Source organism: Prevotella sp. HCN-7019 (assembly GCF_037890215.1).
GTDB lineage: Bacteria > Bacteroidota > Bacteroidia > Bacteroidales > Bacteroidaceae > Prevotella.
In genome coordinates, this window is the sequence record NZ_JBBKBO010000005.1 from 115,343 (window position 1) to 221,851 (window position 106,509).

Annotated in this window: 78 protein-coding genes, 2 tRNA genes and 1 other RNA gene (1 of these 81 running past the window's edge); 42 read left to right on the forward strand and 39 right to left on the reverse strand. The window is 46.9% G+C overall.

Annotated features, from left to right (window positions below; all coding sequences use genetic code 11):
* Positions 1-3,001 carry the 5' portion of a glycosyl hydrolase gene (locus WKT13_RS08520; protein ID WP_340323560.1) on the reverse strand. It extends 434 nt beyond the left edge of the window, so 3,001 of the gene's 3,435 nt are visible here — the first part of the coding sequence; the start codon lies at positions 2,999-3,001; its stop codon lies beyond the left edge, outside the window.
* 571 nt (positions 3,002-3,572) lie between these two features.
* Between WKT13_RS08520 and WKT13_RS08525 the strand changes: the two genes are divergently transcribed.
* Both WKT13_RS08525 and WKT13_RS08530 read left to right on the forward strand, forming a co-directional pair.
* Positions 3,573-7,355 (forward strand): DUF4922 domain-containing protein, encoded by a 3,783-nt coding sequence (locus tag WKT13_RS08525; RefSeq protein WP_340323561.1) that lies wholly within the window; start codon positions 3,573-3,575, stop codon positions 7,353-7,355.
* Positions 7,356-7,411: 56 nt separating this feature from the next.
* Positions 7,412-8,686 (forward strand): MFS transporter, encoded by a 1,275-nt coding sequence (locus tag WKT13_RS08530; protein WP_340323562.1) that lies wholly within the window; start codon positions 7,412-7,414, stop codon positions 8,684-8,686.
* Positions 8,687-9,590: 904 nt separating this feature from the next.
* On the opposite strand, the gene WKT13_RS08535 is transcribed toward WKT13_RS08530, so the two are convergent.
* The gene (locus WKT13_RS08535) at positions 9,591-10,466 is read right to left on the reverse strand and encodes a carbon-nitrogen hydrolase (protein ID WP_340323563.1); all 876 of its coding nucleotides are present in this window, start codon (positions 10,464-10,466) and stop codon (positions 9,591-9,593) included.
* A gap of 55 nt (positions 10,467-10,521) precedes the next feature.
* Positions 10,522-11,586: an agmatine deiminase family protein gene (locus WKT13_RS08540; protein WP_340323564.1), complete on the reverse strand. Its 1,065-nt coding sequence runs from the start codon at positions 11,584-11,586 to the stop codon at positions 10,522-10,524.
* A 266-nt stretch (positions 11,587-11,852) separates the two neighbouring features.
* On the opposite strand from WKT13_RS08540, the gene WKT13_RS08545 reads away from it, so the two are divergent.
* Both WKT13_RS08545 and WKT13_RS08550 read left to right on the forward strand, forming a co-directional pair.
* Positions 11,853-12,629 (forward strand): dihydroorotate dehydrogenase electron transfer subunit, encoded by a 777-nt coding sequence (locus WKT13_RS08545; RefSeq protein ID WP_298618467.1) that lies wholly within the window; start codon positions 11,853-11,855, stop codon positions 12,627-12,629.
* The gene (locus WKT13_RS08550) at positions 12,617-13,528 is read left to right on the forward strand and encodes a dihydroorotate dehydrogenase (protein ID WP_340323565.1); all 912 of its coding nucleotides are present in this window, start codon (positions 12,617-12,619) and stop codon (positions 13,526-13,528) included. The genes WKT13_RS08545 and WKT13_RS08550 overlap by 13 nt, the downstream gene beginning before the upstream one ends.
* 210 nt (positions 13,529-13,738) lie before the next feature.
* Here WKT13_RS08550 and aroC read toward each other — a convergent pair whose 3' ends face one another.
* Together aroC and WKT13_RS08560 are read right to left on the reverse strand one after the other, a co-directional pair.
* A complete protein-coding gene (aroC, locus tag WKT13_RS08555) occupies positions 13,739-14,818 on the reverse strand; it encodes a chorismate synthase (protein WP_340323566.1) in 1,080 nt (359 codons plus the stop codon).
* A gap of 47 nt (positions 14,819-14,865) precedes the next feature.
* Positions 14,866-15,558 carry an FKBP-type peptidyl-prolyl cis-trans isomerase gene (locus WKT13_RS08560; protein ID WP_340323567.1) on the reverse strand — a complete coding sequence of 231 codons (693 nt, stop codon included), beginning with the start codon at positions 15,556-15,558 and terminating at the stop codon, positions 14,866-14,868.
* 143 nt (positions 15,559-15,701) lie between these two features.
* Between WKT13_RS08560 and WKT13_RS08565 the strand changes: the two genes are divergently transcribed.
* The 12 genes from WKT13_RS08565 (at position 15,702) to WKT13_RS08620 (ending at position 31,182) form a co-directional block, all read left to right on the forward strand.
* A complete protein-coding gene (locus tag WKT13_RS08565) occupies positions 15,702-17,906 on the forward strand; it encodes a S8 family serine peptidase (protein ID WP_340323568.1) in 2,205 nt (734 codons plus the stop codon).
* 572 nt (positions 17,907-18,478) lie between these two features.
* The gene (gene rlmN / locus WKT13_RS08570) at positions 18,479-19,534 is read left to right on the forward strand and encodes a 23S rRNA (adenine(2503)-C(2))-methyltransferase RlmN (RefSeq protein WP_340323569.1); all 1,056 of its coding nucleotides are present in this window, start codon (positions 18,479-18,481) and stop codon (positions 19,532-19,534) included.
* Positions 19,524-20,465, forward strand: a complete 942-nt coding sequence (locus WKT13_RS08575) for a DUF4837 family protein (RefSeq protein ID WP_340323570.1) — start codon at positions 19,524-19,526, stop codon at positions 20,463-20,465. The genes rlmN and WKT13_RS08575 overlap by 11 nt, the downstream gene beginning before the upstream one ends.
* 41 nt (positions 20,466-20,506) lie before the next feature.
* A complete protein-coding gene (locus tag WKT13_RS08580) occupies positions 20,507-21,592 on the forward strand; it encodes a PdxA family dehydrogenase (protein ID WP_298618474.1) in 1,086 nt (361 codons plus the stop codon).
* A 1-nt stretch (position 21,593) separates the two neighbouring features.
* A complete protein-coding gene (locus WKT13_RS08585; protein WP_340323571.1) occupies positions 21,594-22,580 on the forward strand; it encodes a lysylphosphatidylglycerol synthase transmembrane domain-containing protein in 987 nt (328 codons plus the stop codon).
* Between the two features lie 95 nt (positions 22,581-22,675).
* The gene (locus WKT13_RS08590; RefSeq protein ID WP_298618476.1) at positions 22,676-23,908 is read left to right on the forward strand and encodes a sigma-54 interaction domain-containing protein; all 1,233 of its coding nucleotides are present in this window, start codon (positions 22,676-22,678) and stop codon (positions 23,906-23,908) included.
* A gap of 49 nt (positions 23,909-23,957) precedes the next feature.
* Positions 23,958-24,476, forward strand: coding sequence for an LptE family protein (locus tag WKT13_RS08595; RefSeq protein ID WP_298618477.1), 519 nt, complete (start codon positions 23,958-23,960; stop codon positions 24,474-24,476).
* A gap of 62 nt (positions 24,477-24,538) precedes the next feature.
* The gene (locus WKT13_RS08600) at positions 24,539-25,303 is read left to right on the forward strand and encodes a tetratricopeptide repeat protein (RefSeq protein ID WP_298618478.1); all 765 of its coding nucleotides are present in this window, start codon (positions 24,539-24,541) and stop codon (positions 25,301-25,303) included.
* Position 25,304: 1 nt separating this feature from the next.
* Positions 25,305-25,688 carry a preprotein translocase subunit SecG gene (secG, locus tag WKT13_RS08605; RefSeq protein WP_298618479.1) on the forward strand — a complete coding sequence of 128 codons (384 nt, stop codon included), beginning with the start codon at positions 25,305-25,307 and terminating at the stop codon, positions 25,686-25,688.
* Between the two features lie 100 nt (positions 25,689-25,788).
* Positions 25,789-25,865, forward strand: a tRNA-His gene (locus WKT13_RS08610).
* 470 nt (positions 25,866-26,335) lie between these two features.
* Positions 26,336-29,494: a SusC/RagA family TonB-linked outer membrane protein gene (locus WKT13_RS08615; RefSeq protein ID WP_445323594.1), complete on the forward strand. Its 3,159-nt coding sequence runs from the start codon at positions 26,336-26,338 to the stop codon at positions 29,492-29,494.
* Between the two features lie 44 nt (positions 29,495-29,538).
* Entirely contained in the window at positions 29,539-31,182 is a 1,644-nt protein-coding gene (locus WKT13_RS08620; protein ID WP_340323572.1) for a RagB/SusD family nutrient uptake outer membrane protein, read from the forward strand.
* A 240-nt stretch (positions 31,183-31,422) separates the two neighbouring features.
* On the opposite strand, the gene WKT13_RS08625 is transcribed toward WKT13_RS08620, so the two are convergent.
* From WKT13_RS08625 to ssrA, 3 genes are all read right to left on the reverse strand, one after another.
* Complete coding sequence (locus tag WKT13_RS08625) at positions 31,423-32,331, reverse strand: FimB/Mfa2 family fimbrial subunit (protein ID WP_340323573.1); 909 nt, start codon at positions 32,329-32,331, stop codon at positions 31,423-31,425.
* A gap of 191 nt (positions 32,332-32,522) precedes the next feature.
* Positions 32,523-33,038 carry a GNAT family N-acetyltransferase gene (locus WKT13_RS08630; protein WP_340323574.1) on the reverse strand — a complete coding sequence of 172 codons (516 nt, stop codon included), beginning with the start codon at positions 33,036-33,038 and terminating at the stop codon, positions 32,523-32,525.
* A 1,272-nt stretch (positions 33,039-34,310) separates the two neighbouring features.
* Positions 34,311-34,711: a transfer-messenger RNA gene (ssrA, locus tag WKT13_RS08635) on the reverse strand.
* 232 nt (positions 34,712-34,943) lie between these two features.
* Here ssrA and WKT13_RS08640 point away from each other — a divergent pair.
* The 10 genes from WKT13_RS08640 to WKT13_RS08685 are packed head-to-tail and all read left to right on the forward strand — an operon-like array spanning position 34,944 to position 45,579.
* Positions 34,944-35,564 (forward strand): sugar transferase, encoded by a 621-nt coding sequence (locus WKT13_RS08640; RefSeq protein ID WP_298618484.1) that lies wholly within the window; start codon positions 34,944-34,946, stop codon positions 35,562-35,564.
* A gap of 9 nt (positions 35,565-35,573) precedes the next feature.
* Entirely contained in the window at positions 35,574-38,111 is a 2,538-nt protein-coding gene (locus WKT13_RS08645; RefSeq protein WP_298618485.1) for an SLBB domain-containing protein, read from the forward strand.
* A 35-nt stretch (positions 38,112-38,146) separates the two neighbouring features.
* Positions 38,147-39,178: a chain-length determining protein gene (locus tag WKT13_RS08650; RefSeq protein ID WP_340323575.1), complete on the forward strand. Its 1,032-nt coding sequence runs from the start codon at positions 38,147-38,149 to the stop codon at positions 39,176-39,178.
* On the forward strand, positions 39,175-40,221 hold the full coding sequence (locus WKT13_RS08655) for an EpsG family protein (RefSeq protein WP_340323576.1): 1,047 nt from the start codon (positions 39,175-39,177) through the stop codon (positions 40,219-40,221). Before WKT13_RS08650 ends, WKT13_RS08655 begins: the two co-directional genes overlap by 4 nt.
* 5 nt (positions 40,222-40,226) lie before the next feature.
* Positions 40,227-41,567, forward strand: a complete 1,341-nt coding sequence (locus WKT13_RS08660) for a lipopolysaccharide biosynthesis protein (RefSeq protein WP_340323577.1) — start codon at positions 40,227-40,229, stop codon at positions 41,565-41,567.
* Complete coding sequence (locus WKT13_RS08665; protein ID WP_340323578.1) at positions 41,555-42,154, forward strand: acyltransferase; 600 nt, start codon at positions 41,555-41,557, stop codon at positions 42,152-42,154. Before WKT13_RS08660 ends, WKT13_RS08665 begins: the two co-directional genes overlap by 13 nt.
* Entirely contained in the window at positions 42,144-42,983 is an 840-nt protein-coding gene (locus WKT13_RS08670) for a glycosyltransferase (RefSeq protein WP_340323579.1), read from the forward strand. Before WKT13_RS08665 ends, WKT13_RS08670 begins: the two co-directional genes overlap by 11 nt.
* A 1-nt stretch (position 42,984) precedes the next feature.
* Entirely contained in the window at positions 42,985-43,839 is an 855-nt protein-coding gene (locus WKT13_RS08675; RefSeq protein WP_298618491.1) for a glycosyltransferase family 2 protein, read from the forward strand.
* A gap of 4 nt (positions 43,840-43,843) precedes the next feature.
* Positions 43,844-44,737 carry an ATP-grasp fold amidoligase family protein gene (locus tag WKT13_RS08680; protein ID WP_298618492.1) on the forward strand — a complete coding sequence of 298 codons (894 nt, stop codon included), beginning with the start codon at positions 43,844-43,846 and terminating at the stop codon, positions 44,735-44,737.
* Positions 44,734-45,579, forward strand: coding sequence for a glycosyltransferase (locus WKT13_RS08685; protein WP_340323580.1), 846 nt, complete (start codon positions 44,734-44,736; stop codon positions 45,577-45,579). Before WKT13_RS08680 ends, WKT13_RS08685 begins: the two co-directional genes overlap by 4 nt.
* A 62-nt stretch (positions 45,580-45,641) precedes the next feature.
* Here the strand turns inward: WKT13_RS08685 and WKT13_RS08690 are convergent, their stop codons facing one another.
* The gene (locus WKT13_RS08690) at positions 45,642-46,676 is read right to left on the reverse strand and encodes an NAD-dependent epimerase/dehydratase family protein (RefSeq protein WP_340323581.1); all 1,035 of its coding nucleotides are present in this window, start codon (positions 46,674-46,676) and stop codon (positions 45,642-45,644) included.
* Between the two features lie 252 nt (positions 46,677-46,928).
* Between WKT13_RS08690 and WKT13_RS08695 the strand changes: the two genes are divergently transcribed.
* Positions 46,929-48,053 (forward strand): MraY family glycosyltransferase, encoded by a 1,125-nt coding sequence (locus tag WKT13_RS08695; RefSeq protein ID WP_340323582.1) that lies wholly within the window; start codon positions 46,929-46,931, stop codon positions 48,051-48,053.
* A gap of 1,052 nt (positions 48,054-49,105) precedes the next feature.
* Here WKT13_RS08695 and WKT13_RS08700 read toward each other — a convergent pair.
* Complete coding sequence (locus tag WKT13_RS08700) at positions 49,106-49,552, reverse strand: lipocalin-like domain-containing protein (RefSeq protein ID WP_340323583.1); 447 nt, start codon at positions 49,550-49,552, stop codon at positions 49,106-49,108.
* Between the two features lie 57 nt (positions 49,553-49,609).
* Complete coding sequence (locus WKT13_RS08705; protein ID WP_340323584.1) at positions 49,610-51,166, reverse strand: capsule assembly Wzi family protein; 1,557 nt, start codon at positions 51,164-51,166, stop codon at positions 49,610-49,612.
* Between the two features lie 252 nt (positions 51,167-51,418).
* On the opposite strand from WKT13_RS08705, the gene WKT13_RS08710 reads away from it, so the two are divergent.
* Positions 51,419-52,456 carry a hypothetical protein gene (locus WKT13_RS08710; protein WP_340323585.1) on the forward strand — a complete coding sequence of 346 codons (1,038 nt, stop codon included), beginning with the start codon at positions 51,419-51,421 and terminating at the stop codon, positions 52,454-52,456.
* 136 nt (positions 52,457-52,592) lie between these two features.
* Here WKT13_RS08710 and WKT13_RS08715 read toward each other — a convergent pair whose 3' ends face one another.
* Positions 52,593-53,099, reverse strand: coding sequence for a histidine phosphatase family protein (locus WKT13_RS08715; RefSeq protein WP_340323586.1), 507 nt, complete (start codon positions 53,097-53,099; stop codon positions 52,593-52,595).
* A gap of 634 nt (positions 53,100-53,733) precedes the next feature.
* On the opposite strand from WKT13_RS08715, the gene WKT13_RS08720 reads away from it, so the two are divergent.
* A complete protein-coding gene (locus WKT13_RS08720; RefSeq protein WP_340323587.1) occupies positions 53,734-54,366 on the forward strand; it encodes a DUF308 domain-containing protein in 633 nt (210 codons plus the stop codon).
* Positions 54,367-54,401: 35 nt separating this feature from the next.
* Here the strand turns inward: WKT13_RS08720 and udk are convergent, their stop codons facing one another.
* The 3 genes from udk to WKT13_RS08735 all read right to left on the reverse strand — a co-directional run bounded on the left by udk (position 54,402) and on the right by WKT13_RS08735 (position 56,776).
* Positions 54,402-55,025 carry a uridine kinase gene (udk, locus tag WKT13_RS08725; RefSeq protein ID WP_298618501.1) on the reverse strand — a complete coding sequence of 208 codons (624 nt, stop codon included), beginning with the start codon at positions 55,023-55,025 and terminating at the stop codon, positions 54,402-54,404.
* A gap of 75 nt (positions 55,026-55,100) precedes the next feature.
* Positions 55,101-55,727 (reverse strand): uracil-DNA glycosylase family protein, encoded by a 627-nt coding sequence (locus WKT13_RS08730; protein WP_340323588.1) that lies wholly within the window; start codon positions 55,725-55,727, stop codon positions 55,101-55,103.
* The gene (locus tag WKT13_RS08735) at positions 55,724-56,776 is read right to left on the reverse strand and encodes an endonuclease/exonuclease/phosphatase family protein (RefSeq protein WP_298618503.1); all 1,053 of its coding nucleotides are present in this window, start codon (positions 56,774-56,776) and stop codon (positions 55,724-55,726) included. Before WKT13_RS08735 ends, WKT13_RS08730 begins: the two co-directional genes overlap by 4 nt.
* Positions 56,777-57,699: 923 nt before the next feature.
* Between WKT13_RS08735 and WKT13_RS08740 the strand changes: the two genes are divergently transcribed.
* From WKT13_RS08740 to WKT13_RS08760, 5 genes are all read left to right on the forward strand, one after another.
* On the forward strand, positions 57,700-60,249 hold the full coding sequence (locus tag WKT13_RS08740) for a TonB-dependent receptor (RefSeq protein WP_298618504.1): 2,550 nt from the start codon (positions 57,700-57,702) through the stop codon (positions 60,247-60,249).
* Between the two features lie 12 nt (positions 60,250-60,261).
* On the forward strand, positions 60,262-61,107 hold the full coding sequence (locus WKT13_RS08745) for a DUF5689 domain-containing protein (protein WP_298618506.1): 846 nt from the start codon (positions 60,262-60,264) through the stop codon (positions 61,105-61,107).
* A 38-nt stretch (positions 61,108-61,145) separates the two neighbouring features.
* Entirely contained in the window at positions 61,146-62,801 is a 1,656-nt protein-coding gene (locus tag WKT13_RS08750) for a carbohydrate binding domain-containing protein (RefSeq protein ID WP_340323589.1), read from the forward strand.
* 95 nt (positions 62,802-62,896) lie between these two features.
* Entirely contained in the window at positions 62,897-63,148 is a 252-nt protein-coding gene (locus WKT13_RS08755; protein WP_294460918.1) for a type B 50S ribosomal protein L31, read from the forward strand.
* Between the two features lie 126 nt (positions 63,149-63,274).
* On the forward strand, positions 63,275-64,201 hold the full coding sequence (locus WKT13_RS08760) for a DNA/RNA non-specific endonuclease (protein ID WP_340323590.1): 927 nt from the start codon (positions 63,275-63,277) through the stop codon (positions 64,199-64,201).
* A 410-nt stretch (positions 64,202-64,611) separates the two neighbouring features.
* On the opposite strand, the gene WKT13_RS08765 is transcribed toward WKT13_RS08760, so the two are convergent.
* Entirely contained in the window at positions 64,612-65,268 is a 657-nt protein-coding gene (locus WKT13_RS08765; RefSeq protein WP_340323591.1) for a hypothetical protein, read from the reverse strand.
* 211 nt (positions 65,269-65,479) lie between these two features.
* On the opposite strand from WKT13_RS08765, the gene WKT13_RS08770 reads away from it, so the two are divergent.
* Together WKT13_RS08770 and trxB are read left to right on the forward strand one after the other, a co-directional pair.
* On the forward strand, positions 65,480-66,028 hold the full coding sequence (locus WKT13_RS08770) for a glutathione peroxidase (protein ID WP_340323592.1): 549 nt from the start codon (positions 65,480-65,482) through the stop codon (positions 66,026-66,028).
* 4 nt (positions 66,029-66,032) lie between these two features.
* A complete protein-coding gene (gene trxB, locus WKT13_RS08775) occupies positions 66,033-66,980 on the forward strand; it encodes a thioredoxin-disulfide reductase (protein ID WP_298618513.1) in 948 nt (315 codons plus the stop codon).
* Positions 66,981-67,180: 200 nt separating this feature from the next.
* Here the strand turns inward: trxB and WKT13_RS08780 are convergent, their stop codons facing one another.
* Complete coding sequence (locus WKT13_RS08780; protein WP_340323593.1) at positions 67,181-68,635, reverse strand: sodium:solute symporter; 1,455 nt, start codon at positions 68,633-68,635, stop codon at positions 67,181-67,183.
* A gap of 96 nt (positions 68,636-68,731) precedes the next feature.
* On the opposite strand from WKT13_RS08780, the gene WKT13_RS08785 reads away from it, so the two are divergent.
* Both WKT13_RS08785 and WKT13_RS08790 read left to right on the forward strand, forming a co-directional pair.
* Positions 68,732-70,096, forward strand: coding sequence for a TrpB-like pyridoxal phosphate-dependent enzyme (locus tag WKT13_RS08785; protein WP_298618517.1), 1,365 nt, complete (start codon positions 68,732-68,734; stop codon positions 70,094-70,096).
* Positions 70,097-70,904: 808 nt separating this feature from the next.
* Positions 70,905-72,377 (forward strand): calcineurin-like phosphoesterase family protein, encoded by a 1,473-nt coding sequence (locus WKT13_RS08790; protein WP_340323594.1) that lies wholly within the window; start codon positions 70,905-70,907, stop codon positions 72,375-72,377.
* A gap of 49 nt (positions 72,378-72,426) precedes the next feature.
* On the opposite strand, the gene mfd is transcribed toward WKT13_RS08790, so the two are convergent.
* The 9 genes from mfd to WKT13_RS08835 form a co-directional block, all read right to left on the reverse strand.
* Complete coding sequence (mfd, locus tag WKT13_RS08795) at positions 72,427-75,837, reverse strand: transcription-repair coupling factor (RefSeq protein WP_340323595.1); 3,411 nt, start codon at positions 75,835-75,837, stop codon at positions 72,427-72,429.
* On the reverse strand, positions 75,837-76,586 hold the full coding sequence (locus WKT13_RS08800) for a polyprenol monophosphomannose synthase (RefSeq protein WP_298618523.1): 750 nt from the start codon (positions 76,584-76,586) through the stop codon (positions 75,837-75,839). The genes mfd and WKT13_RS08800 overlap by 1 nt, the downstream gene beginning before the upstream one ends.
* Positions 76,587-76,714: 128 nt before the next feature.
* Positions 76,715-77,473 (reverse strand): lysophospholipid acyltransferase family protein, encoded by a 759-nt coding sequence (locus WKT13_RS08805; protein WP_340323596.1) that lies wholly within the window; start codon positions 77,471-77,473, stop codon positions 76,715-76,717.
* Between the two features lie 14 nt (positions 77,474-77,487).
* Complete coding sequence (locus WKT13_RS08810; RefSeq protein ID WP_340323597.1) at positions 77,488-78,621, reverse strand: metallophosphoesterase; 1,134 nt, start codon at positions 78,619-78,621, stop codon at positions 77,488-77,490.
* A gap of 65 nt (positions 78,622-78,686) precedes the next feature.
* Positions 78,687-79,496, reverse strand: a complete 810-nt coding sequence (locus tag WKT13_RS08815; protein ID WP_340323598.1) for a vitamin B12 dependent-methionine synthase activation domain-containing protein — start codon at positions 79,494-79,496, stop codon at positions 78,687-78,689.
* On the reverse strand, positions 79,493-80,815 hold the full coding sequence (locus tag WKT13_RS08820) for a dihydroorotase (RefSeq protein ID WP_340323599.1): 1,323 nt from the start codon (positions 80,813-80,815) through the stop codon (positions 79,493-79,495). Before WKT13_RS08820 ends, WKT13_RS08815 begins: the two co-directional genes overlap by 4 nt.
* On the reverse strand, positions 80,812-81,603 hold the full coding sequence (locus WKT13_RS08825; protein ID WP_298618532.1) for a DUF4369 domain-containing protein: 792 nt from the start codon (positions 81,601-81,603) through the stop codon (positions 80,812-80,814). The genes WKT13_RS08820 and WKT13_RS08825 overlap by 4 nt, the downstream gene beginning before the upstream one ends.
* Before the next feature lie 118 nt (positions 81,604-81,721).
* Positions 81,722-82,126, reverse strand: a complete 405-nt coding sequence (locus tag WKT13_RS08830) for a hypothetical protein (protein ID WP_298618534.1) — start codon at positions 82,124-82,126, stop codon at positions 81,722-81,724.
* A complete protein-coding gene (locus WKT13_RS08835; protein ID WP_298618535.1) occupies positions 82,110-82,445 on the reverse strand; it encodes an FtsB family cell division protein in 336 nt (111 codons plus the stop codon). The genes WKT13_RS08830 and WKT13_RS08835 overlap by 17 nt, the downstream gene beginning before the upstream one ends.
* A 193-nt stretch (positions 82,446-82,638) precedes the next feature.
* On the opposite strand from WKT13_RS08835, the gene WKT13_RS08840 reads away from it, so the two are divergent.
* Positions 82,639-84,003 (forward strand): DUF3472 domain-containing protein, encoded by a 1,365-nt coding sequence (locus WKT13_RS08840; protein ID WP_340323600.1) that lies wholly within the window; start codon positions 82,639-82,641, stop codon positions 84,001-84,003.
* A 1,037-nt stretch (positions 84,004-85,040) separates the two neighbouring features.
* Positions 85,041-86,810, forward strand: coding sequence for a DNA polymerase III subunit gamma/tau (locus tag WKT13_RS08845; protein WP_340323601.1), 1,770 nt, complete (start codon positions 85,041-85,043; stop codon positions 86,808-86,810).
* A 114-nt stretch (positions 86,811-86,924) separates the two neighbouring features.
* Here the strand turns inward: WKT13_RS08845 and asnA are convergent, their stop codons facing one another.
* On the reverse strand, positions 86,925-87,962 hold the full coding sequence (gene asnA / locus WKT13_RS08850) for an aspartate--ammonia ligase (RefSeq protein ID WP_340323602.1): 1,038 nt from the start codon (positions 87,960-87,962) through the stop codon (positions 86,925-86,927).
* A gap of 313 nt (positions 87,963-88,275) precedes the next feature.
* Between asnA and WKT13_RS08855 the strand changes: the two genes are divergently transcribed.
* Both WKT13_RS08855 and WKT13_RS08860 read left to right on the forward strand, forming a co-directional pair.
* Positions 88,276-88,349, forward strand: a tRNA-Arg gene (locus tag WKT13_RS08855).
* Positions 88,350-88,601: 252 nt separating this feature from the next.
* The gene (locus tag WKT13_RS08860) at positions 88,602-89,702 is read left to right on the forward strand and encodes a tyrosine-type recombinase/integrase (protein ID WP_445323595.1); all 1,101 of its coding nucleotides are present in this window, start codon (positions 88,602-88,604) and stop codon (positions 89,700-89,702) included.
* Positions 89,703-90,159: 457 nt separating this feature from the next.
* Here the strand turns inward: WKT13_RS08860 and WKT13_RS08865 are convergent, their stop codons facing one another.
* The 12 genes from WKT13_RS08865 to WKT13_RS08920 form a co-directional block, all read right to left on the reverse strand.
* Positions 90,160-90,585 (reverse strand): lysozyme, encoded by a 426-nt coding sequence (locus tag WKT13_RS08865; RefSeq protein WP_340323604.1) that lies wholly within the window; start codon positions 90,583-90,585, stop codon positions 90,160-90,162.
* A complete protein-coding gene (locus WKT13_RS08870; protein WP_298620983.1) occupies positions 90,572-90,859 on the reverse strand; it encodes a hypothetical protein in 288 nt (95 codons plus the stop codon). Before WKT13_RS08870 ends, WKT13_RS08865 begins: the two co-directional genes overlap by 14 nt.
* Positions 90,801-91,310, reverse strand: coding sequence for a hypothetical protein (locus tag WKT13_RS08875; protein WP_298620981.1), 510 nt, complete (start codon positions 91,308-91,310; stop codon positions 90,801-90,803). Before WKT13_RS08875 ends, WKT13_RS08870 begins: the two co-directional genes overlap by 59 nt.
* A 7-nt stretch (positions 91,311-91,317) precedes the next feature.
* Positions 91,318-91,785, reverse strand: coding sequence for a hypothetical protein (locus WKT13_RS08880; protein ID WP_298620980.1), 468 nt, complete (start codon positions 91,783-91,785; stop codon positions 91,318-91,320).
* Positions 91,782-94,640, reverse strand: coding sequence for a hypothetical protein (locus WKT13_RS08885; RefSeq protein ID WP_340323605.1), 2,859 nt, complete (start codon positions 94,638-94,640; stop codon positions 91,782-91,784). Before WKT13_RS08885 ends, WKT13_RS08880 begins: the two co-directional genes overlap by 4 nt.
* Positions 94,641-94,677: 37 nt before the next feature.
* Entirely contained in the window at positions 94,678-95,754 is a 1,077-nt protein-coding gene (locus tag WKT13_RS08890; protein ID WP_340323606.1) for a hypothetical protein, read from the reverse strand.
* Between the two features lies 1 nt (position 95,755).
* Positions 95,756-95,953 carry a hypothetical protein gene (locus tag WKT13_RS08895; protein ID WP_298620975.1) on the reverse strand — a complete coding sequence of 66 codons (198 nt, stop codon included), beginning with the start codon at positions 95,951-95,953 and terminating at the stop codon, positions 95,756-95,758.
* 30 nt (positions 95,954-95,983) lie between these two features.
* The gene (locus WKT13_RS08900) at positions 95,984-97,153 is read right to left on the reverse strand and encodes a hypothetical protein (RefSeq protein ID WP_298620973.1); all 1,170 of its coding nucleotides are present in this window, start codon (positions 97,151-97,153) and stop codon (positions 95,984-95,986) included.
* A 2-nt stretch (positions 97,154-97,155) separates the two neighbouring features.
* Complete coding sequence (locus tag WKT13_RS08905) at positions 97,156-100,194, reverse strand: hypothetical protein (RefSeq protein WP_340323607.1); 3,039 nt, start codon at positions 100,192-100,194, stop codon at positions 97,156-97,158.
* Between the two features lie 62 nt (positions 100,195-100,256).
* Positions 100,257-100,679: a hypothetical protein gene (locus WKT13_RS08910; protein ID WP_340323608.1), complete on the reverse strand. Its 423-nt coding sequence runs from the start codon at positions 100,677-100,679 to the stop codon at positions 100,257-100,259.
* A complete protein-coding gene (locus tag WKT13_RS08915) occupies positions 100,676-105,913 on the reverse strand; it encodes a tape measure protein (protein WP_340323609.1) in 5,238 nt (1,745 codons plus the stop codon). The genes WKT13_RS08910 and WKT13_RS08915 overlap by 4 nt, the downstream gene beginning before the upstream one ends.
* A gap of 199 nt (positions 105,914-106,112) precedes the next feature.
* The gene (locus WKT13_RS08920; protein WP_340323610.1) at positions 106,113-106,496 is read right to left on the reverse strand and encodes a hypothetical protein; all 384 of its coding nucleotides are present in this window, start codon (positions 106,494-106,496) and stop codon (positions 106,113-106,115) included.
* Positions 106,497-106,509 lie beyond the last annotated feature (13 nt).

The following is a 106,509-nucleotide window of genomic DNA, read 5'->3' on the forward strand; positions in this document are numbered from 1 at the left end:
ATGTCTTTATGAGCGAGCCCTTCACTTCTATCTTTACCCGGCGCTCCTGTCCCTCAATATCACTTTTCGAGAACGAGTCGAACTCAGTGTCACTCCATGTCAGATTACCTCCGTTATACACATGTCGGCGTATGCGCGGCAGGTTGCCGTCGAATATGTTTACAGCCCACATGTAGTAGTTATTGTCGTCTATGGAAGAGAACACCAGGCATGCGTCGTCGCGAAGAAGTGTGAGGTCGGCCTCAACGGTGTACCAAAGCTTTCTGAATCCAAGCGGCCAAGCATACACGTCGCGCGCCATCGCACCTGTCACACAGAGCCATCCATCCTCCACGCTGCCTTCCGAGAACGTGTTGTCACCGGAGAAATCTTCGGCAAAAAGTACCTTGCCGTCCTGCGAACTAACCTTTATGTCATCAAAACGTGCTATCTCCTCGCATCCGGCAGCGTCGCTGTGGGTCTGACGGAAACCTATCAAGCCATATGCGAACTGACCATAACGCTCATCGACAAGCACACCGTTGATGTATGTACGGGCGAGTTTCTCGTCAACAATCTCTATCTTCAAATCGAAAGCGGCATCTGTACCGATTGTCACCTTGTCCTTCAGGTCAACCTCTCCGAGCAGTTCCACACGTCCGTCAAACCAGCGGTGAGGACGAAGTTTTGGTTCCGATGGATTCTCAAGATTGATCTGCCACATATAATAGTTGTTGGTATTGCGGCCTGCAAGACACACACCTGCAGAGAGCTGGTCTATCTTCACCTTCATCTCCACGGTGTAACCCTTTTCCTCAACAGCAGGCGGTTCGGTGGTATCGAGTATCTTATTCTCCACAAGGAAGACCGACTGTTCGGGCGCAAGTTTCAGAGTGATCACGGTGTTACCGCCTTCATGACTTATCTCTGCCGCTTCGCTCTTGCCCGTACGCGGGTCGAGCAAAGTGCAGGCAGACAGTTCACCCTTAAGTGTTATCTTGTTTTCGGCAGTCGCATTGTCTATGTTGCCGAAGTAATATACGTTGCCGCCCGAAATAACTTTATGTATATAGTTGAACGGTTGCTGCGCGTTACTGAATCTTACGTCGAGTTCTGCTCCGGCAAGTGCCTCACGGAGAGTTTCGTTGGTAGGATTTTCCACAAACACGGCACTACCCTTTTCTTTCTCTGTGACAAGCATACGGTTCACAATCGACGCAATATCGTCGTCCGAGCCGTTCATATCGGCAGTCTGCTGCGGCAGCTGTGTGGTGAAGATTATTCTCACTCCGTTCTCCCAAGCCTTCTCTATCTTCTTCATGTTGCTCATAGTCATGACCTTGCAGCCCGGTACAATGATAACGGAGAACGACTCGCTGTTGGTTTTGTTGCTCATCACGAAGCGTCCGCCCGTTACGTCACAGCGGTCGTCAATCACTTCTGGGTGAACGTATGTGAAGTCAACGCCGAGTTGGTCGGTAAGTATTTCCGACACCACGTTGTAGTCTATGCCCGGTATGTCCACTCCTCCCTGATAGTAACCTTTCGGTCCGTCAAGATAATGTCCGGCCTGCATGGTGGTTATAGGATACACCATCGCCACATCAGCCACATGACGTCCCGGACGCGCAAGCATGTAGTTGAGACGTGCAAGGAATGTGTTGAAGTCAGCAAGACCATAATTGTAGAGCGGATTACGGTAAGACAGTTCCGGACGGAACGTCACATTGCCGTTATCATACCACACGGCATGAGGTATGAGCTGGTTGATACCTTTGGTGTATTGTTCCGTAGCAATGCGATACATTGTCTCCATCGTTATGTTGCCCATGTCTCCGTAGGTCTCGGACATTACGTATGTCTTGTCCCAGTTGTTGGCCGACGACGACACAACCTTATAGAAATGTTCTGCCGGACGGTTGCCGCCGATCTTGTCGATACCAGGCATTCCCATATACTTTCCGTCGAGCATGAGGTCACCGGAAACACTCACGGTATTTACAATTTCCTCCTGATCCTGATGTCCGGTAGATATTATGCCGTGTGCCTCAGCCCAGTCGCTGATGGTCTTCATGAATCCTTCGGCGTAGAGAGCCGCACGCAGACCAAAAAGACAATTGCGTGCCGCTGCGGTCTTAGGGCCTATATCATACCACAAAGCCGGATAGATTGTTTCTGGCGAAAAACCAAAACGCTCTGTAAATTTCTCGTTGAAGTCATCAGTCCACATGCGTCCATTGGCACGATACATTGTGGGTTCGTCAAAGAACGTGGTGGTGATGGTTGTTCCGAATGCCTCCGGGAAACGTTTGTAGTAGGCTTCATGGGTATCCTGCACAAACAGACTGACTGCCTCCGGAGACAGATAGTTCACGTTAGGATCGCCGTCTTCCACGCACACAAAGGACATAACCTTCCATTTTCCTTCTTCCGGTACATCCCATGTAAGTATGTTTCCATTGACATGATCCCTCAGTGATATTATTTCTTTAGTGTCTGTCTCCATAGCGACAACGGCCATTATTGTGCCGCTGGCATTTATTCTGCGGCGCAGCGACTGTCCGGGCGTTGTGATATATTCCGACTTGTCCAGACGTCTTATAGTCATTCCTGGGTGGTTGTTCTTGAATGTTGTTTCGCCCGAACCGTTTATCGCGCCCATACTTCCGCTCGGGAAACCGTACTCATCGTACAGCGACATCTTGGCACCATGGGCTTTGGCTGTCTCGATAGCCTTGCCGTAAAGCTGAAAATATTCCTCAGAAAGATATCCGGGACGGAATGACTGACCGAACGGCAGTATGGCACAACCGCCATAATTGTCTTTTGTCAGAATGTCATTGAGTTGCGACTGCAGGACGTCTTCCTTCACTTCAGTATTGTTCCAGAACCAAAGCGGGACCGGACGCCACGTCATCGACGGAGCAGAAAATCCGGAAAGACTCATCGGTTCCGACTGTGCCAGTGTATTAATGACGCATGCCATGAACAGCACAACAAAGGTCAAACACTTTTTTTTCATAACAAGTTAGTATAAATAATTAAGTTTTAATGTAAATTCCAAGTATCTCAGGTAAATATCAAACGGCGTAATGATGTTCCGACTCACACCTCTTTATACTATTAAAATTCAGAGAAATATAAGCGGGCATCATAATAACGGCCGAAGACAAAGGTATGCAAATAATCCGTATGGACTGCCGTCAGTGTATGTCCTCATACACAATGATATCAAAATATACATCTAAAAGCGCAAATATCACGGTTGACCTATATACGGACGCTCACAATCGGCTTTGCGTAAAGCATATTTCCTTCATACGTACTGAAAACACCAAAAACAGCCATGCAGGCATGATACATATGAAAAGAGGCATCATGACAAGCTACATCCGACGCAACAGACAGTTAATACAAAGGATGCGGCATACGGAATATCGCGACGTCGGCACAACTTCGCAGCACGGAAACATGACATGTCCGCCCGACAGACCTTACGGGGAATAAAATCATAGACGGTTTTATTATTTAAGTTCGTTTTTTATATTATATTTGCATGTCATTTGATTGGATTAAAATAATACCGTAAAAAAATGAGAGGAAAAATAGACTGTTTCCTGCCTTGCCTTGATTTGGCGGAAATGAGCGGCACGCTCGAGACTCTTCGCCACAACAAGACCATAAGCAACATAAATCTGATAGTAAACAGAGACTTCATACATAATGAGGAACTGCCGGAGGACTGCAATGTGATAGTGACAGACAATCCGGCTTCGGTACAGACAATATCCGAAATAGAACGCTACACGGAGTCTGAATATGTGCTGCTGAGCACAAAAGCCACACCATTCATACTCGGACAGAATGCGCCCGAAAGATTTCTGCGCGTGGCGTCGGACACTGATACAGCCCTGGTTTACAGTGACCGTTACAGTATTGCCGAAGGACAGACTGTGCCTCATCCGGCCATTGACTACCAGGAGGGAAGCGTCAGAGACGATTTCGACTTCGGACAGCTGATGCTCATAAAGTCTGCATTGCTACACGAATATGCGGCTGATCCCCACCCCGACTACACATGGGCAGGACTCTACGACCTCCGGCTTTTCATAAGCCGCAAGGGCGGAATATTCCACATAAACGAATATCTGTACACAGAAAAGGAAACCGACAACAGGAAGAGCGGTGTAAAACAGTTCGACTACGTGAACCCGCGCAACCGCGAGGTACAGAAAGAAATGGAGCACGCCGTGACTCATCATCTCGAGTGTATCGGCGCACTTGTGGACACATCCGAATATAAAAGCCCCGACTTTGACGAACAGGAGTTCAGCGTAGAAGCCTCTGTCATAATTCCGGTATTCAACCGTGAGAAGACAATAGCCGACGCCGTACGCTCGGCACTGAAGCAGGACACATCGTTCGAATATAACGTCATCGTAGTGGACAACCACTCAACAGACGACACAACACACATTCTGAACGAACTGTCAAAAGAAAACAGCAGACTGATACACATCATTCCGGAACGTCGCGACCTCGGAATAGGCGGATGCTGGAACACTGCCGTGGCCGACGACCGTTGCGGACGCTTCGCCGTACAGCTCGACAGCGACGATCTGTACTCTTCGCCTCACACGCTGCAACGCATTGTTGACGCTTTCTACAGACAGCAGGCGGCCATGATAATCGGCAGCTACCGCATGTGTGATTTTGAGCTCAACACACTGCCGCCCGGAATAATCGACCATAAGGAGTGGACCGACAACAACGGTCCTAACAACGCTTTGCGCATAAACGGACTGGGAGCACCGCGTGCGTTCTTCACTCCGCTGCTGCGCCAGATAACCTTTCCCAACACAAGCTACGGCGAAGATTATGCACTCGGACTGATATTCAGCCGCAAGTATCGCATAGGACGCATATATGAGGAACTGTATCTTTGCCGCCGCTGGGGAGGCAACAGCGACGCAGCACTGAGCATTGAGAAAGTGAACGCGAACAACCTCTACAAAGACAGGCTGCGCACAATGGAGATATCGGCAAGAAAACTTCTGGGAGAGGGACGCGCCGACATAGCATCCGACAATTCGCTATTGAGATTCTTCAACCGTCAGCTCGAAAAATGGGACGACACAAGAATGCGCTACAACGATATGAAGAACGTAAGGACACGCGAACTGCCTTGCGGCGACAATATAATAATGGTACAGCACAATCCGGCACGCATCGTGTCGACAGGTGCCGACATTTCCAGAAAATCAATAGCCAAACGGCCGTGCTTCCTGTGTCAGGAGAACAGGCCGGAGGAACAGTTCGCCAAGTCTATGGACGACAATTTCCAGATTCTTGTAAATCCTTTCCCGATATTACCCGTGCATTTCACCATTCCGATGAAAAGCCACGAACCGCAGAACATACGCGGCAATTACGGTGAGATATACAGAATACTCAGCGCATACCCTACCGTTACGGTGTTCTACAACGGGCCGCGATGCGGAGCGTCCGCACCCGACCACATGCACTTCCAGGCCGGAATGGGCGGCATACTGCCACTGATGAACGACTGGCAACGCCTGAGCCACGACCTGAAACCGATGGTGTCATGCGATGACGACAACTGGCTGGCTCTGATGAGAAGCTTCATCTGTCCGGCATTCGTCATAAAATCAAACGATGCGGCAAAGGGAGAGGCACTATTTGCAAAACTGTATGACGCAATGCCTGTGAACGATGGCAACACCGAACCGATGATGAATATTCTGGCATGGACCGAAGACGACACTTTCTGCACGGTGATAATCCCACGCACCAAGCATCGTCCTGACTGCTACACAGCCGATGACGAGAACGTACGTATGCTTGTAAGCCCGGGCGCACTCGACATGGCAGGACTGCTCATAACACCGCGTCACGAGGACTTCGAACGCATAACACCGCAACAGGCCGCCGCCATAATAAGCGAATGTGGCGCTACCGAGGAGATGATAACACAAACGGTGAAGGCTCTCGAAAAGCTCAATATGAAAGAGAACAGCAGCTGTCCGCACTTCGACGGCAAGCAACCATTCGTTTCGGTTGGAATAGTAAGCGGTGCGAAAATATGCTTCTCACTCAACAAGCCCTACTCTGCCAAAGGCAAACTGATAGAAGGCGAGCAGACTGTGGAGTTCTTTGAAGGCGGCATACTGTGGAACGGCAACCAATATCGTGAGCTTACGTTCCATCCGCAATCGCCCGACGCATCGTTCTCCCTGCACAATGTCACAATCGGAGTGAACTTCCACTGGGAACGCACAGAGACACAGACGTTCCTCGGAACACTGCATCTCGTTGTCGAGGCAGACAGTATGTGTGCCATAAACGAGCTGCCGGTGGAAAGCTATCTCGAAAGTGTCATATCCAGCGAGATGTGCGCCACGTCGAGCATAGAGCTGCTGAAGGCCCACGCTGTGATATCGCGCAGCTGGCTGCTCGCACAGATAGAGCGCAGAAACAAGCAGCAGGGACGCAGCGACAACTTCTTCTCATTCATAAAGAAGGACGACGAACTCATACGCTGGTACGACAGAGGCGACCACGCCATATTCGATGTCTGCGCCGACGACCACTGCCAGCGCTATCAGGGCATAACAAAAGCGTCGAGCGTACATGTGGCACAGGCCGTGAAAGAGACACGCGGAGAAATACTGATGTCCGACAACGATATATGCGACGCACGCTTCAGCAAGTGCTGCGGCGGTGTGAGCGAAGAATACAAATACTGCTGGGAGAACAAGAACATGGAGTATCTCACGGCAGTGCGCGACAATGCCGACGGCACGGAAGAGGCTTTGCCCGACCTTACCATAGAGGAAAACGCACGCCGGTGGATAATGTCTTCGCCTGATGCATTCTGCAATACCGACGACGAGAAGATACTCTCGCAGGTGCTCAACGACTACGACCGCGAGACAAAAGACTTCTACCGCTGGCACGTCACCTACACACAGGAACAGCTGGCAGACCTCATACGTGAGAAACTGAAGATGGACTTCGGCGACATCATAGACCTTATACCTCTGGAACGCGGCAAGAGCGGACGTATATGCCGCCTGAAGATAGTCGGCTCAAAACATACTTTCACCATCGGAAAGGAACTTGAGATAAGACGCGCGCTCAGCAACACACATCTTTACAGCAGCGCTTTCGTTGTGGACAAGAAAGACGTCAGAGACGGCATTCCGCAGACATTCGAACTCACCGGAGCCGGATGGGGTCACGGCGTAGGTCTTTGCCAGATAGGCGCCGCAGTGATGGGAGAAAAAGGATACAGCTATGACAAGATACTGCTGCACTACTACCACAACGCCGAAATAAAGAAGATATACGAATAGAACGACCGTAAGACACAATAAAACAAAACACTTGTAACCACTAAAACAATCTGATGATGAAGCAGAAGAATCCATGGGCGTGGGTGCCCACGCTCTATTTCGCGGAAGGAATACCTTATGTCACGGTGATGACAATATCGCTCGTGCTTTATAAACAGCTGGGACTGAGCAACGCCGAAATCACTTTCTACACCTCATGGCTGTATCTGCCGTGGGTGATAAAGCCGTTGTGGAGTCCTTTCGTTGACCTTATAAAGACAAAACGATGGTGGATCATCGCGATGCAACAGCTCATTGGTGCGGCTCTGGGAGGCGTCGCCTTCACCATACCTACTGAGTTCTGGCTGCAAGGATCGCTTTTCTTCTTCTGGGTAATGGCGTTTGCAAGCGCCACACACGACATCTCCGCCGACGGATTCTACATGCTCGGACTCGACGAACACAACCAGGCGCTGTTTGTGGGAATACGTTCCACCTTCTACCGTCTGGCGACAATATTCGGTCAGGGAGTGCTCGTGATGATAGCGGGAAACCTTCAGGTGATATTCAGAAACAGCATTTCATTCTCCTGGAGCCTCACGTTCTACGGCATGACGGGCCTTTTCATCGCCCTGTGTCTGTGGCACGGATACATCCTTCCGCGGCCTAAGGACGACAGCAAACGCTCCGGCATCAATGCCGGAACCATCTGGATAAATCTTATCCACACCATAAAGACATTCTTCCAGAAACCGTTTGTCATCACAGGTCTGCTCTTCATGATATTCTACCGTATGCCCGAAGGACTGCTGGCAAAGGTTTCCGCCCTCTTCCTTATAGACGCCCCGAGCAACGGAGGCATAGGTCTGTCGCCACAGGAATACGGTCTTGTGCAGGGCACAGTGGGCATTATAGGTCTTACACTGGGCGGAATACTCGGCGGAATGGTTGTCGGAAGGGACGGACTGAAGCGCTGGCTGTGGCCCATGGTGTGCGCCATCACGCTGCCTGACATAGTTTATGTGTACATGAGCTACGCCCTGCCGTCAAGCCTTGCGGTGATAAACGTGTGCGTGTTCTTCGAGCAGTTCGGCTACGGATTCGGATTCACGGCCTACATGCTCTACCTTATTTATTACAGCCAGGGACAGTACAAGACAAGCCACTACGCCATCTGCACAGCCTTCATGGCATGTTCGATGATGATTCCGGGACTCTTCGCCGGTGCGCTCCAGGAGGCCGTGGGCTACCGCATGTTCTTCAACATAGTCATGGCAAGCTGCGCCATCACGTTCGTTGTGTCGTGGTTCCTCAAGATTGACTCCGACTTCGGAAAGAAACAGGAGGAATGACGCCCGACCGGAACAGCATAGCAATATAATAAAAACCGCCATATCGCCGACTTTGAAAATTATTACGGCGCCATGGCGGTTTTGTTTTTATCCCACATCAGACAGTTTCCCAGGGGTCAATGGAAATTATCCGAAGATTGTTTTTATTCGTGAATTACCACGGAATTTCAGAACACTTCCAGACAGTGCAGAGCCATATAAACCGCGACAGTCATCTCCCCACGTAATGACAAACTCATGTTGTCACAACCGATAAATCTGCAACGCAAGCACGGCACACATTTTCCGTGTTTTTATTTACGCCTCATGTCAGTGTTTTTAATGAAAACTCAGACGTCGGATTTACGGATTTTCTTGACTTTATTTTGACAAAATAAAATCGCAAAAGAGATGTGAAGGAATGTTAAATCAGGCACAACAAAGGTCATTTCAGCCCGTACCACATTACCACATACCATGTAGTGCGATCCGGAATGATTCATCAGACATTCCGTTTATGCCCGTTTTAGCCTGTGGTTCCGCCCATTTGAGGGTGTAATATTATGCATTTCAGGCCCTGAAACAGGCAATATCGCATGCCGAAATAGTGCTTATTGCAGGACAAAAAAATGGTACCTGAATATAAGCTATTGGTGTTCAACAACTTGCGTAATGCTTTTATTTTTCGAGTATTTGCGTCCGAAGGAAAGTCGGTCCGCAAATACTCGCTTAATTTTTGGGGTAGAACATAAAACTTGGACGGAAAAATCAAAATCCGGTTACAATTTGAAAGTCGCCCATTTTGTTTCATCCAAACGGAAAGAAACGGCGCCGTTTCGGAATCGGATGCGCATCCTTTTCCCGCAACCGATTGCTGCCGGATTGCTGCCGTCCCGTTTTCTGCCCCACCTGCACGACATCCTCATTAGTCAATAAACCTTTTGAGGATATCTCCGTATTTGTCTATGCGGCGGTCGCGGAGGAAAGGCCACCAGCGACGCACCTGCTCGCAGCGCGACATATCAACGTCTATCACCACGCTTTCCTCTTCGTCGCGTCCGGCGCGCCACAACATCTCACCCTGCGGACCTACAGCCATTGAGCTGCCCCAGAAGCTGATTCCCTTTGTCTGACCGCTCGGGTCAGGCTCAAATCCCACACGGTTGGCCGTTATCACCGGCACGCCATTTGCCACGGCATGACCGCGCTGAACAGTTGTCCACGCCTCTCTCTGACGCTCCTGTTCGTCGGGCGTGTCGCTGTCGGCATAACCTATGGCTGTCGGATAAATCAAGAGCTCCGCACCTTGAAGCGCCATCAGTCTTGCTGCCTCCGGATACCACTGGTCCCAGCATACCAATACGCCGAGCCGTCCTACGCTTGTGTCTATCGGATGGAAACCTAAGTCGCCGGGCGTGAAATAGAATTTCTCGTAATAAGCCGGATCGTCCGGTATGTGCATCTTGCGGTACTTGCCGGCTATGCTGCCATCGCGCTCCATCACAACTGCCGTGTTATGATAAAGTCCTGCGGCGCGTTTCTCAAACAGAGATGTGACAATCACCACACCAAGGCGGCGTGCCAGGTCGCCGTAAAACTCGGTTGATGGACCCGGTATCGGCTCTGCCAGGTCGAAATTATCCACATTCTCCGTCTGACAGAAATAAAGAGAGTTGTGCAATTCCTGCAACACTATGAGCTGCGCACCGTCTTTCGCCAGCTTCTCTATGCCTTCGGCTATATGCTGCATGTTGGCTTTCACATTATCGCTGACACACTGTTGGAGTATTCCTATCTTCATAATCGTTTCCTTTTCGTTATTGTTCTTGTTTACATATATTCGCACCTGCCGGCTGTCAACGCATGCATCCCTTCGGGAACTGCATCGTCATACAGTGCAGCGAACCGTGCTGGCGCACCACGGCAAGCGCATTCACGCCTACTATCTCTCTGTCGGGGAACGCCTCGGCAATCACTCTGCGCGCCTCGGCGTCGTTCTCCGGCTGGTCGTATTCGGGCACTATCACCGCACCGTTTATTATAAGGAAGTTGGCGTAAGTGGCAGGCAGACGCTCGCCGTCGTAGTAAACGGCGTCGGGCATAGGCAGGCGCAACAGTCTGTAAGGTAGGCCGTCGGTTGTCCGCAAGCCGCGCAACTGCTCTTCGAGCATTCTGAAATCCTCGTACTGTTCGTCTTCCTTGTTGTCACATCCCACGTAAACCAGAGTGTCGTCAGGTGCCGTGCGCACTGTTGTATCGATGTGTCCGTCGGTATCATCGCCCACCAGACTGCCATACTCGAGCCACACCACGCGGTCGGCACCCAGTTCTTTCTTCAACCGACATTCTATTTCCTCACGCGTCATCGGCTGGTTACGGTTTGGCGCAAGCAGACAGATGCTCGTTGTGAAGACCGTACCGCGGCCATCGCTTTCTATCGATCCGCCCTCGAGCACGAAGTCGTCGTTGTCCACACGCACACCGTTGAACGCGCCTGCCGCATAAAGCGACGCATTGATGCGGTTGTCCATATCGGCCGGGAACTTGCATCCCCATCCGTTGAAACGGAAATCCAGCAACCGGCATTCGCCGTCAGCGCCATCCTGTTCCGGCACAAGCGTTATGAAAGCATGGTCGCGCGCCCATGTATCATTGTTCTCACACTGATACACTCTGATGTTGTCGTGCATACTTTCAGCTGTCGCCGACTCTATCAGCTGCCTCACCTTCTCCGCGTCGCGTGCCGCAACGAGTACCTTCTCATGCCCGGCTATCACCCTGACAAGGTTAAGACACACTTCTGTTATCTCGTCCAGATAGGGCCGCCAGTCGGTGTCTTCGTGCGGCCAAGTGAGCTGCACGCCGCTCTGTTCGTACCATTCTGCGGGGAGTATATATTTTCTTTTGTCTGTTTCGGTCATAAAACTACATTTTTGGTTCCAACTGCAAATATATGAAGAAAAATCCGAATATCCGTCTGACCCGTATTTCAGATTGTCCGGCTGCGGTGTTTTCACATTCCGCACGCCCCTTCCCTGCATCACGGCAAGGCGGTTACTGATGAAAGAAAACAATGATATTTTTGCACGAAAACATAATTTTGATTACCTTTGTGGATGCATGTCAAACACATGCCACACTGATATATTTCATCAAGCAAAACCATTTATTCACATAGAAGGAGAATATGAAGAAATATGTTCTTGACCTTAAGGTTTCCGCCGTAGAGCATCTCAACAGCAAATACACGCTCATCAAGCTCACCGACGAGAAACCGTTGCCGCAGATGATGCCCGGCCAGTTTGTCGAAGTGAGAGTCGACGGCTCGCCCACAACATTCCTGCGACGCCCCATTTCCATAAATTATGTAGACACCGAACGCAACGAAATGTGGCTTCTCGTGGCAGCCATCGGCGACGGCACACGAGCTCTCGCCCGACTCGAAGCCGGCGACACACTCAACTGCGTTCTTCCCTTGGGCAACAGTTTCACCATGCCCGCCAATCCGTCAGACAAGGTATTACTTGTCGGCGGCGGCGTAGGAGTAGCTCCGCTGCTGTTCTTCGGCCAGCAGCTCAAGGCTTCAGGCATAACGCCGACATTCCTTCTCGGTGCGCGCTCGGCTGCTGATCTGCTCGAGTACGACATGTTCTGCCAGACAGGCCGCGTACTTGTGACTACCGAAGACGGTTCTTTCGGCGAGAAAGGATTTGTGACAAACCACTCCGCCCTTTCCTCTGAAAAATTCGATCAGATATCCATGTGCGGCCCCAAACCCATGATGGTGGCAATGGCACGCTATGCCTACAAGAACGGTATAGAGTGTGAAGCGTCGCTCGAAAACAAGATGGCGTGCGGCGTGGGAGCATGTCTCTGCTGTGTGGAAAAGACCACCGAAGGCAATGTGTGTGTATGTAAGGAAGGTCCGGTTATTAACATCAAGAAATTGTTATGGCAGATTTAAGTGTAAGAATAAACAGGCTCAAGCTGAAGAATCCCGTGATGACAGCTTCCGGCACATTCGGTTACGGACTGGAATATGCCGATTTTGTGAGCCTCGACCAGATAGGCGGTATCATCGTAAAAGGCACAACCCTACAGCCGCGAGAGGGCAACGACTATCCCAGAATGGCCGAAACACCGTCGGGCATGCTCAACTGTGTGGGTCTGCAGAACAAAGGTGTGGACTATTTTTGCGAGCATATATATCCTCAGATAAAGGATATCGACACCAACATGATTGTCAACGTGAGCGGTTCGTCGCCAGAAACATACGCCGAATGTGCGGCACGTATCGACAAACTCGACAAGATTCCGGCAATAGAACTCAACATCTCATGCCCCAACGTGAAGCAGGGCGGTATGGCATTCGGAACTACATGTGCCGGCGCGGCAAGCGTGGTGAAAGCCGTGAGACAGTGCTACAACAAGACACTTATAGTGAAACTGTCGCCCAACGTCACTGACATAGCCGAAATAGCAAAGGCATGTGAGGCCGAAGGTGCCGACAGCGTGTCGCTCATCAACACGCTCATGGGAATGGCTATCGACATTGAGAAGCGTCAGCCTATGCTCAGTATAGCCACAGGAGGACTCAGCGGTCCGGCCGTGAAACCCGTTGCCGTGAGAATGGTATGGCAGGTTGCCAAAGCCGTCAAGATACCGGTTATAGGTTTGGGAGGCATCTGCAACGCCGCCGACGCCATAGAATTCCTCATGGCAGGAGCCACTGCAATACAGATTGGTACGGCAAACTTCCTCGATCCGGCAGTTACAGTGAAAGTGAGAGACGGCATTAACGAATGGCTCGACCGTCACGGCTGTGCTTCCGTAAGCGAGATAATAGGCGCACTCAACGTATGAACCGTCACGGAGCGACAGTGCTCCGCAATGCCGTAAGACATCAGATCAGACTAATATATCAACAAAAAAGAAAGCCGTTTCGCAATGTATCAAGTAATGCGAAACGGCTTTTCTTTTATATCTTTACTTCCTCTGAAAGGAAAGAAAAACTCTTTTCCTTGTTTTTCTGTGCCTCAACGAAATGACATGAGGCTCGTTTCTACCAGAACGCTACATTCTCACAGTCCTGTCCAACAGACAGCAGTCGAGAATAACCATGGCAGCCATGGCTTCCACCACAGGTACCGCACGCGGCAGCACACATGGATCGTGTCGTCCGCGCGCCGTAACTTCGGTGCGCTTTCCGTTGATATCTATCGTACGCTGGGGCTGCAATATGGTGGCCACCGGTTTGAAAGCAACGCGGAAATAGATGTCGTTGCCATTGCTGATACCACCCTGTATGCCTCCGCTGTGATTGGTAAGCGTCACAACGCGGCCTTCATCATCAGTATCGAACACATCGTTCTGCTCACTGCCACGGCCCGTCACACAGTCGAATCCGTCGCCATACTCAAAACCTTTCACGGCGTTGATGCCAAGCATGGCCCCTCCCAACATGGCGTGCAGTTTTCCGAACTCCGGCTCACCAAGCCCGGCCGGACAACCTTTTATCACACATGTGATGACACCACCAACGGTGTCGCCCTCGGCCTTCACGCGACTTATCAACTCGATCATACGCTCTGCAGCCTCTGCGTCAGGACATCTCACTATATTGTTCTCGGCTGTGGCAAGGTCGTACTTGCGATAGTCGCGGTCGATGGCAATATCACCCACCTGCGAAGTATAGGCTGTAATGCTTATGCCCATCTGCCGGAGCACGGTCTTGGCAAGCGCGCCGCCCACACAACGGGCTATCGTTATGCGCGCCGACGTACGGCCTCCGCCCCTGTGGTCGCGCACTCCGTATTTCTCGAAATAAGTGTAATCGGCATGCGACGGACGGAACACGTCGCGCAGGTTGTCGTAATCATTGGAGTGCTGATTGGTATTACGAACAATGAAACCGATGGGCGCACCGGTAGAGCGACCCTCGAACACACCACTGAGCAACTCCACTTCGTCGGGTTCGTTGCGTCCTGTGGTGATGCGACTTTGTCCGGGCCGCCTGCGACGCAGTTCGCTGCGGATGAACTCCACATCGATACTTATGCCGGCAGGCATACCGTCCACCACACCTCCTACGGCCTCACCGTGGCTTTCGCCGAAAGTGGTGAGCCTGAATATGTTGCCGAATGTATTTCTCATTTCGTTGTGTTATATGTTCCGGCAGCCGTCTGGGCAGCCGTTTCTGTTCAGTGCTTGTTGTGGCAGCAACCGCCTTCGCCGCCGTGTCCGTGACCATGTCCGCCATGACATCCGCCATGTCCGTGTTCATGCTCACCGTGACACTCACCGTGGCCATGACCGCAACATTCGTGATCGTGGCCATGTTCATGGTCGTGACCGCATCCGCCGCCACATCCGCCTCCGCAACCGCAGCTGCATCCTTCACCGCTCAGACGGTTCACCATGCCCTCTATCTCCTGGTTGGTTGCCTCGCGGCTCTCCACCACCTTGCCTTTGAAGTTGAGCTCCATGCCTGCAAGCGGATGGTTGAGGTCCATTGTCACAGTGTCGTCGGTCACCTCGAGCACATGTCCGAGGAAGCGGTTGCCGTCCTCGTTCTGCAGTGGCACGATGGCGTCCTTGTATATATTGTCGTGGTCGAAGTGTCCGTTGATGCTGAACATGCTTTTGTCCAGCTTCAGAACGCGGGCTTCCTCATATTCGCCGTAAGCCTGTTCCTTCGGCAGAACGAAGTCGAACGCCGCACCCTGTTCGAGCGCATATATCTGGTTTTCGAACTCGTCGAGCGTTATTCCGAAGCCTGTTATAAACTGAAACGGTTTCTCCTCGGTAGCTTCCTCCACAAGTTCGGTGTTACCGTCGGCAGTGGCATACAGCTTATAAGCGACGGCCACATATTTGTTTGCTTTCTTGTCCATTTGTCCGTATTATTTTTAATTATGCTCGCAAAGTTAATAATTTTAATTCATTCTGCATATCAGGGTGTCACACAATTTATTATTCACACACTTGTATATGTAGAATATTTTGCCTTATTTTGTAGAGACCAAAACACGTAATCATGCTTAAAACACTCTTAACGCTGTCACTGGCAGTCTTCATGTCGTGTCCGACAGAAGCCATAACAGACAATCTTTCAAAAATGTCGCCACTGGTAAGGCGTCTGGCAATAGCCCGCGGAAACGCAGGTGAAGCCCGGGGCGTAATGGCCGCACACGCCAAGGGCAAAGGCAGCATATGCGCATTTGTGCGTGCGGCAGGCAATGCCGACAGTCTGCTCACGGCCAACGGCTGCCGTCTTCTGGCTAAGGAAGGTGACATCTGCATTGCGGACATTCCGCTCGACAGACTGAACACACTGGCAGCGGCAAAAGAAGTGAGCCGCATCGAAGCCAACCGCAGCAACACGGTGAGCATGGACTCAATGGCAATAAATCTGAACGCCACACCTGTATACGAAGGCCGCGCCCTTCCGCAGGCATATACCGGACGCGGAGTGGTGATGGGTATACAGGACGTGGGGTTCGACCTAACCCACCCCAATTTTTACGACGCAACGGCAAAAGAATACAGAATAAAACGCTTCTGGGACCAGCTGGCCAACACATCTGACGGAGCTGAGATGTACGTGGGCAGGACTTATGAGACTCAGGACGACATACTCGGCCACGCCCACTCACGCGACGGCCTGAAACTTTTCCACGGAACACTGACAGCCGGCATAGCCGCAGGCAGCGGATACGACACGAAGTTCAGAGGCATGGCCTACGAGAGCGACCTCTGCCTGGTGAGCAACGCCGTGACGGACGACCTTGAATTCATCGAAGAAGACGACATTTACAAATACACTTACGCCACCGATGCGCTCGGATTCAAATATATCATGGACTACGCAGAGGCCGTAGGACAACCGTGCGTCATATCGTTCAGCGAGGGTTCGAGCCAGGATTTCCACGGCGACGACCTGCTCTACTACGAGATGCTCGAACGACTTACCGGTCCGGGACGCATCATTGTGTCGTCGGCCGGAAACACCGGACACGTAAAAAACTACATTATGAAGCCCGCGGGAAAACCTTCGGCCGGAACATTCCTGCGGTTGTGGCATCACAACCAGCTGCACTTCACGATGAAGTCGGCCGAAGAGTTCGACATGCGTCTGGTGATATACGGCAACAGCAACGACACCATCAATGTGAACACCGCCGACGTGACCGCCGCGACCGACTCTACCCTGATATTTGAAAGAACCGTGAACGGACAGACCTATACGCTCGATATAATGGCCTATCCGTCGTGTTACGACAGCCGCGAAACGGCCTACGACGTCTATCTGTCCGGTCCTGAGCACATAGGAGTGGCCGTGCCGCTGTCTGTAGAGATGACCGGCACTGACGCAAACATAGAATTTTTCCGCGGCAACAGCGAAATGTGCGAGAACGCAAAGAACCCGAAGCTGAACGACGGCGACCGTTCCCACGGCATCAACTCGCCTTCGAGCGCGCCTGGAATAATCTGCGTAGGAGCGACATCATACCGCACCCATTACATAAACAGCGAAGGCGAGCTGCAGGTATACGACTGCGGCAGCAACTGCGAATGGGCGTTCTACTCGTCGATAGGGCCGACATACGACGGACGCACCAAACCCGACGTGCTGGCACCGGGCACAAACATCCTGACATCGACGAGCAGCTACTATTTCGAGAACAACGAGGACGGCAGGGAGACCGTTGTAGACTACTCCGACTTCAACGGCCGCAGCTACGGCTGGATGAGCTGTTCAGGCACATCGATGTCGTCGCCTGCCGCAGCAGGAGTGATAGCCCTGTGGCTCCAGGCACAGCCAGACCTGACTCCACAGGACATAATGGGCGTGATAGAACGCACCAGCCGGCGCTACGACGAAATGGAGGGCACGAAGGACAACAGATACGGTTACGGTCAGATAGACGCCTACCGCGGGCTGCTCGACATACTGGGCATCGACGGCATAGAGGGCATATCGCACAAGCATCCCACTGCCTTGAAGATATGGCCGGGCACAGACAGGACTCTGAACATCGAGACCGACACTCCGCTGACGCAGCCGGCCGAGGTACGCATATACACCACTGACGGACGACTGGCAGCAAAACGCGTCATGCCATGTGGCACAACACGTCTGAGCGAGCGCATGGACACGCTGAAGGACGGAGTATATGTGGTGCAGACAGACGGTCATGAGGACGGCACAAAGGGCTCGGTTCTCGTAAGACTGCAATGAGAGAAATGAATAAATATACGCTTTTTGCTTTGACTTTTTTTTGACAAAAATTTTTCGCAAAATAGAAAACGGAGAGGCATCAAAACCGTATAAAACCGGTACAAAAATACAATCGCGGAACTGAAAAAATCTCCACCCCGTTGCGATAAAGCCTGTTCGGGAGTCTGACGGGGCCTGTTTCACACCCTGATTAAGCATTTATTACCACACGAAATGGGCTTAATCAGGGTGTAATAAAGCCTGTTTCGCAAGCCCGGATTAAGCATCCTGCACGTCGATTTTGCATAAGCCACTGTGTAACAACAAATTAACCAACCCTCTCAAAACTCGCGTATTTGCGGCCGGATGTCCTCTTGCTCGAAAAAAATCGACTCCTGACGAGTTGACGTCTGCCCTACCCTGCAACGGAATGTATAAATATACAGAAATCCGAGGCTATTCTTGCATAATAATGCAAAACCCTTATGCATGCCTCACAACACGCATACGTTGACACGACACACCGTATTTATATGTTTTTTTTCGTTTGTTACGCTGATTTTCCGTAACTTTGCCATCAAAAACACAATAAAATGTCAGACATCAGAAAACCGTTATTGGGCATGTCGCTCTACGAGCTGAAAGAAGTGGCAAAAGCCATCGGACTGCCGGCCTTTGCAGGCGGACAGATTGCAAAATGGATCTACACACAGCACGTGAAAAGCATCGACGACATGTCGAACATATCGAAAGCCGGCCGCGAGAAGCTGAAAGAGGCTTACGTCATCGGATGCATGCCGCATCTGGAGAGGCTGGAATCGAAAGACGGGACCGTAAAATATCTCTTCCCCACCACCTCGGGCAAGAGCGTGGAGACTGTGTTCATTCCCGACAAGGACAGGGCGACGCTGTGTGTATCGTCGCAGGTGGGATGCAAGATGAACTGTCTTTTCTGCCAGACGGGCAAGCAGGGATTTGAAGGAAGTCTGCCTGCAAGCGACATCCTGAATCAGATATACTCGCTGCCGGAGCGCGAAAGACTCACCAATATTGTGTTCATGGGCCAGGGCGAACCTATGGACAACCTCGACAATGTGCTGCGCGCGACCGAGGTTCTCACCGCTCCTTACGGCTACGCATGGAGTCCGAAGCGAATCACTGTGAGCAGTGTGGGCGTGAAGACAAAGCTGAAACGCTTTCTCGACGAGAGCGAATGTCACGTGGCCATAAGCATGCACTCACCTTTCCACGAGCAGCGCATGCAGCTCATGCCGGCCGAACGGGCCATGCCCATTGAGAGCGTCGTGGAACTACTGCGTAACTACAACTTCAGCCACCAGCGCCGTCTGTCGTTCGAATACATCATGTTCGGCGGAGTGAACGACTCTACCGAGCATGCCAAGGAGATAATAAGACTCACCCGAGGATTGAGCTGCAGGGTGAATCTGATAAGATTTCACAAGATACCCGACGTCGACCTGAGAGGATGCGACGAGCGCAAGATGGAGTCGTTCCGCGACTATCTCACGGCGCACGGCGTGTTCACAACCATCAGGGCAAGCCGCGGACAGGACATATTCGCGGCATGCGGACTGCTGAACACCGCCCACAGAAAGGGTCTGGAGAAGAAAGAGAAAATTGAGAAATAAACTCATCATAGCCATGACGGCACTCGCGGCGGCCTCACTCACAGCGTGTGGCGACAGACGCATAGGCGGAAAGCCGGAGAGCGGAGGCGCTCCATACGAGGTGGTAGTGGCAGGCGACACCGACAGCGTTGTGTGTAGTCTGTTGTCAAAACCCGTAGAGGGGCTGCCCCAAACGGAACCGATGTTTGACGTCACGGCATGCGGCAGTCTGGACGACAGACGATCACTGCGAATGATGCGCAACATAGTGATAGTGGACATCGACCCGAAGACATGCACGGACGTAAGCATAAAATACGAACGCAACGTGTATGCACAACCGCAGATGATGATATACGTCAGCGCACCGTCGCTCAGAAGTCTGGCCGACAACGCCGGACGGCTTACATCAATAGCCGGTCTGCTCAATCTGGCTGAACGCTCGCGTTACACGGCTGCAATGAAATCAGCCGCCGGAAGTAAGGCTGCGGAAGCCGTGAAAGAAGTGTGCGGACGGACAATGAACGTGCCGACAGAGCTGAAGAGCATGAAGAAGGGCAAGGACTTTGTCTGGATTTCGGACAACGGAGCCGAACAGATGCAGAACATCTGCGTGTTCACCATACCACAGGACAGTCCGGCACGCTGGGCGGAGATGTGCGACAGCGCTATGAAAGCCAACATACCGGGAGAGCGCGACGGCATGAATTTCAGATTGTGCACGGGCACTCTGACTGTGGCACGGATGAACAGAAGCGGCGGAAAGCAGGCCATGATGAGAGGATTATGGCAGATGGAGGGCGACGCTATGGGCGGACCGTTCGCTGCACTTATGACCGATGACAGCGCCAAAAGGTGCACAATAGTAGCCGCAGCCTTCGCCTACGCCCCGGGGAAAAAGAAAAGAAACATGATGAAAAGACTGAAAGCGGCGCTGCTGACGCTGGACTGACAGTCATGGATTGACTCACTTTTACATACAACTATACAGATATGGAAAATAAAAAAATACGCGTTGCCATAACGCACGGTGACACTAACGGCATAGGATACGAACTTATTTTCAAGGCTTTCGCCGAACCGCAGATGTTCGACCTGTGCATTCCTATAATTTACGGTTCGCCTAAGACTGCGGCATATCACCGCAAGGCGCTCGACATTCAGGCGAACTTCAGCATTATAAACAGCGCCGAGGAAGCATGCGAGGGACGCATAAACATGCTGGCATGCTTCGATGAGGAGATAAAGGTGGACATGGGCAACGAGACAGCCGACTCGCTCAGAGCGGCCAGAATGGCCATGGAAAGAGCACTGGAGGACTTTGACAAGGGATGCTTCGACGTGCTTGTGGCAGGCCCTGTGGGCAACGGCGACGGATGTCATGAGATGCTAAAGGAGCGTCTGGCTGCACACTTCGGACACGAACACACTCCATACTGCATTCTCACAAACGACTCAATGCGCATCACAACGGCAACTGCCGGACTGCAGATAAAGGATGTGGCAGGCAGAATAACCGCCGACAGACTGGAAAAACTGATGAGAGACTTCTACGAAAGTCTCAAACGCGACTTCAGACTCTACAATCCGCGCATAGCCGTGCTGGCTCTCAATCCGGCAGCCGACGGACAGGAGGAAAGCGAAGTGATAGCTCCAGTTGTGGAGAAACTGTACAACGAAGGAGTGTATGTGTTCGGACCGTATCCTGCAAACGAATTTTTCGGCAACACACTTTATGAATCGTTCGACGGCATCGTGGCCATGTATGACGACCAGGGCCTCATTCCGTTCAAGACACTTGCCACAGAATGCGGCACAAACTATGTGGCAGGACTGCCGCTGGTGTGCACCACTACGGCACACGGAGCATGTCACGACATAGCCGGAACATGGCAGGCTGACGAAAATCCGTTCAGACATGCAATATTCGAGGCAATGGATGTGCTGCGCAACCGCCACACATACGATGAGCCTTTGGCCAATCCGTTGAAGAAACTGTATCACGAAAAGCGCGACGACAGCGACAAGGTGCGCTTCTCTGTTCCGAAACACGAGAACACGGAAAAGGGAAAGCAGTAGGATGAGCCGTAAGTGGAACAACATCTTCTTCGTCTTCGGCATTGCGGCACTCATACTAATGACTGCCGGCATCGACATGGACGAGGCACTCAAGGCGCTCAGAAGTGCAAGCTACAGATTTCCTGTCATCATTGTGCTCTGGGCCCTGCTCTACATCTTCAACACTGCCGCATGGTATCTGATAATAAACGCCGGAGGACGCAGCGGCATAAAGTTCGGATGGCTGTATAAGGTGACGGTGAGCGGATTTGCGCTCAACTATGCCACGCCTGGCGGACTGATGGGAGGCGAGCCATATCGTGTCATGGAACTGACACCGCACATCGGCGTGGAGAGAGCATCGTCGTCGGTCATCCTGTACGTGATGACGCACATCTTCAGCCATTTCTGGTTCTGGCTGCTTTCGGTGTTCATCTGTCTGCTGACTCAGTCTGTAGACACTCTGACAGCATGGGTGCTGGCTGCCTCAACAGCGTTCTGTGTGCTCGGCCTGTGTTTTTTCATATCGTGCTACCGCACAGGCCTGGCCTCCAAACTGATAAACCTGACACGGCGCATGCCCCTGCTGAAAAAGCGGATAAACACCTTCGCCGAGCACAACCGTGAGAAGATAGAGAACATCGACAGACAGACTGCCGCCCTTCACACACAGAGCAAGAGCCGCTTTGCGGCTGCAGTGCTGCTGGAACTTGCGTGCCGCTTCTGCTCAGTGGCCGAAATTTACATCATCATGACATTGATGGCGCCTGACGTGACCTATGTGCAGTGCATCCTGATACTGGCTTTCACAAGCCTGTTTGCCAACCTGCTGTTCTTCATGCCGTTACAGATAGGCGGACGCGAAGGCGGATTTCTCATGTCGGCGGCAAACCTCGGACTGGGTGCCGGAGCAGGAATATTTACGGCACTGATAGTGAGACTGCGCGAACTGGCGTGGACAGGAATTGGTCTGCTGCTGATGAAGGCCGAAAGAAAAGGCCGGAGCTGACAGACGGCGCACAACGGAAGAGTATAGCTAAAAATCACTTAAAAATCAGTAAGTATTGCACTTATTTCGAAGAAATTGCGTAATTTTGTCATCCAATGAACACGTCTGAACTTCAGAAGATAAAGCAACGCTACAACATCGTGGGCAACTGCGATGCGTTGAACCATGCGTTGGATGTCGCCCTTCAGGTGGCACCGACCGACCTTTCCGTGCTCATAATCGGAGAAAGTGGCGTGGGAAAGGAAATCATTCCGCGACTCATACACGACAATTCGCCACGCCGGCGTGAGAAGTATTTCGCAATCAACTGCGGCTCCATACCGGAAGGAACAATCGACAGCGAACTGTTCGGACACGAGAAAGGCTCGTTCACGGGTGCCATAGGCGAAAGCGAGGGTTACTTCGGAACAGCCGATAAAGGCACAATATTCCTCGACGAGGTGGGCGAACTGCCCATGGCTACACAGGCAAGACTGCTGCGAGTGCTTGAGACCGGCGAATACATACGCGTGGGCGGGCAGAAGATAATGAAGACAAACGTGCGAATAGTGGCTGCGACCAACGTGAACATGCGCAAGGCCATAAGCGAAGGACGTTTCCGCGAAGACCTGTATTATCGACTGAACACCATTCCTGTGCAGATTCCGCCATTGCGCGACAGAGGCGAAGACATTCTGCTGCTGTTCCGGCTGTTCACGATGCAGATGGCCGAGAAGTACAGAATACCGAAAATAACACTCACAGACGAGGCTAAGGCTCTGATGCTTAAATACAAATGGCCGGGCAATGTGAGACAGCTGAAAAACATCACCGAGCAGATGTCGATACTCTGCAAGACGCGCGAGGTAGACGCAGTGACACTGCAGCAGTTCATCCCGCAGGATCCGGAAAGCACACAGCTGGCAAAGATAGCAGGTTCGGGCTCACACTCATACGAAAGCGAACGGGACATACTTTACAAAATATTATATGAGCTGAGAGGCAACATCAGCGACCTGCGGAGGGAAATGAACAACCTGCGCAAACAGATAGACGACAACAGAAAGATAGACAGCGTGACGACATACGGCAGCAACCTGCCGGCACTGGCTGGTAACAACCACTACGACGCCGTGAACACGCAACCGCAAAGACAACCGTCGATAGAAGACGTGGAAGCTGAAGAGATAAGCGAGGCCGAAAGTCTCAACCTCAACGACATAGGGCGCCAGACAGTCGAGAAAGCCCTCGAACGGAACGGCGGCAACAGAAAGAAAGCCGCACAGGAACTGGGCATTTCAGACAGAACGCTCTATCGAAGAATAAAACAATATGGTCTTGAAAAATAAAAACAAACGCCAAACTATACAGAATTCACCGGAAAGACACATCCGGTTTATGGAAAGACACAGAGCTGCTGTCTTTGCAACCATCGCATGTATTATCGCATTCTGTGCGTCATGCTCCGTTTCGTATAAGTTCAACGGCGCAAGCATAGACTACTCCAAAACAAAAACAATACAGATAGCCGACTTCCCCATACGTTCAAGTTATGTCTGGGGACCGATGGGACCGATGTTCAACAACAAGCTGAAGGATGAGTTTGCCAACAACACACGACTGATACAGGTGAAACGCAACGGCGACCTGAAGATCGAAGGCGAGATAACACAATACTCACAGCGCAACAAGTCGGTTTCGAGTGACGGACACTCGGCACAGACAGAACTGTCTATCACCGTGAACGTAAGATTCACCAACAATGCGAACCACGAGGAGGACTTCGAAAGACAGTTCACAGCAACATCATCATACGAAACAACACAGAGTCTGACTGCCGTGCAGGAAGAACTCGTCACACAGATGATAGAGGACATTGTTGACCAGATATTCAACGCAACAGTGGCCAACTGGTAATCTCCGGAACATCAAACACGACACCGGAATAATTCTAACAATATATAATATAAATAAGGTATATGGATCTGACGCGTCTTATTGAGCATCCGGAACAAATGAACAAGGAAACTCTTTACGAGCTCCGGAGTCTCACCGCGTTGTATCCCTACTACCAGACAGCACGACTGCTGATGCTGCAGAACATGTATCTGCTGCACGACTCGTCGTTTGACGAAGAACTAAGACGTGCCGCCATATACATAACCGACAGAAAGAAGATATTCGAACTGGTGGAGGCTGCGCATTACAAACTGAAAAACCAGCGCGCCAAAGAGCCGGTACAGCAGGAAGAAAAGAAAGAGGAGAAAAACGAAAACCGTACAATATCGCTCATCAATTCTTTCCTCGACTCCATACCGGACGACAAGGAAGAAAAGAAACAAAAGAGAAAACCTACACCTGCCGATGCCGCCATCGACTATGTATCCTATCTGCTTGAAACCGAAAGCGAGGACGAGAAGAACAACGAAAAAGAGGAACCGCAGCTGCGCGGACAGAATCTTATCGACGATTTCATAAACAACGAAGGAGGCAAGATACAGCTTAAGGATGAGCCGGAATATCTCCCACACATTGAAAACCAGGACGATGACAAAAAAGAAATGGACGAAGGCTATTTCACAGAGACACTGGCAAAAATATACATCAAACAAGGAAGATATACCAAAGCTCTTGAAATAATTCAACGATTAAATTTGAATTATCCAAAAAAAAATGCTTACTTTGCAGACCAAATCCGATTTTTAAAGAAATTGATAATAAATAACAAAAATAACAACAAATAAAATGGTTTATACATTATTCGTAATTTTAATTATTATAGCATCGTTGCTGATGATCGGCATCGTGCTTATCCAGGAGTCAAAAGGCGGCGGTCTGGCATCAAACTTTTCCTCCTCTAACGCCATTATGGGCGTACGCAAGACAACAGACGTCGTAGAAAAGGCAACTTGGACTCTTGCTGCAGCAATGGTTGTATTCAGCGTTATCTGCTCTTACACAGCGCCTGTAGCAACAAGCGATCAGAGCGTTCTCGAGAAGACAGCTACTGAAACACAGACAACAAACCCGACCAACACACAGGGATTCGGAGCAAGTCAGCAGCAGACTCCGGCTGGAAACGGCGCACAGAAAGCTGCCCCGAAAGCACCGGCTACACCTGCAAAATAATATTAAGTGATAAAAAAGTGCAGCATTTATTTGCGCAATTCAAATAAATGCTGTATCTTTGCACTCGCTTTCGGAAACGAAGGCACGGACAAAACAAATGGTGGCCGTAGTTCAGTTGGTTAGAGCGTCAGATTGTGGTTCTGAATGTCGTGGGTTCGAGCCCCACCGGCCACCCCAGCGGAGATTTCATTAAAAAAGAAATCTCCGCTTGTTTTTTTAGATATAAATCTCTGATAAGAGGCTCAATAACACACAAATACATTGCCTGGAGACATCAGTCTGTTTCAGAAAAATTATTTAATATATACTCCCGTTAACGTTTTTTATCTAAAAAATTTACATATATATTCATTCTTTTAACTATATTCGCGAATAGATAAACAAACAAAATGGGTAATGAAATATCTGTTTAACTTTGACAAACACGGCAGCTAACCTACATTACCGCCCTAAAAGACGGTAACCAAATCATCTCATGTACCTTTCGATACAGACTTTTGGAAAAACTCATAAAACATTACTACAACAATATAACCAATATTTAAATACTTTCAAAATACACATAACAGAACACATAACTGAAATAAATCAAAAATCAACAATCAATATTTAATTAAACTTCAATTACTAACTAACTTTCTAAGACTATGCAAAAATCAGGTAGAGTAAGCATTGTTACCCTTATTGGCTTGATGCTATGCCTTCTAATAGGGGGAGGTGGGCAAGTCAAAGCCCAAAATGCAAAGGAAATCTCAGGAACGGTTACAGATTCCAAAGGAGAACTTGTTATTAGCGGAACCGTAAAGGTGAAAGATTCAATGACCGCAACAATCACCGATATCAACGGTAAATACAAGATATCGGCACCGACAAACGGTATTCTTGTATTCTCTTATCTTGGTTACACTACACAGGAAATACCGGTTTCTTCCATCTCCGGCAACACCCTTGACGTTGTGTTACAAGAAGAAAGCAACATGCTTGACGAACTCGTAGTCGTTGGTTACGGTACGATGCGTAAGTCAGACTTGACCGGTTCGGTATCCACCACAAAAGGTAAGGATATTATCAAACAGCAGTCGTTCAGTGCACTTGAAGGACTTAAAGGTAAGGCCGCTGGTGTGAACATCTTCACAAACTCAGGTCAGCCCGGTGGTGAAATGCGTGTAATCATCCGTGGTATATCCACCATCAACGCATCAGCCAGCCCGCTTTACATCGTGGACGGTGTTGCAATGTCAGACTTCAACCTCCTCAACCCGAACGACATCGAGTCTATCGAGGTATTGAAGGACGCATCCGCAGCAGCTATCTACGGAGCACGTGGAGCCAACGGTGTAATCATGGTTACAACAAAACGTGGAAATGCAGGCCAAGGAGTTCATATTTCTTATGACGGTTCTGTATCTATAAGCCACATGCAGAGAAAGATGGATGTCATGAACTCTGCCGAATGGATGGCAGCTTTCAAGCAGGGACTTGAAAACGCCAACGCATGGCAGGGCAAAAACTTTGACACTGATCTGTCCAAGATCTTCACAGATGAAAGATTCTTCCGTGCAGACGGAACACCTATTTATGACACAGACTGGCAGGATGAAGCAACTCGTACAGCTATATCCCACAACCATCAGTTGAGCATCCAGCGTACCGGTGAGGATAGCTCTGTAGGTGCATTCCTCAACTATACAGACCAACAAGGTATTCTTCTGAATTCTTACTACAAACGTGTAAACGGTAAACTTTCTTATGATGACAAACCGACAAAGTGGTTGTCAACATCTGTCAACCTCCTAGTAAACCACACATGGGGAAACAGAACAAGTGACGGGCCGTATAACCAAGGACCGCTACGTACAATGATCGAGCAATTACCTTTCTTACCTGTTTCACTTGATGGAGTTTATATACAAAATAATGATTTAATAACAACTGCTATTTTAAATGATAAAGACGATCCATCAAGCGGCTACCAAAGTTTCTCACCGGAAGGTGTTGGAAACCCTGTTGAAATGTTAAAGCGCATTAAATCGATGAGTTACAACACTCAAATTTTTGGAAATGCAGCTCTTACATTCCATTTGATGAAAGGTCTCGAACTAAAAACACAACTTGGTATTGACTATCATAATAACCGTGCATCAAGTTATATCCCATTCACTCCTCATGCTATTCTTGATCAAGGTGCAAATGAAGGATATGCTTCTGCATCAAACTCCAACACACTATACTGGCAGGAAGAAACATATCTGACATGGTTAAAAGATTTTGACAAGCATCACATCAACGCAATGGCCGGTATGTCATGGCAAGCACGCAAATACACTTATTTCAGCGCGTCTGACAGCAAATTTGTTGATGATTACTACGGAATTTACAACCTCGGTTCTGGAAGTAATCGTCCGTCTGTAGGAAGCGACTACGATAAATGGGCTATGAATTCATACTTCCTGCGTGTAGCTTACAACTACGATGACACATATCTGGCAACAGTTACCGCGCGTTATGATGGTTCATCCAAGTTCGGTGAGAACAACAAATACGCGTTCTTCCCATCTGTAGGTCTCGGCTGGATGGCTTCAAACGAAGCATTCCTCAGAGACAACAAGACCATAAGCAAGCTGAAACTACACACCTCATTCGGTCTTACCGGTAACTCAGAAATCGGTACATACCGTTCATTGGCAACAGTGAGCCAGTCAAATGTAATCATCGGCGATGAACTCCATCTTGTTTCTTATCTTGACAATATGCCTAACCCGAACCTGAAATGGGAAAAGACAGCACAGTGGGACTTCGGATTTGAGCTTGGTTTGTTCAACAACAGACTTAACTTCGACATCTCTTATTACTATAAGTACACATCAGACCTTCTGCTCAATCGTCCTGTTCCTGAGTCAACAGGTTTCTCATCAATCATGGACAACATCGGTGCAGTTTCCAACCAAGGTCTCGACATTCTCGTAACAGCCTACCCAATCCAAACAGCTGACTTCCAGTGGACCTCAACTCTTAATATGGGCTTTAACAAAAACCGTGTCGAAAAACTGGACGAAGCCGCTACAGTAGATCCAATTTCTGGCAAGCGTCAGATTACAGTCGACGGATTTGTTGGCTACGACATGCTTATCAGAGAGGGAGAACCACTTTCTTCTTTCTATGGTTACAAACGTGCCGGTATATACGACGGACATCCTGAGAACTGGGATCCTGAGACAATGAACATTCCGTCAACAATCGGAGAAAAGGTTACTTACAAAGAGCGCCAGATCATCGGTAACGGTCTTCCAGACTGGACAGGTTCTTTCATCAATACATTCAACTACAAGAACTTCGACATGACAATCGACTTCCAGTTCTCTTGGGGTGCTGAGGTCATGCAGGAATACTACCACTCTACAGTTGCCCGCTTCCTTACAAACGGTCTTGACCGCCTCTATGAAGAAGCATGGCATCCGACCCTCAATCCTGGTGGCGTTGAACAGGCTATCCGTCTGAACAACTTCGGACAAGGCGCCAACAACCAGGCCGATGACGACTGGGTATGCGACGCTTCATATCTGCGCTGCAACATGATACAGCTCGGTTACACATTCGACAAGAAAACAATCGAGAAACTCGGTCTGTCTGCACTGCGTATCTATGCCAACGTGAACAACCTGTTCCTCATTACATCAAGCGATTATCTCGGATACGATCCTGACAACTCAACACGTCTGGGTGACAACAACTGGGGTGCAAGCCGTCAGTTCTTCTCTTATCCGCGTCCAAGAACATTCACTCTTGGTGTGAACCTTACCTTCTGATAAACCCAACAATAACATTGTAAAACCTAAAAGAACTACAGAATATGAAAAAGCATAAATATATATTAATGCTCGGCGTACTTGTCGCAGCCTTCAGCTTCAGCTCATGCGACAGTTTCCTGGATGAAGACCCCAAGGACATGAAACCTTCCAACAAATTTTGGAAGACAAAAGCCGATGCACAATCAGGTGTTGACGCCCTATATTATGGCGGCGTTTTATATCTGCATGATACAAACTTAGGAACAGGATGGACCCCAAATGCAACAATGTGGCCAGGTATTATATCCGGACTTTATGTTGACAAACGCAAGGACCGTACACTCACCAATGCATCCGAAGGTTGTACATTCAATATTGAATCATTCGACGATCCTGCATTCAGCCTGTGGCATGAATATTATAAAGGCATTTCTCGTGCCAACTTTGTATTGGCAAACATTCCCAGAATGACAAATGTTCTGTCTCAGGATGAAATAAACAACTATTTAGCACAGGGAAAATTTTTCCGCGCTTACGGTTATTTTAATCTGATAAAAGATTTCGGTGATGTGCCTTATATCACAGAACCGTACACATCTCCAGAAAACATGTACGTGGAACCGACACCGGCCGCAGATATCTATAAATATATAGAAACCGATTTACTTGACATAATAAACAATAACGCTCTGCCCGATGTTACATTCTACAACAATGGTGGATACGTAACCCGAGCAATGGCAGAAACTCTCCTTGCAGAAGTTTACCTACAATGGGCAGGTGCTCCTATCAATGGTGGCAACGAATATTATGACAAGGCAGCCAAAATGGCGCTCAAAGTCATCAATAGCGGCACACATCATCTGGAGCAGGCTTCAGGAAGTAGTGATGATTTAAATTCCGCCTTCAACGTAATAAAGACGACGAAATCCTCTGATGAGATAATATTTGCAAAAGAGTACAATTACGCCAGCTACAGTATTGGAAATCCTTATGCTTGTCGTTCTGCGGGAACAGAAGCTACTCTATGGAAAGATGCAAACAATGAGTCTGTATTTAATCCTAACAACAACGTTATGTATAATGCTTATCTTCCATGCAATATGATAATAAACAGCTATGCTCCTGAAGATATCCGTGGTCATGAGAAACAATTTTTCTTTAAAGAGTACACTGATGCAACCGGAATCAGCCATGAATTCAATAATATAGCGAATTGGATGTGGTTTGACGAGAAAGCATTAACAGAAGGTCATGACGGCGACTATAATGTTCCCATCATGCGCTACTCAGAGGTACTGCTCATCGCAGCCGAAGGTCTGGCACGCACAGGACATGAGGCAAACACAGAAGGTGGAGCACTCTACTATCTGAACCAGGTACGCAAACGTGCAGGTCTGCCTGACGAGACAGCAACAGGAGATGCGCTGATACAGTCAATCCTTACAGAACGCCTGCATGAGTTCCCGCTCGAGTTCAAGGTTTGGGACGACATCCGCCGTACACGCCTCTATCCGGAAGCAGACGGTGTGAACTCAGGCAAACTGAAATGGACTCCGCTGACCAATGCAACCATACAGAATAAGCCTGATGGCAGTACTAAGGTGGGCGCACTGCCTGAGTACGTACTGTTATGGCCGATCCCGCTGGATGAAATGCAGAGAAACCCGGCATTGGAAGGTCACCAGAACCCAGGTTGGAACTAAGCGACAGACTGCGCAAAAAAACATCTTGCGGCAATCGCCGCAAGATGCCAAAACATAGTCTATATTAACCGCAATGCCGGCAGGAAGCATGCCGGACTACCTGAAAAAATCCCCGGAACAGCCCAAAGCAGTTCCGGGGATTTCTGTTTGCTATCTTATAATATCCGTAAGATGTTACACGGCATAGATATAATGACGTGATGCAGCCCGAAGAAAAACCGTATCACAGGACATCATAGCTCAATACTCATAATCTACCTGCGACCATTCATCATCTACAGTGAACGTAAAACTGCGTCCCGAGCCCGGAGATGCTCCGAAGAAAACACCGGAATACTGAGTCACCTGATTCCGTTCGACCGGCACATCATCAAATTCACGCTCGTCCACCACTCCATCCGAAGAATTGAGAGCCGTAACCGTGATGTCGAGCGAACGTCCGTCGCTGTGCGGAAAAGTATATATCTCATACGACGACGGTGCACTGTGTGCAGCAGCCGGCACATCACGCACCTCTGTCTGACGGGAGTTCACACAGCCATATCCGCTCACAGCGTCGAAAGTGCTGCTGCCTCCGGTATAATAAAACTTCATCCTGTTCACTGCAGCCGGAACATTGTCTTCCACCACAAGCCTCACCATAGCCACCGCACGTCCGAGCGTCAGATCGTAAGAAGACTCATCCCCCACTGTTATGTCGCCGCAATAATAGAACGTATCCGTGACTTTGTTGTCCTTGAACTTTATTTCTTCAGGCGAAGTTATGGTGGCCGCTCCGTCGCCATTGTGGGCTATCACCACCACTGTGTACTCACCCTCGGCCAGCGCCACCGTGACATGCCCGAATCCGCTGTCGTCTTTCGCCTGCCTCACTATGGCCACTCTGTTGTCGCCGTCGAATACAGCAAGCTCAAGACGCGTGCACACCTTGCTCACATCCGTCACATTTCGGGCAGAATACATACCGTCACCGAAAGGCATCATCTCAACATTGCAAACGTTGAACTCCACCTTTATTCCTCCTTCCATCTGCTGGTCACCTCCGTCAGGGCTGTCGTCACCGTCGGTCACAGGCTGCTCGCACGCAACAAACGTCAGCACACCGGCCATACAAAATGCCACCGGAAGACAAAGCCATATTTTCCTCATAATGATTCAGATTTTTAGTTTTATGCAAATATAGAGAAAGGCGAGAGCAACGGTAAAGAGGAGAAACCGAGTTTCTTCAGATTTGACATTGCCGAGCCGAATCCTATATTATGCAAATATAGCAATTATATGACGAAGCACAAAGCCCCCTGACATCATTTTGTTCAGGGTGCGACAGCTCCATGTCCGATTCATTGGCGGTCGTGACGCTGGAAAGCCACACGTGGCGTTTCGTCACGACAATATATAATGCCACATCTTGTGAATCCCGCCTTCTGTAGAAAACCGAGCATGGGCGCATTGTCAGCATGAGTGTCTATGCGCAGATTAGCACACCGCGTCATGCTCCACTCCACCGCCGTACGCGCCACCCCTCCACATACGCCACGCGAAGCCAGCCGGTGGATGGTGGCGTAGGCATCGTCGTCGAGCCAGTTACCGTCTTCTATCACGGCATAAGTGAGATCATCACCTTCTACAAGACAGAACGTGCCGACAACTCCCAGACCGTCATGTTCCACCACAAAACAATGGCCCGCCGCCACATCAGACTCCACCTGCAATGCGTCCGGATAGCCGTCGGCCCACTGAGTAGGATTGCCGTTTTCGGCCATGAAGCGCCGTGCTTGTGCAAAAACATCGAGCAGAGCCGGGATGTCCGCCGCCACAGCCTGCCTGACACTCAAAAGAGAAAAATCCTTGTCCATATAATAATCTTCATAATATACAACAACCATACACCGGCCATAAGCGCGCAGTCAGCAACATATATGCAGACAATTCCGGCATACATGCCACAGCCTTCGTCCTTCGCCGACAGCCTGTTGTCAAAGCCACATCCTTAAAATCGGTCATTGACGGACCGAAAACCTGTGTTATACAAACACAGCGAAAGGCGAGCGCAACGGCGGACGGAAAGCAATATAGCTTTACGAAACGACATTGACGAGCCGCAGCCTGTGTTATACAAATATAATGAAAGACCGGCGCTGCGACAAAAAAAGAACACAAATTTTTCATGCCACGCAGCCGTCCGGTCAGTATCTATTGGGAATGATTATATAAATTTGCACTCGTATGATGAACCCGAACTATGGCAAAACAACCCGCTGTCTCACTCAAAGACAAAGAAACTACATATCTGCGGAAATCAAGTGAGGATTGGTTTAGAGAAAAAGCCTGCGACATCAGACACGAATCGGCATTGTTTCTTTCGGCTTGGATGAAACAATATGGGCGACTTTCTAATTGTAACCGGATTTTGATTTTTCCGTCTGAGTTTTCAGTTCTACCCCAAAAATTAAGCGAGTATTTGCGGACCGACTCACCTTCGGACGCAAATACTCGAAAAATAAGGACGTTACGCAAATTATTGAACACCAGCAACTTATATACAGGTACCATTTTTTCGTCCTGCAATAAGCACCATTTCAGCATGTGATATTGCCTGTTTCAGGGCCTGAAATGCGCAATATCACACCCTGAAATGGACGGAACCACAGGCTAAAACGGGCATAAACGGAATGCCGGATGAATCATTCCGGATTGCATTACAGGGTATGTGGCAATGAGGTACGGGCAGATATGGCCTTTGTTGTGTCTGATTTAACATTCCTTCACATCTCTTTTGCGATTTTATTTTGTCAAAAAAAAGTCAAGAAAATCCGTAACTCCGTCGTCTGAGTTTTCATAAAATATACAGACATGAGGCATGAAAAGAAGTAAGGGATGTATGCACCGGTTTTGAGAAAATGATTTACCGGTTGGATAAACGCTGATTTGTCGTTACGCGACGAACCGCGCCGTCACGGTTTATGCCATACCTCGTTGTCTGGAAATTTTGCGCCAATACATGGTACTTCGTGAATAAAAAACAGTCGCTGATGGATTTACACAGAGCTGTAAACCACCGAAACAGAAGGACATGCATACAAAAAAAGTCCCCGGACCGCTCTGGTCTGAGGACTTTTTCTCTGGAATCGTGGAGCTGGAGGGAGTTGAACCCTCGTCCAAACAGGGAAACCATACGCTTTCTACACGCTTATTCCGGCCTTCGGTTTTCGTGCTGTGGCAAGACCCGGACCACCAACCACAACCTTATCCCCTAAAATTTCGCCGTCGCGGTGGGGCCCGCGCCGACTATTCCCGATTTAACCGCACCGCCGGTTCGGAATGCTTCGGGACAAGAGCTTCCGGGCGATGTCTCGTCCTGTCACCTTGTGACTGGATTAAGCCAGTAATCTACTGTACTTCGATTAGGCAGCGAGAGCGTAATTGTTTTCGCCAGATAAATTTTCGACTGCTGATATTATGGAGCCGGCAGACGAAGCTCCGCGTGCTTACATACCATTTCTGCCCGCTGTCAAATCCGGTCAGCCCCGGTTTGTGTGCGCCGCCACAACGGCCGTGCACAAGGCGGAACAACGGCAGGAAGCCATAATTCCATGCGTGCAAAGATACTAATTATTTCGTTCACGACAATGATTTTTGGGCTTTTTCGTGTCATTAACATATCCACCTTATTATTTCTTGATAAAAATTACGTACCTTTGCAACAAAATAGGACAAACGGAGTTATATTATCAGAACATTAAAAGAAACAAAGGTAACCAATGATTGAAGAAACACTGCAGGACGGTATGGGCAGAACGCAGCGCGCCATAAAGAGAGCCACGGATATCGTTTGCTCGGCCATAGGACTGGTGGTGTTGTCGCCGGTTTTTCTGGTTATCATGATTCTGATGAAATGTCAGAAAAACGGTCCTATCTTCTTCCGACAGATCAGAATAGGATACGGAGCCAAACCGTTCGTGATATTCAAATTCCGTACCATGAGCAGCGTGATTGAGGAGAACGGGCCACAGCTCGTGGCACGCTGCGACAACACCAACTCCACACCTTTGGAGCAGTTTCTACGCGGCCATCATCTCGACGAGCTTCCACAGATATGGAATGTTCTGCGCGGCGACATGTCGCTTGTGGGCCCGCGTCCCGAACGCAAGTATTTCATAGACCAGATAATGGCGGTGGACGACAGTTACAGGATAATCTACCGCATGCGGCCGGGCCTCACATCGGAAGCCACACTGTACAACGGCTACACCGACACGATGGAGAAAATGATACGGCGCCTGCACATGGACATCGACTACTACCGCCGGCGTTCGGTATGGCTCGACTTCAAGATTGCGGCCAAAACCGTGATATGCATCGTAACAGGAAAAAAATTCTAACATATATATATGAAGAAACTTATCGCATTTGTCTTTCTTATCATGCTCATACCCGTATGCGCATCGGCACAGTCGACAATGACCGACGACCAGGTGCTCGAATTTGTGGTGCAGGAGCATGAAAAGGGAACCTCCCAACAGCAGATAGTAACAAAACTGATACAGCGCGGTGTGGACATACAGCAGATACGCCGCGTTAGAAGCAAATATGAAAACCAGATAAACAGCCAGGGGCTGGGCTACGTGGCCGACAAAGCCATGAACGAGACGGAGAACAGGATGCGCACAGCCAACGGCAAGACCAAGAACTCCGCCGACAACAACAAGACCGGGCTGAACCAGCAGGACAACTATTCGAACTACAGAATATACGACGAAATGGCGCCCGTGCAGCAGTATGACGAGAGCGACCCTACGTTCCTGCAGTTCCAGAACGAGCTGGGACTCATTCTGCCCACCGATACGGCGACAATGCTCAAGCAACTCATAGCCGAACGCGAGAAGATGAAGAAACGCGTGTTCGGACGCGACATATTCAACAACAAGAACCTCACGTTCGAACCTAACATGAACATCGCCACTCCGCAGAACTATATTCTCGGACCGGGCGATGCAGTGATAATAGACGTATACGGAGCTTCGCAGAAGGTGATAAACTCAACAGTGTCGCCCGACGGCGATGTGACAATAGAAGGCTTCGGCCCGATACAGGTGAGCGGACTCACCGTGCAGCAGGCCAACGCCCGCATAAAGTCGCAGCTCGGAGCCCGATACAGCAGTAGCAAGGTGAGACTGACGCTCGGCCAGACACGCACCATCACCGTAAACGTAATGGGTGAGGTGGCGCTCCCGGGCACATACACACTGTCGGCATTCGCCTCTGTGTTCCACGCACTTTACATGGCCGGCGGAACCAACGACATAGGTACGCTGCGCAACATCAAGGTTTACCGCAACAACAAACTGGTGAGCACAGTCGACATATACGACTACATACTCAACGGCAAACTGACCGGCAACGTCAGATTGGCCGACGGCGACGTGATAACCGTAGAACCGTACGACTGCCTGGTGAACATCACCGGTAAGGTGAAACGTCCGATGTACTACGAAATGAAGAAGAACGAAAGCGTCGGCACACTGCTCAAGTATGCCGGAGGATTCGCCGGTGACGCCTACCGCAAGGCCGTACGACTGGTGCGCAAGACCGGACGCGACTACTCGGTGTTCAACATCACTGAGTTCGACATGAACACATTCCACGTGGCCGACGGCGACTCGGTAAGCGTGGACTCAATACTCAACCGCTTCTCCAACATGGTTGAGGTGAAAGGTGCGGTGTTCCGTCCCGGCATGTATCAGGTGGGCGGCGACATAACAAGCGTCAGATCACTCATCGAACACGCTGAAGGACTGAAGGAAGACGCATTCACTGCGCGCGCCGTGATGCACCGCATGAAGGAAGACCGCACGCTGGAGGTGCTGAGTGTCGACGTGGACGGAATAATGAAAGGCACCGCCCCGGACGTGCCGCTCAGAGAGAACGATGTGCTCTTCATACCTACCAAGTCTGAAAGACAGATGCAACGCACCATAACCATACACGGCGAGGTGAACTATCCCGGCATATATCAGTATGCAGACAACGAGACGATAGAAGACTTCGTACTGCAGGCCGGAGGACTGAAGGACGCAGCATCCACAGTGAAGGTGGACGTGGCACGACGCATCAACAACCCGAAGGCCCTGCGACCTGACAGCGTAATATCGCAGACCTTCACAATGGCTCTGAAAGACGGTTTCGTCATCGACGGCCAGCCGGGCTTCACACTCATGCCGTTCGACGAGGTGTACGTGCGCAAGAGCCCCGGATACAACCAGCAGCAGAATGTTGAGGTGGAAGGCAACGTGATGTTCGCCGGAACCTACACCCTCACATCGAAGAACGAACGTCTGTCTGACATCATCAAGAAAGCCGGCGGACTGAACGACCGTGCATATGCCGAAGGAGCACGAATAGAACGTAAACGCACACCGGAAGAGCAGATGAGAGACGAGACTCTGCTCAAACTGGCCAAGGCACAGAGCGGCGACACCATCGACGTGAAGAAACTCGACATCGGCACTACATACCCTGTGGGTATAGAACTTGATAAGGCTCTGAAGGAACCGGGCGGTGATGCCGACCTCGTGCTGCGCGAAGGCGACCGCATCATCATACCGGAATACAACGGAACGGTGAAGATAAGCGGCGACGTTCTCTTCCCCAACACAGTGTCGTATGAAAAAGGCAAGAAGGTGTCCTACTACATCGACCAGGCCGGCGGATGGGGCAACCGCGCAAAGAAGAGCCAGACCTACATCATATACATGAACGGAACTGTAGCCAAAGTGGGCCACGGCACGAAGGTGCGCCCGGGCTGCGAGATTGTGGTCCCGAGCAAACCTAAGAGCGACGGCAAATCGCTCGCACAATGGCTTGCTATAGGAAGCTCCACAGCTTCGATTGCAACGATGATTGCGACAATGGTGAATCTGTTGAAATAAGAAGGTCAAATATCAACAAAAGACATTGTAATAAGATGGAAGATATAAAACAAATTGATTTTGTAAAGATTGCCAAAACAATACGAAAACATCTAAAAACTTACGCAATATCACTACCGACTGCGTTCATCCTGTCATGCTTGCTGATAATATGCGTTCCACGCTACTACCGTTGTACAGTAACACTAGCACCTGAGATGTCAAATTTAAGTTCGAGTTCTCTGAGTCAAGTAGCCTCATCTTTCGGTTTCGACATCTCATCAGCTTCTGGTGTAAGCGGTGATGCCATACTACCAGAATTATATCCTGATTTGGTTAATTCTGTAAATTTCCGAACAAGTCTTTTCCATATAATGGTAAAAACAGACGATGGCTGTTTAAAAACCACATACTATGATTATTTATTAAATCATCAAAAAACACCGTGGTGGACCACAGTCATAAATTGGTGTAAAAATCTATTTAGCAAAAAAGAAGAAGAGAAACAGAGCAATAATAAGATTGATCCATTCCGTCTTACCAAACAACAGAATAGCATTTTAATGACACTGGAAAACAAAATAACCTGCAGTGTTGACAAAAAAAATAATGTGATAGCAATTATCATTGAGGATCAAGATCCTTTAATTTGTGCAACAATGGCCGATTCTGTAAAAAATAAATTACAATATTTCATAACCGACTATCGCACAAGCAAAGCACGTAACGATCTCGCTTATACAGAAAAGCTTTATAATGACGCAAAATCAAGATATGTAAAATCGAGACAAACATATGCTTCATTTGCAGATGCAAATGAAGGTCTAATTTTGGAAAGTTATAAATCAAAGTTGGAAGATTTGGAAAATGAAATGCAGCTTAACTTTAACACATACACAATGATGTCCAACCAACTTCAGGCAGCAAGAGCAAAAGTTCAGGAGCGAACACCTGCATTTACAACTCTACAGTCTGCGTCTGTGCCACTTAAGCCGGCAGGACCTAAAAGAATGATATTCGTTGCAGTAATAACACTTCTTACTTTTATTGGAACAACAATAAAAATATTATATAAAGAAAATATATGATATACATATTGTTGTCTATCTATTTGCTGATTTATATCGTTTCAATCTTTGAAGAAAGATTGAAACGATACAATAAAACGATATACATATCATCTGGTATTATTTTATTTTTATGCGCAGCTTTTAAAGAAATAGGTTTTGACAACGATTCTGAGAACTATGAATTTTTCTTTTACAACTACGATGATCCATATGTGCAACTCGCAGTTGAATATTCTTATCTATTAATATCACGCATACTAAATTATTTTACAGAGGACGTTCATTCTATATTCTTCATATATTCAGGTATTGGCATTTTATTAAAAATGACTGCCATAAAAAGGTTATCTGAACTTTGGTTCTTACCAATGCTCGTATATATGGGAAATTATTATATCTTACATGATCTTACCCAGATAAGAGCGTGTATCGTATCCGGAATATTCTTAATAGCCATCATTCCTCTGGCAGAAAATAAAAAGGGATTAGTTGCAATATTATTACTCATTGCTTGTTTTTTCCATTACTCAACATTAGCTCTGTTTCCAGCCCTGCTTCTTAATAATAATGATATGAACAAACGCTCAAGATTGTTATGGGCAATGTTAGTTCCCATAGGATATATTTTATGTATAGCAAATGTAAATTTAATGACAGAAATACCGATTCCTTATATTGGAGAAAAGATTTCATCATACCAGGAACTTAGCGAACGTGGAATAAAAGGTAGTGAGATAAATATATTTAACGCTGTTTTTGTAGTAACTTGGTTTACATATTTATATATATTATATTTTTATGATACAGTAATAAAATACAACAAATATCTTCCTATTATGTTAAAACTTACAGGTGTGTCGATATTATCTTTCCTATTACTATCGTTTCTACCTGTTTTAGCTTTTCGAGTAAGTGAACTTTACGGTATTGTAGAGATATTTATATTTGCAAACATATATTACACAATAAAACCGAAATGGCTTGCAAAATCTGTCGTAAGTATAGTTGGTATTGCAATGTTTATGATAAATGCATTTTACGCTGAATTTTTACATCCATAATAATTATGAATATTAACCATATATTCAAAGGAGATAAACGAACTTCACTGGTAAAGAAAAATATTGCCGGTTCTTTATTAATTAAAGGATGGAGTTGTATCATACAATTTCTTATAGTTCCTTTATCATTAAATTGTCTTTCAAGCTATGAATATGGATTATGGCTTACAATTAACTCTATATTCATGAGTATCGATGCCATCGATATAGGATTAGGAAATGGACTTAGAAATAAATTAGCTGAAGCATTAGCAAAAAATGATAAATTAACAGCCAAAAAACTTGTTAGTAGCACATTTGGAATGCTCATAATAAGTATTATTCCATTAATATTTATTTTATCATCCATCATTTCAATAATCGATTGCTACAAATTAATGAATGTAGATCCCATTTTGGTTCCACATCTAAAAGAAATACTTATAGCATCACTCACAATTATGGGAGCTACCTTTATATTTAAATTTATTGGAAACATTTATCTTGGATTACAACTACCTGCAATAAATAACCTACTTGTAGTATTAGGTCAAACGGTATCACTATTAATCCTGTACATAATCTCCATATCAGGGAAAAGTAATCTCACTACTGTTGTTATTGCATTCACAGCATCACCTTTATTTATTTATTTAATAGCATATCCTATTACTTTCAAATGGAAATACAGATATCTATCACCATCTATAATATTCATTAATAAAAAAATTTGTAAAGATCTTCTTTCGTTAGGATTATCATTCTTCATAATACAAATATCAGGACTATTACTATTTATGTCATCTAATTTTATTATAACAAAAGTATTAAATCCTGCCGAAGTAACACCTTATCAAGTCTCATACAGATATTTTAACATTCTATATTTAATCTTTACCATAATTGTTTCACCTTTATGGTCTGCTACAACTGACGCATATACAAAAAATGATTGGAAATGGATTAATAATGTTATAAAAAATATCAATAGACTCCTACTTGTATGTATCCCTGTTATAATTATAATGTTCCTATTTTCTCCAATTTTTTATAAAATATGGGTTGGAAATAAAGTTAACATAAACACTTACTTATCTGTATTAATGGCAATATACAGTTATATTATGGTAATAAGCAATTGCTATTCATATATTTTATTCGGAATTGGTAAAATAAAACTTATGACAATTTTAGCGATTTGTGAGACAATCGTTTTCATTCCAATAGAATTTATAACATGTCATTATTATGGAACAAATGGACTAGTTATAACACTTATTATTGCAACTATAATATGCGCATCCATTAATTACATTCAGTTTAAAAAGATATCACAAAACAAAGCAAAAGGAATATGGGACAAATAATAAAATTTATATATGTTTTCTTTAAATTTATATATCGAATATATAAAAGCATTTATACACTCTTTATCCACTATCTCGTTAAACAATGCGGCAAGAATCTTAAAGTAGTTCCAAATATAAAAATTATTGGTGGAGATTGTATCTCTATTGGCAATAATGTTATCATAAGAAAACATTCCATAATTGCAGCACAAATAAAATATCACAAACAAAAATTTCGCCCCAATATAATAATTGAAGACAATGTGGATTTAGGAGAATCCTGCTTTATTACTTCAATCAGCAATATTTCAATAGGAAAGGGAACCACAACAGGTCGATTAGTTACCATTACAGATAATGCACACGGAACGACCACATTAAAAGACATGAAAAAATATATTCCAGATAGGATTGTTGTTTCCAAAGGACCAGTACATATTGGAAAAAATGTTTGGATTGGAGATAAAGTAACAATATTGCCAAATGTCACAATTGGAGATGGTGCTATAATTGGGGCAAATGCTGTTGTATCAAAAGATATACCTCCATATTGTATTGCTATTGGTATTCCTGCAAAAGTTATAAAAAATTTGAATGATGAATAACGATATTTCAATTATAATTGTACTATACAATCCATCTGAAGACGATATATGTAATGTAAGAAACGTTGCAAAACATTATCGTGGAGTCATTGTGGACAACTCAGAAAAGCCAATCACTTCAGACAGGAAAATAGAGAGGATGTATTATATCTGTAACAAAGCAAACAAGGGAATTGCAGAAGCACAGAATACAGGAATACGAATAATGATGCAGAAAGGGACGGACTATTTTGTATTCTTTGACCAAGACAGCCGCACTGAAGAAGATTATCCCTCGCGCATAGTAGAAGCTTTCATAAAGGCTAGGACAGAACACCTGAATCTCGCCATGCTCGGACCTACCGTGAAACGTAAGAACAACGGCAAGGAATACAAGTCTGCAATACACAAGGACAAATATGTAAGCGAAAATTTCATTCCCCGACGCGATGTGATATCATCCGGATGCTGCATATCTGCTGATGCCATCAGAACCGTAGGCATTTACGACGATCGTCTGTTTATAGATTATGTTGATTACGAATGGTGCTGGAGAGCTGAATCAAAGGGGCTGGTTTGCGGAATAACCCCGAATATAAGCATTGTCCATAAAGTCGGACAAAGAGAAATAAAGATAGGCAGACAAATTGTAATAATATCCAAACCATTCCGCTACTTTTATCAATACCGCAACTATCTTTGGCTTTTACGTCGAAAATATGTACCTTTGCAATGGAAAATTGCTATAGGTATAAAGTTTTCTATGCGACTCATTTACTTTCCATTATTCATAAAGGGAGGATATGAATGTTGGAAAAACATGATCAAAGGTATTCTAAAAGGTATATAAAATGACGATCGGAGCTATCATAGTATTATATAATCCGAATATACAACTCATAAACGAAGCATTAAAGAATCTACTGCCTCAAGTTGATTGTGCATATTTAATTGATAATTCAGAAACAGATTATTATAATTACATTATCAAAAGCGACAAAATTAAATACAAACCATTATACAAAAACATCGGCATTGCAGCTGCTCAAAATATTGGCATAAAATATTTTATTGAACAAAAATTTGACTTTATTCTATTCAGCGACCAAGACAGTGTATCACCAAATGGATTAGTAAAGAAGTTATATGATACCTATCTACATCTAAAAGATAAAATTAATATTTCCGCTATAGGGCCAATGCCAATAAACAGAAAAAGCGGTAAACCGTACTTAAATAAACAATATATAATAACAAAAGAAAAAAACGAAGAGTATGAATACTATAAAATGCACAGTATAATCTCTTCATATTCGCTTATTCCCATAAAAAACTTCAACACAGTCGGATTAATGGAAGAGCATCTGTTTATAGATTTTGTTGATCAGGAATGGTGTTGGCGAGCACATTACTTTAATAACATGACATGTATTCTTGTTCCCGATATAACAATAACCCATGAACTAGGAATATCAAAAAAATTCTTGGGAAAAAGAATAAGTATATCAAGTCCATTTAGAATATATTTCCAAACAAGAAATTTACTTTGGCTTAGAAAAAGAGATTATGTACCATTATATTGGAAAAAAACAAACATAAAAAAACTTATTTATAAAATAATATATTATTCATTATTCTCAAACAAGCGCAAAGCATATATAAAAAATATATTTAACGGGATACTTGATGGACTTACACAAAAGTAAATTTATGAATAAGAAACGGATAAAATACATTCTGGCAAATGTATTGGCATTTGTCCCAGACAAAACAATACTGCGTATCCACTACGCAATAAAACACCACAGACTAATTAGTTTTAAACATCCAAAACGTTTTACGGAATACGTACAATGTTATAAAGTTTTTTATCGTAATCCGGAAATGCTTAGATGTACAGATAAATTTCATGTCAGAGAATATGTAAAGGAAAAAACCGGTACTGACATTTATCTCAACAAACTATATCAGGTATGTGATAAAGCAGAAGAAATCAACTTCACCAAATTACCTCAAAAATTTGTCATAAAAACAACAGATGGCGGTAACGGTGACAATATCTTTATTTGTAAAGATAAAGATAATATAAATATTGATAATGTAATAACTCTAATAAATAGCTGGAGAAATAAACGATATGACATTATAAGTCGTGAATGGGCTTATAAAGGGGCAAGAAAATCTCAAATAATCATTGAACAATTCCTTGAAGATGATAATAACGAAGATTGTTCCATAGATGATTATAAATTTATGTGTTATGACGGAAAATTTCGTTTTTTATGGGTTGACAAAGGAAGATATTCTCATCATCTAAGAGGATTCTGGAATGAAAATCTTGAATTTCTATATAATGTAAGAAGTGATTATCCAACCTTTGATACCCCTCCAGTTTTACCTGAGAACATAAAGGAAATGATTGCTTTAGCAGAAAAGCTATCAAAAGGTTTCCCTTTTGCAAGAATAGATTTATATAATATCAAAAAAAGAATATATTTTGGAGAAATAACATTCTATCCATGTAGCGGCTATGTAAAATATAGTCCGGACACATTTGACTTCGAACTTGGTAAATACTTCAACTTAACAGAAATTCATAAATGAGTATATCCGTTCTAATGTCGGTTTATAAAAACGAACGTCCGGAATATCTTGACAAATCGATAAACAGTATATGGACCGACCAAACAGTACAACCTACAGAAATAATATTAATTGAAGACGGGCCACTGCCAGACAAACTTGAACATACAATAAACCGATGGAAAGAACTTATCGGCAATAAACTGATAATACATAAAAATGTAAAAAATCTCGGACTTACAAAATCTCTCAACATAGGTCTGCAAATCGCGTCGTCCGACTTCATCGCCCGTATGGACAGCGATGACATATCCGACCCGAAGCGTTTCGAACGTCAGACAAAATATCTTGAAACTCATCCGGACGTGGCAATAGTAGGCGGAGCCATGCAGGAGTTTAACAACAGCAATCCGAAACTAAACGTACGACACTATCCGAGAAACAACGAGGAAGTGATGCACACCATATACAAGGCCAGCCCTCTCGCCCACCCCACGGTAATGATGCGCAGCGAGATATTCAGAAACGGACTTAAATATGACGAGCGCTATCGCACGAGCCAGGACATTGCTCTATGGTTCGACGCTATATGTGCAGGATACAAGATAGGAAACATTGACGACATAACATTGTATTTCCGCCGCGATGATGAAATGTTCAGACGCCGCAGCCGTGCAAAGGCTTGGAATGAGTTCCGCATATACATGAACGGAGTAAGAAGAGTCTACGGTCTGTTTTCGCTCAAATACGTATTTCCGATAAGCCGTCTTATTTTCAGACTGATGCCATTGAGTGTTGTGAAGTTTATCTATGGCAGCAAGATAAGACATTATGTAGTAGACAAGAAATCAAAAGACGCGTAATAAGAATTCTCATTACGCGTCTTTTGTATTATATAACATCTGATCTGATGTTACCAGAAAATCTATTTCAAAGGATTGCTGTCAGACACGAACCATTCTATAAAACGTGTTATTCCTTCATGTAATGAAACATGCGGTCTGTAACCTATCTCGTTTTCCAACCGCGAAGTGTCCGCATTTGTGCTATACACATCACCCGGTTGCATCGGAAGATAATTTTTGGCAGCCTCTTTACCAAGTGCATTCTCTATCTCACTGATAAAATCCATCAGCTTCACCGGATGTGAACAACCGATGTTATATATACGATAAGGAACACCATTGTCGCGTTTGATATTTTCCTCCGGAGTGTCGATGACAGAGATTGTTCCATCCACAATGTCGTCTATATAAGTGAAGTCACGCATCATGTCACCATTGTTGAATACCTTTATCGGCTCTCCTCTCAATATAGCACCGGCAAACAACGAGGGCGACATATCCGGACGTCCCCAGGGTCCGTAAACAGTGAAATAACGCAGACCTGTAGTTGTAAATCCATATAGCTTGCTGTAACAATGAGCCATCAGTTCGTCGGCCTTCTTTGTCGCCGCATACAGGCTCACCGGTGTATCCACCTTATCATCTTCCTTATATGGAGTCTCCGTATTCAGACCATAGATCGAGCTGGACGAAGCGAATATGAGATGGCGCACATTGTAGTTGCGGCACGCTTCAAGCACATTGAGAAATCCGGCCATATTACTTTGCAGATAAGAGTAAGGATTTGTTATGGAATAACGCACTCCTGCCTGCGCGGCAAGATTCATCACTTTATCGAAACGGTATTCCTCGAATATTCTGTCCATCATCTCCTTATCGTCTATAGACATACGGATGAACAGACAATTTTCAAATCTGGAGTTTCTTACAACCTTATTAAATTCTATTGATTCCGGATTGTCAAAGCCACATTCCACAAGACGTCCATATTTCAGTCTTACGTCATAATAATCGTTTATATTATCTATCCCGACAACAAAATCTCCTCGTCTTGCCAACTCATACAATACCTTCGAGCCAATGAATCCGGCTGCACCGGTAACCAATATTCTCATACCTAATATCTATTGCATTTTATAAATTGTGGCAAAGGTAATTATTTTTTCTGTTACACACACCATAAAAACGACAAAACTGCTATCGCACTGTACATCTGCCGATTTTTAATCTTCCCAATCCATCCGTCATCCGTACCACTGGCGCAAACATCCAGAACAGGACATCTTTTTCATGTTATTACAACATATCTGTCATCTCTCATGCAATAATAACCCAACATATCAGTTATAATATAAACTGACTTTATTATGGAGAATCACATTATTCTGGTATTGTCTGCTTTCATCATAAGCACTGTGTGCGGATTCATCATCATACCGTACATAATAAACTTCTGCATAAGGAAGAAGCTCTACGACATTCCCAACGCCAGGAAAATACATAAAAACGTGATACCGCGACTTGGCGGAATTTGCTTTCTGCCATGCACACTGATAGCGTTTATCTTCGGCATATCCATGCTCGATTATCTCACAGGCCGCCAGCAGTTTACGGTAGGCACATGGTCGGTGATGTTTCTCATAAGCCTTTCACTGATATACATCATAGGAATAGTGGACGACATTGTGGGAGTCAGACCGAGAACAAAATTCGCAGTACAGATTATAGCAGCCTCGCTGCTGCCCATCTCCGGCCTCTACATAAACAATTTCTACGGAATGTTCGGCATATATGAAGTGCCGTTCTGGATAGGCGCACCGCTCACGGTGTTCGCACTCGTGTTCATAGACAACGCAATGAACCTCATCGACGGCATCGACGGGCTCTCCGGCGGACTTGCCCTGCTATCATTGACAGGATTTCTTCTATGCTTCATACACGAGGGCATCTACACCTACGCCATTCTGATAGCCGGACTCATGGGTGTGCTCACGGCATATCTTTACTTCAACATATGGGGAAAGGCCGAGAAAGGACACAAAATATTCATGGGCGACTCAGGAAGTCTGACGCTGGGTTTCATACTCGGATTTCTCCTTATCAAGTTCGCCATGCACAATCCCAACGTCATGCCCTACCGCAACAACAGCCTGTTGATAACCTACACGCTGCTCATCGTGCCGTGTTTCGACGTTGTGAGAGTTATCATAACACGTCTGAAAAACCACTATCCCATATTCAAAGCCGACAAGAATCACATACACCACAAGCTGATGCGTGCCGGAATGACACAGCACCAGGCTCTTGTGACCATACTGCTTCTGGCTGTAGCGTTCGTAGTAATCAACACTGCCATGCGCCCGGAATTGCGGAGCGACTTGGTTGTACTGATAGACATCATCGTCTACACTGCCTTCCAGCTTGTGACAGACGTATTTGTAAGAAGAAGAGAACACGGTATGCAGCATGAGGCCGACTGCATCAGTAAATGACATTCCGGCCATACCCACAAGGACACGGCAACCAAACGGCCGGCAGTCTTGCATGATGTACAATTATGCATAAACCGCTAAAGCATGACGCATATTTATGCATCACGACCTCAGAATAAGGCAGTTATCTGCAACGAAAACAAATGTGCGTGCAAATACGCGAGTCTCTCGCACTTCACGCAACACAGCGATAATCATCACATTATAAAGAATAATCCTTCCATATGCCTTTCCTGCTCATGCAGGAAAGGCTTTTTCGTATCATGATACGGACTTTATCACGTCATAATATGGTATCGGACAAGATTCGGTAGATATTGGTTTCAAAAAAAGGACTGCGCCATCAATCCCGAACCGGTACAGTTTCTTTCTTCTCGGATGAAACAAAATGGACAACTTTCAATTTATAACCGGATTTTGATTTTTTCGTCTCAGTTTTCTGTTCTACCCCAAAAAAACAGCGCGTATTTGCGGTCAGGCTCTCCTTCAGACGCAAATACTCAAAAATAAGAGCGTTGCGCAAGTTATTGAATACCAACAGCTTATATTCAAGCATCATTTTCCCGTCCTGCAATAAGCACCATTTCGGCATGTGATATTGCCCGTTTCAGGGACTGAAATGCGCAATATCTCACCCTGAAACGGGCGAAACCACAGGCTAAAACGGGCATAATCGGAATGTCATGTGCATTATTCCGGACCGCACTACAGGGTATATGGTGATGTGGTACAGACTGAAATGGACTTTGTAATGCATGATTTAACATTTCTTTACACATCTTTCACGAATTTCATTTGTCAAAATAAAGTCAAGAAAATCCGTAAGTACGACGTCTGAGTTTTCTTCAAATTTACTTTCAGACGCACATAAATATCATTTCTGAAAGCATCGGTATGCATGATATAAAAACATTCCGGATGTACGGCAAAACATCACACGCACATCCGGAACGTAACAAACCGGGCACGCCCTGCCCTACTCTGTTCCACTGTCGGCCACTCCGCTATGGGCAGAATGAAGTATTCGCTGCTGCACCGTTAATATTAGTGCATCACAGTTTTGTGAAACTCAGTTTCAGTTCATCTGTCGACAACACCATCTTCGAACCCGTCAGTTTGTTCACATTGAATGTTTCGTCGAGCGCATTCACGCCGAACGGATTCAACACTGCCGGATCTTCCACCGCCGGATCACCGTTCATTCTGTCGTTGACATGCGGATCATACAGTCGCAGAGTCTTGCCCTTGTGTTCAAAACGGAACAGATAATCACCGGCAGAGTCGTGTCTGTCGACAGTGTTTATCAGATCTTTCTGGACAGACCAGAATATGTATTTGTTGGACAAGTCGGCCCTTCCGCCGGTCGAGAGAGTGTCCACCCTGTCGAGATGCCAGAATCCGTCGAGGTCGCCATTGTCCGATGTCTCAATATCACACGATGCGAACACAGCCATTATCAGCCATGCCACCATTGTCATATATATGTTTTTCTTGTTCATTTTCATTATCAGTTTTCTTTTGTTTCATTTTCTTATCCATGTCACACGGTCCGTATGTCAGAACCATCCGCTCTTAGATATGGTGAGCTGGAAACCGGCGTTGTTGCCGAGTATGTGACCGAAGTCCATAGCATAAGCGCCCGTCACCTTCCAGTTGTGTCTGAAACTGTATGTGGCCTCAGCCAGGAAACTTACGTTATACTGCTTCTTGGTGTACGGCATGGCATACGTTCCCAGGCCCTCCTGCCATGTACCGAGCAGGCGGTATGACAGATTCTCCGTCGGACGACCGTCTATGCCGAGATGGAAAGCCATGAAACGGGAGTTCTTCACCGATATTGTGCCGTCGTCGTTGTATATCGGCGAGCGGTAGAGCGGATTGCCTATCACCTGTCCCCAGTGCTGCCAGCCCGTGTAAACATAATGATTATAATAATTGTCTATGCCGCCGATGTGGTCGGATATGCTCGGTGTGTGGTCGTGATATACCGGTCCGCTCTGATACTTCGTGTATATATATTCGAACACAATGTCGCGAAGCCACGTACCGTATTTCAGGTTCACCTCAGCACCGAGCATCATATCCTTGAGGTCATAGAGTATGAACTTGCTCTTTTTCTTCTTCTGCCATTCGTCGCCCTTGCCGTAGCCGTCGTAGTCGAGCAGGAACATGGCAGAGTGGTCTTCAAAATACTTGTCGGCATAAATGCCCAGACGCCAGCGGTCGCCGTCGTAGTTCACACGCATGAGCCACGATCCCACCTGGTTGCCAGCGATGTTCTTGTAGAGTGTCTCGCCCGCATCGGCACCTCCGGGAATGAAGGCGTGCCACATGCCTTTCAGTCCGCCCTCACCTTTCAGTGCCAGCATCGTACCGTCTTTCTGCGGACGGTATGCCGTTCCTCCGAACATGGCGGCCATCTCCAATCCCAGTTCGAGCGACCAGGGCATGAATCTGTCCTCGTTGCCTATCTTTATATAACCAGCCTTACTGTGATAAAGCACATCGTCGGCATACTTCGACTTGCAGGAGGTCACCTCGTGCTGCCAGTTGTCGTCGGTCATCTTTCCATAGGCAATGTGTCCTTTCACCCTCAGCCATCCGTGCGAGAAAGGCAGCACCCAATAGTCGGGCAGCGCCAGACGCACCTGCGGCACCGGCCGCGCATTGATACCAAGAGTCTGCGATCCGCTGCTCAGCACGTTATTCTTCAGTTCCATAGGCTGCTGCTTGCTGCCCACAGTAAGCACTCCGTAGAGCCATCTCAGCTCTGCATAGGCCTGCTGCACTACCACGCTGCTCGTATAGTTCACCGGCACCGCAACGTCAACTCCGTAGCCTATGCCCCACCGTCTTATGGAATCCTGCGCCAGATCGCGCATCACCATACCTCTAACATACCCGTTGTTGCTTTCGAGCGAGCTCAGTCCGTACTTGTTGGCGTTGAGCCACAACGGCGTCTTGTTGTTAGAGAACGAGCCTTGCATCTCCACTCCGTACCTCAGACCGTGCACAGGATTGAGCTTTCCAGGGTTGTCATAGTCTGTCCACGTCTGCGAGCGGGCCGTCATCCCAGCTGCAAACAACAGACATATAGCAAATATACTTCTCATATTTACATTAACGTTTTTTATACTGCAAAATTACATTATTTATCCCACATACAGGCATTTTTCGCCATATCAGTAGTCAAACCTCTCTATTTTATCCAACATGATACTTCTGCTGAAAAAAACGGAACCAACTGACATTTTAGGGAAATCCCCCGAGATAATAGGAAAATTCCCTCTTTTCGTAAAAGAAAGTCGTTGTATCTTTGCATCAGAGAAAGAGATAATGGATGTATAACATTTAAATATACGATTATGAAAAAGTTTGTATCAGCCCTTATTCTACTGTTCGTCACAACAGTATCGGCAAATGCAATGAGCTATGAGCAGGCACGCGAACAGGCTCTTTTCCTCACCGACAAGATGGCGTATGAACTTAATCTGAGCGAAGAGCAGTACGAAGCCGCATACGAGATAAATCTCGACTATCTGATGAGCATACGCACACAGGACGACCTCTACGGCATGTACTGGCGGCAGCGCAATCTCGATATGAGCTACGTTCTGTTCGACTGGCAGTACAACACGTTCTGCGCCGCACTCTACTTCTATCGTCCTCTCTATTGGAGCGCAGGCTTCTGGCGATTCAGAATATATGCACGCTATCCGCACAGAGACTACTTCTACTTCGGCTGTCCGCACTTTGTGACCGTATATTGCGGAGGCCACAGCTGGAGGCACAACGGCGGACACTCGTGGTATAAAAGACATCACTTCAGACCGAAACCCGAAGTACGCCACTTCGGTATGCGCGACAGCTTCAAGCGCGGCGACTACGGCAAAGGCCATACGGGCGTGTTCGGAGGCAGAAAGGACAACTACAAGCCTATCGTGACAAACCGTCCGGGCAACAGCGTAGGCAGCTTCGGCAAACGGCCTGCAAGCGTAACGGACAGAAAGGAAATGACAACGGTGAAGGCTTCAAGCTTCGGCGGTCTGCGCGGAGGAAGCATATCAAAGGACAATCAGAAACCGCGCAACACCTTCACACCAAGAAGCAACAGCATCGCCGGCAAAAGAACTATAAAGAGCAACTCGTCGTTCTCCGGCAGCGGACGCCTAGGCGGATCAGCAAGCAACAACCGCGACCTGATAAACAACTTCCGCAACAAGACGCCCCAAAGCACAAACCGCAGCACCGGCTCCTTCGGAGGCAACCGTGCTAAAAGCAGTTCAAGCGTGTCGCGCAGCAGCAGCCGTCCGTCGTTCTCAAGTCCTAAAAGCTCGTCAAGAGCAGGCAAGAGCTCATCATCTTCAAGCCGCAGCAGCGGCAAGTTCGGCGGACGACGCTAAGATGACCGCTCTCTGACATCAAGCAAAAGTGTAAGTCAACATAATTTAAAATTCAACTTCAAGAGTATCTGTCTCTTCCATTCTAAAAAGATACGCATTAATTGGTTAAGGATTGACAAACCGCAGAGGTGCATAATTACAAATCAAGGACACGCACCTCTGCGTTTGTCATTTTTTCTATTTCGTTCATCGGCTTGTTCCAATACACACTCTGCACAGCCTTGTTTATTATTCCATGTCCTACGGCCAGCACCGTCATGTCCGGATATGTATTGCGTATGAAATCAAGAAAACGGCCGGCGCGCGCTCTCATGGCCTCCAATGTCTCCACATCGTCGGGCCATACTTTTCCTTTAAGGTCGGGAATATACATTCCTGTGAATTCTCCCCAGTCTCGCTCACGCAATAGCGGAGTCGTCACAACATCCATTCCATGTGGTGCGGCGATAATGGAACAGGTGTCGTAAGAACGTTTCAGATCGCTCGACACAAACGCGTCTATCCTCTCACCGGCCATTCTGTCCCTCACACTTTCAGCCTGTTTTATGCCTTCAGGCGTCAGACAGCCCTGCGTCTGTCCCTGCAATATGCAGTTGACATTGTCCACAGTCTCGCCATGGCGAACCAGATAAAGTCTTGTCATAGTTCTTATTTTTAAATAATTCTGTATGCAAAGATAACTCAAACTAGCGGAAAAGAATATTTACTTTCGTATTCCTGACGTCGTATATCTTATGCAGAGATAATAAAAAGTGGGTGCAGCAGCAAGGTGGAAGAACGAATTTCCGCCATAACCTATACTGCCCAACCGCATCTTATCTAATGCAAAGATAAACCAAGAGCGTGACACTACAAAATAAAAAACACTCTCCGGCACTTGCCGTATGCCCAACTTTCACTATATTTGCATATGATAGGAGGCGGTCCGGCAATATCGAAAAATTGAGAAAACAATATTTTCTCTTTCGCCATTGCCCTCACCGTTAACCATCTTTTCATAAAAAACGATAGCGCTATGAATGTAATCAATGCAGCTGGAATTGCTTGCGGATTCATATCAGGAATACTCATTATCAAGGATATGACCGCATTCGTAAAGAATAAAAGGAGATAAGCGATATATCTGTCAGACGTAAAGAATGTCCCGTCAAGACTTAATTTCATCCCAACAACGCACGGAACCGGAGATTACGGCACAGGCGCTGAAAGAACCTACGAACATCAGAACCAGATAAAAAACTACAACACAACAAAAGAAACCATAAAAACTTAAAATCATGCAAATAATACAAAGCTCGCTGGCACGCGCCGTCAGCGCTATAATAATGGGCGTATTGCTGATAAAATACAGAGAACAGACCGTAACGTGGCTTACCATCGTCATCGGCATATTGTTCTTTCTGTCTGGTGTGATATCATGTGCGGCATACTTCGTGGCACGCCGCCGCGAGAGCGACGTACAGCTCTTCGATGCCGACGGACGGCAGTTGAGCGGCTTCAAGGTATCGTTCCCGCTGACAGGTCTGGGCAGTATTGTGCTCGGACTCATCCTTGCACTCATGCCAAACGCATTCATATCGTGGCTGATGTTCATCCTTGCCGCCATGCTCATCATAGGAGCGATAGGCCAGTTTGTGAGTCTTGCCGCCATAACACGTACATTCCGTGTAGGCATTTACTTCTGGATTATGCCGTCGGTGATACTTCTCATAGGTCTTCTCGCACTGATACGTCCGTCAGCCATAGCCTCCGCACCGCTGTTTGTCATAGGATGGTGCATGCTGCTCTACGGTGTTTCTGAAAGTGTGAACTCCATCAAGTTCTATCTGCTGCGCAAGAAGATGAAGGAAGCAGCCGAAAAAAAAGGTGAGAAAGACACCGTCCTTCCCACCGATATTGATAAAAACTGACGTGTGGCGCGCGCCTTTCGCGTGCGCCTCACCCTTCAGTCACGAGGCACAATGCCCTCGATGTACTTGCAGATTATACCTATGCCTTTCAGATTGTCGCCTCCCTGAGGTATTATGACATCGGCATAGCGTTTGGTAGGTTCTATGAACTGTTCGTGCATAGGTTTGAGAACCTTCAGATATCTGTCCACAACCATCGACACAGTGCGGCCACGATCGATTATGTCGCGCTGAATGTTGCGTATCAGACGTTCGTCGCTATCGCAATCAACAAATATCTTCAAATCCATCATATCCCTCAATTTCTTGTTCAGAAGGGTCATAATACCCTCTACTATTATCACCGGTTTAGGCTCCACATGCACCGTTTCAGGCAGACGGTTGCACTTCAGGTAAGAGTATGTAGGCTGTTCGATGGCCCGTCCCTCACGCAGTTCGTTGATGTGTTTGATAAGAAGTTTCCAGTCGAAAGCGTCCGGATGATCGAAATTTATGGCGTGACGCTCCTCGTCGGTCATGTGGGAAGTGTCGTTATAATACGAGTCAAGCGGCACCACGGCCACATGATGTGGCGGCAATGCCTCCACTATTTTCTTAACCACGGTGGTTTTTCCAGAGCCAGTACCACCGGCTATTCCTATAATCGTTATTTTGTCCATAAAATGTATTTTTATCTGTGGGGTTAATCATTGTCCGGCTTTATGGTCCGCACGGGCGGCTGTGCGCCTTCGCGGTCAGAGCCCAGTCTCGCGCTCGAACATGGGTTTGTAGTATGTGGCCTTCTGCTCCACCTTCATCGGATAGGCACGTGAACTGCTTGGCATACGGTAGAGTCTGAGTGTACGTCCCTCGAAATCGAAGGCGACATACTCTCCTACGGCAGGCTGACCGGTTATACCAAAACATGCTGAAAGCACATCACACGCCTTCTGTCCGGTGACCACCACGGCCCGACAGTCAGGCAACGAGTGCAGCATGGCCTTCAGATCAACCGGCTCCACCACCTCCAGATCCTTGTCCGATGCAGTGTTCTTGAGACGGCGTACGGCCTGTGCCGTGTCGTACAGTCCAATGCCCAGCCGACGGAGAAGCGGTACTATCAGCTCCAGACGAAATGTCTTGTGCTCCTGATCGACGAAGTGCATCTTGTCGCCATGAAAACACAGACCGAAGATGCGCCACATGTCATTGGTGAAATTAGGGTAATAGAAACGCATGGCCCAACGTTTTTCTGCCGGAGGGAAACTGCCGAGCATCAGCAGGCGACATCCTTCCGGCAGGAACGGTTCAAACGGATGGCGTTCCACTTCGGGAACTACAACAGACCGCAAATCCTGTATGTCTGAACCGACAGGTCTCATTTCTGTTCCTTAACCAGATATATTACAACCGGCAGGTGGTCGGAGAATCCGTCAAGCCATATACCTCCGGCTGTGGTACGTTTTGGTTGTCCCTTGTACTTTCCCTCGGTCTGGAAGAGATACGGACGTGAGAATATCTGGTTTTTCCAATATTTCAAAGTAGAGAAATCCTTGCTACCCTTCTTGTTTAGCATGTTAGGCGTCATGACAATCTGATCAAACAGATTCCACGAACCTCCATACATGAGAGTACCACGGCCCTCTTTCTTGAGAATGTTGTACCAGGGATTATACATATCGTCCTTGCCTACCTCGTCTATCTCGGCCTTTGCAGAGAGTTTCTCACTCATACTCTTGTTCATCGGGTCGTCGTTCATGTCGCCCATCACAATAACCTTGCAATCAGGATCGTCCTTCATGAGCGAATCCTTGAGAGCCTTGACCTGTCCTCCGGCCACTTCACGATAGTATGAACCGGCAAAACGGCTTGGCCAGTGACACACGATGACCGTCACATGTTCGTCGGCAAGAGTTCCGCTGACGGTGAGGAATCCACGTGTTGTGTAGTCTTTTGGCATAGAGCCTTCCGGAACATAAGGCACCAACTTGACATCGCGCACGGTGAACAGAGCCGGATTGTAAAGCAGGGCGCAGTCAACACCACGCTTGTCCGGACCTTCGATGTGTGCATAGCGATAACCTCGCTCGGCCAGAGGTTTCTGTGCAACAAGGTCAGTGAGCACCTTGGCATTCTCCACCTCGCTCACACCGATGACGGCACATCCCACTCCGGGCAGCACATCGGTGCCCATATCGGCAAGCACACGAGCCATGTTGCGCAACTTGTGGGAGTACTTCAGACCATTCCAGTGATACGAACCTGATGGCAGGAACTCATGATCGTTCTTGCCTTCGTCGTGGCATGTGTCAAACAAGTTTTCCTGATTGTAGAACCCTACGGCGTATGCCGAGTATTTCTTCTGTGCTGACGCTCCGAGACTGACCGAGAGCAGCAGCAATGCCAAAAGCAAAAAATTAAATCTTTTCATATCTTTATATACAATGTACTATTCACTCCCATGAACCCGCGTCACCGTTTCAGACACAGCCTGATGCAACAGCGAATTTCTGCAAATATCGGTAATAAATTTGAATAAATTGTATATTTCATAAAAATTTAATCACAATGCCATACGTTTTTATATATTATACTACTGCAAGACACTAGCGCAACCACACATAAGCCCCGCGACCGGCTCACAATAATAATTAAATATACGCACACAAAAACTCGCACAGCCTTCTGTCCTTTAACATTTAAATGCACAGAAATACACACATTGCACAAACACTGACTAAAAAACTCAGAATACAATATAAAATACTGTTTGAGTACAACCTTCTGACATTCAACTGATCGTACGACCGTCATCCGGTGACCGTCCAATATCCGGTTTGCAGAAAAGGCCTTTTCACACTGCCATAACGGCTCTTTCATCACCTCATAAAGCCCATTCCGACACACGAAAAAAGCATTCTTGGGATACCAAAAAGGCTTTACAGCCACACCTAAGCATGACTATGACATGGAGACAAGGGTGATGATGCTGTGAAAAGGTATAAAAAACGCACGGGAACATATCTGATTTGAAAGAACGAAATGTTAAAAAACATCAGCAGAGACGTTAACACTGTTAACATTCAGGTAACCTTAATTTCGTCCAAAAATCCCAAATCACCACCCTGCCGGACGGTTTAATTCTCCCGTTACAACATGCGCCGGACCACCGCCGGCAAGGCTATGTAAAGCGCTCTGACACAAACGCATTCCGAATATTCACCATTATTGTTCCGAAAGAGTATACATCATATCACAAAACACATAAATCACGAAAATTTAATAAAAAAATCTTTTGACTTTAAAAATAATTTTCTTACTTTGCAAGACAAACAATTTATAATTTTCAAACACATGCAAAAGAAGCTCAAATTAGCAGTGATGGCCCTTTGTTGCTCGTCTTTGGCACATGCACAGCAAGACTCCATAGGGCTGAAGTCCGCAGCGCTAAGCGAAACGGCATTCACATTCACAGAAGCGCAGTTGGGTGAAGATGACGACATGTCACAGAACGTGACAATCGTCAATTCGAACTCCAACATCTATGCAAGCGAAGTGGGATACCTCTTCTCTCCCGTACGCTTCCGCTATCGCGCCTTCGATCAGAAATTCAATGATGTCTATATCAACGGCGTTCCGATGAACGACATGGAAAGCGGCCAGTTCCGCTACTCTCTAGTTGGAGGTCTGAACCAGCAGACCCGCAATATGGAATCATCGCTCCCATTCGAGAGCAACACGTTCGCAATGCCGGGCATGGGCGGAGCGAACAACTACAACTTCAGACCGGCCAACATGCCGACAGGGCATAGAATAACACTCAGCGGCGCCAACCGCAACTACACCCTGCGCGGTATGTACACATTCAACACCGGACTGAGCGACAAGGGATGGGCCTTCTCTGGCAACATCACCTACCGCTGGGCCAACGAGGGCTATGTGGAAGGAACCTTCTACAACTCGCTCTCATACTTCCTCGGCGTGCAGAAGGTGTTCGGCGACGGCCGCCACTCTCTGTCATTGTCAACATGGGGTAACCCAACAGAGCGTGCATCACAGGGTGCCGGTACGGACGAGATGTACTGGTTGTCTAACGACAAGTACTACAACCCTTACTGGGGATACCAGAACGGCAAAAAGCGTAACTCACGTATTGTGAACGACTTCGCGCCCACTGCACTCCTCACATGGGACTGGAACATCGACGACAAATCAAAGCTCACTACGTCACTTATGGGAAAATACAGCATGTATCAGAGCACAAAACTCAACTACAACAATGCTGATAATCCCCACCCCAACTACTGGAAGAACATGCCGAGTAGCTATTACGACGTATGGGATGAGACCGATTACAACAACCGTACGGAGCAGAACCTGGCCGACTGGAATATGGCTTACCAGTACTGGACAGCTTCGAAAGCAAACAGACAGATAAACTGGGACCGTCTGTATTACTCCAACTCACAGGTTTCGGCACAGGGACTCGACGCCATGTACTACATACAGGCAAAACACAACGACGCCCTGACATTCACACTGTCGTCCACACTCAACAAGCAGTTGGACAAGAACAAGGCATGGAACCTCGGAATCATAGCCGCTACCAACAAAGGCATGCACTACCAGACAATGGAAGACATGCTGGGAGCTACCATCTATCACAACATCAACACCTACGCTTTGGGTACATACGGACGTGAGGCCGACGAAATACAGTACGACCTGAACCACCGCGACGCCCTCGTAAAGGAAGGCGACCGCTTTGGTTACGACTACGATCTGCTCGTGAACAACGGCAAACTGTGGACAAGCTACAGCGAGAACTACGGCCCGATACATTATACAGTAGCTGCAAAAATAGGATACACCACAATGCAGCGCAACGGTAACATGCGTAACGGTATGGCCGCAAACAACTCTTACGGCAAGAGCAAGACCGCACAGTTCCTCGACGGAGGAGCCAAGTTCGGAGCAAACATCAACCTCGGACGCGGCAACACAATCACGCTCGGTGTAGGCTATGAGCACCGCGCACCGCAGGCAAGAACTGCTTTCGCATCGCCCGAAATCAATAACGACTTCGTGCTCAATCTCAAGAACGAACGCGTATTCAGCACAGAACTCGGCTATCAGCTGCAGAACTCATGGCTCCACGCCAATATCAACGCCTACTATAGCCGACTCACCAACGTGACCGACTGGCAGAACTACTACTTCGACGATATCAACTCATTCTCTTACGTGTCACTCACCGACATGAAGAAAGAGTACTACGGAGTTGAAGCAGGATTGAAATTCAAGGTGACAAGTGCATTCGACGTGAACCTTATCGGTACAATAAGCGACGCCAAGATCATCAACAACGCACACGTGCGCTACATGAACTCAACAAAGGCAACATACACCGACGAGACCGTATACAACAAGAACATGCGCGACGCAGGTACCCCGCTCACAGCAGCAAGCCTCGGACTGAGCTATCACAGCGGCGGATGGTATCTCGACCTTAACTGCAACTACTACGACCGCATCTATCTGTCATACTCTCCGTGCTATCGCTACGAAAGCACACTCGACGCACGTCAGAGCGCAACAGGCGGAGTGTTCGACAACGAAGGCAACATACGCGAGTCTGCACTTGCACAGGCAAAAGGCAAAGGTGGATTCATGCTCGACGGTTCAATCGGCCGCAGCATATATCTCAAACGCGGATCGCTCTCTATCAACCTCATGATCACCAATATTCTGAACAACCAGAATATCTGCACAGGTGGATATGAGCAAAGCCGCAGCGACTACACAAACTCCGGAAACATCAGAGCATACCGCTTCTCTAAGAATCCGATGAAATTCTATGCCTACGGAACTAACGGAATGCTGAACATTGCTTACAAATTCTAAAACACGACAATTATGAAAAATATGAAATATCTGAAGCTCATAATGCTCGCACTCCTCTGCGGCATGACTCTCACGTCATGCATGGACGACGACTGGGAAGATCCAAACGGAACAAACATTCCTTACGGAAACAATTCAATAGAAGAAACCAATCTGAAGACCATCGCCGAAGTGAGAGAGATGTACAAGGACAAAATAAACACATCCTACTCTTACGAGAAGGTGACCGAACCATTGCAGATAAAAGGCTACGTCACCGGCAACGACGTGCAGGGCAACATCTACAATGAGATTGCAGTGCAGGACGAGACCGGCGCCATCATCATCGCAATAGCACAGGGTGGCATCAACGGCTATCTGCCAGTGGGAACCGAAATACTCGTTGAACTGAAAGACCTCTATGTGGGCAACTACGGAAAACAGGCCGAAATAGGAACTCTCTACACCAACAAGAACGGCAACACTTACGTGAGCCGCATGAACAGATTCCTCTGGCAGGAACACTTCAAGATCACAGGCGGATACAAAGTGATTGAACCTGAGGTGTTTGCCGACGGCAGTGCAAAGACAACATGGACTTTCGACAAGGACAGCGGAAAGCTCGGTGTGATAAAGAACGTCACAATCAAGGGCGCATCAGAAACCACAACATTCTCCGATCCTAACGGAAGCCAGTCTGTAAGTCTCAACTTCAACGAACAGCCGAACAGCGTCATGATATACACATCTGCTTACAGCGACTTCGCCGGACGCGTAGTTCCGCAGGGCAAATGCAACATAACAGGTATCTTCAAACGCTACAACGACTCATGGGAGATAATCATCCGCTCGATAGACGACGTTGAAGAAGTAAAATAAACAGAATAATATTATACTAACAACAAAAAGATAACATTATGAAAAAGATATTATATTCAGTGTTTGCCCTTACAATGGCAGCATTCACATTCACAAGTTGCGAAGACGTTCCGGCACCATACGATGACCCGAACAACAACGGCGGAGGTCAGGAACTGCCCGAAGGCGTGCTCCTCGACCAGAGCTTCACATCATCACTGGGTGAATTCACATCAAAAGCTGCAAGCGGAAACCTGAACTGGTACAATGATTACTCAAGCGCAATGGTAACCGGATTCCAGGACTTCGACGGCGACGGCAACAAAGAGAATCAGGCAGGTGTGACATTCCTCGTTGGTCCGGAAATCGATCTTACAGAAGTAACAGAAGCTTATATCACCATCAACCACGCGTTGAACTACGAAAGAGGTGACATCAACACAAACAACTCCATCGTCATAAGCAAGGACTACGCAGGTGATGTAACAACCGCTACATGGCAGGTTCTGAACTATAATACGGAAGGCCTCAACACAGGTTTCACATTCACAGAGAAGAGCGTGAACATTCCATCTGAATATATGGGCGGCAAAGTTGTCATAGCACTGCGTCACACATGTAACGAATCATCATCTTCTACATGGGAGGTTAAGAGTCTGAAAGTACAGGTCGGCAAGGTTGAAGAAGAAGGTGGCGGTGAAGGCGAACTGCCAGAAGGTACTTTCATCGACCAGGATTTCTCTTCATCACTCGGCAATTTCACTTCTTCATCAGCCAGCGGTACACTGAAATGGTATAATGACTATTCAAGTGCAATGGTAACCGGATTCCAGGACTTCAACGGTGACGGAACCAAAGAGAACCAGGCTGGTGTAACATTCCTCGTATCTCCGGAAATTGATTTCACTAAAGCAACAGAGGCATACATCACAATCAACCATGCCATCAACTACGAAAAAGGTGACATCAATGCCAACAACTCTATCGTAATCAGCAAGAACTATACAGGAGATGTAAAAACCGCAACTTGGCAGACAATAGAATACAACACTGACGGCATGGGTTCAAGCTTCACATTCAAAGAGAAGAAAGTAAACATTCCTGCAGAATTCATGGGCAGCAAAGTTGTCATAGCTCTCCGTCATACTTGCGACGATACACAATCATCAACATGGGAAGTGAAGAGTCTGTCCGTAAAAGCAGGTTCTGTTGAAGACCTTCCTAGCGGCAACATCGGCGACCTCACAAAACCGAACGGAGATTTTGAGGCTTGGGTTGAAGGACTTCCAAACAACTGGTCAACAACATCTACTGCAGGCAATGCAACTCTTTCCATGAGCACAGACAAGCACAGCGGCAGTTATGCAGTTCTGGTAAAAGGTGATTCTAAATCCAACAAGCGCATTTCTTATAAGGAAATGGAACTCAAAGCAGGCGAATACACTATGAGATTCTATGCTAAGGCTGCTACCGCTGCCGGCGCATCCCTCTGCCCTGGATATGTTCAGGTAACTGACGGAAAAGTAGGTTCTTACAAGTACGGAGAATATTCAAACAATCTGTCAAATACAGAATGGATCGAAGTTACCCACACATTCACAATTGATGCAGACGGTACATACTGTGTACTTATAATGAACTCAAAGAACCCGGGCGGCGACTTACTTATAGATGATTTCACTCTTACAACAGGTGAAACCACTATCATTGAATAACAAAATCGCATAAATATTTGGCAGGCTGCAGAATTATTCGTAATTTTGCAGCCTGTTACGTGATATTATATTCTAACAATTATATTTAAACTAAAATGAAAAAAGGTATTCATCCAGAAAACTATCGCCCCGTCGTATTCAAGGATATGTCCAACGGCGATATGTTCCTTACACGTTCTACATGCAAGACTACAGAGACAGTAGAATTTGAAGGTGAGACTTATCCGGTGGTAAAAGTCGAAATTTCCAGTTCATCACATCCGTTCTACACAGGTAAGAACAAGCTTGTTGACTCTGCCGGTCGTGTGGATAAGTTCATGAGCCGTTACGGTAAGACACGCAAATAAATATATCATATATATTTAACTATATAAGGAAAGTGTGTTCATGCGTAGTTGCATATACGCAGGAATACACTTTTTTTATTCTTTATATTTCAGGAGAACAATTATTCACCCCATAACACCATATTTATGAAACAACTGAAATATCTTATTTATCTGTTGAGTTTCGTTTTTGCACTGTATTCATGCAACAGCGATGACGACAACAATGGCGACGGTGGCAGTGGCACAGCGCCCACTGAAGTAAACGCAAACAGGAATGTAGTTACTACAGATGCCGCGGTTGCCAGACTCGAATTTCCAAAATTGAAAGGCGGAAACAGCATTGTGCTTGTAAACAGAACAACCGGCGACAAGCAGTACGACCGCGACGAAGTGAACTATTGCGTTGAATGGGACTGCGACAAAAAGGCCCAGCGCTGGTCGTGCTATCAGATGCACCGCGGCTATACAGGCAATTACAGCCGGGTGGTTGACGGCTATCTGTTCGATCCGAAGCTCTCAAGCTCTCAATATCTCGACAAAGATTATTTCTACGGTTCTGGATTCGACCACGGCCACATCTGCCCCAACGCCGACAGGAAATATTCATACAAAGCCAATGAACAGACATTCTATCTCACCAACATGCAGCCGCAATACCGCAAGTTCAACGGTTACAGCTCGTCAGGACAGGACCAGGGCGAAGGTCTTTGGGTGAGAATGGAAGACAAAGTAAGAAGCTGGTCGCCCAATGCCACCACCGATACACTCTACGTCTGCAAGGGAGGCACCATAGACAAGGAAAGCAACATCATCAAGAGAGTGCAGGGAAAACTCATTGTTCCCAAATATTTCTTCATGGCATGTCTGCTGAAGAACAGCCAGGGCTACCGTGCCATAGCGTTCTGGGCAGAGCAGAAAAACGAGTGGAAAACGTATGATGACCTTGCCGATTACGCCATAACAATAGACGAACTGGAACAGAAGACCGGCATTGATTTCTTCTGCAATCTTCCCGACAAAACCGAAAACGAGGTTGAAAGCAAGATTGCCATCAAGGCATGGGGACTTTAACAGACGATGAATACCAACATGTTGTCATCCATTATAACCGATGACGGCATATAAAAAGCAACAGGCAGGAACATCATTTGCTCCTGCCTGTTGCTTTTTATGTCCGTTATGATATTGCCATGCCATCTGTTTCAGCATAGGCCTGACAGAATAACAAACTGCCTTTATCCATCAAGCCGGTATCAACCACTGTTTTCTTCGTCTGCAATACAGTCTGTTTTAAGCTCTGATACAGCCCGTTTCAGGGTGCGATATGGGCTTTATCAGGCATCGATACGGGCCGTTTCATACCGTCGTTCGGGCTCTTTCAGAACGCCGTATGGGCTTTATCTCCCGGCAGGCGTCCGGACTTCCGTCCGGACGGCCTTTTCTTCGGCACTCCGGCAGCCCGCATCATGCCGGTCTGCGCTCTACTTTCTACTTCTGAACTTCAGATTCTCCGTATATTTGAGCTTTATGCTGTCATTGTCCGCTGCAGCCTTTTTCTGCGTTGTCCACGGCAGTGAAGGTTTGGCCCATGTGGTGCGCACACAGTCGAAATAGATGAGTTCGTCGTTGTTCACACCCTCCATCACTCCATTGAAGTAATCGTCACTGAGGCTGAATCCGGAAGTCTGACTGTTTCCATGCGAATCCAGAACGAATGTATATCCGCTGCCGTCATATCTTATATGTATATCTCCCGACCGAGGATCGATATACCATGAGAAACGCAGTTCCTGACTTTCGTTGCCTACATAGTCTATCTCACGTCCCCGTCCGTTCAGCGAGCGGCTGTTGTACTGGTCAAACTCAAAGTAGACATACATGTCCACATAAACGCGGTGTCCGAAGTCGTCGGTATATTCATTTCTCATTGTTCCTTCCCAATGACCGCGCAGAGTGCTCGCCATGAGCTTCAGACGCTCCGTACCATAGTCGAACGCATCGTCATACCAGTTATAGTCATAATACCAGTCTTCGTAATAATCGTAGTAATCCCATCCCCACGGATCATCACAACTTGTGAAAGAGAACGGCAGCACTCCAAATACCAGAGTCGCCCAAAAGAGTTTCAAGTGTTTCATAGCTGTATGTTTTTTTATTGATTTTATTCTACTGCAAAGATATCGAAATTCATGATACACCGCAAAGGTGAATTTCATATTTGTCAATAGGAATTTCCCTAAAGTTTATGCGGATTTTCCTACCATTTAGATTAATTTATGCCCAAAGCGTTGTTCTTACTCGTTTAAAATCCTTATCTTTGTCGCATAAAGACAAACCAACTAAGAAAAAATGAAAACCGTTTACGATTTCTCAGTAAAAGACAGAAAAGGAAAATACGTATCATTGAAAGAGTATGCCAACGAAGTGCTGCTCATTGTCAACACCGCGACCAAATGCGGTTTCACTCCACAATACGAAGAGCTCGAGAAACTCTATGAAAAATACCACTCACAAGGTTTCGAAATACTCGACTTCCCGTGCAACCAGTTCGGCCAGCAGGCTCCGGGCACAGACGAATCAATACACAACTTCTGCAAACTGACATACGGAACAGAGTTCCCGCGTTTCAAGAAACTCAAGGTAAACGGCGAAGACGCCGACCCACTCTACAAGTTCCTGCAACAGCAGAAAGGCTTCGCCGGTTGGGACGAGAGCCATCCGCTCACTCCGGTTCTTGAGAAACTGCTTTCCGAGGCCGACCCTGACTACAAACAGAAAGCCGACATCAAATGGAACTTCACAAAATTCCTGATAAACAAGAAAGGCATGGTTGTGGCACGTTTCGAACCCACTGAAAGCATCGAAAACATTTCAAAACAAATAGAAGAACTCCTTTAAGACTATGGCAAACAGAGAACATACACGCTGTCTCATCATAGGCAGCGGCCCGGCCGGATACACTGCGGCCATCTACGCCGGACGCGCCAACCTGCATCCGATGGTTTACTGCGGTCTGCAGACAGGCGGCCAGCTAACACAGACAACAATGGTGGAAAACTTCCCCGGCTATCCGCAGGGCGTTGACGGCAACCAGATGATGCTGGATCTGCGCAACCAGGCAGAGCGTTTCGACGCCGACGTGCGCGACGGAATAATTGTCAAGGCCGACCTTTCCAAGGCTCCCTACCTTCTCACCACAGACCGCGGCGACGAGATTGAGGCCGACACAGTGATTATTGCTACAGGAGCGAGCGCAAAATATCTCGGTCTCGACGACGAGAAAAAATACAACGGACAGGGCGTCAGCGCCTGCGCCACATGCGACGGATTTTTCTATCGCAAGAAGACAGTGGCTGTCGTAGGCGGCGGCGATACCGCATGCGAAGAGGCCGACTACCTCTCACACATGTGCAACAAGGTATATATGATTGTGCGCAAACCTTATCTGCGCGCATCAGAAGCAATGAAGCGCCGTGTGGAGAACAACGAGAAGATAGAAATACTCTACGAACACAACACCGTGGGTCTCTACGGCGAAAGCGGCGTAGAAGGCGCTCACGTGGTGAAACGCAAAGGCGAGCCTGACGAAGAGCGCTACGATCTGCCCATCGACGGATTCTTCCTCGCCATCGGTCACAAACCTAACACCGACGTGTTCCGTGAGTGGCTCGACCTCGACGAGGCCGGATACATACAGACCATCGACGGCACACCGCGCACAAAGATACCCGGAGTGTTCGCTGCAGGCGACTGCGCCGACTCCGTATACCGTCAGGCCATCGTGGCAGCAGGCTCAGGATGCAAAGCCGCTCTTGAGGCTGAGCGCTATCTCGCTGCTGCCGGCAAATAACCGTACGGCATGTCTGCGCGCCACACAAGCAGCCCAACGGAGAATTATCCACGGGCACACAATGACTGAACAATACATGAACAAATATGCAAAAAGGCAATGCCCGCTCCGGGACATTGCCTTTTTACGTCTTTATTCTGTAACATAGGTGGCGCCATCATAACATTTCCTATTCCACCCAACTGTCTTTTCTCACCGTCTCAACGCGCCTTCTCCACATTCATACTTTCCACGTCAGCTTCCTTTCTGCCCGTTATCCACAGTCCTGCAAAAGTCAGCAGACCGTTGAGCATCAGCAGTTCATAGCCGAAAGTATAGCCGAACATAGTTTTTGAAAGACTGTCCACCGCAAAACAAATCACCGGCGAAGCCACCGCTATCCACGGCACCATGTGCCCCGACACACCCCGTCTGGTGAGCAGACCGTAGGCAAACAGTCCCAACAACGGTCCGTATGTGTATGAACACAGCACATATATGGCATCAATCACACTCGTGCTGTTGAGCGAATGGAACAGAAGTATGAACACAACAAAAGCCACCGACATGGCGAAATGCACCTTCTTGCGCAGTTTCTCGTCGCCGGGACGTGAACGCAGGTCCACACAATAGCTTGTAGTGAGAGCCGTAAGTGCAGAGTCGGCACTCGAGAACGACGACGCCACCACACCAACCGTGAACATCACCACCACAGCCATGCCCATCCGTCCGGTAGCGGCAAACATGGGCAACAGTTCGTCGCCCGCCGCAGGCAACGCCACTCCATCCTTCGCCGCAAGCGCCACGAGCAGCACACCGAGCGAGAGAAACAGCAGATTGGCAGGCACAAAGGCGAAGCCATAGGTGCACATGTCCTTCTGAGCCTCGCGCAACGTCTTGCACGTCAGGTTCTTCTGCATCATGTCCTGATCCAGTCCTGTCATCACAATCACGATGAATATGCCGCTGAGAAACTGTTTCCAGAAGTTCTGTTTCGTCATCCAGTCGTCGAACACGAACATCCGGCTGCGGCTGTCGGCGGCCACCATATCCACCGCCTCGCCCATACTCATGCCCAGATGGCGCGCCACATTATATATAATAAGTATCAGAGCGGCAAACATACAGAGCGTCTGGAACGTATCAGTCCACACAAGTGTTTTTATGCCTCCGCGCCGGGTGTAAAGCCATATGAGCCCCACCATGGCCACAACCGTCACCACGAACGGCACACCCAGGGCATCGAGCACGAAGCGTTGCAGTATGACGCACACCACATAGAAGCGTACCGCCGAGCCCGTCATCTTCGACAACAGGAAGAAAGCGGCCCCTGTCCTGTAAGCCTGACGCCCGAGCCTGTGGTCCAGATAAGTATATATGGTTGTGAGCCTCAGCCTGTAGTAAACCGGCAGCAGGACGAATGCTACGACGAAATAGCCGAATATGAAACCTATACAGGTCTGAATGTACGTCATGTCGCTCGTAAGCACCATGCCGGGAACGCTCACAAAGGTAATGCCCGATATCGACGCGCCCACCATACCGAAGGCAACCATATACCACGGCGACCGTCTGTTACCACTGAAGAAAGTACTGTTGTCGGCTCTGCGGCCCGTCACATGGCTTATGAGCAGCAGAACCAGAAAATATGCAAATAAAGTGTATAATATAATCATAAACAGATGCAAAGTTAACGATTTTATCATCAATTTGTCGTTTTTATAAATAAAATCGTTACATTTGCAACCATATTTACCAAAACGAGTAAAAATATGAACAGGCAGAAACGTTTTCTATTACAAGAGTCAGACATCCCCACACAGTGGTACAACATTCAGGCCGACATGCCTACCAAACCTCTTCCGCCTCTTAATCCGGCAACAAAAAAACCGCTCACGGCAGAAGACCTCGCGCATATATTCAGCCTGGAATGCAGCAAACAGGAACTTGACACCGAACATGCCTGGATAGACATACCCGAGGAGGTGCTCGACATGTACAAATACTACCGCGCCACTCCGCTCGTGCGTGCCTATGCACTGGAGAAAGCACTCGACACGCCTGCCCACATCTACTTCAAGAACGAAAGCGCAAACCCGCTCGGCTCGCACAAGATAAACTCCGCCCTGCCCCAATGCTACTACTGCCGCGAGGAGGGCGTAACCAACGTAACCACCGAAACCGGTGCCGGACAGTGGGGCGCAGCCCTGAGCTACGCCGCCAAGGTGTTCGGACTCGAGGCAGCCGTCTATCAGGTGAAGATAACACTCCACCAGAAACCCTACCGCGGAATAATAATGCGCACCTTCGGTGCCACCGTCACCGGTTCGCCTTCAATGTCGACACGTGCCGGAAAAGACATCATCACGCGCGACCCCAACAACTCCGGCTCGCTCGGCACAGCCATATCCGAGGCCATAGAGCTGGCCACCACCACACCCAACTGTAAGTATGCGCTCGGTTCGGTGCTCAACCACGTGGCCCTTCACCAGACCATCATAGGTCTTGAGGCAGAGAAGCAGATGGCCATGACCGGCGAATATCCCGACACGGTGATAGCATGTTTCGGCGGCGGAAGCAACTTCGGAGGCATAGCCTTCCCCTTCATGCGCCACAACATACTCGAAGGACGCAAGACCGAATTCATCGCAGCCGAACCGTCGAGCTGTCCTAAACTGACACGCGGCGAGTTCCGCTACGACTATGGCGACGAGGCCGGCTACACTCCGTTGCTGCCGATGTTCACCCTCGGCCACGACTTCAAACCGGCTAACATACACGCCGGCGGTCTGCGCTACCACGGTGCGGGAGTCATCATATCGCAACTGCTCAAGGACGGCATGATGCGCGGTGTGGACATTCCCCAACTCGAATCGTTTGAGGCGGGTCTCCTCTTCTCGCGCACTGAGGGCATAGTGCCAGCACCTGAGAGCTGTCACGCCATAGCCGCCACCATACGCGAGGCCAACAGATGCAAGGAGAGTGGCGAACAGAAGGTGATACTCTTCAACCTCAGCGGCCACGGACTCATCGACATGCCGTCGTATGACAGCTATCTCAACGGCGACCTTGCCAACTACAACATCAGCGACGAGGAGATACAGAAATATCTGGCCGGAGTGCCTAAAGTGGACTGAAACGACAGCACCCGCTCCGCATCGTCATTACTCATGCCCTACCGGACGACCCCAAACAGGACTGCAGACAATAAGATACAAACAGAGCGGGAACATCTATGACTCAAAACATAATGTAAAATACATACAAAGCGACAACCAGCAAAGTTGTCGCTTTTATTTTTCATCCTACCTCTCTGCCGGCACTCTCCATTTTGTATAAATATACAGTCGGTACCGAAACTGATGAATATTTATTCACCGTCAACTTCACGAGAGTGTCGATGAAAGTCAGAAAAAATTTTTTGCATGCATATACGCGAGTTTTAAAGACATAAGCCAATACTCTGTACATCAGTCGTTTACGCAAAAACGCGGTCTGATATGCTCCTTACGGCTGTCTGATAAAGCCTTTATCAGGGTGTGATAAAGCCCATTCCATCGCCTGATAAAGACTGTATGACCACCTCAAATGCTGCATTCCGCACCCTAATAAAGGCTCTTTCGCGCAACACGCATCAGAAAGCGACAAAGGAATTGTATTTATATTCATCTTTTATACAGATTTTACTGTTTTCGAACTTCTATTTTGAAAAATTTTATTGTCAAAATTTTTTACTTTCAGAAATGCATAAATATGCAAATACACACGCAGGATACACGTCCTACGTGTCCTTTCATCCTCCACACAAACAATACTGACAACATCTTAACACTAAAGAAAATGTTTTGAAAAAAATAATCTGTACCTTTGTATAAGAAAAAGGGGCGGAAGACTATCAGCCGCCGCTCCCGCAACAACGACAAACAAACATAATAATAAGACATTATGAAAGAAAAACTGTTGTTATACCTTTTTCTGACTTTTGGACTCATGAGCATGAAGGCCGGAGACACTACGTCGATAACAATCAAAGGTTATGTGAAAGACGCAACCGGAAAAGGCATAAAGGGCGTTGTGGTGAACAACGGAACCAACTTCACCATCACAGACAAGAAAGGTGCATGGACTCTGCCTACAGACACTCTTGTCAGCAAATTCATCAGCATCAGCACCCCGGCCAACTACACGCTGCCGGCTGTCAACGGCATAGCGCGCGGTTTCTACAAAACCGTACGCACGGCCATGAAGACAGAACAGAACGTGTTTGTACTCAACAAACGTGAGAAACCCGTCACAAGCTTCCACTACATCGCAATATCCGACCCTCAGCTGCGTACGGCGTCGGACTTGAAACGCTGGACCACGGAAACGGTGAAAGACATCATGCAGAGCGCCGACTCGCTCAAACGCACTGGTGACGTGGTGGCCATGACACTTGGCGACCTTGTGTTCGACAACATGCCCTTCCTGAGCAAGTTCGAGACGTCACTGCGCAACAACAGGATGACCGTGTTTCAGTGTATAGGCAACCACGACTTCAACAAGGCATACGCCAGTGCCGCCAACCAGCAGCCTGGAGCGGCCAACTATGCCGAGAAGAACTTCTGCCAACAGTTCGGCCCGCTGAACTATTCGTTCAACATAGGCAAGGTGCACGTAGTGACGATAAACAACATCAACTACAAGGGCAACCACAAATATGAGGAGACCATCATGCCCGCCGACATGGAATGGCTGAAAAAAGACCTCAGCTACGTGCCCGACAGCATGCTCATTCTGATAAACATGCATGCGCCGGTGTGGAACAATTATGAGAAGAAAGACAACATAACCAATGCAGACGAGCTGAAAGAAGCGCTGGCAGGACGCAACGTGCACGTGTTCTGCGGGCACACTCACTTCTATGAAAACGTGGAGGTGACCGAGCGGCTCTATCAGCACAACATAGGCGCAGCGTGCGGAGCATGGTGGACAAGCAACATGAACCGATGCGGAGCACCAAACGGTTATCTGATAGCCGACATCAACGGAACAAACATAAAATGGAGCTATAAGGGCACAAACCGCCCACCCGAGTATCAGATGCGCCTTTACAAGGTTGGTGAGTTCCGCACACAAAACACGTACGTAGTGGCCAATATATGGGACTGGGACTCTCATTGCCGCGTCGCATGGTATCAGGACGGTAAATACATGGGACGCATGGAGCAGATAAGCGACGACGACGAGATGTTCCTGCGCACCAAACCTCTGCCGGCACAGATATGCAAGACGCGCCATCTTTTCAGGGCAAAACCCACGGGAAGATACCGCAACATAAAGGTGGTGTTCACCAATCGGTTCGGCAAAGAGTACAGCCAGACCATAGTAAATGAAGGTCCGCGGCCGGCGATAACCGACTTCAAACTGAAGAAATAAAACAACACTGAATGCAAAAGCGGCAGCCCTTACGGGTTGCCGCTTTTGTTTAACGGTCTATGTCGCGCAACACCGCCACGGCGTCACCAACAGTCTTCACACCGGAAACTATCATTATGTGCTTGCCAGAAATCTCTTTCAGATTGCAGCGCCGCGGATTGTTACCTATATAGCGCAGCACTTTGTCGAAAGCCTGACTCTTGTAGTATGCACTGGCTGTATTTGATACGAACTGCATGCGCATGCTGTCCTGTTTCAGAATGAGTTTCTCACATCCCAGACGCTTGCCCAATCGCCTCAGCGGAACCACCTGCAGGAGTTCCTCTCCTTCGTGAGGCACAGGACCGAAACGGTCGATGAGCCGCTGGCGATAGTCATCAAGCTCACGGTCGTCGGTGATATTGTCAAGCTCACGGTAGAGCAACATGCGCTCGCTGCTGCCAGGAACGTAGGTGTCGGGGAAGTACATCTCCAGATCGCTCTCTACGGCGCAGTCCTCCACAAAGTCGTCGCCGGATAGCTGTCTGCCGTCGGCTATCTCCTCAGCATATATATCGGCAAACTCATCATTCTTCAGTTCTGTAACCGCCTGATTCAGAATTTTCTGGTAGGTTTCATATCCCAGGTCTTCCATAAATCCGCTCTGCTCGGCTCCAAGCAAGTTGCCCGCACCACGTATGTCAAGGTCTTGCATGGCCAGATTGAATCCGCTGCCAAGGTCGGAGAATGTCTCCAGTGCCTCAAGACGGCGGCGTGCCTCAGGCGTGAGCACCGATTTGGGCGGCGCAAGCAGATAACAGAACGCCTTGCGGTTGGAACGTCCCACACGTCCGCGCATCTGATGAAGGTCTGACAGACCGAATCGGTGGGCGTCGTTTATTATAATGGTGTTGGCGTTGGATATGTCGATACCGTTCTCCACAATGGTGGTGGAGAGCAGTACGTCGTAGTCGTAGTTCATGAATCCCATGAGTATCTTTTCCAATTCGTCGGGATTCATCTGTCCGTGTCCTATAGCCACGCGTGCGTCAGGCACGTATCTGTGTATGAGGTTTGCTATCTCCGGCAGATTGGATATGCGGTCGTTGACAAAATATACCTGTCCGTTGCGGCTCATCTCGAAGTTTATAGCATCGGCAATTATCTCATGGCCGTAAGTGGCAAGCTCCGTCTGTATGGGATAACGGTTGGGAGGCGGAGTGCGCATGATGCTCATATCGCGTGCTCCCATGAGCGAGAACTGCAGGGTGCGCGGTATAGGTGTGGCCGACATCGTGAGCGTGTCGACATTGGTCTTCAGCTTGCGCAGCTTCTCCTTTGTAGATACGCCGAACTTCTGTTCCTCATCGATGATGAGCAGTCCGAGGTCGTGCCATACAACAGATTTGCCTATCAGTTTGTGCGTTCCAACAAGAATATCTATCTTTCCGTCCTTCAGGTCCTCAATGACCTGCCGTGTCTGTTTGGCTGAACGTGCACGAGAGAGATAATCAACGCGTACCGGCAGATCGCGCAGACGGTCGCGGAAGGTCTGGTAATGCTGAAAAGCCAGCACCGTGGTGGGCACAAGCACAGCCACCTGTTTATTGTCACAGGCTGCCTTGAAGGCGGCACGCACGGCCACCTCGGTCTTACCGAAGCCCACGTCGCCGCAAACAAGACGGTCCATTGGACGCGAGCTCTCCATGTCGGCCTTCACCTCCTGCGTGGCCTTGAGCTGGTCGGGAGTATCCTCATAAAGGAAGCTGGCCTCCAGTTCGTGCTGCATGAAAGTGTCGGCACTGAAGGCAAAGCCCTTCTCATGACGGCGTTTGGCATACAGTTTTATGAGGTCTCGCGCAATGTCCTTGATACGTTTCTTGGTGCGCTCCTTCAGTCTGTCCCACGCTCCTGTGCCAAGTGTACTCAGGCGTGGTGGGTCGCCGGCCCCGTTGCGACGGTATTTCGAAATCTTGTATAGCGAATGTATCGACACATCCACTATGTCGCCATGCTGGTAAATGATACGTATTGCCTCCTTGTACGAGTCGCCTGCAGGCACTCTTACAAGGCCACCGAACTTGCCGATACCGAAATCCACATGCACAATAAAGTCGCCCGGCTCCATCTCCTGAAGCTCTTTCATGGTGAGAGCCATCTTGCCCGAGCGTGCAGTATCGCTGCGCAGACTGTACTTATGGAAGCGGTCGAATATCTGGTGGTCGGTAAAGAAGCATGCACGCAGGTCGTTGTCGGCGAATCCTTCGTGCAGGGTTTTGTCCACCGGTTCGAACTTTATGTCGTAGTCGCGGGCCTTTATCTCTTCGCTGTCGAATATGTCGCGCAGACGTTTTGTCTGCTTCTCGCTGTCGGCAAGGATGTAGAGCTTATAGCCCATGAGGCGGTAATCCTCGAGAGAACGGGTAAGAAGATCGAAATTCTTATGGAATAGCGGTTGCGGAGTGATGTTGAATGTGATGGTTGCATCGGGCGTACCTGTGGCATTATGACCTATCTCGATACGGCGGAAAGAGGTAATCTCTTCTGAGAACCGAGTGCCACTGACAAGCTGATTGTCGCGACGCATGTCACGCATTATCTCTGCCTGCTCGGTCTCTGTGGCTCCTTCAAGCCGTTCGGTCATGGCTTGCGACGAGAAACCTTCCTGATATATACGCCCGACAGTCTCACGCAGATAGAGCATATCCTTCACCACGAGAAGTGTGTCGGATGGAAGAAACGAAGTGAAAGGCATCTTCTCGTCAGCCATACGTGCCAGTTCGGGCACGATCTCTACGGTGTCCCGCTTGTCGCGGGAGAGCTGATCCTGCACTTCAAATGTGCGTATGGTATCTATCTCATTGCCGAAAAAGTCTATTCGGAAAGGCCACTCCGAACTGAAGGAATATACATCCATAATGCTGCCACGCACTGCGAACTGACCTGGTTCGTAAACATAGTCAACCTCAGAGAAACCGAACTCGCGCAGCGTGCGCTGTACCTCAACAAGGTCAACGGTCTGTCCGGCAGAAAGAGTAAGTGTGCGTTCGTCGAGCCGGGTTTTGGAAACAACGAGCTCGCTCACCGCTTCAGGACAGCTTACAATATATAATGACGACTGTTTCTCGGTTCTGCGGCGCGCCAGACGGCTGAGTACCTCGGTGCGCAATATTTCGCTTGCAGCATCACGCTGACCATATTTCACGGCACGACGGTAGGAAGACGGAAAGAAGAACACGTCGTCCTGCCCCATTATCTGCGTAAGATCATGATAGAAATAACCGGCTTCGTCAGCATCCTGAAGAATGAACACAACTGTCTTGCCGAGTTTTCCGGCAATGGCAGAAAACAATACAGGCGCGGCCGAAGCCGACAGGCCCTGCAGAAAGAGCGTCCGGACAGAATCCTGACCCAAAGCCTGGAGAATGGCGCCGCATTGCGGCAACGCGCCGTATACGGACTTTATATCGTTTATTTTCATTATTCTGCTATCTTCGGATATTTCCTGAACCAGCCGTCCCAACGCAGACGCATCACGCCGAAGAAAGCCTCGCCGAAGATTCCACCGCTCATTTTGCTCGTGCCCTCACGACGATTGACAAAGACAACCGGTACCTCCTTTATCTTAAAACCTATCTTGTAGGCTGTATATTTCATCTCAATCTGGAAGCCGTAGCCCTTGAAACGCACCTCGTCGAGCGGTATTGTCTGAAGCACACGGCGACGATAGCACTTGAAACCGGCTGTGGTGTCATGCACCTTGAAGCCTGTAACAAAACGCACATACTGCGACGCGAAATAACTCATGAGCACACGACTCATAGGCCAATTCACCACATTGACACCACTTACATAGCGCGAGCCTATAGCAAGATCGTAGCCCTCGTCATGGCATGCCGAATAAAGGCGTGGCAGATCGGCCGGATCATGACTGAAATCGGCATCCATTTCGAAGATGTATTCATAATCGTGCTGGAGCGCCCATTTGAATCCTGTGATATATGCTGTGCCCAATCCGAGCTTGCCGGAACGCTCAATGATGAAAAGGCGATCGGCAAACTCTCCAGCCATAAGCCGCTTCACAATGGCAGCCGTACCGTCGGGACTGCCGTCGTCGATCACAAGTATGTGGAAGAACTTCTCAAGAGCGAATATCGCTCTGATTATTTTCTCGATGTTCTCTTTCTCGTTATATGTCGGTATAATTATTACACTGTCACTGCGGTTCATCGTCGTATCGTATTATTAACATTGCAAACTTACATAAAAAAACTCATAGTATGTATCTGTTGCGTCATAAAAAACTTTATCAGACAAAATAAAACAGAACGGCACAACACCTTCTGCATCAGGCTGACTCACTGGTCGGGATTGTCGACCGCACCCTGATACTCCGGCACAAGTCCGCTCATCACAACCTTATAGCTTGTCTCTTCCGCATGCTTTATGTTTTCCGGTCCCTGCCCTACAGGCATTATAGGCTTATGGATTGTGAGGCGCAATGGATTACGGCACACCCATTTCATATCGCGTGTACGGGGCATGATATTGAACGAACCGTTGATTGTAAGAGGTACAACAGGCAGTTGCAACTCGTCGGCAAGCATGAATGCACCGCGGCGGAACACTCCCATGTGGCCGGTGAACGTGCGTGCTCCCTCGGGGAAGACAACAAGTGACATACCGTCGCGAAGTGTATTGCGCGCCTTATCATAGGTCTCGCGTATCTTGCTCGGACCACGCTTGTCGACAAATATGTGGTGAGCGGCCTCACATGCCTTGCCTACAAACGGCACACTGCGCAACTGGCGCTTCATCATCCACTTGAAGTTACGTCCGAGGAATCCGTAGATAAGGAAAATGTCGAATGCACCCTGATGATTGGCCACAAACACATAGGAACTGTTTTTGTCGAGATTCTCACGTCCTTCCACCTTGACCGGCAGAAGAAGAATGCGCACAATGAACCACGCCCAACATTTTCCGGGATAATATCCCCAGAAATGTCCGTTGCCGATATGACAGCCAATAATAACCGTAACGGCTGTAAGCACAGTGAGAACTGCAATAAGAGGAAGTGCGATGCACAACTGATAAGCTCGATATAAATACTTCATGTATGATTTATTGTTTACTTGATTTTATGCAATGTGAAAACTACTATCTCGGGAGCAATACCGAAACGGAATGGCACAAGGCCGCCCACGCCGGTGGAGACATACAGAAAATGGCGCCCTTCTCGATAGAGTCCGCTATCCTCAACGCCGGAAAGCTGCGTCGGACGGTGTCCGAACATGCTTATCTGTCCGCCATGTGTATGACCGCTGAGAGTAAGACGCACATCTGACCCGGACAGTATGTAGCGACGCCATGCTGACGGATCGTGCTGCAACAGTACTATGAAAGTACCTGATGACACACCGGAAAGAGTCTTTTTAAGGTCGGACTTTTGTGGGAAAGGTGCCTTTCCGCCGTTTTCCTCGCCTGCAATAACTATGGAGTCAGAGCCACGGCGTATCACCCTATGCTCATTCATGAGAAGTGTCCAGCCATAGCTGCGCTCAAGAGAGATGAGCCTACGCTCGTTTGCCATACATATGGAAGAATCGGCATTCACGTATATGCTATAGTCATGATTGCCAAGCACCGAAAACACTCCATCCTTTGCTTTAATCGATGAGAGCTCCGTGTCATAACGGTTGAGTTCATCCGGCAACATGTTCTGTATGTCTCCGGTAAAGACCACGGCGTCGGCGTCGAGCGAGTTTATTGTCTCTACGGTGCGTTCGACCAATTCTGCCTCAATAGAACCGGCATGGAGGTCGGTGAACTGCACTATTCTGTATCCGTCGAAAGCAGACGGAAGATCATCAAAATAAAGGTTGACATGTTTCACAGTGAACTTACGTACACCTACGGTAGAACCATAAATGAGCATGTACAAGGAAAAAAGCACAAGTACAATGCCTACAAAATTGCCCCAGTTACGCTTCAGCGAAAAAACACGTCGTGCAATAAGACCTGCGAATGAGCACGTGACAAACAACAGTTTCGGCACTATGATAAGACCGAACATGAAAAGATATACATTAAGCCACGTCATATCACCAGGCGCGAAATCTCTTATAAGCGACAGACCGATAGTATAGGCAGTCATAATAATGCCCGGCACCCACCACAGCATGTGCTGCAGAAGGCTGAGATCGGTACGGCGACGCAGATAGCGGACATACACGTAGACATCAGGCAACACAATTGCCAACACAATAAAAATATATATCCTCGCTATCACTATGACATGATTTTTATATGGTCAACATTGTTTATATTTCACAGACTGGCAGAAAGAAAACGGCGCATCATCTTAACCGGTATGCCACGACGCGACGCATAATCTTCCAGTTGGTCCTCACCTATCTGTCCTACATCAAAATAGGTGGCTTTGGGATGGGCAAGCATCAGCCCCGAAACAGAAGCATGAGGCTGCATGGCACCACTTTCGGTGAGGCGTATTCCTATTTTAGGCATGCCTACAAGTTCCGACAGAATGAAGTTTATGCTTATGTCCGGCATGGAAGGATAACCCACCGCAGGACGTATGCCGCAATAGCCTACATTCAGCATTTCGGGAATGGACAACTGTTCCTGCGCCGCATAGCCCCAGTAATGGCGTCTCACCTCTTCGTGCATCTTTTCTGCTGTAGCCTCGGCAAGCCTATCGGCCAGTGTCTGCGACATCATTTTCAGATAGTCATCATCACTGTAATCCTTTTCCATGCCAGCGTCAACAGTTGTCGCAAAGACACCTATGCGGTCGGTTTTTCCTGACGACAACGGACGTATGAAGTCGGCCATGCAAAGATTTGGACTACCGTCTGTCTTCATAATCTGCTGACGCAGAAACGGCACACGCACTCCGTCTATGATTATATCGTCACCATCGCTGTTGGCAGGAAACAGTCCGAAGACGGCATGTGTATGATAGCGGCTCTCAAACTCGGCCAACATCGTTTCGGCATCAGCCCTCAGCTTGGCTTTCTCGCTTTCTGGCTTGCCGGACAATCCCCATGCATGATAGAAATAAATCCAGTTGATGTACGGTTCTATCTCGCTTATCTTGTATTTCAATACGGTTATCATCTGAACATCACCTGTTCGCCACGGCTGCCTTCATCAAACTTTCCATCGTCATATATCATGCGGCCATTACATATAGTCTTCACTACACGCCAGTCGTATCTGTGGCCTTCCATCGGACTCCAACCACACTTGCTGCGGATGATATCATCTGTAACAGTCCATTGACGATCACGGCCGACAAGCACAATATCGGCTTTATATCCCTTGCGCAGGAATCCTCTGTCTCTCACTTCAAATATTCGTGCCGGATTATGACACATCAGTTCGACAAGACGTTCCATGGTAAGCACGCCCTCATCCACAAGCTCAAGCATCGTGACAAGCGAGAACTGAATCATCGGCATGCCCGATGCGGCACGTGCACATCCGCCTTCTTTATCTTTAAGAAGATGCGGAGCATGGTCAGTACCCACGGTAGATATGATTCCGGACGAAAGCGCCTTACGCAACTCACTGCGGTCGTGCGCGGTCTTTACTGCCGGATTGCACTTTATCCTTGTGCCCAGACGGGCATAATCCTCATCACTGAAGAACAAATGGGCAATGACTGCCTCGGCGGTGATATTGTCGTCGTGACCGAACAGTCCGAGCTCCTTCGCCGTACTGACATGGGCTACATGCAGGCGGGTGCCGTAAGTACGTGCCAGCTCAACGGCGTGAGACGACGATTTATAGCATGCCTCCTCACTTCGTATGAGCGGATGATACGTCACATCTGGATCATTGCCGTAGCGCGCCTTTGCCTCAGCCATGTTGGCATTTATGATGTTCGTGTCCTCACAATGCACCATTACCGGCATCGTGGCCGTGCTGAATATCTTGCGCAAAGAGTCGTCCTTGTCGACAAGCATATTGCCGGTGCTGGCTCCCATAAACAGTTTCACACCCGGAACAATGTGTCTGTCCAGTTTCTCTATCTCGTCAGCATTGTTGTTGGTAGCACCGAAGAAGAAGCTGTAATTCACGTGACTCTTCTCCTTTGCTATTCTAAACTTCTCGTCAAGAGCCTCCAACGATGTAGTCTGGGGCACGGTGTTCGGCATGTCAAAGAATGTCGTAACCCCTCCGAAAGCCGCAGCCTTACTTTCCGATTCGATGTCAGCTTTCGACGTAAGACCTGGTTCACGGAAATGAACATGGCTGTCTATCACGCCAGGCAAGACAAGAAGCCCTGTGGCATCCACCTTCTTGTCGTAGTTGCCACAGGGTATTTCGGTTCCTTCTTTTATTTCGGCTATGACATCGTTTTCAATTACCAGTGATCCTTCTAGGACACGGCCTTCGTTCACGATGGTGCCGCCATATATCAGTGTTTTCATTTTTCTTCAACCGGTTTAGCCAGTTCGTTTGGTGTCGGAGCTGCGTCCGGCGCAGCAGTTTCAGGCACAGCTGTCTCGGCTTCAGGCGCATCTTTCATTCCGTTCATTATTGCCTGATTCTCCTGAGCCTTGCGATAATAATCCTTCACATATGCGTCGTTCTTGAATTTATCGGTTGCCTTGCTCATGATATCTTCTATCCACGGTGTCAGTTCCGGATAACGCTGACCGGCAGTTACCATGAAGAACACGCCCGGGCCGAGGACATTGTTGAAATTCTCGGTGACAAACGTAGTGATGAGTTTGTCTTCCTGCATTGATAGTTTCTGAGCCTCAACCATCAGTTTTGCGTTGACCTCATCCATGTTCTTGCCATCCATTATCGCTCTGTCGTGCGTATGGAGCAGTTCTGCCTTCTGGTTGTTGAGCTGATTATACTTGCTGAAGAATTTGAAAAGCTCGTCATTGAGAGGTGTTCCGCTGACCGTCTGCTGTGTTGTATTGAGTTTTATTGTTATATTTCCGTCTTCGAGCACAAGCGGCAACACGCTTTCGTCATCCATGAATATGTTTGCCATGCACACAGAATCGAATGTTCCATTGAACCGGAACTGACCGTGCACTACATCGCATGAGTCAAGACTTTTGAATTCGTTGTCCTTCAAGACTTTAAGGTAAAGCATCCGGCCGTCAAGTGTCGATACATTCGATGTGCCCTGGATATTATACGTATTCGCACAAGAAGATAAAAATACAATAGATAAAAAGTAAGATATCAATTTGTTCATAGGATCAGCGTTTTAACATCTGCGGTATCAAAGATAATATGTATTATTGAAGTTCAAGCTTTTTTTTACTCTATTTAATTTAAAAAGGTTGTCTTTTATAGTTTTTTTTAGCAAAATGTCACTCCTTAGACAACTCGGATGAGATACGGTGCATGGTGTATATCTCAAGCACTGCGGCAACAAGAAGCAACAGCACCCACTTGTTGAACACATACTGGAAATATGTTATATAGTTTGTGAAGACCTGCTGCATGAATCGGTATGCATTATCAATCATGAGTATGCCGGACAAAACGAAGAATATGTCTGCCGTCGTCATGATTTTCTTCAGTCTTTTCACCGTAGGATTATTGCCTTCATAGGTCTGCATCATCTGCATTGTGGCAAACATGACCGCACCTACAAGATATATCCAGCACACCACTTCCTGCTGCCACATAAAGGCAAAGCATCCTGCGCCGATCACCATAAGCACTCCTCCGACAAGGAATATTATATTCTGAGTCTTACTCAACTGTTTCATCGTTTTCTGTTTCTGGTTTCTGGTCATCGCTCAGTACATAAATGTCCTCATCGTCGGCTTTCATGAAATAACGCTCGCGTGCTATCTTCTCAAAAGCCTCCGGATTAGTTCTCAGTTCTCTGAGCTGTTTTGAGTCAGCCTCGTATATTGAACGATATTTCTCGATTTCCGCTTTCATATCGCTTATCTGCAATTCGAGCTGCACTCTCCTGACGAAACTGTTTTCGTCAAGAAAGCCCACGACCAACACTCCCACTACTATCGTAATGACATATTTGTAGTGTCCGATGAGATTGATTATTGGTACTAAACGTTTCATTAATGATTATTTGGATGCAAACTTAACTAAAAAAAATCATTTTCGACATGTTCTGATGAAAAAAAACCATAACTTTGCATAAAATGATTATGCCTGATACACACGGCATACCTATATCATGCCATCACTTCACAAAGAATGGCTTTCTGGGTACCCCACGCAACCATAATCCTATAACAACAGCCTGAAACGAATGAAAAAATACTGCGCAACACTCTTTTCCCTGTTTCTCACAACATGTATTTACGCCCAAAGCACACCGAAAATAACAATTCCACAGCAGGGCAACACCTACGTTACAGCATGCAACGACAGGAACTTCACGACCGGAGCGGCAAAGACCATCAACACCTACGACGGCAGAATAGCGGAATGGAATGACAGCAAGACGACAATAAGCCTCTACTTCAGAACCGGCCGGGCCGGCGACTTCACGCTTTCTGTCAAAGCCACAGCCGGCAAGGCGAACGACCGTTCCACGCTGCGCTTCTCATCAGGAAGAAAGAAATACAATGTGGAAATAGCCGGAGGAAAAGAACAGTATTACACAGTCGGCACATTCCGCTCGGACGTTGCGGGATATGTGAAGATAAATATCCAGGGCATAGAGCGTTCAGGCGAAACCTTCGGAAACATATCGGAATTCACCGCAAGCGGCGATGCCGTTGCCGGCGAAAACCATTTTGTGCCGGCCGAAAAGACCGGCGAATGCTATTGGGCACGCAGAGGGCCTTCGGTGCACATGATGTATGAAATGCCGAATGAAGACATAGAGTATTTCTACAACGAGGTAGTCGTTCCGAAAGGAAACGACATACACGGCACATATTTCATGACAACAGGATTCGGCGAAGGCTACATGGGCATACAGTCTATCAAAGACGACAAGGGCAACAACGCCAACATGGTGCTCTTTTCCGTATGGAGCCCTTACTCAACAGACAATCCCGACTCCATCCCCGACTCACTTCATGTGAAGGTTCTCAGCAAAGGCGACGGCGTGACTGCGCAGAACTTCGGCAACGAAGGCTCCGGCAAACAGAGCTTCATGCACTATCCCTGGAAAGCCGGCAAGACATACCGCACACTCGTAAAGGTGCAGCCCGACAACAACGGCAACACAATATACACCGGATACTTCGGCGACGAATACGGCAAATGGCATCTTCTGTCACGTATGCTGCGCCCTGCCACAGACACATATTATAAAGGAGCCCACTCCTTTCTCGAGTGCTTCGTCCCGGAAACAAGCATTTTCACAAGAAAGGTTATGTTCAGAAACCAGTGGACACGCGACAGACAGGGCAACTGGCACAGAATAGAAAACGCCACGTTCACATGCGACGGCACAGGCCAGTCCGGCTTGCGCACCGACAAGAAAGGCGGAGTATGCGACAACGCTTTCATGCTACAGAATTGCGGTTTCTTCAACGAGAGCACCGGATACGGCAGCCGTTTCACAATAGAAACATCCGATGACAATCCGCCGGAAATAGATTTCGAGGCACTTGAAAGGATGGCTGCTGACAGCAACAAGACGGATACAGCGCAACCGTAAGAACAGAGCGCATACCCGTTTTCCACAATCTCATACACATATTCCGCATAACACAAATACCGTCCGGCAGCATCCGGTGCCGGACAAACCGTGTTTCTTCATTTCCTACTGCACTCCTCTTTCACCATTTGTTTTATAAGTTCGAGCTCTCAAGAAATTCAGCGGGGAGAGATTTTTATTCATGAAACATCACAGGATAGCGCAAAACTTCACGGCAAGGCGGATGATATGATGCATAACCGGCATGTCTACACGCAATAAAGAATTCATGTTGCCACAATCGGAAAATCCACAACGCAAGCACGGCACACATTTTCAGTGTTTTTACTTACACCTAATATCAATGTTTTTTATGAAAACTCAGACGACGGACTTACGGATTTTCTTGACTTTTTTTTGACAAAATAAAATCGCAAAAGAGATGTGAACGAATGTTAAATCAAGCATTACAAAGGCCATTTCAGTCCGCACCACATTACCATGTACCCTGCTGTGCAGTGCGGAATGATTCGTCTGACATTCCGATTATGCCCATTTGAGCCTGTGGTTTCGCCTGTTTTAGAGTGCAATATTGCGCGTTTCATGCCCTGAAACGGGCAATATCACGTGCCGAAACAGTGCTTATTGCAGTACGGAAAAATGGTTATTAAATATAAGTTATTGATGTTCAACAACTTGCGTAATGCTCTTATTTTTCGCGTATTTGCGTCCGAAGGTGAGTCTGACCGCAAATACTCGCTAATTTTTTGGGGTAGAACAGAAAACTCAGACGAAAAATCATGGCACGGAAGAGCCCCTTACGGTTTTACTTTCAGCAGCCTTGCGACAACGCTTATTCGGAATAAGATGATCTGCTGTTGCGCTCACCTTTCACTGTCTTTGGATAAGACAGGAGGCGGTTCGGCAATATCAAATTTAGAAAAAACCATGTTTTTTCATTTGCTATTGCGCTCACCTTTCACTATCTTTGCATGTAATAATCGACAGAGAGTAAAAATCCGACATACAAAAACAAACAAAATATTTTCACGAACCGTATGGAAGAATATATCGTTTCGGCCAGAAAATACAGGCCGGCCACGTTCGATTCGGTAGTGGGACAGTCTGCTCTCACCACGACATTGAAAAATGCGGTCAAGAGCGGTAAGCTGGCACACGCCTATTTGTTTTGCGGTCCGAGAGGCGTTGGCAAGACAACATGCGCCCGCATCTTCGCAAAGGCGATCAACTGCATGCACCCCACCGCCGACGGAGAGGCTTGCAACGAGTGTGAGAGTTGCCGCGCCTTCAACGAACAGAGGTCATACAACATCTTCGAACTCGACGCAGCGAGCAACAACTCGGTGGAGAACATCAAGTCGCTCATGGACCAGACGCGCATACCGCCGCAGGTGGGACGCTACAAGGTGTTCATCATCGACGAGGTGCACATGCTGTCCACCGCTGCGTTCAACGCTTTTCTGAAGACTCTCGAGGAACCGCCGGCACACGTGATATTCATCCTTGCCACAACCGAAAAGCACAAGATACTACCCACCATCATCTCGCGCTGTCAGATATACGACTTCGAGCGGATGACCATTCAGAACACCATCGACCATCTGAAAATGGTGGCCGAGAAGGAAGGCATAGCATATGAGGAGGAAGCCCTCGCACTCATAGCCGAGAAAGCGGACGGAGGTATGCGCGACGCACTGTCCATATTCGACCAGGCAGCAAGCTACAGCCAGGGCAACATCACGTATCAGAAAATAATAGAGGACCTCAACGAGCTCGACTCCGACAACTATTTCCGCATCACCGACCTTGCCTTCGAGAACAAGGTGACAGACATAATGCTGCTTCTCAATTCCATAATAGCCAAGGGATTCGACGGCGGCAACCTCATCACCGGTCTGGCCGCACACGTACGCAACGTGCTTATGGCCAAAGATCCGCAGACCGTCACACTACTCGAAGTGAGCGAAAAACAGCGTCAGAAATACGTTGAACAGGCAGCAAAATGTCCCGTGAAGTTCCTGTACAAGGCATTGAAGATAATGAACGAGTGCGACATCAACTACCGACAGAGCAGCAACAAACGCCTGCTCGTGGAACTCACACTCATACAGGTGGCACAGATCACACAGCCGGACGACGAGACACCGGGCGCGGGGCGTAGCCCCAAACGACTGAAATCCCTGTTCAAGAACATTGTCATGTCCCGACCTAAAGCGGCTCCGCAGGTGGCCGTGGCCGGGAAGAAGCTCAGTTATAAGACCGAACATACAGCCGAGCCCGCTGCCACTGTAAGCGAACCGGCAGTGGAACCGGCCGCAAATCCACGTCCGGCCATGAAAAAACTGAAGCTCGACAGCATCGGCATAACGTTTGCCGGAATAAAAAAGGCGGAGAGTGAAAAGAAAGCCGTGAAGGAGCCGGAGATAACAAACAAAGACGAGAACGAGGAGTTCGACCAGGACTTCCTCGAACTGCAGTGGCTCTCTATGTGCAACCGTATGCCTCCGAAGATGATAGGTCTCGCCTCACGAATGCGCAACATGACTCCGCGCATCACCCAACACCCCAACATCGAACTGACGGTCGACAACCAGAATCTGCTCGACCAGGTGAACGAGATACGCGGACGAATACGCGCCACACTGGCAAAAGCACTTCACAACGGCAACATACAGATAGAACTCAAACTGGCAAAGGCCGAAGAAATAGGACCTATGCTCACACGTGAAGAACTGTTTGAGGAGATGAAAAAGAAGAATCCGGTAATCGACAAGATGTGCGAGATGCTCAATCTCGAACTTGCCTGACCCACCGTTCACACAATAAAAAGAAGCAGGACCGGCGCTCTACACGCACGGTCCTGCTTCATTTTTCATATCATACACACCGGACGGACGCTCCGTCCTGCATTCCATTTTCCACTAAATGAGCGGCATACCCGCCTCACGACATTCTCTGCGCATATCCTCCGGCCAGATACTTGCCTGTATCTCTCCTATGTGTGCCTTATGCAACAGCAGCATGCACAGACGGCTCTGTCCTATACCGCCACCAATGCTCAGCGGCAACTTTCCGTCAAGCAGCTGACGGTGGAAGTACAGCTGTGTCCTGTCTTCCTTGCCCTCGAGCGCAAGCTGGCGGAGCAAAGCCTCCTTGTCCACTCTTATTCCCATTGACGACAGTTCAAACGAACGTCCGAGCAACGGATACCATATCAGTATGTCGCCATTCAGTCCTGCCCTTCTGTCGTCCGTCGGCGTTGACCAGTCGTCGTAGTCGGGCGCACGTCCGTCGTGCTTCTCGCCGTTAGACAGTTTTCCGCCAATGCCTATGAGGAACACCGCGCCATACTTTCTGCATATCTCGTCCTCGCGTTCTTTCGGCGACAAGTCCGGATACATCTCCAGCAGATCCTCACTGTGTATGAAGTGTATTTTCTCCGGCAGGAAAGGTTTCAGTTCAGGATAAGTCTCACACGTAAGATACTCCGTGCGACGTATGGCCGAATATATGCGCTCCACCACATTTTTCAGAAAATCCACATTGCGCTGTTCTGCGGTTATCACAGCCTCCCAGTCCCACTGGTCCACATACAGCGAATGAAGGTTGTCCAATTCTTCGTCGGCACGTATGGCGTTCATGTCTGTGTAAACACCATATCCCGGCTCTATGCCATATTCGGCCAGAGTGAGACGTTTCCACTTTGCCAGCGAATGAACCACCTCGGCCTCAGCCTCAGCCAGGTCTTTTATATGAAAGGTCACAGGGCGTTCCACCCCGTTCAGGTCGTCGTTTATTCCGAGACCCTTCAGGACAAAGAGCGGCGCAGTGACACGACTGAGACGAAGCTCTGTGGAAAGATTCTCTTGGAAAAAGTCCTTTATAAGTTTTATTCCTTGCTCCGTGCGTTTCATGTCGAGCAGTGCCTTATATCCCTCAGGTTTTATCAATTTGCTCATATATTGTCATTTTTAACATTAATGGTTGCAAAGATAAATAATAATAATTGAAAAATGGAAAGAAAATAACAGAAAATAATTTACAAAAAGACACAATACCAACCTTTAAGTATCAGTATGCGACGATATCAGACCGCACATATGTCCACTCGCACATGCTGCACAAGTCTCACAATCCTCCATGCTTCACAAAACGGCCATGCCGTAACAGTATTTCAGACACAGCTCAGCATAATCTATACCGTCCAACAAAAACAGGGTATTATTTGTGCGTATCATTTTTTTTATATAAATTTGCAGCAATCAAAAGGGAGGTCCCGTAGCTTAGCTGAATAGAGCGTCAGATTCCGGTTCTGAAGGTCTTGGGTTTGAATCCCAACGGGATCACAATGGGAAAATAAGCGAAGTCCTTTATATATAAAGGGTTTCGCTTATTTTTTAATAATAGGAACACAATCATATCATTTTTAAAAGTACCTCTAAAATTCAAAAGTAGAGTAATTTTGTTTTAGCAATGTTTTAACAGCTATGATAACATTTAAACCTATAATATTTAAAGACCGGATGAGACAGGACAAGACATGGACCGTATTCATCCGTTTAACCTATCAACGTAAAAATCGTTATATACAGACATCAATGTCTGTTTACAAGAAAGACATAACTACCTCCGCAAAAATAAAAAACCAACAAATATTAGATAGATGTGAAGACCTGATAAGGATGTATAGGAGTCGTGCAAACTCATTGAATCTTGAATTTAATGATATAGACATAGATAGAATAGTTGACATATTAAGTTCAAAAGATGATCAAGATATGCTTAGTTTTACTGAGTATGCAGACAAATGGCTTGCTGACTCAAATATAAAAGGGTTAAAAAATTACAAGACTGCAATCAATGCCTTTAAACGCTTTTTTGGAAAAGAGAATATTTTTTTCTCGGAAATAACAACACTGAAAATGAGGGAATTTGCAGGAAGCCTCGCAGATCGTCCACGTGCACAGTCATTATACACAAATTCTATAGTCAAAATATTTAATGACGCTAGAGACTTTTATAATGATGAGGAAACTGATATTATCCGCATAAAACATTCTTTAAGGAAATTCCACGCTCCAAAACAAAATGTTGCAGAAAAGCGAGCATTAACAGTAGAACAAATAAAAGCAATATTTGATTTACCATATCTGGAAAAGACCAACAAAGGATTTACATGCAGGCGTGACCTTGCAAAGGACTGCTTCATGCTGTCTTTTTGCCTAATGGGAATGAACTCTGCAGATTTATACTCTGCCGGCCAGGAAAAGGGTGAAGGTTATGCCGACGACTACATCACATATTATCGCCGGAAAACAAAAGACAGAAGAAGCGACAATGCAAAAATTATCGTAAGAGTAAATCCCATAATACAGCCGTTATTCCAAAAATACAGAGGTAAAAACAGAATTTTTAATTTTCATGAACGGTTTGCTTCAATGTCTGATTTGAATCGTTCGATTAATATTGGCTTAAAACAAATTGGCGAGGAACTTGGTATAGAAAATCTACAATTCTATTCTGCAAGGCACAGTTTTGCCACAATAGCTGCCAACGATGTCAAGATTGACAGATATACAATTAACCTTATGCTAAATCATACGGACAACAGCATGAAGGTAACAGAACTATACATAAAAGAGGATTTCAACCAAATTAATGAAGCAAATAACAGATTGCTTGATTATATATTCAAATGAACTGATGGGCGGTCCTAAATAAAAGTTCCAGACATTTAGGACCGCTCATATCATTTTTTGATTTTGTAAATCAAACAACCTACTACAATCAAAATAACTATAATAATAAAAGCAATAGCCCATCCTCCGACAGTCAACCTTACTTCTTCCCATTTAGTAAGCTTATGTTCTACTGGATAAGGCACACGAACCGAATCTGAACGCAATATGGACACCGTATCATATCTAACCTTGTCACGATAGACGTACTTCCAAATAACTTTATCCTGATATACGGTATCTCCAACCATCCATTGGTTGACGAATACGCTGTCTCGTTGGTATATGCTGTCACGTAAATATCGGTCAACATAAATACTGTCAGTTGTCACAGTCTCAACCGGGATATATCTGATAGATTTGCACCCTACGAACAAACTTACCAGGATACAGACAAGAACTCCACCCAAAACACATTTCATTGTATCCACCGTTGCGCTTCCCACTCCCTACGTTTAACAAGTCCAGTAAGCCTCTTTCCACCAGCATATACCCAGCGTCTAAACTGTGTCTGTATTTCCATCGCTGAAGCACCTGCTCTTATCTTTGCCAACAACGTAGATCCAGCAAGGTTGCCTGCTCCAAGATTATACACGAAGTCTGTAAGCGCATCAAACTGCCCCTGTGTCAATTTGATCTGTAGCCCGTTCACATAGTTCTCGGCTGTCAGCAAATCTCCACGCAGAAGACAATCCGCCTGTTTCTCTGTTATTTTCTGTCCAGACTTCACACCATGTGTGTGTCCGTAACCTATAGTCCATACTCCTGCACTGTCTTTGTAAGAAGTAAGACATAACCCTTCAAACTCCTTGATTTTTTGGATTAAAATTTCACTTGATTTCATATTTTTTATTTTTGTCCTTATCATCTTTTCTCTCACTCCATGCCTTCGTTACCCCTGCTGTAGCGAATAGTCCGGCCACACTACCTACAAATGCTGCCAAGCCGTTCAGATTTGTTTGAATAGTGCCGTTTCTCACAACTTCTACAACCAGCACGAACCCTACAATCAGCAATAGCAGGCAACCTATCAGCGTCACCGCAACGAGAAAGAAACTCTTACTGCTTACACCGGTGTTGCTCTCTATCAGTTTCTTCAGGTACTCCGTCACTTTCATTCTGTACTCCTTTCGTATGGTAACTGTTATATTCTTGGTCTGCATGCTTTACATGCCGGAAATAGTCACGCGGCGGTATTCTCTTCAAGCACTCATCATCTGGCCGTACACACAAATTGTGCCGCGCCTCCATCAACTGAAGACGCAACTCGTTATTCTCACGTGTCAGTTCGTTGTTTATTTTTTCCAGCTCATGCTTCTCGATGTATAATTTGTCCACACGCTCGTTCAACTCCCGTATTTTCTCATCCTGCTGTTCTATTCGTGCCTTAAGGCTCTCCACAAGACTCTTCATCACACCCATCTCTTTCTCGTCAGCCTCTATCTCTTTGATATCAGCCTCGGCCTTAGCCTTGCGACTCTCCGGCTTCATGAAAAAGAGAAATTTCAAAGCACTCAACCCACCGAACGCCCCGGCGAAGGCAACTATCATCTCGACCACTCCATCCATATGCACACTACTCCTTGTTGTTTACCGTAAGTAAAGATTCCAACCTATTAATCCTATCCCGGAAAGCCTGTCTTTCTCTTTGTAATTCCACGATATCGTAAGGTTGGTTTCCTCCTGTCAGTGAAGCCTCATAACATTTGATTACCTTATAGTCGCTACCCGCAAGCAGGCTCTTTTCTCTATTTATCTCCTCACGAACTCTCTGCTCATCAAAACGCTTTTCATACTTATATGCGATGTGATCTCCAGCATCATATGGAACAGGTACGATGCACATGTAGTCTTCTACAGTCTGCATCGACGCTTCGTCTATCGCATCAACGCGCTTCCAGCCATACGGAAGTTCCGCCACCTGTTCATCTACACTGACTGTCCGGGTCTGTATTTTCCCATCCGCGTCTTTCTCTTTTATTACCTTCGGCTCTATGTATCTTGAGCGTAGATACGCGCCTTCCATATATCCGTATTGATTCATAGTTTAATTTTATTTATACACCATGTTTCCGTTCCCAATCCTTTTATAAAAACGGCTATTATCGTATAACCTGCAGATGCGTCCACGTAGCTTGCCTCAGTCGCTCCGGTCCGCAGTTTCTGACCTCCGCTCGCATATAAACGCATAGAACCTGTTCCCAACTGCTCCAAAACTACAGTCTGCCCATCACGCGTTGATGCCGGAAGATATACGAGGCATCTGCTGGTAGAGGCGCACATCACCATCGTCGCCGTTTCTGTAAGATGATATGATGTTGCCGATGGACTTATGTATGTGACTCCAGGCATAAATCCATGCACACGCAGATTCATAAACATTCCTCCATAACTCGGTGCCGTACCGCTATTGCCTACGTTTCCATAAACACCGATAACCGCATTGTTGTCCGTTCCTTTACTGTATATATCATCGTCGCTGTCTCCTTCTCCAACGGCTACAACCGATGCGCATTGACGACCTGCAGATGACGAAGGAAGTGTAAGCGTCTCTACTCCGTTAGCGAAAATCCCAGAAGGAGACATATAGCTGGTCTTGCTACTGTTATCCGCAGCATCAACCATCACAGTGCCTTCCTCTGCGTCTATTTTCAAAGATGAGCCACGATTCCTGTTTGTAGAGAAATCTCCACCCGATACTGACGAGGTCACCCTTATAACTTTCCCTGCTGCATCCAGTTCTATTTTGTTCTTCTGTGTGCTGTCCAATGTTGAAACAATCTTTCCATTGCTTATATACCATGCACCGATATTAGCACCCTCTGCCAGAAGAAGATTAGTTGCGATCATGTTGAAGTAGTCAAGTGCTACCCATTTCGTTGTGCTTGGATTGTTCTGTATGTCGGAGGCTGGCTGCATCGTTGAATTTCCACTTATAGGATAAGCCCACCGGAACACACTACCGGCATCCACTTTGCCACCTATGAGAATTATATCTCCGTTATTGAATTTCAAAGATCGTGTCCATACCGTTTCCTTTCTAAGGAATGGTGTGGGAGCTTCATATACGACTGAGAATGTACCACTGACAACAGGTGTGGCAGACTGTGAAATCTGAGCAGTCACTTGTATGCTCTGCGGAGCTACGCCCCTGTTTACGGCAGTATTAAACGCAGTCACTATATCCTGGCTCGTAACCGCGGAATCGCCGGTATTGCTGTAGCTGTATATCACTTGCCCTTTATCATCAAGGACACTCACTTTAGGCTTGTACATCGGTACCTGAGTATCATCCTTTCTGAGACTGACAGTAAGAGTCTGTGTCTTCAACTTTGCGTTAGGAGTACACATTACCATGTCACCTGTACTCAGAGCTAAAGTATATACAGGCTGTCTGTTGTCACTATCATGAGGCACATATGCTGTGGCTGTTTTCCCTTCCTCAAGTTTCGGCATGCAGATAAACGCATCATTGCTGCCTTCTGTAAGTCTCCACAAAACATTCTGCACACCGGAGAGACTCGTTTTTGTCTTAAATGTATAGGTGTGGCGCAGCCATTCCGTCGTCAGTTTCCATGTCACATTTCCGTCGGAGGTCATGCTCACAGGCGAACCGTCTACATATCCACCTGCTGTTTTGTCCGTCAACGCCGGATATATGAAAGTCATAATCTCCCCACCTCTATCAAGAGTGTATGATTCCACTGTCGCTGACGCCGTTGTAGAGCTGCCACTGCTCGTGTTGGGATATACATATGCCTGTATCTTATACACACCGCCAGTCTTCGCGTTAAGTATCATACTTGCCGAGGAGGAAGACGTTGTCTTTATATCGGCAAAAGTGTTTTCCAGCCATGAACCACTGTCCGTCTGCTTGAACAGGTACACTCTGAGATATCTTTTCTCAGTCTGTGCCTGCGCGTTGCAATAACCTCTCACCGTCAGTGTCACCGTATTGCCGGCCTTGAGATATACGTCTTTGAAAGCAAAGCCATAGGCGGTGGATGTGACGTTCACAGGGATAGAGATTCCGCCACCCGTCTGCTTTGCATAGAAGCTCAACGTGTACCATTTCCCGGGCTCTACTATTTTGTCCGTTGCACTACGGTATATGACCTGCCGGAGAATATCCTTATATGATGCCTGCACATTACCAGTTCCGACAAAAGCGTTGTATCCGGCATAGCCAGACTCCGTAATGTCACCGTCAGTATATTCCCACTTATCCATCTCCGCCATATTCTCAAATCTTGTCTGCAACAGCAGGTTGGCATTCATTCCTTTCTGGTAACTGGCCCACAGCGCAGCTTTCGTCTTGTCGGAGGCCGAGCCAGTGAAACAACCCCACACACCGGATGTTCTATGACGGAAGCACACCCACTCATATGGATATTCCATGCTCACACCTGTTGGTGCGCCGGTCCATCCCGACGGTACGTATCCGTCCGTCTGAGATGTGGTATCTGGTACCGACGGTGCAATATTCACATCCGTGAGTTTATATATGAACTCATAGCTATCGCCGGATTCGCCTTGCTTCGCCATACCATAGGACTGTACGGCAAGGATGTTGCCGTTCTCCTTGTCATACCAGGTCACAGTAAGTATCTTTCCTTTCCCATCAAAGGCCTTAAGTGCAGAGGTTTCATCTATACTTTCTACAGAACTGGCTCTCTCAATATAGCCCAGAGTACTGTCGGGACTCGTTATCGCAGATGTCACGAAGTTTGCTCTCTCCTGTTTCATATTATTGTCCTCATCCGTCTTCCAGAACGTAATTAAGACCTGTCCCAATGGCTTTTCGGAACTGTCTGTAGGTATCGTCTCGCCTGTAGAACATTTTATGCTATATCTTATCTGTTCCTTGAAAGATATAAGTGTAAGTGCACTGCTTATCATAGTCAGATCCTTTTTGGTTTGTGTCATGACAAAACCCTTAAAGGGCTATGTCCGTACTTACATATATGTTCATTCCGTATCCTGCACGCACCATGTCCGTATAAGTCACGCTTGCGTTTGTTCCTGTGAAAGTAGCTGCACTCTTACCTGTAAGGGTAAAGTCCTTGCCTGTATTGTCCTGAGTCTGCCAGTTCCAGGAGCCTATACTCACCGTTTCGCCACTGTCTCTGCGTGTCGCGACTGGAGTCACGACAGCTGTCTGCCCGCTCTTTACAGTCGTACCGTCTATGCCGGTAATATTGAACTGCACATAAACGGGATCACTGAGATCCGTCACTGTTGCAAAGGCCGTCGCCACTACGTCCGAACCTTTCTTACAAGTGCACCTTATACGGGCTTGGAAGTCCACGTCATCTGCCGTAACTTTTTGTGTATGTGCCGTGCTTGCGTTCTTCAGGCCGGTCTCTGTTCCGTCGGCATTCACAATCTTCCACTCGAAACTGTAGCCCGAAAGATCGGTCACCTCACTGCCTTCGTTCCACAATGATGCGTCCATCGTCAGTTCTCTTGTATCCTGTGTCAGCGTTCCGTCACCCATCACTAGGTCAAACGTGCCTCCCGTACTTTTCTGTATGATTACCTCTGTAGATATCTCGTTGAAACTGATGACATTACCACCTGTCTCTATCGTACCGCTCACACTTATGCGGTCATTGTCGTAACCAGACAGAGGTACAAGGTTTTTCATCACCCTCAACGCCTCCACAGTCTTTGTCGTGCTCCCGTAATTGGTACTGTAGTTCGTCACTTTCTTGAATACGCCGGCCATGCCTGAATTGGTGGAAAGATTGTTACTACCAAAGGTCAGCGTAATTCCATTATATTTCCACGTCAGCGATTTAGGCGTCATCAGTGAGCCGGTCGAGACATCTGTCAGTATCGGCACTACTGCCGGACGAGAGTTCTCTGCCAGTGTTTCATAGTTTGGAGTAAACACCCCCGCATCGTTGTACCTCTGTATAAGCGGAGTGTTCTCCACTCTCAGATATCCGTTTATTGAAGTGCCGTCCATTACGGCTATCAGCTTCAGTCCTGCCTGTACTTCCTGTGCCATGTTATTCCTTCTCTTTTAAGTTTCCACTCATTCTGTCTTTCAACTCTGATGCAGTGGCCACTATCTCGCACTCGGCCACGCTGCCTAACATCTTCATGTCTGACATAGGGAGTATCAGTCTACCGTCAGGCATCTGCTCATGATACATTTTTAAGAGTTCCTCATTCTTCACGTTCTCTTTTTTCACAAGTATATACATATCCTCGTATCTTTTTATGTTAATATTACCTTACTCATATACGGGAGTGAACGTAGGTTCTGCCCCGCCTGTGCCAGCCTTAACGGTCGAATAGGCATACATCGACACCTCTGCCCATACCTTCAGCGTCTTTGAGGGGACGAAACCTTTGCTCTTTGGCACGAAGCTTATCTCCCTGCCATTCCCCAAAGGAACCTCAGAGCCTCCGGCGCTCTGACCTTTCCATTGTATTTTGAAGAGACTGTCCATCTGCTCATCTGTCACCGTGGAACGGTTTGTCCTGATCAATACTTTGAAGCCTACCTCCGTGGAGAAATCGTAGCTCATGCGGGCGCCCTTTGTCTGTATCTGCTCTACTGTCAGACTGGGCGGCATCGACACATCCACGGTCGTCTCATCCGTTATGGATGCATCCGTGGCTGTTGACGGACGCGAACCTTCATAGTATGCCGCAGTAACCTTGAATGAGGCAGACTTTATCTTACGGGCGTCAAATGTGAGCGTTCTCACTGTTACGCCCTCATTCTTACAGGTTATCCATGTGTTTTCATCATCAGTTGTTATGTCACGCCAGTCGTCATCTTCCTCCTCTTTTACCTTCCACCAATAGGCTACGTGAGCGTCATCCACTGCCGTACTGCCACTGTACAGCTGCGCTGTGATGGTATGTTTCCATGTTGTCTCGTCAAGAGGATTTATTTTCCAACTGGCAGGACAGTCCAACGTCACCTTATAGTTCTTGCTTTCATATACAATCGTATAAAGCTTTATGCACATCTCCAGCTTCACGGTGCGTCCAGTCCTCTTGTCATCAAAGTTTGCCACACAGAACAACTGCATGGGCTTGTCTGCAGGAATGTTCTTCTTCACTTTCAGCGCACCAGTTGGGAATCCCGAAGTACCCGTGCCTGTCTCGTAATTGCCATCCGCCTTTATTCTGTTGGAATAATCGGCGGCCGGAACTCCGTCATACCATTCCACACCGGTAAGAGTCTGCGCGCCGCTCTGTACGTCTTCCGGATCGTAGGCCTCCACATACGGCATGACTATCAGGGGGACGAGATTTCTGTCAGGTTCATACTCTTTCGTGTCGTTGTTGTATGTCTGTACTGAATTTCCACTCAGTATGCTTATGCCGTAATGTAACGACAACGGATCTACCGTCGTCACTATACTTCGGCTCTGTGTCTTTATTGCCATACTTATCCAAATTTAATCTGTCCTGTTATCTTTCTTGTTTTCATACTCTCTCCGCCTGCAGGTATCGTCACCGTACAGACAAAGGTCACGGCCTTATAGTCTATTCCGAAACCGGCTCCTATACCGTGGACATCTCCATTATCTACATGTACTGCGTTTTTGTCGTCTCCTGCATATTCTGGGGTCCATACGTTGTCGTCCCCGGGCTTTCCTGTATCACGTGCCCATTCGCAGTCATATCCTACAGTCGCCACAACATCGGAAGTTATATCTATATTGCCATAATACACTCTAGCCGTCAGAACCGTGTCCACATTGCTCCGGCGGAACGCGTAACCGCCCGATGACTCTATTTCCACATAATAGTTGGGATCACCTTCCAACATCACCCAGCCCTTCGCATTCCAGCGCGGCTCATCCAGGGTCTTGTCAGATATGCAGCCCCACTTACAGCCGTAATGCCATACAGTATGTTGCTCCACTATTGCATAGCTCTCACCAGTTCCTGTGCTCTCACTGACATGGGTCATGTATCTGTAAGGCTCTGTACTTATAGCCACACTCATGTCCCACTCACCTCTGTCAACTGTCTTAGTTACCAGTCGGCCGTTGCCGTCGAACTCATAGAAATGTTGTGCTATAATGACATCGGCCATCACACCGAGGTCATTCTCTGAGACAGGTATCTGTTCCAACGCCTTTGTCTTCGGCAGCCTACCGATGACAAGACCGTAGTTGTAATCCTCAAGTATCGGCTTGAACACATTAGTCAGAAACATTATACGTCCTTCACTCGAAGACAAAAGCCAACTCTGAGAGCGTTCGTTTGTCTCACTGTCTGCCGGCAGTTCCGAGTTACCCCGCCTCGTCACATTGTAACCAGGCAACGGAGCATAGTTCCTGCCTCCAGGCACTTCTTCGTCTGAATACATCACCACGGTCATCGCGTTGTCAGTCGTATTCACCGCCAATACCCTCATCCAGCTTGTGTAGTAATCTGTTCCCCCCGTCAGCAGAGTGTTTATTATCGAGAAGCACACATCGTTCTCCTGAAACTTCGTAATGTCGTAATCCGTCCTTTTATCAATCCACAGTTTGTATGTGGCCGTCGCCACGAAATCGACCTTAGTAATCCTGCCTGTTTCGGAAAATGAATAATCTGATTCCATGCCCTGTATCTGGTTTATAATCAAGTCCAGAACAGTCATTGAGTCGCGTACTTCAAGCCTGTTTGTCTGTATCCGCCCGTCAGACGTAATACCGGTGCCTTTTCCTGCTAACATTGAGTCGACAAATTCCCCAATGTTTATACCTCCAAGAAATCTTTGCAAATAAGAAGTTGAATCAGACTTATCTTTTCTCAGAAATGTAACCAGTGAGCGCAATGCGGAAAACACATTACTGTCTGAAGGAATTGTAGCGTCTTTTACCCTAATGACATACACACCATTACCTCCACCAGTATAGGTCTGTCCTTTATAGGTTAAAGAATCTATCTTATCTTCTATTTCACCGATACGTGAATAAGGCATACTTTCTCCTATTGTATAGACAGGAGAATCCCAAGGTATATCAAGATTTATTTCCCAGCCCAATACACGTGAGATACGTCCATTCTCAAAGTAGGTGTCATCCACGAGGTTAATTCTCTGTCCTAACTCAAACGTGCGCGAAACAGGGTCTTCATGTACCCAGTCACTTCTTAATGTTGTCGGGTATGTACCGTCATCCTTCTTCACCTTATCTGCATATCTCTGTGCCTTCTCCTTCAGTTCCTGTTCTGCCTCCGGAATATACTGGTCTGAAACAAGTTGGATATCAAATCCCGAAAGGACATACTCGTCACCGTTTGCTGGATAGATTTTATCATCCGGCAAGGGACGGCCATAGTCCTCATTCCTTACTATCTCCCAAAGCTGTTCGCCCCTATTCCCGTCTTTCGGCTCAGGATTGAAAATTACTCCGAATACCATGCCATTAAGCTTACCGGATTGGAAGGTTATCTGAAGCTCCTGACCTTCGATAATATAATCTTCCTTAAATGTAAGCCCTGTGTCTTTATAACGATAATAGGTGACATTCTCTTTGGTACCGTCCTCATTCTCCACCTCCTCGGTACGGGTGTGTACATCTGAGAGCATTCCTACCCGTCGGGGATAAACATTATCAAAAATAACAACATCTTCAATGGCTTCTTCCTGCGCCATTCCTTCGTATGCGTCAATATAAGGAGTGTCATCCGGAAGCATAAGCCTTTTCTGGACTACACCGTTCACCACGGCCTGCTCATCAGTCGGTCGATAATTCGTAGGGATATTTTTTGTGGAACCGAACGCATAGATACGTGTAGCATAAGTGCCCTGACTTTCGCTTCGAGTAATATCCGAAGCCTCAATATCGCGCTCGACTTTTATGGCATCTCCAAACTCACAACGCCCGAAATGTATTACATTGTCTACTATCCAGCAATCACAGTTCCATTTATCTTCACCGGCCATAGAAAACAAAGCATCCAACAGGTTCATGTTGTCATAGGTCATTGCCACTACCTTATTCTCAACAGTACCATCTATGCTGAATATGAAATCAGTTCCGCGATAAGTATATCCTAATGATTTTAGGTTACGAAGGAATACACCTAATTGAACATCAAGTGTAGCAGTAAGAGACCATGACGCCTCGCTGCCGACATGTTCAGGAGTGTATTTAAAGATTTTGTTCTTCCACTTCCAATAGTAGGCATCTAGTCTTAATTCGTAATCATATCCTCCGGTTGAGGTGTTGTAGGTAGGCTTTTGAAGATCAACAATCTCATAGATTTTCGACAATTTCCCCCCCAGGGAATCATCCAAAATACCAGATAAATCCACATAATCGCCTATTTTAAACGGAATACGAGAAGAAACTGAGAAAGGTAGAAGGATGTAATCTTCCTTCATAAGTGTAAACTTTCCCTTTGCTCCTTTGTTAATGAGAGTAGAGAATCTTTGCTTGCCTGATATGTCTTTGATTTCAATCTCTTTCACATCTTCAAAGATCATAAATAGAAAATGAAAGTCCTAAAAAAAAGAACTTTCATTTGAAACAATAAAGCAAATGTTTGTTATTCACTTCTATCGGTCGGATTTGGCTCGCAGAACTTACTCGAAACCCTACCGAAACATCGGTCTAAACTCAATCCATAAGAAATACTTTTCCCAAGGTAAACCAGTTTATATACTTCACTTCCAAGAGATGGAATTTTGATATTTACCGTACCTTTCTCCAATTCTGTCTGAAAAGCTTTCTTCTTTGTCCGGTAATCACTCTCCGAACTTCCTTCGATGGTAAACTGGAGTGTGATTTCTCGCGAATCCACCTTCGCATTGTCTGTGATTATCCGTTTCCCGTGTTCCAGCCTGCTTTCGTTCTCGATATAGTCCTTCATTTCGTTGAACCCGTCAATGGTATCGAGGAAACCATCTCCCAAGCGAACTCCCCAAGTTGTCCATGCATCCTTATTGTTTATTGTCAAATCTCCTGTCATAATCTTGATGTATTTCGTTTAACTTCTGCCATATCAGCCTGCATTTGTTTGATAGGCTTAATAATCTCTCCGGTATTCTCTCTGATTTGCTGTAATTCCAAATAGGAGTTGACTAAGATGGTACGCGTTTCGTCTGCAATATTATACATTCCTGACGCTTGTGCTGTCAGAGCACTTATGGAACCACGAAGTTCTGTGATTGCAACCGTTTGCTGTTGTTCGGCTGTTTCTATCCGAAGATTGGACTCATATACAGATGTGAATCTTCCGTTTAGTTCCTCGGCTGTATCTTGAGACATGGTTTCAAACCCTTTTGCAGTAGCAGATTGTTGTTCTTTACTACTTCCTGTATATCCGATAATGTTTGCAAGATCATCTCGTTCAGCCATTGCGTCCTTAACTATATTTTCATAATCATTTCTAAGTGCGTCTATTTCATTATCATCAAGTGTTCCATCTTCCATTGCAGATGCGAAGTCGTTGTACCAATTGTTAAGTCTGGTCTTAAACAGCGCACCGACTTTTTCAGACAAAGCAGCACGCATAAAGTATTCCGACATATTATCTGCAAAGTCTTCAGCTGACGCATCCATGTCCATAAGTGTGTCTATAAAATTGTCATATAAACTATCAAAACTTATCTTTGTCAAATTCTCATTAAGCACATCTGTAAGTTCTTCTAGTTTCCCTGCATGCTCGATATATTCGTCAACTGCATCTATAGGATTTTTATGACCATCACTGTCAAAGAGTTTCTGCCATTCTTTTGGGTTGTTGTCACGCAACAATTCCATTTGTTCTGGTGTAAGCTCCCAAAAATCTTCAGAATTACGAAGTGTTACGTCAAAGCCATAATTCTTCAGCGTCTCGCTAAAAGAATCCCATCCTGACCAATTACTATCAGGAGCATGACCGTTGAAAGATCCTTTACCACCCAATCCAAGAAAGCCGTAACCAGTATTTGTCCATGCTGATGCAAGATTTTTTATTATTTTCTGCTGATTTTCACGCCATTGTTCTTCTGCATCTTTTGCTGTTATATAATAACCAAGAGTCTGATCAGCAGTATTACTTTCATCTCCTATACGTTCACTTAAACGATCTATGCTTTCCTGCAAATATTTATTACTGTCTGTCAAACGATTTACAGCTTCCATAACATCTTTATCATTACCACCTAACCATGAATTAAACCCTCCAAAGGTTATTGTATTAAGAATGTTACTTACACCGTCTACAACAGACTGCAGTGGCTTCGTTATTATACCTCCACTTAGTAAATCATCAAGAATACCATTCACCGCATTAAACATAAGATCACTTAAGTCTGCAAAAATGCTTCCAAATCCATCCTTTAGCAAATCCAGAAGCCCTAATGCTGCGGAAACAATTTCTCCTGTTGCCCCACCTAATGATGATGAGAATCTAGACAAAGCATTACCTGTTTTACCTAGCAAACCTTCAAATCCAGATAATGACTTACCCAAAGTTTCTGTTAATTGCTGTGTTCCTTCGTATGCACCAGAAAGTGAATTACTCCTTATCTGTGATATGGCCGATGATATGGAATTTATTGCATCAACAGCACAATCCGTTGCTTCTTTCAAGTTATTACCTGTAGCATTAAATTCTCCTACAGCTTGTTTATAGGCTTGTGACATATTATCAGCTACAGTCTGAGCTGCATCCAGATTTGCTTTTGCCGCAGCCTTCTGTTCTGCAGTTCCACTTTCCATTGCATTACGATAATTCTCTTGTGCTTTTTTCAAATTATCATAAGCCACAACTTCAGCAGAGCAGGCAGTAATCATTCTACGCTGAGCGTTCTGAAGTTCTATTGTAAGCTCTCCTATTTTTTTAAAGTCAACGTCTGTTAGATCACCTGAAATATTCCCTTTAAGGTTGTTTACAGCTTCAACAATTTTTGCTTGGTTTTCCGGTTCCATACTTTTGAACTCGTCCGACCTCATATAAATCCTTAAAGATTCAAGACTTCGCTCCATCTCCTCACGGAACATGGTGCCCAAATTACCAAAGACACCAGCCCAGTCAATATTTTGCTTTATTGCAGAAAGGTTTACATCCGATATGGCCTTGTCTCGTTCACGTTCCAGTGTGAGACGATCACCCTCTGTTTGGGCTTCTTGTATTTTTTTTGCATATTCTTCAGCAATGGCCAGTTTTCGCTGTTGGAATGTGCCATATTCCGTAAGATAGGCGTCCATTGCTTCTTTCTCCGCATTGAGCCTATCTTGTATTTGCTTTTGTTTTGTCAAATCCTTCAATTCGTCAAATGACGAGGTGTCTATGAATAAGCCTGAAGAGCTAAATGTTTTTTTCTTGTATTTGGGATTCTTCTGCGCTTTTAGATTCTCCTCTGCATAGAATATGTCCTTTTGCCTCTGGGTCTCTTTTTGGATATATTCTTCTTTTGCTCTGTCTATTGCTTCAAGCTCCTTTTTATTGTCATACTCTCGTTGGGCAATAATCCTTTTACTGCCGTCGGCCATAGCATTTATTCGAGCCTGTTCCACCTGCTCCTCTAAATCAGCAGTTTCTCTTTTACGGTCAAGAGATTGTCTTTTCTCCAAATTTTTAAGACTCTCTGTCTGTTTGCGAATGGCTTCCTCCCTCTTGAGGACTTGATTTTCTGCATTAGCCTGTTTTTTGGAAGTTTGCGAAGTTCCACCCAATTCTTTGAACAACTTTTCCGCTTCTTCCATTGTCTCTTTGGCCTTCACAACCTCGTCTTTTGTTGACTTGGCTGATTTTCTTAATTTCTCATAATTTTTCTTTGCATTATTCCATCTCTTTTCTGCATTCTTATAAGCATCCTTGAATAATTCAGGTTTTTCGTCTTCATATTGCCCTGTAAGATAATTAAACTTATCTTTCTTCTGATTCGTATCCGTTTTTAGTGAGTTCAACTTCAACTGGAATTGGATAGGAACAGTAAAAATTCCGCTTCTGGCTGATTCTTTTTTCCATAGTAACATGTATTCACGTATCTCCGATAGATCATCACGAACCTTCATCTGTTCAACAGACATCGGAATTTTATCAACTTCCTTAATTTTTTTTTCAATATCCTTGATTATAGATTCTGTGTCCTTTTCAGCCGGTGAACCATCAATATTAAGCATCATTGTTCCTTCAACCTCTTTTTTCATGGCTATAACAAAGTCAGACATATAATCCAACTTCATTTTGGAATCCTGATATTCTCTTTCTGCCACCGTCAGTTTTATCTCTATAGGTTTAGCATTCTCTTCCGCCTGCCTCCTTACTCTATTGAATTCATCCAGTGCAGACTGCCATTTATCTAAATCTTTTTTCGCATACTCAATTTTAGACGTATAAATTGCGATCTGATTGTTCGAATTTGGTTTCAAAGATGCAGCCTGCCGAGCATCAGTATATTCTTTTATTGCATTTTTGGCTTTCTCTATATTATCAATGATGTTCTGATAATTGTTTTTATCACGCTCCTCGTTCAATTTCTTTTGTGCATCAGCAAGATTTAATGTAGCTATTTCTTCCCTGCTGTAAGCTGAAGTGAGAGCCGGTGAATATTTCTGTAACTCTTCATACGACTTTATTTTTTCTAATTCCGTTTCCGTACTGTCTTGAATAACACGAATAAGTTCTTCCACTTTCCGCTTGCGCTCCGCTTCTTTGTCTATGAATTTCTGCTGCTCATCATTGAATCTTTTTTGGGCCTTTTCTGCAGCTGACGCACTATCACTAAAGGCCCACATAGCAGCAACGACTCCAGCTAAAGTTGTGGCCACGAGCACATACGGATTAGCCTTCATCACAGAGTTTAAAGCCGCCTGTGCAAGAGTCTGTGCTTTGGTGGCAACGGTCTGCAAGGCTTTTGCTGCAGCATCCGCCCTAGCAGCGACAGCCCAGTTTTTTGTTAATGCGATATTGACAATCACAGCTGCTTTATGTATTCCATAAGTGGCGATCAAACCTATCAGAATTTTACCAACCGTCTCATAATTTTCTATCAACCCCTTCAAAGCAGATATACCAGCGGAAGCTATTCCTTGTGTGCTCTTACCCATATCATTCAACATGGTGTCCCAAGCATCACCAAGATTGCTTATCTGTCCTGTAAGGGATTTTGACTGTTCCTGCATCAAGTTATAATAAATACCTGATTCGCTGGTCATATTCTTGAAAGCTTGTTCTACTTCCTTGAATCCGACCTTTCCTTCTTTGACAAGTCCAGAAACTTCATCTTTTGTCACACCAAGGACTTTTGCAAGTTCCTCATATATAGGAATACCACGACCTGCAAACTGACGAATATCGACAGCATAAGCTCTTCCTTGTGTCCTCAATGTTCCGTAGAGATAGGCTATTTCACTAAGTTGTGAGCCAACACCTGCAGCCACATTGCCAAGCATTATAAGTTCATCACCTACATTTTCTGCCGATGAGCCATAAGCAATCATCTGTTTTGCTGACTGAGCAACCCCCTGAAGGTCAAAAGGAGTTTTAGCAGCAATATCAACAAGTTCTGCCATAAGTTTATCAGCAGCCTCTTTACTTTTCAACATCGTAGAGAAAGCTATTTCCAACTGCTGAAATTGTCCTCGGACATTAATAAGCTCGGAAATAAAACCTTTTAATGCCGTCACGCCACCGATAATACTCAAAACTTTAGTTAACGAAAGCGACATTCCTTCATTAGCTTTTGTTGCTTCTCCTGCTTCTTCCTTAAAAGCGGAATACTCATCCCTTAACCTCTTTACAGAAAGGCGTGCTTCTGCCTGCTGTTGGGTCAGATCAAACAACGTTGCTTTTTCCTCATAAAGAGCTTTTTTTGCCGCCTGGTATTCTGACAACAAACTTGATGCACCTATAGGATTTCTTTTTAAGGCTATTCTATAAGCATCCCCTAATCGTTTTACATCATACCCGACATCCTTAACAACTCTTTTCTGATTAATAATCTTTTGAGTAAAATCATTCACGGACTGTGAGGCATTGTATATTTTCGTTTTAAAATCATTCTCCATAACAGCACCAGCCTTGGCCGCTTCTGTTACCAATCCCATCATCTGCTGACGGGTGGATGCTAGTTGCATTTCCAAAGCCTTAGCAGCTGCCGGAGATTTGTTTACGTCCATCTTTTTGAGCTGGGCTTCCAACTTTTTACATTCTTGTCTAAGACGGATAACCTCATCATAATCTGAACTGACTTTAAAATATAGTGTAGCCATATCTATTTCTTATTTCTTCGTCTGCGTGAAGCCATATCTTTACCTTTTACCTTCGTAATCTTGGTTCCAGTAACAGTATGGAGTTTATCACGCTGCATTAATACTAAATTTCTGTATGGTATCTCATATACCACTTCCTCGTATGACAGATGCAGATTTTCAATGAACGATGCAATCTGTCCCAAGAGAGTATCATTCCCTACAACCTCGGTTTCGCTGCCAGCAGACTTACGTTCCTCGCCAAGCTGACAGCTTTGAGAAAAACCTTGGAGTCAATCATGGATAATGCTTCATCCAAAGCATTCACGTTCTCCTCGTATGTTCCTTCGGCCAACTCTTCACTCAAGCTCTCATCACCAGTAATAAGCCATGAAAGAGCCTTACTATATGATTTGCTTTCGCCAAGAGAGAGAAGAACTTCCTTTAAGTTGTCTGCGTCCTGTATACCTGACAAATTAGATATTGCGCCGGACAACTTATAGATAGTAGGCGGATAGACCGTGTAGGCTTTTCCAACAACAAATACTGTTCTAAAATCATTGCCTATAATGGATTCTGATACTATTTTCGCTCCTTGATTCATAATTTAAAAGAAA

Coding starts and splice junctions, on each gene's coding strand:
- WKT13_RS08525 (WP_340323561.1), top strand. CDS start 3,573: ATGAGAGGAAAAATAGACTGTTTCCTGCCTTGCCTTGATTTGGCGGAA.
- WKT13_RS08530 (WP_340323562.1), top strand. CDS start 7,412: ATGAAGCAGAAGAATCCATGGGCGTGGGTGCCCACGCTCTATTTCGCG.
- WKT13_RS08535 (WP_340323563.1), bottom strand. CDS start 10,466: ATGAAGATAGGAATACTCCAACAGTGTGTCAGCGATAATGTGAAAGCC.
- WKT13_RS08540 (WP_340323564.1), bottom strand. CDS start 11,586: ATGACCGAAACAGACAAAAGAAAATATATACTCCCCGCAGAATGGTAC.
- WKT13_RS08545 (WP_298618467.1), top strand. CDS start 11,853: ATGAAGAAATATGTTCTTGACCTTAAGGTTTCCGCCGTAGAGCATCTC.
- WKT13_RS08550 (WP_340323565.1), top strand. CDS start 12,617: ATGGCAGATTTAAGTGTAAGAATAAACAGGCTCAAGCTGAAGAATCCC.
- aroC (WP_340323566.1), bottom strand. CDS start 14,818: ATGAGAAATACATTCGGCAACATATTCAGGCTCACCACTTTCGGCGAA.
- WKT13_RS08560 (WP_340323567.1), bottom strand. CDS start 15,558: ATGGACAAGAAAGCAAACAAATATGTGGCCGTCGCTTATAAGCTGTAT.
- WKT13_RS08565 (WP_340323568.1), top strand. CDS start 15,702: ATGCTTAAAACACTCTTAACGCTGTCACTGGCAGTCTTCATGTCGTGT.
- rlmN (WP_340323569.1), top strand. CDS start 18,479: ATGTCAGACATCAGAAAACCGTTATTGGGCATGTCGCTCTACGAGCTG.
- WKT13_RS08580 (WP_298618474.1), top strand. CDS start 20,507: ATGGAAAATAAAAAAATACGCGTTGCCATAACGCACGGTGACACTAAC.
- WKT13_RS08585 (WP_340323571.1), top strand. CDS start 21,594: ATGAGCCGTAAGTGGAACAACATCTTCTTCGTCTTCGGCATTGCGGCA.
- WKT13_RS08590 (WP_298618476.1), top strand. CDS start 22,676: ATGAACACGTCTGAACTTCAGAAGATAAAGCAACGCTACAACATCGTG.
- WKT13_RS08595 (WP_298618477.1), top strand. CDS start 23,958: ATGGAAAGACACAGAGCTGCTGTCTTTGCAACCATCGCATGTATTATC.
- WKT13_RS08600 (WP_298618478.1), top strand. CDS start 24,539: ATGGATCTGACGCGTCTTATTGAGCATCCGGAACAAATGAACAAGGAA.
- secG (WP_298618479.1), top strand. CDS start 25,305: ATGGTTTATACATTATTCGTAATTTTAATTATTATAGCATCGTTGCTG.
- WKT13_RS08615 (WP_445323594.1), top strand. CDS start 26,336: ATGCAAAAATCAGGTAGAGTAAGCATTGTTACCCTTATTGGCTTGATG.
- WKT13_RS08620 (WP_340323572.1), top strand. CDS start 29,539: ATGAAAAAGCATAAATATATATTAATGCTCGGCGTACTTGTCGCAGCC.
- WKT13_RS08625 (WP_340323573.1), bottom strand. CDS start 32,331: ATGAGGAAAATATGGCTTTGTCTTCCGGTGGCATTTTGTATGGCCGGT.
- WKT13_RS08630 (WP_340323574.1), bottom strand. CDS start 33,038: ATGGACAAGGATTTTTCTCTTTTGAGTGTCAGGCAGGCTGTGGCGGCG.
- WKT13_RS08640 (WP_298618484.1), top strand. CDS start 34,944: ATGATTGAAGAAACACTGCAGGACGGTATGGGCAGAACGCAGCGCGCC.
- WKT13_RS08645 (WP_298618485.1), top strand. CDS start 35,574: ATGAAGAAACTTATCGCATTTGTCTTTCTTATCATGCTCATACCCGTA.
- WKT13_RS08650 (WP_340323575.1), top strand. CDS start 38,147: ATGGAAGATATAAAACAAATTGATTTTGTAAAGATTGCCAAAACAATA.
- WKT13_RS08655 (WP_340323576.1), top strand. CDS start 39,175: ATGATATACATATTGTTGTCTATCTATTTGCTGATTTATATCGTTTCA.
- WKT13_RS08660 (WP_340323577.1), top strand. CDS start 40,227: ATGAATATTAACCATATATTCAAAGGAGATAAACGAACTTCACTGGTA.
- WKT13_RS08665 (WP_340323578.1), top strand. CDS start 41,555: ATGGGACAAATAATAAAATTTATATATGTTTTCTTTAAATTTATATAT.
- WKT13_RS08670 (WP_340323579.1), top strand. CDS start 42,144: ATGATGAATAACGATATTTCAATTATAATTGTACTATACAATCCATCT.
- WKT13_RS08675 (WP_298618491.1), top strand. CDS start 42,985: ATGACGATCGGAGCTATCATAGTATTATATAATCCGAATATACAACTC.
- WKT13_RS08680 (WP_298618492.1), top strand. CDS start 43,844: ATGAATAAGAAACGGATAAAATACATTCTGGCAAATGTATTGGCATTT.
- WKT13_RS08685 (WP_340323580.1), top strand. CDS start 44,734: ATGAGTATATCCGTTCTAATGTCGGTTTATAAAAACGAACGTCCGGAA.
- WKT13_RS08690 (WP_340323581.1), bottom strand. CDS start 46,676: ATGAGAATATTGGTTACCGGTGCAGCCGGATTCATTGGCTCGAAGGTA.
- WKT13_RS08695 (WP_340323582.1), top strand. CDS start 46,929: ATGGAGAATCACATTATTCTGGTATTGTCTGCTTTCATCATAAGCACT.
- WKT13_RS08700 (WP_340323583.1), bottom strand. CDS start 49,552: ATGAACAAGAAAAACATATATATGACAATGGTGGCATGGCTGATAATG.
- WKT13_RS08705 (WP_340323584.1), bottom strand. CDS start 51,166: ATGAGAAGTATATTTGCTATATGTCTGTTGTTTGCAGCTGGGATGACG.
- WKT13_RS08710 (WP_340323585.1), top strand. CDS start 51,419: ATGAAAAAGTTTGTATCAGCCCTTATTCTACTGTTCGTCACAACAGTA.
- WKT13_RS08715 (WP_340323586.1), bottom strand. CDS start 53,099: ATGACAAGACTTTATCTGGTTCGCCATGGCGAGACTGTGGACAATGTC.
- WKT13_RS08720 (WP_340323587.1), top strand. CDS start 53,734: ATGCAAATAATACAAAGCTCGCTGGCACGCGCCGTCAGCGCTATAATA.
- udk (WP_298618501.1), bottom strand. CDS start 55,025: ATGGACAAAATAACGATTATAGGAATAGCCGGTGGTACTGGCTCTGGA.
- WKT13_RS08730 (WP_340323588.1), bottom strand. CDS start 55,727: ATGAGACCTGTCGGTTCAGACATACAGGATTTGCGGTCTGTTGTAGTT.
- WKT13_RS08735 (WP_298618503.1), bottom strand. CDS start 56,776: ATGAAAAGATTTAATTTTTTGCTTTTGGCATTGCTGCTGCTCTCGGTC.
- WKT13_RS08740 (WP_298618504.1), top strand. CDS start 57,700: ATGCAAAAGAAGCTCAAATTAGCAGTGATGGCCCTTTGTTGCTCGTCT.
- WKT13_RS08745 (WP_298618506.1), top strand. CDS start 60,262: ATGAAAAATATGAAATATCTGAAGCTCATAATGCTCGCACTCCTCTGC.
- WKT13_RS08750 (WP_340323589.1), top strand. CDS start 61,146: ATGAAAAAGATATTATATTCAGTGTTTGCCCTTACAATGGCAGCATTC.
- WKT13_RS08755 (WP_294460918.1), top strand. CDS start 62,897: ATGAAAAAAGGTATTCATCCAGAAAACTATCGCCCCGTCGTATTCAAG.
- WKT13_RS08760 (WP_340323590.1), top strand. CDS start 63,275: ATGAAACAACTGAAATATCTTATTTATCTGTTGAGTTTCGTTTTTGCA.
- WKT13_RS08765 (WP_340323591.1), bottom strand. CDS start 65,268: ATGAAACACTTGAAACTCTTTTGGGCGACTCTGGTATTTGGAGTGCTG.
- WKT13_RS08770 (WP_340323592.1), top strand. CDS start 65,480: ATGAAAACCGTTTACGATTTCTCAGTAAAAGACAGAAAAGGAAAATAC.
- trxB (WP_298618513.1), top strand. CDS start 66,033: ATGGCAAACAGAGAACATACACGCTGTCTCATCATAGGCAGCGGCCCG.
- WKT13_RS08780 (WP_340323593.1), bottom strand. CDS start 68,635: ATGATTATATTATACACTTTATTTGCATATTTTCTGGTTCTGCTGCTC.
- WKT13_RS08785 (WP_298618517.1), top strand. CDS start 68,732: ATGAACAGGCAGAAACGTTTTCTATTACAAGAGTCAGACATCCCCACA.
- WKT13_RS08790 (WP_340323594.1), top strand. CDS start 70,905: ATGAAAGAAAAACTGTTGTTATACCTTTTTCTGACTTTTGGACTCATG.
- mfd (WP_340323595.1), bottom strand. CDS start 75,837: ATGAAAATAAACGATATAAAGTCCGTATACGGCGCGTTGCCGCAATGC.
- WKT13_RS08800 (WP_298618523.1), bottom strand. CDS start 76,586: ATGAACCGCAGTGACAGTGTAATAATTATACCGACATATAACGAGAAA.
- WKT13_RS08805 (WP_340323596.1), bottom strand. CDS start 77,473: ATGAAGTATTTATATCGAGCTTATCAGTTGTGCATCGCACTTCCTCTT.
- WKT13_RS08815 (WP_340323598.1), bottom strand. CDS start 79,496: ATGATAACCGTATTGAAATACAAGATAAGCGAGATAGAACCGTACATC.
- WKT13_RS08820 (WP_340323599.1), bottom strand. CDS start 80,815: ATGAAAACACTGATATATGGCGGCACCATCGTGAACGAAGGCCGTGTC.
- WKT13_RS08825 (WP_298618532.1), bottom strand. CDS start 81,603: ATGAACAAATTGATATCTTACTTTTTATCTATTGTATTTTTATCTTCT.
- WKT13_RS08830 (WP_298618534.1), bottom strand. CDS start 82,126: ATGAAACAGTTGAGTAAGACTCAGAATATAATATTCCTTGTCGGAGGA.
- WKT13_RS08835 (WP_298618535.1), bottom strand. CDS start 82,445: ATGAAACGTTTAGTACCAATAATCAATCTCATCGGACACTACAAATAT.
- WKT13_RS08840 (WP_340323600.1), top strand. CDS start 82,639: ATGAAAAAATACTGCGCAACACTCTTTTCCCTGTTTCTCACAACATGT.
- WKT13_RS08845 (WP_340323601.1), top strand. CDS start 85,041: ATGGAAGAATATATCGTTTCGGCCAGAAAATACAGGCCGGCCACGTTC.
- asnA (WP_340323602.1), bottom strand. CDS start 87,962: ATGAGCAAATTGATAAAACCTGAGGGATATAAGGCACTGCTCGACATG.
- WKT13_RS08860 (WP_445323595.1), top strand. CDS start 88,602: ATGTCTGTTTACAAGAAAGACATAACTACCTCCGCAAAAATAAAAAAC.
- WKT13_RS08865 (WP_340323604.1), bottom strand. CDS start 90,585: ATGAAATCAAGTGAAATTTTAATCCAAAAAATCAAGGAGTTTGAAGGG.
- WKT13_RS08870 (WP_298620983.1), bottom strand. CDS start 90,859: ATGAAAGTGACGGAGTACCTGAAGAAACTGATAGAGAGCAACACCGGT.
- WKT13_RS08875 (WP_298620981.1), bottom strand. CDS start 91,310: ATGGATGGAGTGGTCGAGATGATAGTTGCCTTCGCCGGGGCGTTCGGT.
- WKT13_RS08880 (WP_298620980.1), bottom strand. CDS start 91,785: ATGAATCAATACGGATATATGGAAGGCGCGTATCTACGCTCAAGATAC.
- WKT13_RS08885 (WP_340323605.1), bottom strand. CDS start 94,640: ATGATAAGCAGTGCACTTACACTTATATCTTTCAAGGAACAGATAAGA.
- WKT13_RS08890 (WP_340323606.1), bottom strand. CDS start 95,754: ATGGCACAGGAAGTACAGGCAGGACTGAAGCTGATAGCCGTAATGGAC.
- WKT13_RS08895 (WP_298620975.1), bottom strand. CDS start 95,953: ATGTATATACTTGTGAAAAAAGAGAACGTGAAGAATGAGGAACTCTTA.
- WKT13_RS08900 (WP_298620973.1), bottom strand. CDS start 97,153: ATGGCAATAAAGACACAGAGCCGAAGTATAGTGACGACGGTAGATCCG.
- WKT13_RS08905 (WP_340323607.1), bottom strand. CDS start 100,194: ATGATCTTTGAAGATGTGAAAGAGATTGAAATCAAAGACATATCAGGC.
- WKT13_RS08910 (WP_340323608.1), bottom strand. CDS start 100,679: ATGACAGGAGATTTGACAATAAACAATAAGGATGCATGGACAACTTGG.
- WKT13_RS08915 (WP_340323609.1), bottom strand. CDS start 105,913: ATGGCTACACTATATTTTAAAGTCAGTTCAGATTATGATGAGGTTATC.
- WKT13_RS08920 (WP_340323610.1), bottom strand. CDS start 106,496: ATGAATCAAGGAGCGAAAATAGTATCAGAATCCATTATAGGCAATGAT.